Genomic DNA, 111164 nt, shown 5'->3' with positions numbered 1-111164 from the left:
CGCAGTGCCGACAGCAGGTAGAAGACGAGGTCCTGAACGAGGACCTGGATCGTTTCACCGGTCTGATCCTCGCCATCCAGCGCGATGAGGAACGACCCTGCTCCGTCGGTGTGCAGTTCGCTGTACACGGCGATGACGGGATCTCCGGAGACCGCGATGAGTCTGCCTGGGGCAACGCCCACCTTCTGGAAGGTCCAGCAGCCCGGTTGAGCACGAGCCTTCCGACGGTCTCCGGAACGATCGTCACCACCAGGATGGGTCGCGTCGGCTTTGTCCGGTAAAAGCCGTAATCCGGAATCCGCACCCCGAACCTGTCGGCTTCCTGCGGCGGGGTCTGGGAGGGCTGAGCCGTCCCGTTCTGCGTAGGCCGCGACGCATTCGGCTTCCACCTCCCTCAGTCGGTCATGCATCGACCGTCCGGCGGTGAAGCGAGCATGGTAACGGGTGGCCACCTCGGGTTCGAGCATCCAGCGAGTGGCGGCCCCGTTGCGGATGGGGAAACGCAGCCAGCCATCGCGGTGGTGGGTCTTGTCCCGAGTGTCCAGGAGCGCGTGTGGGGCCAAGCCGCTGCGTTCCACCAACACCAGCAGGACGCCGTGACCCGGGTCGTCGGGGTCCTCGACGGCGAGGATGTCGACCTGCAAGGGGTGCGGGGACACGTTCAACAGCACGTCGCGTAGCCGGCGCTGCTCACTGTCACCCACGTCGACCTTGGTCACTTCCTCAGGGACAGCGCGCTGCCCATCTTCCTTCACTCCGATGACCAGGATTCCGCCGCGGTCGTTGGCCATGGCGACGACGCCCTTGCAGAACTCGACCTTCTGCTCTTCGTTCCGGGCGTGAACCCGTTCCTTGTAGTCCAGGTCGGCCGCTTCGGCTGCCTCCTCACGCCCGATCAGCGCTAGCGAACCCGACCACGTAGGCGCGGACCTGAGACCGCACGAGGCAGCCAACCGGATCGAGCAGGACCAATCACTGACATGAGATCCGCCGAGCCACTGACCTTTTCACCGCGGACCGGCGTGCTCCATGCACTCGTCTCGAAACCTCGCGAGAGGCCGGTCTATGGCAGCTCGCGTGCCAGCTTCTCCGCCCCGCTCGGCCGGGTGACCTCCGTGAGGGTGGTGCTGGTCTCGGCACGGAACCAGACATGCTTCTCCTTGGCCTGCATGCGCAGGATGCGCGGATCGTCGACGGTGCACAGCTTGCGTGTCGACGTGCCGGGGGCGATGCGCTCGGCGGTGATCTGACACGTGCCGACCTTGTCCTTGATCTGCTCCGGCACGAACGACCCCGACCCGTACAGGGTGACGGTGATCTTCTCGCTGATGGTGAGGTGGTCGTGCTCGTTGCGCAGGCGCACACCCACGGCGACGGGGCCGCACACGCCCGGGGCGCACGGGGTCACCTTCGACCACTTCTCTTCGAGACGGACGTTGGCGTTGACGGCGACCGTGCGCGGGACGCTGCGCAGGCGTGCGGCCAGGTCGGCGTAGGCGTCCTTGGCCTCCTCGGCGGTTCCCGCGCGTACGGTCAGCCGAGCCGTGGCGTTCCTGGACGGATCGGAGGCGGTCAGCAGATCGATGCCGGAGTAGCCGATCAGCCGGTGCGGCGCGTCGGGGCTGAACCAGTACGCGCCATTGCGGACCGCGCCCGCCGCGGACGGGTGCATCCTGACCAGGTCCAGGCGCGGCGCGCCGGCGGGCACGCCCTCGGGCGGCGGGTAGGCGACCGGGGGGCGGGTCGGCTGGTCCTGGTCGGACGGCACCACCGGCATCGGGGGAGCGGCGGTGCCGGTGGTGGCCGGCGTGGCGATCCCGGCCAGGTCCTCCGCCACCCGCTGGGGAATCAGCCGGGGCAGGTCGAGCCCGTACAGGAGGTGGTCCTGCTCGGCCACCCACCTGCCGGCCACCAGGTGTTCGGGCGCCGGGACGGGCGGCAACGCGCGCCAGTAGTCGGCGCCCGCCTTGACGAACTGGGTCTTGCCGTCCAGGACCAGGACGTCCGCAGTGGCGCCGTCGATCGTGACGGTGCCGAAGACGTCGCCGTTGCCCAGAGCACGCAGGTCGGCGGTGAACCGCGTGTCCGCCGGGAACGGGTCGCCGGACGTCGGACCCTTGATCGGCGCCTCCCAGGAGCCCGTCCAGTGCAGCAGAGGCGTGGCGCGTACCGAGGCTGCCAGGTCGCTCGCCTTCAGCGCCGGCGGACCGGCGGCGGGGGATGCCTGGGGCTGCTGGGAGGAGGAACAGCCCGCTGCCAGCGCCACCCCTGCCAGCACCAGGCAGAGCACGCGCGCGCCGAGTCGTATGTGGTGCATCAGGGATCAGAGTAGCGGGAGCCGTCCATCTGCGGGGTGCCGTGCTGAGCGCAGCGCGGCAATGGACGAGACGGACGTCGTCATCAGTGGGCTCATCGCGATGAAGCCTCCCGCATCGGGGACCAGCTGCCACGCATCTGGCTATAGCGGCGCGTGCGTGGGCAAACCATCCCGAGCGTCCCCGTCCAAGATCGCCGGAGACGTAAAGGTCTGGTGTGGTGTACGACCCGGCAGCGTGAAGCGACAGCAGACCACGCGGACCCACGTCGGCCCACAGCCCGACGCCATCGACGAGCCGCTCCGGCGGCCCCCGATGACCGTGCGCCCGATCCGGGCCATGCTGGGCCTGCCACCGCTCGAAGGCGAGCACTCAGGTGGGGATCGGCCTGATCGAAGAGGTGATGGACCCCGCGCCGAACGCCTTGACCCACCGCGAGCACAAGGTGCTGGTCGCATCGCCCGTCCGGGGACCCGGACCGCCAGCGTCGGCAGCCGCCGCCAGGTGCAGCGTCTGCCACCCGTCCGCCTCGTCCACTGCCTGCCGGCAGGATGGCCACACTCGCTTCGCTCGTTTCTCGGCCAGCGCCACCCGCGCGCCGTCCAACTCTGCACGTTCCAGCCCTGTAGCTCCCGCGAACGTGGCGCAGCGGGTGAAGGTCGCCTGGTCGAATCCGACGTCGCCGGTGAACGTCGCCCCGCGGAATCTGGCGTCGCTGAGGCGGCGCCGGTGAGGTCGCAGTAGCGAGGGTTGGGGTCGGCGCGGCGGGGCTGCCACCAGCGGCGTGCGGACGGATCCTGACAGGGCAGGTGGTCGGTCAGGATGCGCTGAGCGGTCAGGCGGACCTGCCGTTCCTCGTGCGGGTTGCGGCCAGGAGCCGCGTCCGAGCGGGCGGCACGGGTGCGGGCGGCTCGCTGGGCGGCGCGGATCTTTCGTGTCGCTCCTGCTCGGCAGGCGGGGTGAACGGCATGCGCAGGGCACGCACTTGACGTCCACAACGTCATCACCCCCCCCGACCGCACGGTCACGCCGTTCCTCAGGCTGGCGGGCACCCCGGTATGGAGCTCACGGGGCTGGCGTGCTCGCCGGAGGGCGGGCGGCTCTCCTTCTCGGTCCGGCGCGGCCGCATCGAGGGCCACACCTTCGAGGTGGCGGGCCCCTTCCGGAGCCGGCCGCGAAGCATTCGCTCACTCCAGATAGCGGACAAGGGCGAGCTTCAGCTCCGCCACCAGTTCCGCCCCGCGCTCCGGCGGCGCGGTGGTGACCAGCGGCATCACCGCCTTCACCATGGCCACCGCCATCGTCCCCATGAGCTCGGCGCGCTCCTGCGGCAGGCCGGGGGAGCGGCGGCGGAGCAGGGCCGCGACCTGCCGAGCGATGTCGGCGTGCAGCCGCTGCGAGGCCGAGGCCAGCTGATCGCCCGTCGCCGACCCGTACAGGAGCGACCAGTACGCCGGTGACGCGGTCTTGAACGTGACGCTCTCGTCCACGACCTGCTCCACCAGCACCTCCAGCGGCACCTCCGGAGTGACGGCGGCCAGCCGGGCGGCCCAGAACTCCTGCCGGTCGCTGGTGTAGCGGGCCACCAGCCCGTCGAGGATCTCCTCCTTGTTGCGGAAGAACTGGTAGAGCGACCCGGGCGACATCCCCGCCCGCGTGGCGACGTGGTTGGTCGTCATGTCCGGGTATCCGACCTCGGCGATCACCGACTCGGCGGCGTCGAGGATCTCCGCCATGCGCTTCAGGCCGCGCGCCTGGCGGCGAACCGTGCGTTCAGGCATGGGTCTCCTCGTTGACAAATGCGAGCATTTACTTGTATTTCTGATCCGAAGAGCAAACACGAGCATTTTACCGAGTTCTGATTCGGGGGCACCTTGCATGACGCTGAACACCCGGCTGCGGCCGGTCCACGCGAAGTCGGCCGGGCCGCCGCTGCGCAGGCTGGGCTTCCTCCTCGTCCGGCGCCGCCGGTCCGTGCTCGCCATGGCCCTGGTCGTCCTCGCCGTCGCGGCGGCACTGGCGGCCGGGGCGGTGCCGCGGTTGTCGCTGGCCAGGTTCGAGGCTCCGGGGTCGGAGTCCGACCGGGCGCAGGCCGAGCTGGTACGGCGGTTCGGGACGGGCAGCCCCGACATGATCTTCCTGGTGACCGCGAAGGCCGGCACCGTGGACGACCCCGCGGTCGAGGCCGAGGGCAGGGCGCTGACCACGCGGATCGGCGGGTGGGAGGGGGTCGCCGAGTCGGCCTCGTACTGGACCCGCGGCAGGCCCGCCACCATGCGCAGCGAGGACGGCAGGCACGCGCTGATCGTGGTGCGTATCCCCGGCGACGCCGACCACGTGCGCGGGCAGGTGCTGCCCGGGCTCGTGCCCGAGATCACGAAGGGCGCCGGCCTGCTCCAGGTGCGGGCCGGGGGAGGGGAGGAGGTGTTCAGGGAGACCGTGCCGCTGTCCAGACAGGACTTCGTGCGCGCCGAACTGGTCATCTTCCCGCTGGCGTTCGCGTTGCTCTGGCTCTACCAGCGGCGCGCCATGGCGGCCCTGGTGCCGATCCTGGCCGGGGTGTTCGCGATGGTGATCGGGCTGGCGCTGCTGCGCGTGCCCCTGGCCTTCACCGGGATCTCCACGTTCGCCCTGAACCTCACCCTCGCGATGGGGCTCGGGCTCGGCATCGACTACTGCCTGATCGTCATCCAGCGCTTCCGCGAGGAGACGCGGCGCGGCGCGGACCGGGCGAGCGCGGTGGCCAGGGCCGTGGAGCACGCGGGGCGGACGGTGCTGTTCAGCGGGCTCACGGTGGCCTCGTCCCTGGCCGTGCTGTTCGCGCTGCCGTTCGACTTCCTGAGATCCTTCGCGTACGCGGGCATGGCCGTCGTCGCCGGCGGCCTCTTCGCGGCGGTGATCGTGCTGCCCGCCGTGCTGGCCTCCATCGGGGCCACGGTGCTCCCCAGGCGGGTCGAGCCGGAGCGGGACGCGGGGTTCTGGCACGCGCTGGCCACCCGGGTGATGCGGCGGCCGCTGATCTTCGGCGGGCTGGCCACGGCGGTGCTGTTGCTGCTCGCCTCGCCGTTCCTCGGGCTGCGGTTCGGCGTGGCCGACGACCGCATCCTCCCCCTGGAGGCGTCGTCCCGGCAGACGCAGGAGGTCATCCGCCAGTCCTTCCCAGCGGAGGAGACCGACACCATCCAGATAATCCCCCGAAATCCGGAGTCAGGCGATATTTCGCAGTATGCGGTGGCGCTGTCCCGGCTCCCCGGCGTCGCCCAGGTCGACTCCGCCGCCGGCTCCTTCACGGACGGCGACCGGGTGGGCGACGGCGCCCCCGAGCGGTTCCGCCGCGGGTCGGTCCGGGACACCTGGCTGGCCGTCGTCCCCTCCGCCGAGGCGCTGGCCGCGGACCCCGTGCGTCTGGTGGAGTCCGTACGCGCCGTCGAGCCGCCCTTCGAGGTCCTCGTCGGCGGCTACCCGGCCGAACTGGCCGACTACCGCGCCTCCGTCGTGGACCGGCTCCCCCTGGTGCTGGCCCTCATGCTCGGCGTCACGTTCCTGGTCCTGTTCGGGATGACCAGAAGCCTGGTCATCCCGCTCAAGGCGTCCCTGCTGAACCTCCTCAGCATGGGCGTCATGTTCGGCGCGATCGTCTGGGTCTTCCAGGACGGCAACCTCTCCGGCCTCCTCGGCTTCACCCCGACGGGCACCCTCGACCCCAGCATTCCGATCCTGATGCTCTGCGTCGCCTACGGCCTGTCGATGGACTACGAGGTGTTCCTGCTCTCCCGCATCAAGGAGGAGTACGACAGGACGGGCGACACCGCGGAGGCCGTGGCCACCGGCCTGCAACGGGGCGCGCCCCTGATCACGGCCGCAGGAGGGATTCTGGCGCTCACGTTCGCCGCCTACGCCACGGCGCAGGTGATGTTCGTGCAGATGCTGGGCGTCGGCATGGCGGTGGCCGTGCTGGTCGACGCGACCGTGATCAGGGCGGTGCTGGTGCCGAGCCTGATGCGCCTGGCGGGTCCGCTCAACTGGTGGCCCAGAGGTCGCGTGCCCACATCTGCTGGATGAGCTCGATCCCGTTCTCCGTGCCCTTCTCCTCCGACTCCGGCTCGAACCCGGCCCCCCTGGTAGCTCCGCCGCTGCGCTCACCAGGGGTCGCGGGCCCACACCGCTTGTGGTCCTCGGCCCCTGCGTGCCGCAGGCACCCTGCTCGAGCCCCCGATGGGCACGATCGAGATGCCGCGGGCACTGCGCCTGGTCGTGGCGGAGGTTCATCCGGCCGGCACGCCGACGTGCGCCTCTGCACATCGCCGCGCGAGGTGTCAAACTGGCTCGCGCCGGGCTCCTACTCTCCACCGGCCTGGCGGTCGAGGACGAACGTGCCCTTCTTCGGCAATGTCTTCAGGTGACCGTTCTCCCGGAGCTCGCGCACCGCGCGACGAACGGAGCCGATGCTGACTCCGAGCTCGTCGGCGCGCCGGCAGGCTCCTGGCCTGGCTCGCCGCGCGGGACGACGGCGTGATCCTGCTGACCGAGACCAGCGCCGGGCCCGGAACCGCCTGGCTGCTGGAGCAGCTCCGGCGGGCGGGCTACGCGGTGGTCAACACCCCCGATGAGGGGGACCGCGGTGCGGCCCTGATCAGCCGCGTTCCCGCCACCGCGCACGAGCCCGACGTGTTCGGCGAGGTGAGCATCCCCGCCCGGGTGGCCGCGCGCGAGCAGGCGTTGACTGACCACGCCGCGGTCGAGCTGCTGCTCGACGTGGAAGCGGCCCGCCTGCCCTGCGACGGTCTGGCGGGCGCGCAAGCGCTCAGCCTGTTCTAGACCGTGGCGAGGGCGGAGCGCACCAGCGAGTCGTAGGTGTCGCTGGTGCGCTCCAGTTCCACCCCGAGCGACCGTGCCCACGCGTCGAGTTCGGCCTGCACCGCGGCGCCCGGCTCCTGCGCGCTCACGGTCCGTTCGATCTCCATGAAGGCGCCGGCGTGCTCGACCTCGTCCACGCAGATGTGCAGCCCGTCGAGCACGGCGGTGCGCCGAGTTTTCATGATGCGCACGGTTGGCCGGGTTGCGTCCACGGGAGTGGTGTACGAGTTTGACCTGGTCACGGGCGTGGCGTCGTGAAATGAAGACGGCCATCGCGTGATCCTTCGAGTAGCAAGATCAAGATCGGAGGAGAACCAGGCGATGGCCGTAGACAACAGTGTGACGCCCGGGCAGTGGCTGGCGCGGCATATCGAGACCGACGACCCGGATCTGTTGCGATCCATGGTGAAGACCATGGCCGAGACGTTGATGTCGGCCGAGGCCGATAGCCTGTGCGGAGCTACCTACGGCCGGCGCAGCGACGAGCGGACGAACTCCCGTAACGGCTACCGGCCGCGCGAGTGGGACACCCGGGCCGGCCCCATCGAGCTGGCCATCCCGAAGCTGCGCTCCGGCTCCTACTACCCGGACTGGCTGCTGGAGCGGCGCCGCCGGGCCGAGCAGGCGCTGATCAGCGTGGTCGCCACCAGCTACCTGCTCGGCGTCTCCACCCGCAGAGTCGACAAGCTGGTCGAACAGCTCGGCATCAAGCACATCTCCAAAAGCCAGGTCTCGCAGATGGCCAAGGTGCTGGACGAGCAGGTTGAAGCCTTCCGCACCCGGGCGTTGGACGCTGGTCCCTACACCTTCGTCTGGCTGGACGCGCTGACGCAGAAGGTCCGCGAGGGCGGCCGCACCATCAACGTGCACGCCCTGGTCGCCACCGGCGTCAACGCCAACGGCCAGCGCGAGGTCCTCGGCCTGGAGGTCACCTCGGCCGAAGACGGCGCCGGCTGGCTGGCCTTTCTGCGCGGCCTGGTCGCCCGCGGCCTGTCCGGGGTTCAGCTGGTCGTCTCCGACGCCCACCGCGGGCTGGTCGAGGCGATCGGCGCCGCTCTGCCGGGCGCGTCGCCTCGCCGAATCGCTGGCCGCGGCGGGCCGGATCGGCGAGAGCCGACAGACCTACCTTCGAGTGGCGGAGGTGTTCGAGGCGGTCGGCGACCCGGAGGCGGCCGCCCGCCTCCGGGGCCTGGCCTCCGGCTGAGCCGGCCGGGATCGGAGAAGCGGCAGGGGCCGCGGAGCAGGCGGCGCAATGGCTAGTGAGCCGGTCTTGAAATTCTGTCGCGGCAACGGCAGATGCGGTTGAGGATCTGGTCGGCGGGAGAAGGCCAAGCGGCAGCTGGGCTGGCGGCCGGGGTATCCGAGTTGCCGGGACGGCCTACGGCACGTGCGCCCGGCGGGCAACGGCTGCCCGCCAGTCACATCTGTCACACGTACAACCGCAGCAGGTCCTCCTCGGTCTCCCTGCGGACGATCACCCGGTCCGTCCCCTCGAACACGGCGATCACGGGCGGCCTCGGCACGTGGTTGTAGTTGCTGGCCATCGAGCGCTGGTAGGCCCCCGACACGGGCACGGCGAGCAGGTCTCCCGGGCGCAGGTCGGCGGGCAGCGGGATGTCGCGTACGAGGTAGTCGCCGCTCTCGCAGTGCTTGCCGACCACGTCCACTCGTTCGAGCGGCGCGTCCGAGGCGCGGGAGGCGAGCGCGGCGGTGTACGGGGAGCCGTACATGGCGGGCCGCGGGTTGTCGCTCATGCCGCCGTCGACGCTGACGTAGGTCCCCTTGACGGTGCCGACCCGGTAAAGGGCGACTGTGGTGGGCCCGGCGATGGAGCGGCCGGGTTCGACGGCCAGGTCGAGCCCGCCGACCTCCTTGCGCAGGACCGCGACCACGTCGGACGGGGTGGGCGGCTCCGGGTCGCCCGGCCGGTAGGCGACGCCCAGCCCGCCGCCGAGGTCGAGGCGGGTGACGCCGACGCTGCCGGCGAAGTCGGCCATGCGGCGGGCCGCCAGGGCGAAGCCCTGGGTGTCGAAGAGCTGGGATCCGATGTGGGAGTGCAGGCCGTACAGCTCGAGTCCCGGCGTGTCCCTGACGGCGCGTACGGCGCGCAGCGCGTCGCCGTTGGACAGGGAGAAGCCGAACTTGGAGTCCTCACCGCCGGTGGCGATGGCCTTGTGGGTGGCGGCGTCCACGCCGGGGGTGACGCGGATCATGACCCGCTGGCGGGCGCCGAGCGAGGTGAGCCGTTCGAGCTCGGTGAAGGAGTCGACGACGATGCAGCCGACGCCCCGCTCCACGGCGCGGCGCAGCTCGTCGAGGGACTTGTTGTTCCCGTGGAAGACCACCCGCTCGGGCGGCATGCCGCCGGCCATGGCTACCGCGAGCTCGCCGCCGGTGCACACGTCCAGGGACAGCCCCAGGTCGGCGAGCCAGCGAACCACCTCGGGGCACAGGAACGCCTTGCCGCCGTAGTGGACGTCGCCATCGGGCAGCGCGTCGAGCCAGGCGCGGCAGCGGGCCTCGAAGTCGGCCCGGTCCAGCAGGTAGGCGGGGGTTCCGTGGCGTTGTGCGAGCTCCGTGGCGGACAGGCCGCCCAGGTGCAGCTCGCCGCTGGTCCAGGTGGCGGTGCGGGGCCAGATGGTCATGGCCGCACACCCTAGGGACTGAGTCATCCAGATCTTCATGAGCATCGAAGAATTTGAGGCTCAGGGCCAGAACCCTGCACGTTCGTTGGGCTCCCCCCGCACCGGCCGTCACCATGTCCGCCATGCGAAAACACCTGGTCATCGCGATGATCGCAGTCTGCGCCCTGTCCGCGGGCTGCGGCAGGTCCACCTCCGGTACGGCGGCGCGCACGGATCCCTCGGCCGCGGGCAAGAGCGCCAAGGAGCTCGTGCCCGACCAGGTCCGGAAGTCGGGCGAGCTGCGGATGGCGACCTCTGAGGGCTATCCGCCGATGGAGATGTACAAGCCGGGCACGCAGGAGCTGACCGGCGTGGACATCGACCTGGCGGCGGCGATCGCCGGACGGCTCGGCCTGAAGGTGACGACGACGAACGCCGCCTTCGACGGGCTCATCCCTGGCCTGCAGGCGGGCCGCTGGGACATCGCCATGTCCTCGCTGAGCGACACCGAGCAGCGCCGCAAGGCGGTCGACTTCGTCGACTACTTCAACGCCGGCGGCTCGATCATGGTCAAGAAGGGGAACCCCGAGGGCATCAAGACGCTCGAGGACCTGTGCGGCAAGAAGGTCGTGCTGGCCAAGGGCAGCTCGAACCTGGACATCGGCCTGCGGCAGAACGACAAGTGCGCGCAGAAGATGCAGATCATGCAGAGCGAGGACGCCCCCACCGGGCTGCTGACGATCGACTCCGGCCGCAGCGTGGCCACGATCGTCGACTCACCCGTCGGCCACATGTACGCCAAGGAGACCGGCAAGTACGACGTGCTGCCCGAGCAGTACGACGCCGGCCCGTGGGGCATCGCGATCGACAAGCGCAACCCCGCGCTGCGCGACGCGGTGGCCAAGGCGCTGCAGGAACTGGTCGACAGCGGCGAGTACAAGCAGATCCTGGACAAGTACGGCACGGCCGCCAACGCGCTGCCGAAGATCACTATCAACACCGGCGCGTCATGACCGAACTCCCCGTCAATGCCGTCGCGCCGCGGCGGCCCGGCCGGATGGTGGCCGGGGCCGCCGCGGGCCTGGTGCTGATCTGGCTCGCCTACACGATCACCGTGAACGAGAACCTGCACTGGGACGTGGTGGTCGAGTACCTGTTCGACGGCCGGGTGCTGGGCGGGCTCGGCGTGACGATCGCGCTGACGCTCCTGTCGATGGTCCTCGGCGTGGCGCTGGGCGTGCTCGCGGCGGTGATGCAGCTGTCGGACAGCCCGGTGCTGCGCGGCGCGGCGGGGCTGTACACGTGGTTCTTCCGCGGCACACCCCTGCTGGTGCAGCTGATCTTCTGGTTCAACATCGGGCTGGTGTTCCCGGTGATCGGGGTCGGGATCCCCTTCGGCGGGCCGATGTTCGTGGAATGGCAGGCCAACACGTTGGTGACGCCGTTCGTGGCGGCGGCGTTGGGTCTGACGATCAACGAGGGCGCCTACATGGCCGAGATCGTCCGGGCGGGCATCCGCTCGGTGGATCCCGGGCAGCGGGAGGCGGCCGAGGCGCTCGGTATGTCGCACAGGCAGATCCTGCGCCGGGTGGTGCTGCCGCAGGCGATGCGGGTGATCATCCCGCCGACGGGCAACCAGTTCGTCTCGATGCTGAAGACGACCTCGATGGTGTCGGTGATCGCGGGCGCGGAGCTGCTGACCGTGGCCCAGCGCATCTACCTGGGCAACTTCGAGGTGATCGCGCTGCTGATCGTGGCGTCGATGTGGTACCTGGTGCTGACCAGCGTGGCCAGCGTCGGCCAGCACTTCCTGGAGAAGCGGTTCGCGCGGGGTGAGCGGTCATGAGCATGGTGCGCATCCAGTCCGTCCGCAAGCGGTACGGCTCGCTGGAAGTACTCAAGGGCGTCAGCCTGGACGTGCCGGAGGGCGGCGTCGTCTGCGTCGTCGGCCCTTCGGGATCCGGCAAGTCCACCCTGCTGCGCTGCGTGAACCGGCTGGAGACGATCGACTCCGGCCGCATCTGGGTGGACGGCCGGCTGATCGGCTTCCGCGAGCACGGCGACCGGCTGCACCTTCTGCGGCCCGACGAGCTCTGCGAGCAGCGGCAGAAGATCGGCATGGTGTTCCAGCGCTTCCACCTCTTCCCGCACATGACGGCGCTGCAGAACGTCATGGAGGGCCCCCGCACGGTCCTGCGCGCCTCGCGCGCCGCCGCTGCCAGGCAGGCGGGCGAGCTGCTGGAGAGGGTGGGGCTGGCCGACCGCGCCCACCACTACCCCGCCCAGCTGTCCGGCGGGCAGCAGCAGCGGGTCGCGATCGCCAGGAGCCTGGCGATGAACCCGAAGGTGATGCTCTTCGACGAGCCGACCAGCGCGCTGGACCCCGAACTGGTGCAGGAGGTGCTGGCCGTGATGCGGGACCTGGCCGCCAGCGGCATGACAATGATCGTGGTGACCCACGAGATGGGGTTCGCCCGGGAGGCAGGTGATCACTTGGTGTTCATCGACGACGGCGTGATCGTGGAGGAAGGACCTCCGCGCGAGGTGCTGTCCCGCCCGCGCCACGAGCGCACCCGCGCGTTCCTGGGGCAGGTGCTTTGAACCTCGACCTGTTGATCCGCGGCGGCCAGGTCGCCGACGGCACCGGCACTCCCTTGCGCCCGGCCGACGTGGGCGTGCGCGAGGGCCGCGTCGTCCTGCTGCCCCCCACGGGGGAGGCCGCGGCGCGGGAGGTCCTCGACGCCGCCGGCCTGGTGGTCGCCCCCGGCTTCATCGACGTGCACACACACTCCGACGCCGCCACCCTGCTGGGTCCCGAGGCATGGGAACTGGCCGCCGCGCCGGTCCGGATGGGGGTGACGGTCGAGATCAGCGGCAACTGTGGGTCGGGGCTCTTCCCCGCGCTGCCCGAGCGGATCCCGGAGATGCGGGCCTCAAGCCGCGTCGGTTTCGGCGGCAACGTACCTATATTTGAGGACTTCGAGGGCTTCGCGGCGGCCCATGCGGACGCTCCCCGGTCGAACCACCTGGCCTCACTGGTGGGGCACGGCACCCTCCGGGCCGGGGTCGTGGGCTACGCGGACCGGGCGGCCACGCCGTACGAGCTTGACGTCATGTGCGACCTGCTGGACCGGGCGCTCGCCCAGGGCGCGGCCGGCCTGTCGACCGGCCTGATCTACACGCCGGGCACGTACGGCGGCACCGACGAGGTGGTGGCGCTGGCCAGGGTCGCGGCACGGTACGGCAGGCCGTACGTGACGCACCTGCGCGACGAGATGGCGCGCGTCGAGGAGGCGCTGGAGGAGGCGGTGAGGATCGCCCGCAGGAGCGGCGCGGCGCTGCACGTCTCCCACCACAAGACGGCGGGCAAGTACGCCTGGGGCCGCACCGAGCGCACGCTGGCCTACCTGTCCGAGCTGCGCGCCGGCGGGATGGACGTCACCTGCGACGTCTACCCCTACACCGAGGCGTCGACGTCGCTGTCGGCGATGCTGCCGCCGTGGGCCAACGACGGCGGAACCGGTGCCCTGCTGGAGCGACTGCGGAACCCCGCGCAGCGGGAGCGGATGCGGCGGGCGATCGCCGAGGGCGTGCCCGGCTGGGAGAACACGGTCGGCAACGGCGGCTGGGACCGCATCTCGGTGGCGTGCGCCGTGCGCAACCCGGAGGTCGAGGGGCGCACGATCGCCTCTCTCGGCGGCGATCCGGTGGACGCGGCGGCGGAGCTGCTGCTGGCCGAGGAGGGCGAGGTGACGATCATCAGCCACTCGATGCGGGAGGACGACGTGCGGCGGGTGCTCGCGTGCGACTTCTCGATGATCGGCTCGGACGGAGTGCCCAAGCCGGGACATCCGCACCCGCGGCTGGCGGGCACGTTCCCGCGGGTGCTCGGACGGTACGTCAGGGAGCAGGGGCTGCTGTCGCTGGAGACGGCCGTGGCGAAGATGACCGGCATGGCGGCGGCGCGTTTCGGGCTGCGGGACCGGGGCGCGGTCCGTGACGGAGCGCACGCCGATCTCGTGCTGTTCGACCCGGCCACGGTGGCCGACGGGGCGACCTACCAGGATCCGCTGCAGCCGCCGGACGGGTTGCGCGCCGTGGTGGTGGCCGGGCAGGTCGCGGTCCGCGACGGCGACCTGACGGCGGCCCGCCCCGGAGGGGTGGTCACGCCGTGAGCGCCCCCAAGACCCTGGAGGAGATCGCCGAGGCCTGCCCGGGGACGCTGGCGGTGGCCGTCCGCGGCTCCGGCGCGCCGGGGCCGGCCGTCAACGCCGACGTGGAGCTGCCGCTGGCCAGCGTGGGGAAGCTGCTGCTGCTGGCGGAGGTGGCGATGTCCCTCGAAGGCGGCATCCTCGACGCCGAGGAGCCGGTGGAGCTGGTCGACGACGACTACTGCGGCGGGTCCGGCCTGCTGCTCGGACTGTCGCAGCGGCGGTGGACGGTCGGCGACCTGGCGCTGCTGACCGCGGCGGTCAGCGACAACACCGCGACGAACGCGCTGCTGCGCCGCGTTGGCCTGGACCGGGTCAACGCGGCCGCCGCGGCGCTCGGGCTGACCAGGACGCGGCTGCTCGACCGCATCCGCGAGCCGCGCACCCCCGCCGACCCGCCGACGTTCGCGCTGGGGACGGCCGGGGAACTGGCTGGGCTGGCATCGCTGGTCGGGGGCGGCGCGGGGTGGCAGGTGCAGCTGCGCGAGTGGATGCTGGCCAACACCGACCACGGCCTGGTCCCCGCGCTGCTGCGGCACGACCTGGAGGCGGCGTGGCTGGCCAACAAGACCGGCACCGATGAGGGGATCCGCACGGACGTGGGGCTGATGGGCGGGGTCGCGTACGCGGTCCTCGCACACGGTCCCGCAGGCTCCGAACAGGCCCTGGTCCACGCGGTACGGCAGGCGGGCCTCTTCATCGCCCGTCTACGACCCTGACGCCCTGGCCAGGCGGCGCCCACCGGGCCCCTGAAGCTTAGGCGGGCGTCGCGGTCGGGCGGGGTGACGGGTCAGCGCAGGGTCGGTTCCAGGGAGTTGCGGAGCTGGGCGGCTGCCGTGCGGAGGTAGGCGAGAAAGGAACGCGCCGCCGGGTTGGGGTTGGTCGGTCGCCGCGCCACCCCGATCCGGCGGAACAACTGTGGCGTGGCCAGGCGGCACACCTGCACCCCCGTCACCCCCATCAACCCCAGGCTGGGCACCAGCGCCACCCCGAGCCCGGCCCGTACCAGCCCGATCGTCACCTCGTAATGATCGCTGCGGCAGCGGATCCGCGGCGTGAACCCCTCCAGCATGCTGGCACGCTCCAGGATCGACACCGGGTGCTCGGCGCCGAAAGTCGTGATCCACGGCTCCTCGGCCAGATCGGCCAGCCGTACCCGCGAACGCTGCCCCGCCTGGTGACCGGTTGGGACCACGAGCAGCTGCGGCTCGTCGAACAGGTGCAGCACCTCCACCCCTTCCGGGCGCTGCCACGGGTCGAGCGCGTGATCGAACACCACCAGCACGTCCAGCGCGCCGCGCTCAAGGTCCGGCAGCAGCTCGTACGGCTGGCCCTCCGCCAGGTCGAGCGCCACGTTCGGGTAGCGGGCGGCGAAGCGCGACAGCGCCAGCGGCAGCAGCCGGTACCCGGCCGACGCGAAGAAGCCGATCCGCAGTTCCCCCGCGTCCATCCGCTGCTGGGCGAGCAGGTCCTTCTCGGCGGCCTCCAGGATGTCGGCCACCTCCTGGGCGCGCAGCGCGAGCCGCCTGCCCGCCTCCGTCAGGCGCAGGCTCTGGGCGTTGCGTTCGACCAGGCCGACGCCCGACTCCTCCTCCAGCTTCGCCAGCTGGTGGGAGACGGCCGAGGGCGAGAGCTTCATGGTTCTGGCCGCGCCGGCGATGCTGCCGGTGCGGAAGATCTCCAGGAGGACGCGGAGCCTGTTACTGCTGAGCACCCGCCCAGCCTAGGAGTGGACCGGCGGTCCCGCCCACGAGGTGAACGAGCGCCCGCCCAGGACGGCGCACAGACGCGCGGCCCAGTCCTGCGGGGGAGTCGCCCAGCCCCGGGCCGAGACGACGAGAGGGCCGCCGCGACCGCGTGCAGACTGAGCGGCGCCTGCCCGACCGACCCCGCGGGCAGGCGCGCCGAGCCGATCGGGCGCAGGCCGGGCACCGACGTCAAGCTGACCAGGCCGGGGCCGCCGAGCGTCCAGATGCTCCAGCGGCCGGCGCGCCGATGATCCGCCCAGCCCGCAGATCGATCGGGACGTTCTCCACGGACAGCAGCCTGCCCTCGCAACCGCGGAAAGTGAGGGGGAGGTCGGCGATGCTCGCGCCGGTGCGCAGGTCCACGTCGCGCACCCGGATGGGCGCGTGTGCGGTGGCCGTGTCACCCGTGTTCGGCCTTTCTCACCACCTCAAGGGTCAGTGACAACTCGGGTTCCGGTACGAAGTGGCCGAAGGTGTCGTTGGCGAAGAAGGAGACGCCGGCCACCGCAGCGGCGTGCGCGGTGAGCACATCCCGCTGGTAGAGGTACGTGCGCCGGTCGTCGAGGTAGGTGCGGTACCAGTACCAGGGGTCGACGAAGTCCAGCCCGAGCAGCGGCCGCGGTCCCCCGAGCGCGGCCTTGCTGAGCAGGTTGGGCACGATCTCGGTACGTTCCACCAGCACGGCGAACGTGCTGACCAGAATCGCGTCGAGCGACTGGTAGCCGGCGTCGGTCATGCCCCAGGCAGACCGCTCCACCTCGGCCCGCCAGTAGGTGTCCATCCAGTAGACGAGGCTGTCTCCCATGGCCTCGCGCAGGCGCAGGAAGAACCGTTCGATCCCGGCGGACCGCTGCGGCGTGAGCGGCGGCGCGTTGTCCGGATGCCAGAAGCCGACGAGACCGAACTGGTTGCCGAGCATGACCCCGTCCAGGCCGAAGTCGGCGACGAAGGCGGCCGTCTGGGCGGCGACGAAGTCCCCGGCCGGCAACCCGCCCGGGATGCCGCCGGGGAAGGCTGCGTACGGCCGGGTGTCGGCCGAGAGCGCGGCCGTCACGTCGATCACGCCGGGGACCAGGTGCCCGCCGGCGTCGGCGGTGCCGGCGGCCACCTCCGGGTGCCGTGCCGTCTTCCACTCGCTGCGGCAGAACTCCGGCCCGGGCTCCAGATACTCCAGCAGATTCACCTGGAGCCCGCGGCGCGAGGCCTCCGCGCGTATGGCCGCGTAGATCCCGGCCAGCGTGCGGTAGTCCATCGGCTGCTCGGACAGGATGAACATCGGCCCGGCGGAGTACGGGTTGGCCGAACGCTCCCCGCCGTCGCGCACCCGGGCCAGCCAGTCCGAGTTGTGCGCCCGGGCACTGGCGGAAGGCCCGCCGGGGGCGATCGCAAAGCAGTTGTAGCGGGCCCAGTCGAAGCGGTCCTCCCACGACTGGAGGCCCGCGTAGTTCAGCACATGGTCGCCGTTGCCCGCGCAGACGACCACCGTGACCGGCCGGTCGGCCAGCCAGTCGGCGTGATGGTCGAAGAACGCCGCCACGCCGGGCGCGGGGTCACGCAGGTCGTCGAAGATCTTGGGTGTGATCCACAGGCATGCCTCCAATGCGGTCATCGCCGGGCTCCCGAACCTCGCGTGTCGGTCACTTGGCCTCGCCGAACGCCTTGTCCATGCGGCCGAGCAGCGTCGGCACGTCGACCGTTCCGTTGAACAGTTCCTGGATGGAGGTCAGGTGCTCCTGCTGGACCTTCGCGCTGGGCCAGGCCTGGTCCGGGTAGAGCGTGGACTTCCCGGCCTTGACCGCGTCGAGCACCGGCTGCTGCAGCGCGTCGGCCTTGAAGGAGGGGCTGGGGAGCGCGGGACTGCTGCCGGACTCCGTCGCGTACAGCGCCTGTCCTTCCGGCGAGGCGAGGAACTCCATGAACTTCTTGGCCAGAGCTGGGTTCTTGGCCTTGGCGTTGACCCCGTACGCGATGCCCACCGAAACCGGTATGTAGGTGTCGTCGGCGCTGTCGGTGGCGGGGAACGGGCTCATCGAGAACGTGGTGCCCTGGGGCGCGGACTTCAGCGCCGACTGCACGGCGGACAGCACGTGCACGGCGCCCAGCGCCTTGCCCTGGCCGAGCAGCTGCATCTGCTCTTCGTAGCCGACACCGTTGGGGCTGTCGTTGAAGCAGCCCGAGTCCCGCATCTGCAGGTATTTCTCCATGGCCTGCTTCCACCCCGAGGCCGCGAAGGTGGCCTTGCCATCCTTCTGCTGCTGGGTGAAGGCGGGGTCGGGGCCGTAGACGAGGGAGGCGGTCAGCGCGTACGGCACCAGCTGGGTCACCCACGCGGACTTGAGGCCGAGCGCGAACGGCACGACGTCCTTGGCCTTGGCGGCCTTGCAGAACGCCAGCACCTCCGGCCACGTGGTGGGCTTGGCGAGGCCGCTCTTGGCCAGCGCCTGGTCGTTCCAGATCGCGCCGACGGCGCCGATCGTCACGGGCACGGCCGTGACCTTGCCCGCCGGGTCGCTGGTGACGGCCTTGAGGTCGGCGCTCAGTCCGCCGGCCCAGCTCTCGCCGGAGAGGTCCATCAGCATGCCGTCGGCGCCGAGATCCCGTACGGCCATGGTGTTGCCGCCGCCCGGCCACATGCGGAACACGTCGGGCGCCGTTCCCGAGGACAGCTGGGTACGCAGTTGCTGCTGGTAGGAGGCATCGTCCTCGGTGAACGTCGTCTTCACCGTAATCCCGGGATTGGCCTTCTCGAACGCCTTCACCGCGGCCTCGGCCGGACCTTGGCCGGCGGCGGCCAGGGTGAGCACTTGCCCGGACGGCGCGGCGGCTTCACCGCCACCCGAGGTCGAGCAGGCGGCGGCCGCCATGGCAAGGCAGCAGACGGGTGCGAACGTTTTAATCGATTTCATGAGAGTCTCCGAAATTAATTCAGGGAGCGGGGGAGCGGAGGGCGGCTAGCCTTTGAGGCCGCCCGCGAAGCCCTTGATGATGTGCTTCTGCAGCGCGAGATAGACGACCAGGATGGGAATCACGCTGATCACCAGACCGGCGAAGATCAGCGGCCACTGGGACACGTACTGGCTGACGAAGCCGTAGATCGCCACCGGGGCGGTGGTGTTGTCGCTGCCGCCCAGGTACAGCAGCGGGGTGAAGAACTCGTTCCAGATGCCGACCGCGTTGAGGATCACCACCGTGCCGGTGACCGGGCGCAGCAGCGGGAACACCACGGTCACGAAGGACCGCAGCGGCCCGCATCCGTCGAGCAGCGCGGCCTCCTCGTAGTCGAGCGGCAGTTCGCGCAGGAACATCGTGTACAGGAACACGGAGAAGGGGATCTGCTGCCCGACGTTGATCAGGATCACCGACCAGAGGGAGCCGAGCAGGTCGAGGTCGCGCATGGTGGCGTACAACGGGAGCAGCGCGAGCTGACCGGGGACGAGCAGGCCGCCGATGACGAAGGAGAACGTGTACCGCGACCAGCCGCGGGTCACGCGGGCCAGCGGGTAGGCGGCCATCGCCGCGAAGGCGATGATCAAGGCGACGCTGACGATCGTGATGAGGAAGCTGTTGGCCAGCGCCGCGCCGAGGCTGGCCTGCTCCCAGGCCGCGGCATAGTTGTCGAAGGTGGGCGGGAACGCGAAGGCCAGCGTGCCGGTCTGGCTGTCCTGCGGCTTCAGCGACACGTTGAGCAGGCCGACGAGCGGCACGAGGAACACCAGCGCGAGCAGGATCAGGCTCACTTCGCGAAGCAGCGTCCGCCAGGTGTATCGCGCGTGCATCAGGAGACCTTCCTCTGCGTCAGGCGGAACTGGAGTGCTGCCAGGACCGCGATGACCACGGTCATGACGACGGCAAGCGCGATGGAGAACGGGAAGTCGCCGAGCGAGAAGGCGCTCTTGTAGATCGCCGTCGAGATCGTCTCGGTCGCGGTGCCGGGCCCGCCGCCGGTCATGGCCATGACCTGATCGAACTGTTTGAGCCCGCCGATCAGGCAGAGCATCACGTTGATCACGACGGCGCCGTTGAGCAGCGGTAGCACCACGCGGCGGAACTTGCTCCAGGCGCCTGCCCCGTCGATCGTCGCCGCCTCCAGCACCTCGGCGGGGATCGCCTGCAGCCCCGCCAGGTAGATCACCATGGAGTAGCCGGAGAACTGCCAGACGATCTCCAGGACGATCGCGTACAGCGCGGTGTCCGGATCGCCGAGCCAGTCGTGCGCCAGCCCGCCCAGTCCCACGGCACGCAGCGCCTCGTTGATCGCGCCGTTGGGCGAGAGCAGGAAGCTCCACACGTACCCGGCCACCAGCGGTGTCAGCACCACCGGCGCGAAGAAGATCACTCGGAGCGCGTAACGGCTCTTGACCATGCTGTTCACGCCCAGGGCCAGCAGCAGGCCGACGACGTTCTGCACCACCATGGCCAGCACGGCCAGGACCAGGGTGTTGACCAGCGCGTCCCGCGCCGTGCGGTCGGAGAAGACGGAGGCGTAGTTGTCCAGGCCGACCAAGGACCAGTCGGGGCGTAGGCCGTTCCAGTCGGTGAAGGAGAACATCGCGCCCCGGACGCTGGGCACGACGACGATGAAGAGGTAGATCGAGATCGCCGGTACGACGAACCACCACGGCGCGCGGACCCCGACCTTGCGCCGGGAACCGCCCGCGTCGCCACGAATCGGCCGGGTGGCGGGTTCACTCACGTCAGACGGTGTCGTCGTGGCATGAGGCACAGCCACGTGTGACTCCTCTCGCAGGCGCCGTGATCGCGTCCGTAAGCGCGCAAGCGTGTGCTGCCGGACGTGAGGGGGCGGGGGTGATCGCGGCCGTCATCGGGCCATTGCTTCAAGATCGTGAATCGATTCACGGAATTTCGGGCAGATTACGCGCCCCCTCGAAGGCGTGTCAATGGTGCCGCGTGTTCGGAGAGTGGTTTCGTGAATCCATTCACGCCTGCGCTAGGCTGACACGCGCCGACGTATCGCAGTGAGGAGCCCGATGACCTCTGGACCCGCGCCGAACAAGGCCGACGCCTCCGCTGTCACGGTCGGCGATGTCGCAGCGCGCGCCGGGGTCTCTCGTGCGACCGTGTCCTACACCTTCACCCAGCCGAACCGGGTCTCCCCGGGCCTGCGCCGGCGCGTCCTCGCCGCGGCCGACGAGCTCGGCTACGTCGGCAACGACGCGGCGCGGCGGCTGCGGGTCGGCCACAGCCTCGCGCTCGGATTACTGGTCTCCAACATGAGCAACCCCGTCTACGCGGAGCTCGCGGCGGGCGCGGAGGCGGAGGCCGCCGCGCACGGCCGCTTCATCCTCGTCGCCAACAGCGACGAGAGCCCCGCACGCGAGCGCGCCTATCTCAACTTCTTCGAGTCCCAGCAGGTGAGCGGCATCCTCGCCGCCCCTGTCGGCGACGTGCCCGCGGAGCTGCTCGGGCTGCGGGAGCGTGGCACGCCGTTCGTTCTCGTCGGCGTCGCGCCCGGCCCGCACAGCTATCCGGCGATCTCGGGCGACAACGAGCGGGGCGGCCATCTCGCCGCCTCGCACCTGCTCGCCCAGGGGCGGCGGCGACTGATCTTCATCGGCGGCACGCACCCTCACGTCGACCTGCGGCTGGCCGGGGTCAAGCGGGCTGTCGAGGAGTCTCCGGAGCCGCCGGCGCTGGAAATCATCCGCACTCAGGTGCAGACCGCGAAGGTCGGCGAGGCGGTCGCGCGTACGCTGCTCCGGCGCCCGGCGGCCGGCTTCCCCGACGGCATAGTCGCGGGCAACGACCTGCTCGCCCTTGGCCTCCTGCACGGGCTGATCGTGGGCGGGGTCCGGGTGCCCGAGGATCTCTCGCTGGTCGGCTATGACGACATAGAGTTCGCCGACTTCGCGATCGTGCCGCTCACGACCATCCGCCACCCGTCCGCGACCCTCGGGGCGAGCGCCGTCCGGATCTTGCTCGGTCTCGAGAGCGAGCAGGACGTGGAGGGGCGTTTCGAGCCGGAGCTCGTAGTCCGCGCGACATCTCTTCCCGTCGCGGGAGACCGCGCGTAACAGGCTGTTGACATGGCCGCAACGTCGTCACTACGCTCCGCCCATGTCGTGAATCGATTCACGATCATGGAAACCGTGGTGCTCCACACCGCGTCCTGGAGGCACGATCATGAGATCGAAACGTCCCCACACTCATGGCAGCCGCCGGATCGCCTCGGTGGCCGCCACCGTGGCCCTGGCGCTGACCCCGGCCACCCCCGCCGCCGCGATCGTCTCCGGGACGTTACCCGAAGTCGCCGCTCTCGACCCGGCTACGATCGACCTCGCCGACTTCACCGGCCTGGAACAGCAGATCGCCCCCTACCTCGCCAACCTGGCGCCGCTCGCCAACAGCGTCAACGACGACAGCACCACGAACCACGGGTACATCACCTGCAACTGCTGGCGTACGGGGCAGGGGCCCAGCGACGCGCGGGTCATGGAGAACGTCCTCACGCTCGCCTACTTCTACACCGCCGACCGCCCGTGGAACCCGTACCACCGGGACACGGCCCTGCGCCAGCGCCTCGAAGCGGCCCTGCGGTTCCTGCTCAGCACCCAGAACGCCGACGGATCGTTCCCGCAAGGCGGCGGCGACGTGCATTCGCGAGCCGCGACCGGGTTCGCGCTCGAACTGTACGCGGTCATGCTGGAGCTCCTCGACGCCGACGGCACGCTGGATCCGGCGCTGGTGTCCGGCCTGACCAACGCCATGCGGAAGGCGAGCACGTGGTTCCTGGAGGACGAGGAGGTCTGGGGGCCACGCGGCGCGCAGTTCGCCAACCAGGTCGCCGGCGGGCTGGTGGGCATCTCCCGCCTCCTCCGCCGCTTCGACGACGCGGCGCTGCGTGCGAGGTTCGAGCAACGCCTCACCGACCACGAGCGGATCTCGCAGGGCGCGGCCGGTTTCTTCCGCGACGGTACGGTCGCCCACCGCTACAGCCTCGAAGTCGAGGCGGAAGACCTCGCCGGCTGGGCCGATCCCGCGACCCGGGCGACGATCGACCGGATGCAGACGCGTTACATGGACTGGGCCCAGTACAACCTGCTCTACGACAAGCGGCTCGACGGCTATTTCATCAACACGGCCATCGACTCCCGGCACCGCGGCTGGAACTACGCGAGCGAACTGCCGATCGGCTCCAACAACCTCTGGGGTGCGGTGATCCCGCAGGCACGTGCCTACTCGGCCACCCGGGAGGAGATGGAGGAGCGCCGTGCCGCGTTCGCCGCAGCGGGGTGGCAGACTTCCGTCGCGCCGCTCATCGCCCCGACGTGGGCGTACCTCGATCCGTCGATCATCCGCGACATCGTGTTGCGGGAGGAGTACTACCCGGCCGCGGCCGAGCGCCGGGCGGCCATCGGCACGCTGCGCCCCTACGCCGGTGCCCCATACACCGAGCATCGCTCGGACGCAGCCACCGGCCAGCAGTTCGTCTTCGCGAAACGCCCCGGCTACGTCGTCGGCATGGGCTTCGGCAAGCACTTCAACACCCAGTACGGGTTCTGGGACAACCAGCGGTTCGGGCTCAACTACCTCTACGACCCGAAGCTGGGGGTCATCGTCCAGGGGCAGAACGCCCCGCAGATCGGCGCGCCGCGTACCCGCCCGGTGGACGCGGAGCTGTCGTGGGGCACCGGCTGGACCGCGGCGGACGGTGTACATTTCGACGCCTACGACCAGCCCGTTCCCACGTTCTTCCGTGACGGATCCCCCGTCGATCCCGCGACCGTGGGCGATCTCGATCCGCTGGAGATCCGCTACGCCGCGGCGGGCGGGCCCGTGTCCAAGTCCGTGACCCTCGGGGACCGGCTCCAGGTGCGGGTCGAGGCCGGTTCCGCGCAGTTCTTCGAACGTGTCCCGCTCGTCCTGGAGGAGGGCGACACGCTGCAGTGGATCAGCAGCGGCCCGGCCGTCGCGCTCAAGGTCGGTTCCCGGGCGACGGCCGAGAACGTCACCGGGCTCGTCGTGAACCGGGACGGCCGGAGTGTGGAGATCCACTGGACCGGCGCGGGCGCGGCGACGCTGTGGCCGTCGGCTTTCCCGGTCGCGGACGGGAACCGTAGGCTGCAGGTCCTCGACATCAAGGCCACGGGGCGGCTCGCCTACGACATCCGGATCCTGGACGACGCCTGCTCCGGGTCGGACGAGCGGGCGACGGTCTTCATCGGCAACCGGGACACCGGTGTCGCCAACCCTGACGACGGCACCGGCTGCACGGTCGCCGACCTTCTGCGGGCCGGCGAGCAATGGGAGAGCCACGCCGCGTTCGTCGTCCACGCCACGAAGACCGCCGACGCGGTCGCCCGCAAGCGTGTGCTGAGCCGGCGCGACGCCGCACGCCTGGTGGTCGCCGCGGCCCGCTCCGACGTGGGGCGCGACCTCGTCACCGCCGCACCGGGCCAGGCGAACGTCGTGGCCGGGCAAGAGCTTGCGGTAGGGATCTCAGGGCGGAGCATCGCCGAGGTGACGGTCTCGGGACCGTGCCTCACCGGCGACGGCACCACCTCCCGCCCCGGCGAGGTGAAGGTCGCCATCCGGGAGACGATGCTCCCCGGACCGTGCCGGCTCACGGCCGAGACGGTGCGTGACACGGGGACGACCGAGGTCGACACCTTCCAGGTGGAGATCGTGCCGGACGCCCAGGGCGTGGTTTTCCGCGACAGCTTCTCGTCGGCGGCGACGTACGAGGCGTGGAGCGCCGTCGACGGCGTCTGGACCGTGACGGACGGCGTGTATCGCCAGCAAGACACGACACGCACGGGCTGGAAGTCCGTCGTCGACGACCTGAAGATCGGCGACGGCTCCGTCGAGGCCGGCATTCACTTCCGGACACTCGCGACCTCGACCGCCTTCGGCGGCATCCAGGTGCGGACGGTGAAGCCCGGCGACGCCTACACGCAGTCCGGATACATGATCTATCTCCGCCCCAACGGCTCGGTGGACGTCTTCCGCGCCGGCACGGGCGTCATCGCGACGGGCACCGGGGCGGCGGTCATCGGACCGACAACGCTCCGGGTGGTGCTCCGTGGGGCCGAGATCCGCGCCTTCGTCGGCGTGGACCCGGAACCCCGCGTCACCGTCACCGACCCGGACCCGATCAACGGGCCGGGATATGTGCAGCTCGTCACGGGCCGCGCGGCCGTCGACTTCGACGACGTCCGCGTGGCCACCCCGCTGCCGAGCCGTTGACGCCCCCTTTCGCACGTCGCCGTGCAGGCTCGCTGCGACACGCCATTCCCGGTCGTCCCCGTACGCGTCACCAGGAATGAGTCTCACATGAACCTTGGACCCCACCGCCGTCCCTGGCCGTCTCTCGTCTCCCGCGTGCTCGCGGCCGCGTCCGTCCTCGTCGGCATGGTGGCTGTCGTCGTCACACCACAGACTGCCGTTGCCGCGGTCGCCGACACGTCCATCTACCCGGTGCAGTCGATCTACCCCTTGTCGACCGACTACCGGCTGACCGTCAACGGCCGCAACGTGCCGGTGCAGAAGCACGCCGGCTACAACGGTTACCAAGGCTACGACGTCGCACAGTTCGCCATGGGCGACGGCGACGCCACCCTGGCGGTCACGAAGATCAACAACACGAACATCGGCGCGTACAGCATCAGCCCGCAGAAGCTCGGTATCGTCGGCTCCGTCAGCGGTCCCACCCTCACCTTCACCGTGCACGACAACGCCTACTTGATCGTCAAGGTCGATGGCCGGCCCGACCTCGTCATAGCGATCGACCCGGGGGAGAATGATCGACCCCCATCCAGCGGAACGGGGATCTTCAACGTCCGCAACGCCCCGTACTCCGTGCAGCCGGGCAGCGGCTACGTCACCACCGCGTTCCAGCAGGCGCTGAACGACGCCGCCGCGTGGGGTTCGGCCAACGGCCGGCAGGGCATCGTCTACGTGCCGCCCGGCGTCTACACGGTCGGCAACCTGTACCTGCGCAGCGACCTTGCGCTCTACCTGGAGCAAGGCGCCGTGCTGCGCTACACCGGCGAGCGGGCCAACTACACCGCGCACTGGCACAAGGATTCCCAGAACCGCGACGTCACCTGGTTCATATCGACCCGCTACTCGTCAAACAACATCTCGATCTACGGGCGTGGAGTCATCGACGGCAACGGGGCGGCGTCGCTGCAGCCCGGCAATCTTGGCGTCAACCTGCTCACGCCCATCTACACCAACGGGTTCACCGTGGACGGGGTCACCTTCCGCGAGTCGAGCAGCTGGGCCATCATGCCGACTCGCTCGTCGAACATGACCTTCCGCAACCTGAAGATCTTCAACCGCTTCGGCATGGGCGAGAATGACGGTATCGACGTCATGGAGTCGTCGGACGTGATCGTCAGCAACGCGGTCGGCATCGGCCATGACGATCCGTTCAGCACCAAGACCTGGGACAACACCGTGGATCTGTTCCGCAATGTGCCCGGCGACCCCAGGCCGCTCTCCAGGGTGACCTTCGAAGACCTCCTGTCGTGGACGTTCTGCTACGGGCTCAAGGTCGGCCAGGGCGTCTTCCAGAACCAGGAGAGCGTGACGTTCCGCCGTGCGGTCGTCTACGACGCCGCCGTCGGCATGGGCGTCCACCACAAGTACGGCTCGGGCGCGGCCTCCCAGATACGTTTCGAGGACGTCGACGTGGAACGGCTGAGCTACAGCAACGACGGCAACCGCACCTGGCTCGCCCTGTGGACCGGCAACACCCACGGCGTCGGCCCAGTCAGCGGGGTCACCGTGACCAACGCGCGGATCCGGAACGCCGGCACGACACCGGGCCGGATCAACGGCCAGCCCGGTGCTCCCATCACCGGTGTCACGCTGGACCGGGTGTACATGCCCGGCAGTTCGACCTCGGCCACGTCACTCAGCCAGATGAACATCACCAACCTCTCCGACTACGGCCCCGTGACCATCACAGGCTGACGTGATCCCCGGCACCGGCGACCGCGACCACCACGCAGTAACCCTCGCGTTACGCGGGTGTCCACGGTTGTGAGCGAGGCAGCCGGCCGGGCACGTCGCGCCTCGGCTGTCGGTTCCTGAAGAACGTCACGCTGATTGTGCTGCTGACGTTGGCGTAGCCGTTCCGGTAGGCGGAGTTGTTGATGAAGGTCGCGTCGGGCCGGTGGACGAGCACCTGGCCCGCCGCGCTCTTCTCGACCGAGGGCGTCACCTTGCCGACGCGCCCTTCCTGTGGCTCACCGGCCGCTGCCGTACCATCACCTCTTGCCGGAACCCGGTCGGCGTCGCGATGACGGCGGTGTCCGGATAGGTCGTCAGGCCGCCCGCCCGTGGCGCCGTACCGGGAGCGAGGCCAGTCCTCGCAGGAACAGGTTCTCCCTGTACGGCGGTACGAGGTCGGCCAGCGCGAGGTCAGGGGCCGCCGCGGACAGGGTGGTCAGCGCGATCGCGGCCTCCATGCGGGCCAGCGGGGCGCCCAGGCAGTAGTGCACGCCGAGCCCGAAGCTGAGGTGGCGGCCTGGCTCGCGGGTCAGGTCGAGACGGTCCGGATCGTCGAACACCTCGGGGTCGCGGTTCGCCGAGCCGACCAGCGCGAGGACGGGCTCGCCCGCGCGCAGGACCTGGCCGTGCAGTTCCACGTCCTCGAGGGCGACCCGCGGGATCAGCTGGATCGGCGGGTCGTAGCGCAGGATCTCCTCCACTACGGCGGGAGCGCGCTCGGGATGCCGGGCGAGATAGCCGCTTTGCCCCGCGCGGGCCAGCGCTAGCACGCCGTTGCCGATCAGACTCACGGTGGTCTCATGTCCCGCCACGAGCAGGTCGCTCGAGGTGGTGAGGAGTTCGTCGGTGGTCAGCTCGTCCAACTGGACGAGGGTGCTCAGCATGTCCCCGGCCGGCCGCTCACGGCGCTCCGCCAGCAGTTCCGTGAAGTAGCCGCGGAACGCCTCGCGGGCGCGGTCTCGCTCGGCCAGCGCCTGCTCGGAACCCGTGAGCTCCGCGTCAAGGCCGCGGGCGAGGGCTTGGCTCCAGCCGCCGAAGCGCTCGCGGTCCTGTGGCGGCACGCCGAGAATCTCGCTGATCACCCGGACCGGGAGCGGGTAGGCCAATGCGGCGACCAGGTCGTCCTCGTCCTTCAGGTCGCTGATCAGCTCGTTGGTGATCTCGGCGATCCTGGGACGCATGTGCTCGATCATGTGCGGGGTGAAGGCGCGGCTGACCTTCGCCCGGAGCCTGGTGTGCTCCGGGGGGTTCATCATCGGGAAGGACCTGTTGCGGGGATCCGTCTCGGGGGGATGGCCGAAGCGATGTCCGCGCACGACCGCCATGCAGGTCTCGTGGTCGGTGGCTATCCACATGCCGACTTCGGTACGGAGGAGCGGACCCTGCTCGCGCAGCTTCGCGTAGTGGGGGTAGGGGTTGGGCAGGAATCCGGGATCCGACGGGTCGAAGCCGAACATGCCCCTGGGAGTGGTCATTATGGTTCGCGGTCCTTCCGATCGAGGCGCCGGGCCGACACCGATCATCCACGGCACCCGTTGTGGAGTGCTTGCGCCCCTTGAGCCCGTTGCTATTGGTTTGGATTCGTTGGGTGCCGGAGCAGGCGCCGGGTCGTCGAGCCCGAGCGCACCCGCAACACTCCGCCGCGGATGCTGATCGCGCGGCGGCCCGGCTATCTGCTGGCCGCCACGGACGTGGACGCGCTCGACTTCGCCGATTTGGTCAAGCGCTCGGAGTTCCGCCCGCCGGACGAGGCGCTCACGTCCCTGGACAGGGCGTTACGGCTCTGGAACGGCCTGCCGTACGGCGAGTTCGCCGACAGGACGTGGGCGATCGCGGAGGCGAACCGGCTCGGCGAGTTACGTCTCGTCGCCGTCGAACGGTGTGCGCAGGCGCTGCTGGACCTCGGCCGCCCGCAGCTCGTCGTCAGCGAGCTGGAGGCGGAGACGCTAGATCACCCACTGCGCGAGCGGCTGTGGTGCCTGCTCGACAAGGGTGGCGTGGCTGTCGCCGCGATGACAGGCGAGCCGGGTATCGGTAAGACTTTCCTGCTGGAGGAGTTCCGCGAGCACTTGTGCCGGCCTAACCGTCCGGCTCGATCGGGGCGGCGCTGCTCCGCCGGAACCAGGCCATCGCCGAATGGCTGGTCGTGGCCGCGAGGAGCCAGCCGCTGGTCGTCGTCCTGGACGACCTGCACTGGGCCGACCCGGCCTCGCTCGAACTGCTCACAGACGTGATCATCCTGACCGGCAGGCTGGCCGGGAACGCCCCTTTCAAGATCGTTACGGCGTTCCGGGTCACGACGCAGGCGTCCGCTCTCGACAATGCGCGCGGCCTCTCTGTGGACGAGTTGCTGGCCCATCTCGTAACGTTGCGTGCGGTGTAGAACACAGCTAGCGGGGTTTCACGACGCGATGCCGTGGCCGGCAGCTCATCGCCCCCGAAGGCGGCAAGCCGACCCGAGCGGCCACCACGATCACGGAGAACTGCGGGCACCCTCGCTCAAAGCCGATGCCGGTGCCCGCCCAGCAGCCGGCCACCGAGGAGGACCACACAGGACGCGGCGGTCAGCAGCCCACCGGCGAGGAAGGTCCCCCGTGCCCCGGCGAGCGGCAGGACCAGCGCCCCGAGCGCGGCGCCGCCCGCGATGCCGGCGTTGTAGGCGCCGGAGTTCGCCGCCAGGGCGATGTCCGTACGGCCGGGCGCGCAGTACAGCATCGCGTTCTGCGTGGTCATGAACACCGGCCCGAGCGCGCCGCCCATCAGCATCAGGCACACCACCGCCGCCGCCTGGTGAGCGCCGAACGCGTACAGGCCGAGCATGCCCGCCGCCTGCGTGGCCACGGCGACGGCCAGCGCGGACTGCGGGAAACGGTCCAGGAACACCCCGGTGACGCCCACCCCGGCCAGGCACGCGACCCCGAACCCCACGAACAGGACGCTGACGGTGCCGGGGGAGAACCCGCCCACCTCACCCAGGAACGTCACGATGTAGGTGTATCCCGTGAACGCCCCGGCCGCGGACAGGGCTCCGACCACCAGCACCGTCCAGAACCACCGTACGTCGGGGCCGGTCGCGTAGGCGGCGGGCTCCTCCTCCGGGCGCGACGTCGGCAGCAGCACGGCGATCGTCACCAGCGAGACGAACCCCAGAGCCGCCAGCAGGGCGACGGGCGCCTGCCAGTGGCTCTGCTGCCCCAGCCAGGTCCCCGCGGGGACACCCAGCACGAGGGCGAGCGAACCGGCGACGGACAGCGCCCCGACCACCCGTCCCCGGACCTCGGGCGCGAACAGCCCCACCGCGACCGGCCCCATCACGGCCCAGAACAGCGCCTGGGCGAGCGCGGTCAGCAGCCGCGCTCCGAGCAGCTGCCAGTAGGAGGTGGCCAGCGCCGCGACGAGGCTGGACACCACGAGCGCGGCCAGCAGCCCCGTGAGCACGTGGCGCCGGGGCACGGCCCGCACCGCGTGGGCGATCGGCACCGACGCGACGGCCACCGTCACGCCGTAACCGGTGACCAGCAGGCCGGCCGCCGACAGGGACACCCGCAGGTCCGTGGAGATGAGCTCCAGCAGGCCGACCGGCAGGTTCTCCGCGGTGTTGAAGGTGAAGGCGGCCAGCATCAGAGCCCCGAGCACCGCCGGGCCACGCCATCGAGCCGTCCCACCGTCCATGCGGACACCCCACCAATCCCGCCGGTCCCACCGCAACGGGTTATCGGCCGCGACGGGTCAACAAGCCCCCGGGGCCGTGAGCAGGTCGTGGGCCGCCTCGGCGAAGGCGCGCACCCGGGCGGTGGCGCTTTCCGCCCGCCACAGCAGACCCCATCGCAGCGGCGGGGCGTCGCTGATGGGGACGTAGGCGACGTCGGGGCGGGTGTAGTAGCGCCTGGCCTGCGCGCCGACGGGGAAGGCGCCGAGGCCGGCGCCGATGAGGGTGAGCATCTCGTTGAACGTCGAGGCCGACGGGCCGGGCTCGATCGGTCGCCCCTCCGGGGTGGCGGGCGGGGTGCGGTCCTCCCGCAGGGAGCCGGGCAGCGAGTCGGGCAGTTGAAGGAGCTTCACCCTGGCCAGATCCTCCATGGAGATCCTCTGACGGCGGGCGAACGGATGCCGCGCGGGCACGGCCAGCATCCGCGCTTCTGACACCAGGACCGGCCCGGTGACGATGTCGGGTTCGTCGACCGGGAAGGTGCCCAGCGCGAGGTCGACCTCGCCGGCGCGCAGCCAGGGCATGAGGTCGACCATCTGCGCTTCACGCACCTGTACGTCGCAGTCGGGCTGGCGGCGGCGGAACAGCTCGGCGGCCCCGACGAGCAGGTGCCCGCCCGCCGCGCCGACGAAGGCGACCCGCAGCGTGCCGGTGAGGCCGCGCCCGGTGTCGATCGACCGCTCGTACGCGGCGATGACCTGATGCCAGGCGGGCCGGATCTCCCCGTACAGCTGCCGGCCCACGGCGGTCAGCTCCACGCGGCGGCTGCTCCGGTTGAACAGCGGGACCCCGATGCGGCGCTCCAGCTTGGCGATCGTCTGGCTGATCCGGGCGGTGGACACGTGCAGGCGCTCGGCGGTGCGGCCGAAGTGCAGCTCCTCGGCGAGGGTGAGGAACGCCTCCAGCTCGTGCCGCTCCAGCATGGCCGTCCTCCTCGTCGTTAAGCCCAGCTTCACGATCCTTCCACAGGTACGGATTGATCAGCTCCTCGTCCCGCCCGAGAGTGGGACCCACTCGCAGGTCCTCCGACCTGCACGAACGAGGAAGAACGATGAGCAACGACTTGAACGACCTGCGCGCTCTCGTCCGGGGACGGGTCCTGCTGCCCGGTGACGACGGCTTCGACCAGGCCCGGCGTCCCTGGAACCTGGCCGTCGAGCAGCGCGTGCCCGCCGTCGTCGAGGTGGCGGACGCGGCCGACGTCGCGGCCGTGGTCGGGTTCGCCCGTGCGCGCGGCCTGGCCGTCTCGGCCCAGCCCAACGGGCATGGCGCCACCGGGGAGCCGGAGGGCGCGATCCTGCTGCGGACCCGGCGGCTGGACACCCTGGAGATCGACCCGGCCGGCCGGCGCGCCCGCGTCGGCGCCGGTGTGGCGTCGGGCAGCCTCCAGGCCGCCGCGGCCCCGTACGGGCTGACCGGGCTTCCCGGCAGTTCCCCCGTCGTCAGCGTCGCGGGCGTCGCTCTCGGGGGCGGGCTGAGCTGGTTCGGCCGCAAGCACGGCTGGGTCGCCGACAGCGTCACCGCGTTCGACGTGGTCGACGCCGACGGGCGGCAGCGGCACGTCAGCGCCGGCACCGATCCCGACCTGTTCTGGGCGATGCGGGGCGGCGGCGGCTCCTTCGCCGTCGTCACCGCCCTGGAGCTGTCCCTTCACCGCGCGCCCCACCTGTACGGCGGCCGGGTGCTGTGGGCGGCGCGGGACGCCCCGGACGTGATGGACGCCTTCCGGCAGATCACCGCCACGGCCCCCGACGAGCTGTCCCTCTGGCTTGAGCTGCTGCACTTCCCCGGCTCCGACCCCATGATCGCGGTGGACGCCACCTATCTCGGCGGCACCGCGGAAGCCCGGGACCTGCTGAGCCCGCTGGAGCGCCTCCCGCATCCCCTCGCCGACGGCAGACGCCCCATGACCGCCGCCGAACTCGGCATCATCACCGGCGAGCCCACCGACCCCGGCGCCGGCTCCTCGCGCGCCGAGCTGCTCACCGGCCTGGACGACAGCACGGCCAAGACCCTGCTGGCCGACCCCGTCGCCCCGCTGATGATGGCGCAGGTCCGCCACCTCGGCGGCGCGTTCGCCCGCCCGTCCGACAGCCCGCACGGACCGCTGCTCGAACCGTACGCGCTCTACCTGTTCGGCGTGCCGGCCGACCCGGCGACGGCCGAGGCCGTCACCGTCAGGCAGCGCGAGCTCGCCGAGGCCCTGCCGGTGAGCGGCCGCAAGCCCTTCACCTTCCTCAGGCCCGGAGAGAGCGTGGCCGACGCCTTCACCCCCGCGACGCTGAACCGGCTGCGCGACGTCAAACGCCGCCACGACCCCCGCGACACGATCCGCGGCAACTTCCCCATTCCCGGCTGAACGCGGGTCCTAGGTCCAAGGTCCCGGATCATGCCCGACCGACGTCCGATGCCGTGGGCCGTGGCGGACGCCATAGTCGTACCGCACACGACGACGTAGGGGGGAGGGGCGATGACCGGACCGGACGGGCCGAGCCCGGGCGCCGCCCATCCCAGCGCGCTGAAGGGGTGTGCCAACAAATGTCCGCCGGTCCCGGTGCAGCCATGACAGGTCACCGAATCCTCACGGACGAAAGGCACACCCATGTCCATCGATCGCTCCCCGGCCCGCAGCCGCCGGCCGGGGTGGAGCCTCGCGCTTCTCGCGCTCGGGCACCTGATCATCAGTCTTGACTTCACCATCATCTTCGTGGCCCTGCCGGACATCGCGGCCGAGGTCGGCTTCACGCCGCACACCCTGCAATGGGTGGTCACCATGTACGCCGTCCTGTACGGAGGCTTCCTGCTGGTCGGCGGCCGGCTCTCCGACCTGGTGGGACGCCGGCGCATGTTCGTGCTCGGCATGACGCTGTACGGCGTGGCGTCCCTGCTGGGCGGCCTGGCGACCGCGCCGGCGGTGCTGCTGGCCGCGCGCGCCCTGCAGGGCCTCGCCGGCGCGATCCTGTTCCCCGCGGTGCTGGCCCTGGTCAACACCGCCTTCGCCGAGGGCAGGGAGCGCAACCGGGCGCTGACGGTCTGGGCCATGGCGGGGGCCGGCGGGCTCACCGCGGGCGCGCTGGCCGGCGGGGTGCTCACCCAGGCGCTGGGCTGGCAGGCGGTGTTCTACGTGAACGTCCCGCTGGCCGTCGCCGGTGCCGCGGCCGCTTTCGCCCTGCTGCCCGCCGACGGCCGGGCCACCAAGGGGAGCGTGGACGTGCCCGGAGCGCTGACCGGCACCGCGGGCGTCACGTTGTTGATCTTCGCGGTCGCGCACGGCTCCGAGGCCGGCTGGGCGCGGACCGAGGTGATCGCAGCGGCCGTTCTGGCGGTGGTCCTGCTGGCGGCGTTCCTGCTCCTCCAGGCCCGTGGCCGGGCGCCGCTGATGCCGCTGCGGCTGTTCCGCAACCGCGCGCTCAGCGGAGCGATCATGGTCATTCTCATCTTCGGGCTGACGACGCAGTCCGTGCCGTACTTCCTGACCCTGTACTTCCAGGACGTCCTCGGCCTGAGCGCCCTGGAGACCGGGCTGGCGTTCCTCGGCCCGACCCTGTCGATCACCGCCGGCAACTTCCTCAGCGAGCGGCTGAACCATCGTTTCGGCACCCGCAGCACGCTGGTCGCCGGCATCGTGCTCAACGCGGTCGGCGCCGCGCTGCTGGCTCCCGGCATGCACGAGGACGGCTCCGTCCTCACCGTCCTGGCCGGGGTCGTCGTCATCGGTCTGGGCATGGGCATCACCTATGAGGCCATGTGGATCGCCGCCGGCACCGGCGTCCCGGCGGACGAGCAGGGTCTGGCCTCGGGGGTGGCCTCCACCGCGCTGCAGGTGGGAACCGCCGCCGGTCTGGCCGTTCTCGTGGCCGTCGCCAACCGCGACATCGCGGGGCTGTCCGGCGAGGTGCTGCGCGCCGCCTCCGCCGAAGGCATGCGGGTCGCCGTCTACGTGCTGGGCGCGGTCATGCTGACGGCCGTCCTGGCCGCGTTCAGGCTCCCCGGCCAGCGCGCCACGGCGTTGGCGGCGTCCGACCCGGACGCCGCCGACCTGCGCCCCGCCGGCTGACGGGTGTCCGGGTGCTCCGGGGGCGGAGCACCCGGATCTGGCGTTGTGATCGGGCTCGTCCGCCGACGGCACCCCGTAGTACGATGACGCTCGAAGTTCGACGGTCTTCGTACTTTTATTGAGGGGTTCACATGGCCAGGACGGTTCTGTTCCACGAGCTCGGCGGGCCCGAGGTGATGAGGCTGGAGGACCGGGACCCGGGCGAGCCCGGACCGGGTGAGGCGCGCGTCCGGGTGGAGGCGATCGGCGTCAACAGGGCCGAGGCCCTGTTCAGGAGCGGCCACTACATCGAGCCGGTCAAGCAGCTGCCCGCCAGGCTCGGCTCCGAGGCCGCCGGCACGATCGAGGCGGTCGGCTCTGGCGTGACCGGTTTCGAGCCAGGACAGCCGGTCAGCGTCGTGCCGAACTTCTCCCAGAACGACTACGGCGTCTACGCCGAGCGGGCGATCGTGCCGGCCACCGCGCTGCTGCACCGCCCCGAGCAGGTGGACGCCGTCTCCGGCGCGGCCGTGTGGATGCCGTACCTGACCGCCTACGGCGCGATGGTGGAGATCGGCCGCATGAGTGCGGGGGACGTGGCCGTGGTGAACGCGGCCTCCAGCAGCGTCGGCCTGGCCGCGATCCACACCGCCGACCGCCTGGGCGCCGTGCCGGTGGCGGTCACCCGTACCCGCGCCAAGGCCCGGCAGCTGCTCGACGAGGGCGCGGCGGAGGTCATCGTCTCGGACGAGGAGGACGTGACCGGACGCGTGCTGGAGCTGACCGGCGGCCAGGGCGCCCGGTACGTCTTCGACGCCGTCGCCGGTCCGGGCGTGGTCGACCTGGCCAGGGCGGTGGCCGCCGACGGGACGTTGTTCCTGTGGGGCGCGCTCAGCGGCGAGCCGACCCCGTATCCCGGGTTCGAGCTGGGCATGCCCGCCCTGAACATGCGCACGTACACGATGCTGGAGATCGCCAAGGACCCGGTGCGGCTGCGCCGGGCAGCCGCGTTCGTCGCCTCGGGGCTGCGGAGCGGGGCGTTCCGGCCGGTGGTGGACCGGGTGTTCCCGCTGGAGGAGATCGTGCAGGCGCATCGGCACATGGAGTCAGGCAACCAGTTCGGCAAGATCGTCGTCACCGTGGACCACTGACGCGGGAACGCCCGGTGCGGCCCGTTCGTCGTCATGGTGTGACCCTCCCATCCGAACTCGACGAACGGCTGCGCGAGGCGGCCGCGAGGATGCACCGCGCCGAGCACGTCCGGCGCCTGCGCGAGACCACCGCACAGCAGATCGCGGACGTCCGCGCCACCCTGGAGGACCTGGAGTCCAGGCTGGCCGAGGAGGAGCGTGACGTCGCCCGCCTTGAAGGCGGGCTGTCCGCCGTCCTGGCCCGGGTGCTGGGCAACCGCGAGGAGCGGCTGGAGCGCGAGCGCGCCGAGGCGGCCGTGGCCAGGGAGCGGGTCGACGGTCACCGGGCCCGGCTCGCGGATCTCGAAGCCGACGCGGCGGCGACCGACGCCGAGCTGGCCGTGCTCGCCTCCGCGCCCGGGGAGTACGCCCGGCTGTTGGCCGAGAAGGAGCGGCAGCTCATCGACAGCGGCGATCCGCGCGCCCGCGAGCTGGCCGACCTCGCCGCCGCGCTCGACCGGTCGAGCGCCGAGGTGCGCGAGTGCGACGAGGCCCACCAGGCGGGGCGGGGCGCGCTCGACGCGCTGAACGTCGTGCTGGGTTTCCTCGGCTCCGCCAGGAACGCCTCCACCTTCGACCTGCTCGGCGGCGGCCTGCTCGCCGACGCCTACGAGCACAGCAAGCTGACCAGCGCCGACCAGGCCGCCTGGCATGCCCAGCGGGCTCTGGACGTCTTCTCCCGCGAGCTGGCCGACACCGGGGTCGTCGCGGCCCGGCCGGTGATGCCCAAGGTGGACACGCGGTGGTTCGTGGACGCCTTCTTCGACAACATCATCACCGACGCGCTCAAGCATCAGCGCATCGAGAAGACCAGGGCCGGGGTGAACAAGCTGGCGCAGTGGGTGCGCGACACCGGGGCGTACCTGGAGACGCTCCGGGCCGAGTTGCTGGCCGAGCGGGCCCGGCTGCTGGCCAGGCGCGAGGAGCTTCTGCGCCCCGCCTGATCGAGCGCGGTCAGCCGGCGGCGGGAACGAGGGCGTCGTGCCAGCGTGCGGTGTCGGTGTACTGGTGCAGCCAGGAGAGCCGGCCGTCGGTGACCCGCCACAGGTGGACGAACTCGGCCCGGTGGGGGCGGCCGGTGGCGCGGGCGACGCCCCGGTAGTGACCCGTGACCACGATGATCCCGTCGGTGGTCTCGTGCCAGGTCTCCGCGAACGGGGCGGTGTCGAAATCGGCGTAGACCGCCCCCCAGACGCGGGTGAGCGCCTCCCGCGGCCCGAGGAAGGCGCCGCCGGCGCCGCAGGGCATGCCGGGCGCGGTGTGAGCGCGGAACTCCGGATGCAGCAGGGCCAGGATCGCGGCGCCGTCGCCCGCCTGGGCGGCGCGGTAGAAGTTCTCGACGACGTGGAGCGCTGTGGACATGCGCCGACTCCCGCTATTAGAGGCTTTTCTCTAGAATGATGTCATTATCACTCACGGGAGGCGCACGCCGCGCGGACGGGCGGCCGCGGCGGCCCGCGCCCGCGTGACGCGGCGGCGCCGGCTCGGCAGCCCGAGCGTCGGGTTGGCGACGCCCCAGGCGGCGCTCTTGCAGATCAGCTCCTTGTACACGGCGGCGAGCCGGCCGGTCAGGACCGCCGGCACGGCGCGGTCGTCGGCGGTGACGTACTGGATCAGGCCCTCCTTGCGGCCCAGTGAGACGCACTGGTTGAAGTAGCGGATCGTGGTGGCCGGGAGCCTGCCTCCGGTCAGGCGCGCCGCGATCGCGTCGGCGGCCTGCCACGCGGTCGGCGTCCCGGAGGCGCACGACATGCGCAGCGGCTTGTTCCCGGGGCCCATCACCAGGGCCGCGTCGCCGATCGCGTACACGTCCGGGTGCGAGACCGAGCGCATGGTCGCGTCGACCACGATCTGGCCGGTGCCGGTGACCTCCAGGGCGGTCGCCCTCGCGATCGGGTGGACCGCGAAGCCGGTGGTCCACACGGTGACCGCGGCCGTGATGTCCCGGCCGTCGGCGGTGCTGACGCGGTCGGCTGCGACGGCGGTGACGTCGGCGTGCTCGTGCACGGTGATCCCGAGCCGGCCGAACACCTTCCGCAGGTGCTCGCGGCCCTTGGGCGAGAGCCAGTCGCCGAGTCCGCCGCGGACGGCGAGGGCGACGTCGAGGTCGGGGCGGGCCTCGGCGAGCTCGGCCGCGGCCTCCACGCCGGTCAGGCCGCCGCCGACGACGAGCACGGCCTGCCCGGCGTCGAGGCGGGCCAGGCGCTCGCGCAGCCGCAGCGCTCCGGAACGGCCGGCGAGCTCGTAGGCGTGCTCGGCGGCCCCGGGAACCCCTTGGGCGTCCCAGCCGCTGCCGAGGGCGTAGACGAGCGTGTCGTAGGAGAGCTCTTCGACGCCGTCCGCGTCGGCGACGGTCACGGTCCTGCGGTCGGCGTCGACGCCGGCGACCTGCGCGAGCCGCAGCTCGACGCCGCTGCCCGCGAACATCGCCCGCAGCGGCCGGGGCTTGAGGTCCTGACCGGCCGCGAGCTGGTGCAGGCGGACACGTTCGACGAAGTCGGGCTCGGCGTTGACGAGGGTGATGGTGACGTCCTCGCGGCGGAGCCTCCTGGCGAGGCGTCCCGCGGCGGTGGCTCCGGTGTATCCGGCTCCGAGAACGATGATGCGGTGCTGCATGCCCTTGCTCCTGTCTGGCGAGGTTCGCCTCTTGAACCGGGCAGCGCGCCGCTTCCTGACAGGATCGGGGTGTGAAGCGCCTCACATCGCGGGTCACAAGCCGGCGATCACGGGCTCCCCGTGGTCGCCGGCCGCCCACCGCGCGGTCGCGCGTTCGAGCTTGGCGGGGTTGAACTGGCTGCGGAACGCGGCGATGCCCCCGGCGGTGATCTCCAGGCACATGACGCCGACGACCCGGCCGTCCACGACGGCCACGAGGGCGGGGTCTCCGTTGGCGGTCCGGACGTGAACCTCGGGCGAGCCGCCGATCAGCGCCCGCTTGGCAGCGGCGGGCTTGAACAGGCCCCGCAGGAACGTCGCGACCGCGACGGCGCCCTCGAACGCCTTGACGCGGGCCGGGATCTTCCCGCCGCCGTCGCCGACCGCGACGGCGTCCTCGGTGAGCAGGCGCAGGAGAGGCTCGATCCGGCCGCTGGCGGCGGCCGCCAGGAACTCCTCGACGATCCGCCTCGTCGCGGCCTCGTCGATCTCGGTGCGGGCCCTGCCGTCGGCGACGTGCTTCTTGGCGCGGTGGAAGATCTGCTGGCTGGCGGCCTCGGTGATGTCGAGGATCCCGGCGATCTCCCGGTGCGGGTAGTCGAACGCCTCCCGCAGCACGTACACCGCCCGCTCGCTGGGGGAGAGGCGTTCCATGAGGGTGAGGACCGCGTACGAGACCGATTCGCGCTGCTCGGCGGTGTCGGCGGGGCCGAGCATCGGGTCCCCGGCGAACAGCGGCTCGGGCAGCCACCGGCCCACGTAGGTCTCGCGGCGCGCCCGCGCGGAGGCGAGCTGGTTGAGGCACAGGTTGGCGAGGACCTTCGTCAGCCAGGCCTCGGGGACCTCGACGCGGCCGACGTCGGCGGCCTGCCAGCGCAGGAACGTCTCCTGCACGGCGTCCTCTGCCTCCACGGCGGAGCCGAGCAGGCGGTAGGCGATGGCCTCCAGGCGCGGCCTGGCGGCTTCGAACCGGTCGACGTCGGCCGCGCTCAGGGACATGCCCCGATCCTAGGTCGTGCGGGGCGAATCGGCCTCCGCCGCTAGGTACGGACCTGACCGGTCAGCGCGGCGCCCAGCAGGTGGATGGTCTCGGCCTCGCCGGGGTCGAGGGCGTCGCCGGAGGGCGCGTACTCGGTGATGGCGGCCCCGACGATGTCGTCCACCTGGGAGACGAGGTCGGCCAGCCGCCGCGGCCGTACGCCGCCCGGCTCCGGGTAGCAGGTCGCGGCGAAGGCGGCGGGCTCCAGGACGTCGAGGTCGAGGTGCACGTACACCGGGCCGCGCAGCCCGTCGAGCGCGCGCTCCAGGTCGTCCACGCCGTACCTGCGCAGCCCCGTCCTCGCGAGATAGTCGTGCTCGGACGGGTCACCGGCGCGCTCCCCGGCGATGATCACCTGCTGCGGGGTCAGGGGCTGCTCCAGCGCGAGGCCGGCCGGCCCGTCTCCGAGCAGCGCGCGCACCACCATGCCGTGGAAGGCTCCCGACGGGAGGGTCCGCGGGCTGTAGACGTCCGGGTGCGCGTCGATCCACAGCACCGTCAGCGCCTCCCCGTGGCGGGCGCGGGCGGCGGCGATCGGCGCGAGGTCGACGGCGCAGTCGCCGCCGACGGTGATCACCCGGTCGTCGATGCCGGCCAGCGCCTCCCGCGTCAAGCGCTGGTTCTCCACGAGCACGTCGTAGGCGCGGACGCCGGCGGCCTTGTCACCGCCGGCCTCCACCACCGGCACGGTCACCACCGCGTCGGCGGGAACGAGCCCGGCGGCGCGGCGGGCGCCGGCCATCAGCCGCGGCGCCCTGTCCGACGCCGATCCTTGCCATTGCGGTACGCAGAGCACGGTCGTCATGGGGCGAGACTACGCAGGAGCACGGGCAGGAGCACCGTCAGCGCTTGGGCGCCGGGGGGAGCTGGAGTGCGGACTTCTCGGGGTCGAGCTTGGTGGTCACCGTACGCGCGGCCGGGGCCTTGATCGAGACCTTGGCGCCCCATCCGGTGTAGCGCATCTCCATCGCGGTCCTGCTCAGGCCGACCTTCTTGCTCTCCAGCCGCGTGGTCAGCTTGACCGGCAGACCCGAGGCGCCGACGGCGAGCGTCCAGTTCACCTTCACGCCGGAGTCCAGCTTCCACCACAGGGTGGCGCGCGACCAGTCCGACGCCTTCAGCAGGTCCTTGACGCTCATGGACCCCTTGTACGTCGACCCGCTCCGCTTGGAGTGCGCCAGCAGCACCCGCAGCGTGCTCGGGTCGGCCGCGTTGACGAAGCCGCCGAAGAGCGCGGTCACGCCGCTCGTCCAGCCCGGCGACTGCTTGAACCACGTCTTGCCCTCCGGCAGGGCCGCGCTCATCGGGCCGCCGCTGACGTAGGACGTCCGGCCGATGCGGATCGTGCGCTCCGGCTTGCCCATGGCGGTGATCGCGGCGCTCGGCTCCTCGCCGCCGCCGAAGTCGTCGGCCGGCTTCTCGTCGCCGCCGAGGGCGAGCTTGCCGGTGATGTCGGAGGCCGTGATGCCCTTCTTGCCGAACCGCAGGCGGCCGGTCTGGGTGAGGGGCGCGGACTCGCCGTGCATGCGGAACGAGAACGACACGCCCGTACCGGCCGCGAGCTGCGCCCGCAGCGCCGCGAGCGGGTCCTTGGGTGCGGCCGTGGCGGGCGTGGCCGTCAGGAGGAGGGTGGCGCCGGCGGCGCCGCACATGATCGCTTTCTTCACGACGGGCGATCATCCTGGACGCAGATCACGGATCGGAAACGCCCGGGTGCCGGGGCCTCCGGCATGATTTTTGCAACGACGACGCCGGCCGGTGCGTCCCTGGAAGGTGGAGTTCGAGGAGTTCGTCCGCGCGAGGAGCCATGCGCTGCTGCGCTACGGCCTGGTGCTGACCGGCAGCCCCGACGACGCGGCCGACCTGGTCCAGGAGGCGCTGCTCAGGCTGAGCTCCTCGTGGTGGCGGGTACGCGGCAAGGACGACCCCGAGGGCTACGTACGGACGATAACCGCCCGGCAGCATGTGAGCTGGTGGCGCAGGCGGCGGCGGGAGCATCTCACGGCCGAGGTTCCCTCGCCGGTGCACGAGGACGAGCACGAGCTCGGCGAGATCTGGCAGCGCCTGCGGGCGTTGCCGGCCAGGCAGCGCGCGGTGCTGGTGCTGCGCTACTTCGAGGATCTGGCCGACGAGGAGATCGCGGCGAGGCGCGGACCGACCTGGTGCACCGGGACCCGCGGGAACCGCACCGTGGTGCAGCGCAGCGACGGCAGCCGGAGCGAGGTGCGTCGGGGGCTGCGCGGCTACCCGTACCGGGACCGGTTCTTCACCGGCTCCGGCGAGATCTACGACGCCCACACCCGGACGACGGTGACGTTCGAGGGCACGCCGCTGCCGTCGGGCGGCAGGCAGTGGTCGGCGGGTGACGGCGTCGTCTTCTGGACGCGGGACGGCGGCGTACGCGTGGTGAACCTGGCCGCCGTCCCTCAGCCGTAGGCCGCCTCGACCAGCCGCCTGGTCGCGGTGCCGGTCAGCGTGCCCTCCCGCGACGCCGCCTAGCGGCCGATCTTGTCCAGCTCGGCGAGGTCGTCGTCGGTGAGCGCGAGCGCGGCGCCGGTGACGTTCTCGCGCAGGTGGGCGACGGACGACGTGCCGGGGATGAGCAGGATGTTGGGCGAGCGGTGCAGCAGCCAGGCCAGGGCGACCGACATCGGCGTGGCGTCCAGCCGGGCGGCCACGGCGGTGAGGGCCGAGGACTGCAGGGGGCTGAAGCCGCCGAGCGGGAAGAAGGGCACGTAGGCGATGCCCTGACCGGCGAGCTCGTCGATCAGCTCGTCGTCCTGGCGGTGGGCGAGGTTGTACATGTTCTGCACGCACACGATCGGCGCGATCGAGCGTGCCTCGGCGACCTGGTCGGCGGTCGCGTTGCTGACGCCGAGGTGCCGGATCAGGCCCTGCCGCTGGAGCTCGACGAGCGTCTCGAACGGCTCGGCGATCGAGCCGGGCCGCGGGCCCTGGGCGTCGCCGAGCCGGAGGTTGACCACGTCCAGCGTCTCGAGGCCGAGGTTGTCCAGGTTGTGGCGGACGGCCAGGCGCAGGTCCTCGGGCCTGCGGGCGGGCGGCCAGCCGCCCTGCTCGTCCCGGGTCGCGCCGACCTTGGTCACGATGTGCAGGGTGCCGGGGTAGGGGTGCAGCGCCTCGCGGATCAGCTCGTTGGTGACGCGCGGCCCGTAGGCGTCGGCGGTGTCGATGTGGGTGATGCCGAGGTCGACGGCCTCGCGCAGGACGGCGAGTGCGCCGTCGCGGTCGGCGGGCGGGCCCATCACTCCGGGGCCGGCGAGCTGCATGGCTCCGTAGCCGAACCGGGTGACGGTCAGGTCGCCCAGCGTCCAGGTGCCGCCGGGAAGCGAAGGGGAGAACGTGCTCATGTCTCTGCTTTCTCAGGTCGTACGGGATGGTGCCTGACGGCTCCTTGCTTCATTATGGTGAGGTAACTTCCTGCCAGGAAGTACGCACTTCGGAGTGCGTAGGGCACCCACGGGTTGGAGGAACGGCCGATGGCGACGATGACGGCGGCCCAGCAGAGGGCGCAGGCCAAGATGCAGTACGACGCTTTCGTCGCGGCGTGTCCCAGCCGCAAGCTGCTCGACCGGATCTCCAACAAATGGGTCACCCTGATCCTGGCCGCGCTCGGCAGCGGCGCCTCGCCCGAGCCGGAGGCGGGCTGCGCGGGCGAGCCCCGGTCGATGCGTTACTCGGAGCTGTCCCGCCTGCTGGCCGGCGTCAGCCAGAAGATGCTCACCCAGACGCTGCGCTCCCTGGAACGCGACGGTCTCATCACCCGCAGCGTGAAGCCGACCGTGCCGGTCACGGTCACGTACGAGCTGACCGACCTGGGTCTCTCCCTGCACCAGATGATGCGCGGCCTCAAGTCCTGGGCCGAGACGCACATGGACGAGGTGCTCGCCCACCGCGAGACCTACGACGAACGGGACGCCGGCTGACGGTCCGGGCGCGGGCCGGCGGTCAGCGCCTCGCGTTGCGCGGGGCTCAGGCGGTCGGGTCTCGGGGCGACGACGTACGCGCCGCGCCCGGCCTCCTCCACCGCGAGCGGGTCGGCGAGGTCCGGGTGGCGGCCGAGCGTGTCCAGGGCGGCCGCCGCCCGCCGCGCGGGCCAGCCCAGCGCGCCGGCCAGGTCGTCCGCGGTGAGCGGCCGGGCGGCGTGCACCAGGGCGGCCACCACGGTGAGCGCGTCGGCGGCGGCGGCGTCGGCGAGCGCGCCGCCGTACATCTGCTCGCCGATCCAGGTGAAGAAGCGCGCCATCCGCTCCAGCCGGCCGGCGGCGGGCGTGCCAGGGCCGAAGATCTCGATGCCGCGCCGCGCGGCCGCCGCGACCTCGGCGTGCGCCCCGGTGTCGGTCACGAGGGCACGGAGCCAGACGTCGTCGTCGACGACGTACCGTTCGCGGCGGCCGGTGTCCTTGGCGCGTCTGACCAGCCCGGTCGTCTCCAGGTAGCCGACGGCTTTGGACACCGACGCCGGGCTGACCTGTAACCGGCGTACGAGCTCGGCGGAGGTCAGGCTCCCGGAGGCGGCGGTGAGCAGGCAGACGAACACGCGGGCGGGCATCCGGGGGAAACCGGTCCCGACCAGCAGCGTCGCGAACCGCTCGACGAAGCCGCGCACGGGCTCGGACGGCCACCCGCCGGTCGGCTCGGCGGCCTGGACCGGTCGGCGGCGGCGGGCGCGCTGCCCGGCGCTGTGCTGGGCGCGGTCGGCCAGGTAGCCGCCGGGCGCGCTGTTGCGGGCCACCTCGCGGCTGATCGTGGAGGTGGGCCGGCCCAGCCGCCTGGCGATCTCGGCGTAGCCGAGCCCTTCGGCCAGCCAGGCCGCGATCTGCCGGCGGTCCTCGTGGGTCAGCCTTCCTCCGGGCATCGGCCCGCCTTCCTGTCGGTGCGTTCACCAACAGTACATTGCAACGGCGGTCGCCTTGAATTGCATTCATCGACATTTCCATTGCAACGATCCACGCCATAACCCGTCATTTCGTTGACGCCTGCATAAACGCAACTTAGCCTTTTCCCGCCCGGAAAGAATTCGAGAGGACTGAGGCGACACTCATGACGGAAGCGTTGGACGTGGCCCGGATGCGGGCCCGCGTGTCCGAACTGCTGGCGGAGCACCGCATCCCGGGCGCCACGCTCGCAATCCTGCGCGACGGGCAGATCACCGACTTCGCGGCCGGGGTCAAGGACGTCTCCACGGGCGAGCCCGCGACGACCGGCACCGTCTACCAGTGCGGCTCGGTGTCCAAGACCTGGACCGCCCTCGCCTTCATGCGACTCGTCGACGAGGGGAAGGTCGCCCTGGACGAGCCGGTGCGGACCTACCTGCCCGGGTTCCGGGTCGCCGACCCCGGCGTCAGCGCCCGGGTCACCGCCCGCCACCTGCTCAACCACACCAGCGGCATCGAGGAGAGCTACGGCGATCCTGGCGAGGACGACGACGTGTACGAGCGCATGGTGGCGAACATCGCCGGCGCCCGCCAGGTCCACCCCCTGGGTCACACCCACGGCTACAGCGCGGCCCTGGGCTACGCGATCCTCGCCCGTGTCATGGAGGTGATCGACGGCCGGCGGTGGGACGACATCATGCGGGACCGCCTGTTCGGCCCGCTGGGGCTGACCTCGACGTGCACCCGCCGCGAGCACGTGGACGAGCGGCTGGCCGCGACCGGGCACCTGGTCCGGTCCCTCGAAGAAGGGCCGATCCTGTCGCCGCTGGGCCACCTGCCGCGCGCCTTCGGCCCCGGCGGCAACGTCAACACGACGGCCCGCGACCTGCTCACGCTGGCGTACGTCTTCCTCAACGAGGGGACGGCCCCGGACGGCGCCAGGATCGTCTCGCCCGGCATCATCCGCGAGATGACGCACTCGCGGGTCCCGGTGCCCGACCCGTACATGTTCGGGCCGGAATGGGCGCTCGGTCTCGTCGTGTGCGACTGGCACGGGCAGACCGTCTACGCGCACGACGGCAGCGCGATCAGCCAGAGCGCCCGGCTGCGGATCCTGCCGGAGCCGGGCATCGCCGTGGCGATGCTGACGAACGCCGGTCCGCGCGACGGCTTCTACCGCCGGGTGTTCAACGAGATCCTGGCCGGCCTCGGCGCGGTCACGATCCCCGACCTGCCGGAGCCCGACCCGGCCCTCGTCCTCGACCCCTCCAGGTACGAAGGCGTCTACGAACGCCCCGGCACCCGCTTCGAGGTGGCGGCCGAAGGCGGCAAGCTCCACCTCAGATCCACGCTCAACCCGATGGAGGCCCGGTTCCTCGGCAGGCCGGAGCAGCTCGATCACGAGCTGCTCCCGATCAGCGAGACCCATTTCCTGATGCCGCCGGCCCATCCGGCCGAGGAAATCCAGACCGTCGCCATCTACGATTTCGACGACGGCGCCGCGCGCTATCTCCACCTCAATTGCCGGGTCCATCCGCGGGTCGACGAGGAGGGCGCCACGGTGCACGTCATGGCCGTCTCCCGGATTTCCGACCACGACGGTTTCTGGGATTCGCTGAAGCAGGCGTACGGCCGGCTCCCCGGGGGCGCCCGGTGGACGATGGCGGTGGCGAGCGCCGACGGGACCAGGGCGGTGAACGTCATCGTCCACGATTCCCTCGACGGCGTCAGGAGCTTCTTCGAGGATCAGGTCGGCGCGTTCGCCACGACGGACTACTTCGAGGCCGACGCGGCCAACGCGGTCGGCTTCCCGGCTGCGTAGCCGCGCCGCAGCAGCAGCCACAGCCCGGCGGCGAGAAGCCAGAGCGTCAAAGGATTGGCCGCCACGCGTTCCATGCCGCCGGGGCCGAGCCCGAGGTGGACGCCGGTCAGCAGCAGGACCGTCGCCGCCAGCCCGGCCACGCCGCAGGCCACCGAGAACCGCGACAGCCAGCGCACCGAGCGCGCGGTCGCGACGCCGAGCACGACCATCGCCGCGTTCTGCGCCACGAAGCCGACCAGCGCGGGGATGCTGTGCAGGACGAGGTTCACGTTCTCCGGCACCAGGCCGACCGCGATCACGCCCGCCCCGCCCAGCGCCAGCAGGCCCAGTCCGGCGGTGGCCGGCCGTGTCGCGGGCCAGGCCCGGCGGGTGAGCACGGCTCCGGCGACGACCAGCAGCCCGTACACGACGAACGAGCCGTTCATCAGCCCGTGCAGCGGCGAGCACACGTGCAGGGTCGAGCCGCCGATCTGCGGGAACGGCCCGCAGGCGGTGTTGCCCAGATCGCTGATCATGTTGCGGGCGAAGCTGTAGGGGGTCGGCCAGGCGGCCGCCACCAGGAACTCGACGACGACGTTGTGCAGCGCCGCGATCCAGCAGGCCGCGCCGATCACAACCCCGCGGCCTGCGGTTAACTCGCCCACACTTTGCTCCGTGACATGCGACCGGTCAGTGCTCCGGCTGCCACTTCCCACGTCGTGCGGGTCCAACCGTGCCCCTCCACTGATCGCCGACTACACTGCGTGACGGTGATCACGTTCCCGGACACGCCCGCGACCGCCGCCGCGCTGGCCGTGGCGACGCGCTACTGCTCGCCCGCGCTGCTCAACCACTGCATCCGTTCGTACGTGTGGGGCGCGATGTACGCCGCCGCGCACGCGATCGCCTTCGACGACGAGCTGTACTGCGTCGCGGCGCTGCTGCACGACGCCGGCCTGACGGAGCCCTTCGACAGCCACCGGCTGCCGTTCGAGGAGGCCGGCGGGGAGCTGGCGTGGGTGTTCGGCGTGGCCGCAGGCTGGCCGCCGGAGCGGGCGGACCGGGCCCGCGAGATCATCGTGCTGCACATGCGCGACGACGTGCCGGCCGCCGCCGACCCCGAGGCGCATGTGCTGCAGGTCGCGACGAGCTGGGAGGTCGTGGGCCGGCACGCCGCGGAGTTCCCCGCGCCGGCCAGGGCGGAGGTCCTGGCCCGCTATCCGCGCCTGGGCTTCGGCGCGGAGTTCCTCGGCTGTTTCGAGGACCAGGCAGGCCGCAAGCCGGGCAGCGCGGCCGCCGCGTCGGTGCGCAGGGACGTCGCCGGCCGGATCGCCGCCAATCCGCTGGAGGCGCACCCGGCCTGAAAAGGCTCAGGCGGTGTCGCCGCCGTCGGCGAGCAGGGTGCTGCCGGTCATGAACGCCGACAGGTCCGAGGCGCAGAACAGGGCGACGCGCGCGATGTCGTCCGGGGTGCCGATCCGGCCGATGGGGCTGTTCAGCATGAGGTCGGTCGGCGGGATCTCGTCGAGGTTCACGCCCGCCTCGGCGGCCATCGCCAGGTTGCCCTCCGTGGGGACGAAACTCGGCGCCACCCCCAGCACGCGGATGCCGAGCGGGGCCAGTTCGAGTGCCAGCTCGCGGGTGAGGCCGCGGACGGCGTGCTTGGACCCGACGTACGCCGCCAGGCCGGGCGCGCTGCCCCGGAAGCCCGCGGTGGAGACGATGTTGACGATGACGCCGCCCCTGCCGGGGTGCCCCGCCGACATGCGCCGCGCGGCCTCGCGGGCGCCGACGAACACGCCGCGGGCGTTCACGGCGAACACCTGGTCCCACGTCTCCTCGGTCATCTCCAGCAGGGGCACGGCGGGGAAGATGCCGGCGTTGTTCACCCAGATCTCCAGCCCGCCGAGCTCGGCCACGGCGCGGTCGGCCGCGGCGGCCACGGCGGTGGCGTCGGTGACGTCCATGGCGGCGCCGATCGCGGGCACGCCGTGCCGCTCGGCCAGCTCCTTGGCGGCGGCGGTGGCCTGCTCCTCGTCGAGGTCGCCGATCAGCAGAGCGGCGCCGGCCTCGGCGAGGCGTGAGGCGATGGCCTTGCCCAGGCCGCGGGCGCCTCCGGTGACGACCGCGCGCCGTCCGCGCAGGGAGACGAGCTCGGCCAGGGACTTGCCGGACACATCGGCAGTGGACATGGGGGTTCTCCTCGGGTGGCGACAGTTCGGAAAAAGGGGGTGCTCAGCTTGCGCCGGCGCCGGCGCGGTAGTGGGCGTTGACCAGCGGCCAGATGGCGGCGGCCATCGTGGCCGGGGGCCGGGGGCAGCGGTGTTCCAGCCAGTCCACCGCGACCCCGATGAGCGCGCCGGCGGTGAAGGAGGCCGTCACGTCGTGCGGGACGTGTTCGGGCCAGCCGGTGGCGTCGGCGTGCGTCAGGCGGTCGTGGATGACCTCGGCGACGCGGCCGCGGATGTGGTCGGCCACGCGGGCGCTGCCCTGCGGCCCCAGCAGCGCGCGGTACAGCCCCGCGTGCGCGGCCAGGCGGTCGAAGAACGCCGTCAGCGACTCGGTCGCCTCCCTGGCCAGGTCCGCCGAGTCGAGCGCCGGGCCGGGCAGGGAGTCGATCAGGTCGTCGATCATCGCGGTGCAGGCGTCCTCGGCCAGCTCGTGCACGTCGCGGTAGTGGTCGTAGAGGGCCGAGCGGCTCACTCCCGCGCTCCCGGCCACGTCGGAGACGCTGATCCGGGCCAGGTCCCGCTGCTCGGCCAGCTCGATCAGCGCCCGGGCCAGGGCCGATCGCGTACGGCGCACGCGCGGGTCACCGGGAGCGGTGGGGGTGTCTCTGGTGGCCACGGCACGCCGTCCTCACGAAAAAAGCTACAGGTGCAAGTTTTCTTACACCTGTAGCTTAACCTGTCCCGCACCCGGTCAGATCCCGGCGGCGACCTTGAGGAGGATGACACCGCCGATGATGGCGGCGAACGAGCCCAGCTTGGCGGGCGTGATCTTCTCCTTGTAGATGAGGGCGCCGAGGACGACGGTGCCGATGGAGCCGATGCCGGTCCAGATGGTGTAGCCGACGCCGACGTCCAGGGTCCTGAGCGCCAGGCTGAGGGTGAAGATGCCGCCGGCGGCCGACAGCAGCGTGAAGACCGACGGCCACAGGCGGGTGAAGCCCTGGGTTGCGTTGGTGCCGAGGGCGAAGCCGATCTCGAAGACGATCGCGATGGAGAGGTAGATCCAGGCCATGATGAGGTTCCTTTCGGATCAGGCGGCGGGGGAGAGGCGGTCGGACAGCTTGAGCCCCAGGACGCCGCCGATGATCAGGACGAAGGCCAGCGCCTTCCAGATCGTGATCTCCTCACCGAAGATCACGGCGCCCAGCACGACCGTGCCGACCGAGCCGATGCCGGTCCAGACGGTGTAGCCGACGCCGACGTCGAGCGTCCTGAGCGCCAGGCTCAGGAAGAAGATCCCGCCGGCCGCGGCGGCGGCCGTGAGCAGGGACGGCCAGAGCCGGGTGAATCCTTCGGTGGCGTTGGTCGCCAGGGCGAAGACGACCTCGAAGACGGCGGCGATGAGCAGGTGGATCCAGGCCATCGGACGAGCTCCCATTTGTATGTACGTGCAAGTGAAGTGCCGGGAAGGATGTTGCATGTACATGTATGCTCGTGTCAAGTCGGTCTCGCGAACTGAGAGGTCCCATGGCCACCACCACGGTTTCGGACGCCGCCGCCGCCTGGCACCGCGTCGTCCTGCTGCACACCCGCGTGGAGAGCAGGCTCGCCGCCGCGTTGCAGCGCAGGCACGGCATCGGCCTGTCGGAGTTCCGCGCGCTCGGCCACCTCGCCGCCGCGCCCGCCGGCGAGCTGCGCATGCAGGAGCTGGCCGACAAGGTCGGGCTCAACCAGAGCTCGGTGACCCGCCTGGTGGCGCGGCTGAACGCGGCCGGCTTCGCCTACCGGGACCTGTGCCCGGACGACCGGCGCGGCGTCTACACGGTCATCACCGAGACGGGCCGGGCCCGGCACGCCGAGGCCGGCCGGACGTACGAGGAGACCCTGGAGGCCGCCCTGCGGGAGGCGGGCCAGGAGGACCCGCGGCTGGCCGCCGCCCTCACGGCGCTGGGCGCGCCGGCCTGACCTTCCGGGGCGCCGTCTCGTCGTACGGGAAAAGACACCCGACGGAATGGGGAAGACGATGACCGGGCAGGACGAGATCCGGCGGCGCATCGAGGCGCTGGTGGAGGGGATCGAGGCCAAGGACCTGCGGGCCCTGGAAGGGGCCTACGCGCCCGACGTGGTCTCCTTCGACGTCGAACCGCCGCTCCAGCACGTGGGCGTGGCCGCGAAGCTGCGCAACTGGGCGAAGGTGTTCGAGGCGTTCGAGAAGGTGACGTACGAGCTGCGCGACCTGACGCTCACTGTGGGCGACGGCGTCGCGTTCGGGCACGGCCTGGGCCGGCTCAGCGGCACGCTGGCGAACGGGGCGGCGGCGGGCGGCATGTGGGTCCGCGCGACCTTCTGCTTCAGCAGGATCGACGGCGAGTGGCTGATCGTGCACGACCAGGTCTCGGTGCCGTTCGATCTCGCCACCGGCAAGGGGGTGACGGACCTGCGGCCCTGACGTCCGCCGTGAACCGGCCGGGTCTCGCGCTCCGGCCGGTTCGGCGCCCGGCCCCGGGGGCAGGCGTCTGGAAAGGCCAGAGGGAGTGCTGCCATGAGCAAGGACGTCACCTGCCGCAGGATCTACGAGGAGTCCTCGCCCGAGGACGGCCGCCGGGTGCTGGTGGACCGCGTCTGGCCGCGCGGCGTGCGCAAGGAGGACGCGCACCTGGACGAGTGGCTGCGCGAGGTCGCCCCTTCCAGCGAGCTGCGCAAGTGGTACGGCCACGACCCCGCCCGTTTCCCCGAGTTCCGCCGCCGCTACCTCGACGAGCTGCGCGACGCCGGGCACCGGCCGGCCGCGGACCACCTGCGCGACCTGGCCGCCGAGGACCGGCTCACGCTGCTGACCGCCACCAAGGACGTGGACCACAGCCAGGCCGCCGTCCTCGCCGAGTGGCTGTCCGGCCACCGGTGACCGGCCCGCCTCAGACCTCGCAGCCGTCCCGGTACGCGAGCGCGGGCACGTGGGCCCGCCACTCGGCGGGGGTGAGTGGGCCGCCCGACCGCCGGCACAGCGCCTTGACGACAGCGGCCGGCGCGATGGCGTGGGTGCGGACGACGCCGTCCAGCCCGAGGGTCAGGACGGTGGCGCCGTCGGCGGTGAAGGCGATGGACTGCAGCTGCCCGGTGTCGGGGTCCTGTCCTCCGGCGGTGTCGCGCAGGATGCCGAGGCTCGTGCCCGTGGCCGGGTCGACCAGCCGTACCCTGCCGTCGCCGATGCCGAGGGCGACGAGGTCGTCGCGCGGGGAGTAGGCGGCGACGGACGGTTCGCCGGACTTCTCGCGGAAGACCGGGCCGAGGCGTTCGCCGGTGGTGCTCCACGGCGTCAGGCGGCCTCGGGAGTCCAGGACCACCACGCCCTTGCCGCTGTGCAGGAAGAAGATCCGGGTCGCGAGGGTGTCGCGTCCGGTGGCGGCGAACGGCGCGGTCACCGGCCGGCCGGTGGCGGCGTCGAGCAGGCGCTGGCCGGCGCCGGCGACCGCCAGCAGCGCGCCGTCGGGGGAGAAGGCCACGTCGGCGGTCTGCGGCGGCGTGGCGGTCCAGAGCCTGCGCCGGGCCTTCCAGTCCCACATCTGGACGGCGTGCTCGGTCACGGCGCGCCCGTCGTCGGGGCCGCGCAGGACGAGCGCCAGGCGGGCCCGGTCCGGGCTGAAGGCCGCGGTGACGAGTTCCATGCCGGACGGGCGGGGGGCGACGGTGCCGAGGACGGCCCGCGTGGCGGTGTCCACGACCCTCACCTGGTCGGAGCCGACGGCGGCCAGCAGCTTGCCGTCCTGGCTGAAGAACACCTCGTCCGAGGCGGGCAGCGCTCCCCCCGTGCCGCCGGCGGTGACGGGGCGCAGCCGGGGCACCTCGCCGGTCTGGACCGCCAGCAGGCGGCCGTCCGGGCTCAGCCTGCCGAAGCTGATCGGCGTGCGTGGCGGGGTGAGGGCGAGGTCGCTGACGTCGACGGAGAAGACCCGGTCCTCCACCAGGTAGCGGAAGGTACGGCCGTCGAAGGCGCCCTGGGGTTCCTCCCCGCTGGCGTCGGGGGTGCCGAGCAGCGGCACGGTGGTGAGGAGCTGGGCGTCGGCCAGGCGCCAGAACTGGATCTGCTCGCCGGTGACCGAGGCGGCCAGCGTGCCGTCGCCGCTGACTGTCACCCGGCCGCCGTTCCAGGCGCCCTGGCTGCCGGCGCCGTCCATGAGGCCGAGGTCGACGGGGTCGTTCCCGGCGCGGGTCAGGCGGACGGCTCGGGCCCGCCGGACCGCCTGCCAGGCGCCGTCCGCGCCGGCCACCTCGGCCTCGGGCAGCCAGGTGCGCCCGCCGGTCCGCACGTCCCAGCGCAGGACGCCGCCGGGGCGGCGGATCGTCACCGTCCGGTCGTCGGCGTGCGCGAGATCCGCCCAGTCCTCGAGCGGGCGGGCGAAGGTCCACGTCCTGATCGCCTTGCCGGTGGGGAGATCGTAGACGCGTACGCGGCGGTCGGTCAGGACGGCGAGCGTGCGGCGCGAGGCCGCCAGCGCCACGGCGACGACCTGGTCCCCCGTCAGTCCCAGCCGGGTGACGCCGCCGGCCCGGCTGCCGGTGCGCACGTCCCACACCTGGGCGGCGTCGCCGGTCACGCCGGCCAGGCTGCGCCCGTCGGCGCCGAGCGCGCGTACGGTGTCGGCGGCGCGGGCCGGGTCGGTGAACGCCGCCGACTCGCGCCCGGCCAGGGCCGTCATCAGCGCCTCCCTGGTCAGCGGGGTGTGGTCCAGGCTCCACGCCGCGACGCTGAGCCGGGTGGCGAGCCTGGGGTCGGTGAGGCTTGCCTGCTGGGCGAGCCCGGCCAGCCGGGCCGCCTCCGACCGGCTGAGGGAGGCCGCGATCTCCTGCGCGCGCCCGTCGGCGACGATGCCCTGCTGCACGGCCAGCCCGCCGGCGGCCAGCGAGATCACCAGGAGTCCGCCGAGGCTGAGCGAGACCAGCCGGGCCCGCTTGGCGCCGCGCCGGGCCAGGTCGGTGCTCGCCTGCAGGAAGGTGCGCTCCATCGGGGACAGGGTGATGTCGCGCCGCCGGTTGGCCGCCCATCGCAGGGCGTCGTCGAGGCCGCTGCCGCGCAGCAGGTCGCCGTCGCGCCGGCCGGCGGCCTGCCAGCGGCGGGCCGCGGTGAGCAGGTCGCGGTGCGCGGCCAGCCCGTCGCGGTTGGCGTCGATCCAGTGCCGGTACCTGGGCCAGGCCTGCGGCAGCGCGGGCCGGGCCAGCCAGATCTCCTCGCCCTTCCTGGCCAGCAGGTACGCGAACACCGTGAGGATCCGCTCGACGGCCTCGGCCTCGTGCTCGGCCCGGCCGCCGAGCAGTTCGGGCTCGGCGGCCCGCCGCACGGTCAGCTCGCCCTGCTCGTCCACGGTGACCAGCCGCAGGAACACCTCGGCCACCAGCTCGCGCTCCACCGGCCCGAGCATCCCGTACGCCTGCTCGGCCAGCGTGCCGAGCGCCGGGTCGTCGGCCCGCACCGCGATCCGGGTGGCGGCGCGCCCGCCCTCGGCCAGCAGCCGGGCCATGTCGAGCCGCCCGCCGCCGCTGACCAGGGCGAGCAGCAGCTCGCGGGAGGTGGGCCGGTCGAGCGGGTCCTTGGCCAGCGCGGCCGCCACCAGCGGCTGCAGCTGCGGGGGCAGCACGCCGAGGTCGGGGTTGGCCGACAGCACCCGGTGCATGACGCCGCCCAGGCTCTCGGCCTGGAAGGGGTCGGCGCCGGTGGCGGCGAACAGCACGATGCCGCCCCAGGCGAACACGTCCGCGGGCGCGCCGGCGCGGTGCCCGGTGAACACCTCGGGCGCCATGTACGTGGGCGTGCCGGTGATCAGGCCGGTCTCGGTGAGCGACATCTCCGCCGTCCGCGAGATGCCGAAGTCGATGACGCGCGGGCCGTCCGGGCCGAGCAGCACGTTGTCCGGTTTGAGGTCGCGGTGGACGACGCCCGCGTCGTGGACGGCGGTCAGGGCGGTGGCGATGGCGGTGGCCAGGCGGTGCAGGTCGCCGTCGGCGAAGCGGCGGCCGCCGGTCACGACCTGGCGCAGGCTGGGGCCTTCGACGTACTCGCTGACGATGTAGGGGCGGGGCCCGTCCAACTGGGCGTCGAGCACGCTCGCGGTGCAGAACGAGGCGACCCGCCGCGCGGCCGCCGCCTCCCTGCCGAGCTGGGCGGCCTGGTCGCTGTGCAGGACCTTGATGGCGACGCGGCGGGCGTCCTCGGTGTAGGCCTCGTAGACGACGCCCTGCCCGCCCGCGCCCAGCCGCCCCGCCAGCCAGTACGGGCCGAGCCGCTGCGGGTCCCCGTCGAGCAGTGCCGTCGCCATCGTTCTCCCCGGTTGATCAGTGACGTCGGGTGGTTCGATGCCGGCGAGCCCGGCAAGGTTCGCATCGGCCACGATCATCCCGGTCCGGCTATCCGTCGCGTGTATACCCCTGGTGTATAGTCGGCGGCCATGACAGTCCCCTTGGCCCTCCTCGGCCTCCTGGACCGCGAGCCCAGCTACGGCTACGACCTCAAGCGCGCCTACGACACCTACTTCGGCCGAGGCAAGCCGCTCCCCTTCGGGCAGGTCTACTCGACGCTCGCCCGCCTGGCCCGCGACGGCAAGGTCACCGCCGGCCAGAGCGAGCCGGGCGAGGGCCCCGACCGCAAACGCTACTCCGTCACCCCGCTCGGCAAGCAGGAGGTCGAGTCGTGGCTGAGCGAGCCGGTCGCGGCGGAGCCGTTCCTGCAGACGGTGCTGTTCACCAAGGTCGTGCTGGCGCTGATGCTGGGCCACGACGCCCAGCGCTACCTCGACCTGCAGCGCGCCACGCACATGCGGCGCATGCGCGAGCTGTCGGAGGTCAAACGCGGCGGCGTCCTGGTGGACGCCCTGCTGGCCGACCACGCCCTGTTCCACCTGGAGGCCGACCTGCGCTGGATCGACGTGACCACGGCCCGGCTGGGCGCGCTGGCGGAGACGGTGCGCGGGGCATGACCATCGACGCGCTTCCCGCGCCGGGCCCGCTGCTGCGGGCCCGCTCGATCAGCCGTTCCTACGGCCGTACGCCGGCGCTGCGCGAGGCCAGCCTGTCGGTGACGGCGGGCGAGATCCTGGCGATCATGGGCCCGTCCGGGTCCGGCAAGTCCACGCTGCTGCACTGCCTGGCCGGCATCTTCACGCCCGACGCGGGCGAGGTCTGGTTCGACGGCGACCGGCTGGACACCCTGAGCGACGCCGGCCGCTCGCGGCTGCGCCGCACCGCGTTCGGCTTCGTCTTCCAGTTCGGCCAGCTCGTGCCGGAGCTCACCGCGGCCGACAACGTCGCCCTGCCGCTGCTGCTCGGCAGGACCGCGCGCAGGCACGCCTACGAGCGGGCGCGCGGCTGGCTGGAGCGGCTGGAGCTGGACGGCCTGGGCGAGCGCCGCACCGGCGAGCTGTCGGGAGGGCAGGCGCAGCGGGTCGCGATCGCCCGCGCGCTGGTGACCCGGCCCAAGGTGATCTTCGCGGACGAGCCCACCGGCGCGCTCGACTCCCTCGCCGGCGAGAAGGTCATGGACCTGCTCGTCGGCCTGGCCCGCCAGGAGGGCGTCACCGTGATCGTGGTCACCCACGACTCCCGCGTGGCCGCCTGCGCCGACCGGGAGGTCATCGTCCGCGACGGCAAGGTCACCGACCCCTACGCCAGCGAGTACGCCGGCGAGGCCGTCAGATGACCTTCTGGCTGGGCCTGTGCCTGGCGCTGCGCGGCGGCAGGGAGGGGGCCGTCCGGCTGGCGCTCGTCGGCGCCGCCGTCGCGCTGGGGGTGACGGTGCTGCTGTCGACGCTGGCCCTGTTCAACGCCTTCCGCGTCACCGCCGAGCGTCCCTGCTGGGAGTGCACGACGGGCTCGGCGCCGGCGGGCTGGGCGCTGGGCGCCACCCCGGGCGCGGTGCTGTGGAACCACCGCCAGGACTCCTACGCGGGCCGCCCGATCAAACGGCTCGACGTCGCCGTCCTCGACCCGGGCACGCCCGCCCCGGCCATGCCGGGCCTGCCGGCGCTGCCCGCGGCCGGGCGCTTCCACGTCTCGCCCGCGCTCGCCGACCTGATGGCCGCCGTGCCGCGCGAGCAGCTCGCCGCCCGTTTCCCCGGCGCCCGCGCCGGCCTCGTCGGGCGGGCGGCGCTGTCCGGCCCCGACGACCTGGTCGCCGTCGTCGGCCGCACCCCCGGCGAGCTGGCCGGCATGGCCGGGACCGTCGCCGTCGACACCGTCGCGGACGCTCCGCCGGCGGACGACATGACGGCCCTGTACGAGCACGGCTTCGGCATCGCCGCGATCGGCCTGATCGTGCCGCTGCTCGTCCTCATCGGCACCGCCACGCGCCTGGCCGCGGCCCGCCGCGAGGCCCGCTTCGCCGCCGTCAGGCTGGCCGGCGCCACGGCGCGCCAGATCAACGCGATCGCCTCGGCGGACGCGGCGCTCGGCGCGCTGCTGGGCGCGCTCGCCGGCGTGGCACTGTTCCAGGCGGTACGGCCCGCCCTCGCCGGTGTCGCCGTCACCGGCTCGCGGTTCTTCCCCGACGTGGTCGCGCCGACCGCGCCGCAGTACGCGGCCGTGGTCGCGGGGGTGCCGCTCGCCGCGGCGGTCGCCGCCGTGTGGTCGCTGCGCCGGGTGCGGATCACCCCGCTCGGCGCGGCCCGCAGGACGCGGGCCCCGGCCCCGGGATGGTGGCGGGTGCTGCCGCTGCTGGCGGGGCTGGGGCTGTTCGCGGGCCCGGCGTTCGCGGGCGGCGGCAGGGAGCCTGACCCGGTGCTCGCCGACGCCGGCCTGGCGCTGGTCATGGTCGGCCTGGTGGTGGCCGGGCCGTGGCTGACGATGCTGGCCGCGCGGCTGGCCGCCCGCCTCACGCGGGGCGCGGCGACCCTGCTGGCCGCGCGCAGGCTGGCGGCCGAGCCGAAGGCGGCCTTCCGTTCGGTGAACGGGATCGTGCTGGCGGTCTTCATCGGCACGGCCGTCGCCGGGATCGTCCCCGCCGTCGTCTCGGGCCAGCGGGCGGCCGGCGGCGGCACGCTGAACGAGGTCATGCGGGTTCCGTTCGGCTACGCCGACGCCGCCCCCGGCCGCCCGCTCCACCCGGACGAGGCGGACGAGCTGCTCGCCGAGGTGGCCGCCCATCCGGGCGTCACCGTGCTGCCGATCTACCGCAGGACCCCGGCACAGGAGCCGCTCACCGGGCCGCTGCCGTGCGACCCGGGGCCGGGCTGCCGGCTCGACTTCATGCTCGGCCACGTGGTCGAGTGCGACGACCTGGCCCGCTTCCCGGCGCTGGGCGCGTGCCCGGCGGGCGCGCGGGCGGTCGCGGCCGACTTCAACCGGCTGCTGACCAGCGACAACCTGCTGTCGGTCGACCGCAACCTGCCGATCGTGGACCCCACCAGCCCGGCCGCGCCCGCCGTCGCGGGGAAGCCGGCCTCGGGCGGGCGCTCCCTGGCGGCGGTCCTCATCCGGGCCGGCGACCCGGCCGTCCGTGAGCGCATCCGCACCTCGCTCACCCCGTACGTGGCCGGCTCCGGCAGCGCCGAGACCCCGCTGACGTTCGCCGAGGTCGCCCGGTTCCGCGAGGTGCTGCTGGACCAGGTGGAGCGGGTCGCGCTGGCCATCGTCGCGCTGACCCTGCTGGTGGCGGGCTGCGGCCTGCTGGTGGCGGTCGCCGGGGGCGTGGTGGAGCGCAGGCAGCCGTTCACGCTGCTGCGCTTGAGCGGCACGCCGACGCGGACCCTGTCCACGGTGGTGGTGCTGGAGACGGCCGTCCCCGTGCTGCTGGCCGCCCTGGTGGCGGCGGTCGCCGGCTTCGGCGTGGCCGGGCCGGTGATCGACCAGCTCGCGATCAAGAGCGCTCCCGCGGCGCTGCCCGGCACGGGTTATCTCCTGACGGTCGGCGGCGGGCTGCTGGCCGCGCTGCTGATCGTGCTGGCCGGCCTGCCCCTGCTCAAGCGCGTGACCGCGCCCGACAACGCCCGTTTCGAATGAGGACCAGCCGATGATCAGAACAGCCTCCGCCGTGTTGACCACCGTGCTGGCCGCCTCCTTACTCGTCGCCGGACCGGCGGACGCGGGCCGCTACGCCGCCGACATCAGGCGCACCGAGTACGGCATCCCACACATCTCCGCGAAGGACCACGGCGGTCTCGGCTACGGCTACGGTTACGCCTTCGCCCAGGACAACCTGTGCGTCATGGCCTCGTGGGTGCTGACCCTGCGCGGCGAGCGCTCCCGCCACTTCGGCGCGGAGGCGGTGTCCGACGACGTCATGGAGCCGATCTCCAACCTGGCCGGCGACGCCTACTACACCTACGTCCGCTCGTCGGGCGTGCTGCGCCGGGTGCTCGCCCGCCCCGCGCCGTACGGCCCGAGCGCCGAGCTGCGCGCGCTCGTGGACGGCTACGTCGCCGGCTACAACCGCTACCTGAGCGACACCGGCGTGGCCCGGCTGCCGGACCCAGCCTGCCGGGGCAAGGAATGGGTCGGCCCCATCACCGCCGCCGACGTCTGGATGAACCTGCTCGACCTGGGCGGCAGCTCCTCCTTCAAGGAGGCCATCGCCGCCTCCGGCCAGGCGGCGAGGAAAACGCCGCGGGGCGGCAAGGCGGACCGGCCGGACGGCAGGACGCCCGCGCCCGGCAGCAACGCCTGGGCGCTCGGCCGCGAGGCCACCCGGGGCGGCCACGGCATGCTGCTGGCCGACCCGCACTTCCCGTGGAACGGCAGCCGCCGCTTCTACCAGGTCCATCTGACGATCCCGGGCGTGCTCGACGTGTCGGGCGGCAGCCTGTACGGCACGCCCATGGTGCAGATCGGCCACAACGCGAGCCTGGCCTGGACGCACACCGTCTCCCACGCCGGCCACTTCACCCTGTACCGGCTCACGCTCGTGCCGGGCGCGCGCACCACGTACCTGGTGGACGGCAGGGCCGAGCCGATGGGCCGGCAGGAGGTGAAGGTCGCCGTGCGCGAGCCAAGCGGCGCGATCGGCGAGGTCACCACGGCGTGCACACCTCCCGCTACGGCCCGGTCCTCGGCATGGACTGGACGGACAAGAGCGCGTTCGCCCTGGCCGACGCCAACGCCGCCAACCTGCGTTTCGCCGACGAGTGGCTGGCCATCGCCGCCGCCCGCGACGTGGCCGCGCTGCGCCGCGCGCAGGACGCCCACCAGGGCATGCCGTTCGTCCACACGCTGGCCGCGGACGCCGGCGGCCAGGCGTACTTCGCCGACACCTCGATCGTGCCGCACGTCACCGACGAGCAGGCCGGGCGCTGCCGCGCCGGCGACGACCCCCGCATGCTCGTCCTGGACGGCTCCCGGTCGGACTGCCTGTGGGGCAGGGACGCCGACGCGGTCGAGCCGGGGATCTTCGGCCCGGCCGCCCAGCCCCGGCTGGCCCGCGCCGACTACGTCGCCAACGCCAACGCCGGCCCCTGGCTGACCAACCCCGAGGCGCCGCTGACCGGCCACCCGCGCGTCTACGGCGAGAGCGGGACGCAGCGGGATCTGCGCACCCGGGTCGGCCTCGACATGATCGCCCAGCGGCTGTCGGGCCGCGACGGTCTCGGCGCGGCCGGCTTCACGCTGGAGGCCCTCCAGCGCAGCGCGACCGGCAAACGCAACCTGAGCGCCGAGCTGCTGCGCTCCGACCTGCGCGCGCTGTGCCGGGCCAAGCCCGTGATGACGGCGGGCGACGGCGCGAAGGTCGACGTCCGGCAGGCGTGCGCCACGCTGGCGGCCTGGGACGGGCGGGCCCGGCTCGACAGCCGCGGCGCGATCCTGTGGCGCGAGTTCTTCCTGGGCCTGAACCGCCCCCACCGGCGGGGCGACGGCACGCCCGCCCCTCCGGACGGCTGGTGGAAGGTGCCGTTCGACGCCGCGCACCCGCTCACCACGCCGCGCGGCCTCGACGTCACCGATCCGGTGGTGGAGATCGCGCTGGCCGACGCGGTGCGCGCGTTCACGGCCGCCGGTCTGCCGCTGACGCTCACGCCCGGCCAGGCCCAGCGTTACGGCTCGGTGCCGGTGCCGGGCTGCACCGAGGGGGAGGGCTGCTTCGACCGGATCCGCACCGGCGGCGAGCTCGATGGCCAGGGCCGCTATCCGGACGTCGACACCGGCTCCAGCTTCCTCATGGCGGTGGAGCTGACGCCGGCCGGGCCGCGGGCCCGTACGGTGCTGACGTACTCGCTGTCGGCGAACCCGGCCTCGCCGCACCACGCCGACCAGAGCGAGCTGTTCGCGCGCGGTCAGTGGGTGACCGGGCGGTTCACCGAGGCCGAGATCAGCGCGTACCCGAAGCTCGCGACGACGAGACTGCGATAGTTCACTATATTTAGAGAATGCTGAATCTACCGTCGGTGTTCCCCTTCCAGGGCTGCGGCCTGCGCTACGACGACAGCGGCGGCGACGGCGTCCCGCTGCTGTTCACCCACGGGGCCGGGGCCGACCACGCGATGTTCCACGCCCAGCGCGACCACCTGCGCGAGCGCGGGTACCGCGTCGTGCTGTGGGACCTGCGCGGCCACGGCCTGTCCCGCCCGACCGGAGTCCCGTTCACCGCCGGGCAGGCGGTCGCGGACCTGCGCGCGCTCGTCGAGCACCTGGCCCTGGACCGGCCGGTGCTGGTGGGGCAGTCCCTCGGCGGCAACCTCGGCCAGGCCGTCGTACGCCGGCATCCCGGCCTCGCGCGGGCCCTGGTCGTCATCGGCTCGGCCCCGAACACCGCGCCGCTGTCCTCCTGGGACCGGCTCCTGCTGCGGTCCGCCGCGCCGATCCTGGCGGCGATCCCCGCCAGGGCGCTGCCGCCGCTGATGGCCGCGGCCTCCGCCGTCACCCCCGAGGCGCGGGCCGACGCCCGGCGGGCCTTCGCCACTCTGCCGAAGAAGGACTTCCTGCAGGCCTGGCGGGCCACCGTCGCCCTGCTCGACCCCGACCCCGGCTACCGTACGCCGGTGCCGCTGTGCCTGATCCGCGGCGAGCGGGACCGCACCGGCGACATCGCCTCCGCCATGCCCCGCTGGGCCGCCGCCGAAGGCGTGAAGGAGATCGTCGTCCCGGGCGCCGGCCACATCGCCAACCAGGACAACCCCCGCGCGGTCAACGAGGCGATCGAGAACTTCCTGGCCACCATCGAGGCGCCCGGGCAGGCCGGGCAGGCCCGGCGATGAGCGCGGACGAGCGGCGGGCGTTCTGCACCTCCGTGGGCGACCTGCTGGCCTCCTGGAACCTGCCGCACGCGACCGGCCGCGTCTACGGGCTGCTGCTGCTCGGCGAGGAGCCGATCTCGCACGACACGATCGCCGCCGAGCTCGAACTGAGCAAGGGAGCGGTGAGCACCGCCGTCCGGCAGCTCGCCTCCTGGGGGCTGGCCAGGGTGATCCCGCAGCCCGGCAGCAGGCGGCTCCTGGTCGAGGCCACCGCGGGGATCGAGTCGCTGCTGGAGGCCAGCCAGGCGCGCGCCAGAACCCTGATCGCCGCCCTGCGCGAGGGCCAGGACCTGGTGGCTCCCGGCCCCGCGCGGGAACGGCTCGACGACGTGATCGGGCTGTTCGCCGGCTACGTGGACGTCGGCGGCGAACTGCTGGCGAGCCACCGCCGCCGGGCGCGGCCGCCTCAGTCGTAGAGCGCGTCCCGGGGCCCGCCGTAGACCGGGTTGCTGTTCAGCCGCTGCTCGGTCACCAGCAGCCGGATCGTCCCTTCGGCGTTCTCCTCGGCCTCCCACACCACCCAGCCGTCGCCGACGGGCTCCTTCTGGACGCGGTCGACGCCGTACCCGCCGGGGTTGCCCGGCGGCACGGAGATGATCGCGAAGAGGACCTTCCTGCCGCGCCTGCGCAGCTCGGGCAGGACCTCGCCGACGGTCTTCTCGTCCACGCGCAGGCCCTCCAGCGAACGCCCCTTGGTCGTCGCGACGCGGAACTCCGGCTCCTTGATCTGGAAGGTGGGCGTGGGCACGGGCTCGCAGGCCGCCACCGGGCCCTCCATCAGGTAGGTCGTGGTCACGCCGCCCTTGCCGCTGATGGTCCACACGAACGTCTGGCCGGGCCCGAACAGCTTGGTGTTGATCCGCATCTGCCAGCCCTCGGTCTCGCCGGGGATGTTCTCCGGCATGCTGTACAGGCCGCGCGGGATGTTCTGCACCAACGTGCCGCGCGGCTGCCTGCACATCATGCCCTCCGGCACGTGGTCGACGATCGCGGGCACCTTCAGCTCCTTCAGCCGCCGCTCCAGCCCGGCGGCGTCGTCGAAGTCGCGGATCTGGATGGTGACCGTGCCGTCGTCCAGGGTGACGGCGTAGGAGCTGGGCGTGCCGTCGCGCAGCGCGATCGGGACCGTCACGATGCCCGCGGCCAGCGCGGCCGCGGCCGCCAGCCCGAGCACCGGCCGCCGCAGCAGCCGCCGCCGGACCGGCCGCGCCACCGTCTCCTGCTCCGCCTCCTGTGCCGTCTCCTGTGGCGGCTCCTGCGCGGTGATCGCGGCCAGCAGCGCCCGCCCGGCCGCGCCGGACGCCTCGCCGCCCCGGCCGCCGGGCTCGACCCGCGCCAGCGCCCTGATCGCGGCGATGTCGCCGGTGCTGTCGTGCCTGATGTCCCTGTTGTTCATGGTGTCGTCCCTCACAGCGACCTCTCCGACGGGATCAGCGGATTGCCCGCGCCTGCCTGCCCGCCCGCCCGGGCGAGCGCGCGGGCCAGGCGCCTGCGGGCGCGGTGCAGCCTGATGCGTACGGCGTTGCGCGACAGCCCCAGTGCCGCGGCGATCTCCTCGCGGTCCAGTCCCTCCCAGGCGACCAGGGACAGCAGCTCCCGGTCCTCCCCGGGCAGGCTCCTGAACGCCCGGCCGATCGCGTCCAGCTCGACCTCGGTGTCGGGGGAGTGGCCGTACAGGTCGGCCATCTCGGCGTCGAGCTCGGCGGTGCGCGCCCGGCGGCGGTTGTCGCCCCGGAAGTGGTTGGCCAGCACCTTGCGCGCCACCCCGTACAGCCAGGGCGTGGCCGCCGCCCCGTCCGGCAGCTCCTCGACCCGCCGCCAGGCGACGGTGAACGTCTCCGCCACGACGTCGGCGGCGTCCTGCGGGGAGTCGCAGCGGCGCGCGGCGTAGGCCGTGATCAGGCCGTAGGCCTGGTTGTAGGCGGCCTCGAACTTGGCCCGCCGCTCGTCATCCACGGGCGGTTCCCATGGCAGATCTCCTCATCGGATCATTTACATTGACACCTCTGCCTATGTACGCCCGGCGGCGATCATTTCAGGATCAACCGCGCGCCTGACCCTCCACCAAGGAGCCCTTCGTGCAGCACATCGGGATCATCGGCGTCGGCGAGATCGGCCGGGCCGTCGTGGACGGTCTGAGCGACGGCGTCGAGAACCCGCCGCGCGTCCACCTGTCGCCGCGCGGCGCCCGCGCGGCCGCCGAGCTGGCCGGACGCTACGCCAATGTCGGGGTGTGCGCCTCCAACCAGGAGGTGGCGGACCGCTCCGACCTGGTGATCGTCGCCGTGCGCCGCCCCGACGCCCACGACGTGCTCGCCGGCCTGCGGGTGGACGAGCGCACGGTCGTGGTCAGCGTGGTGGCCGGCCTGTCCCTCGCCGACCTGCGCCGGGCCGTGGGTCCCGGCGCCCCGCTGGTGCGGGCCATCCCGCTGCCTTCCGTACGGGAACGCCGCTGCGTGACCGTGACGTACCCGTCGCACCCGGCCGTGGACGCGTTCTTCGCCCGGCTGGGGGAGGCGCTGCCGGTCGCGGACGAGGCGGCCTTCAACGTCATGTCCGCGCTGACCGGCACGCTGACCACGCACTACGCGTTCCTGGCGACGCTCGCGACGTGGGCGGCCGGTCACGGCCTGGCCCACGAGGAGGCCGAGCGTTACGTACGCGGCCTGTTCGGGGCGGCCGGGCGTTCCCTGGCCGACGAGAGCCGTTCCCTGCAGCGCCTGGCCGCCGACCACGAGACCCCGAACGGGCTCAACGAACGCGTCCGCACCACCTGGTTCGACCCGGCCAACGCCGAGACGCTCGCCAAGGTCCTGGACGCGGTCCTCGCCGACCTCGGCTGACCCGCGCCGGCGGGCTCAGGGGCGCATGGCCTTGACGAAGGCGTCGACGAGGGCGTCGGCGTACTGCGGGGTGAGCGGGCCGGAGCGCAGCAGCCAGCGCTGGTAGAGGGGGGCGTACAGCAGTTCGAGCGCCAGGTCGAGGTCGGCGCCGGCGGCGAGCTGCCCGGCTTTCTGGGCGCTGCGCAGCCGTTCCTTCTTGGCCTCGTCCACCGGCCCGGCCAGCTTCTCGCGGTACTGCGCGGCCAGCGCCGGATCGTTGATGATCTCCAGGTTGAGCGCGCGGACCGGCCCTTCGAAGGCCGGGTCGGCGAACTCGGCCACCGTGGCCCGCATCACCGTCTTGAGGTCGGCCTCCAGGTCGCCGGTGTCGGGCAGCGCGAGGTCGTGCTCCGGCCCGCCCTCGCTGAGCGCGAGGAAGGCGTCCAGCACCACCGCGCCCTTGGAGGGCCACCAGCGGTAGATGGTCTGCTTGCCGACGCCGGCGCGGGCCGCGATGGCCTCGATGCTCAGCTTGGCGAATCCGACCTCGGAGACCAGCTCGCGGGCCGCGGTGAGGATGGCCTGCCGGGAGCGCTGGCTGCGGCGGGCGGGGTCGGGCTGCTTGGCCATGCCCCGGATCGTACCACGCCGTAAGACGATCCGTACCGTCTCGCCGAGCTTAGGCCACCCGGTTCACCGTGTACGTCACGAGGATCTTGGCCCTGACATCCCCATGAATGGCGGTGTAGTCCACGGTGACCTCCCGGAACCCGTTGATCTCGTCGAAGAGCACCCTGTGGTTGAGATTGCCCTGGTAACTCACGTCGTCGGGCTCGGAGTCGACCACCATGCGTTCGGTCAGTTCGCGGCGGAATATCAGCATCTGGTTGAGCGCGCCCGTGCTCTCCGCATCGAAGTGGGAGATCTGCAGCCGTTTGGTGACGTTGTAGGTCAGGCTCTGGCCTGGCGGGATGAACAGCGCCCCGCTCGGATGCAGCGGATGATCGCGATTCGGGCGCAGGAACAGGTTCTGGCTGTCAAAGATCTGTTCGTCGTCCACGGCGCGAACCGACTGGGCGTTGATGACCCCCGCCGGCGACACCTTGAAATCGTTCGTGTTCCTGATGGACGCCAGCGAGACGTCGATCGTCTTGGTGGCCACGACATCCTCCCCCGATGGACCTGCGTCACTTATGCCCCTCGGCATGACGCCCGCATCGGGGCCGCGCCGCGCCTTGCCCACTTATTACCGTCCTCGCCGCGCCCTCGGGCCGGGTGTCGCGATGTCGGTGGTCTGCCCTAATCTCATCGGCGTGGGGAGGACAGACGCGGGTGCGCCAGGCCCCGGCACCGAATTGCACGCCGTACTCGAACGCATCACCTACGCCAACGAGGAGACCGGCTACACCATCGCCCGCGTCGCGACCGAGCGCACCGGCGCCGACCTGCTCACCGTCGTCGGCCCCCTCCTCGGCGCGCAGGTCGGCGAGTCGCTGCGGCTGAACGGCCGCTGGACCTCCCACCCCCGCTACGGCCGCCAGTTCGAGGTGTGGTCCTACTCCACTGTGCTGCCGGCCACCATCCAGGGCATCCGCCGCTACCTCGGCTCCGGCCTCATCAAGGGCATCGGCCCCAAGATGGCCGAGCGCATCGTCGACCATTTCGGCACCGACACCCTCGACGTCATCGAGCAGCAGCCCGAACGTCTCGTCGAGGTCCCCGGCCTCGGCCCCAAGCGCACGAAGATGATCGCCGCCGCCTGGGAGGAACAGAAGATCATCAAAGAGGTGATGATCTTCCTGCAGGGCGTGGGCGTGTCCACCTCCATCGCCGTGCGCATCTTCAAGCAGTACGGCGAGTCGTCCATCTCCGTCGTGCGCACCCAGCCCTACAAGCTCGCCGACGAGGTCTGGGGCATCGGCTTCAAGACCGCCGACACCATCGCCCAGGCCGTCGGCATCCCCCACGACAGCCCCGAACGCGTCAAGGCCGGCCTGCGCTACACCCTGTCCCAGGCCGCCGACGACGGCCACTGCTACCTGCCGGCCCCCAACCTCACCGCCGACGCCGTCAAGATCCTCGACGTGCCGCCCGACCTGGTCACCGCCTGCCTGCAGGAGCTGGCCGCCGCCGAGGGCGTCGTCGCCGAGGACGTCCCCGCCGGCGACAACACCGTCCCCGCCGTCTACCTGCCGCCCTTCCACCGCGCCGAGCTGTCCCTGGCCGGCACCCTGCTCACCCTGCTGCGCGGCGGCCGCAACGCCGGCCACGACCGGCTCAAGGCCTTCGCCGACGTCGACTGGGAACGCGCCGAGTCCTGGCTGCACCGCCAGACCGGCACCGAGCTCGCCCCCGAGCAGCGCCAGGCCGTCCGCCTGGCCCTCACCGAGAAGGTCGCCGTCCTGACCGGCGGCCCCGGCTGCGGCAAGAGCTTCACCGTGCGCTCCATCGTCACCCTCGCCCGCGCCAAACGCGCCAAGGTCATCCTGGCCGCCCCCACCGGCCGCGCCGCGAAACGCCTGGCCGAGCTGACCGGCCACGAGGCCACCACCGTCCACCGGCTGCTGCAGCTGCGTCCCGGCGGCGAGGCCACCTTCGACCGCGACAACCCTCTCGACGCCGACCTCGTCGTCGTCGACGAGGCCTCCATGCTCGACCTGCTGCTGGCCAACAAGCTCGTCAAGGCCGTCGCCCCGGGCGCCCACCTGCTGTTCGTCGGCGACGTCGACCAGCTGCCCTCCGTCGGCGCCGGCGAGGTGCTCAAGGACCTCCTGGCCGCGCCGGAGATCCCGCGCGTGCGCCTGACCCAGATCTTCCGTCAGGCGCAGGAGTCCGGCGTCGTCGTCAACGCCCACCGCGTCAACACCGGCCGCCACCCCGTCCTGGAGGGCATGAAGGACTTCTTCCTGTTCCCCTGCGAGGAGCCGGAGGAGATCGCCGCGCTCACCGTCGACGTCGTGGCCCGCCGCATCCCTGGCCGCTTCCGCCTCGACCCCCGCCGCGACGTACAGGTCCTGGCCCCCATGCACCGCGGCGCCGCCGGCGCGGGCGCGCTCAACATCGCCCTGCAGGAGGCCCTCACCCCCGCCCGCGAGGGCATGCCGGAACGCCGCTACGGCGGGCGCGTCTTCCGCGTCGGCGACAAGGTCACCCAGCTGCGCAACAACTACGACAAGGGCGCGGCCGGGGTGTTCAACGGCACCGTCGGCATCGTCACCGACATCCGCCCCGACGAGCACAGGCTGACCGTGCTGACCGACGAGGACGAGCACGTCGACTACGCCTTCGACGAGCTCGACGAGCTCGCCCACGCCTACGCCGTCTCCATCCACCGCTCCCAGGGCAGCGAGTACCCGGCCGTCGTCGTGCCGCTGGCCACCAGCGCCTGGATGATGCTGCAGCGCAACCTGCTCTACACCGCCATCACCCGCGCCAAGAGGCTCGTGGTGATCGTCGGCTCGCGCCGGGCGCTGGCGCAGGCCGTGCGCACCAAGGGCGCCGGCCGCCGGCACACCGGCCTGACCTATCGCCTGACCCCGCGTTGAGCTGGCCTGATCGCCCGACAGTGATGTAAATGTGACCGAACTCTCCCATATGATTCCTCGTCTTACATGCAGGAGCATTAAGGTTTTTGGGGTGCGATGACCATCCCGGGGGAGAGGACAGTTGTGAACGTAGCGACCGCTTGGCGGACACCGGCCGTCTCGCTCGCCCTGCTGGCCGCCGCCGCGCTGACCACGTCCTGCTCGTCGACCGGCGGCAACGCCGCCGGCGGCCGGCCCGACGCGCCCGAAGCCAGCGCCAGCGCCACCCCCGAGGCCCCCGTCGTCAAGATCAGCCCAGCCGAGGGCAGCGCCACCGTCAGCCCCGACAAGAAGATCGTCGTGGCCGCCGCCGGCGGCGCCCTCGAGAACGTCACCGTCGAAGCCGGCGGCGACGAGATCGAGGGCCGCTACAACGCCGACAAGACCCGCTGGATCTCCCGGACGCCGCTGAAGCCCTCCACCGACTACACCGTCACCGCCAAGGCCGGCGCCACCACCTCCACCAGCACCTTCACCACCGCCAAGCCCCAGCGCGCCCTGCAGGTCATCGACGTCACCCCCAACGCCAAGGGCGAGACCCTCGGCGTCGGCGCGCCCATCATCGTCACCTTCAACCAGCCCGTCGCCGACAAGGCCGCCATCGAGAGCGCCCTGAAGATCGACGCGGAGAAGCCCGTCGACGGCGCCTGGCGCTGGGTCAACGACACCAAGGTCATCTACCGCACCGCGAAGTACTGGCCCGCCCACCAGAAGGTCACCTTCAACGCCGGCATCACCGGCATCAAGGCCGGCAAGGGCCTGTACGGCACCAAGGACTACACCGCCACCCTCAAGATCGGCGCCAAGCAGATCAGCAAGGTCAACACCCGCACCCACATGATGTACGTCTACAAAGACGGCAAACGCGTGCAGACCATGCGCATCAGCGCCGGCATGGCCACCACCCGCGAATACACCACCACCTCCGGCGTCCACCTCACCATGGAGCGCGGCAACCCCGTCCGCATGATCTCCCCGGGCCGCAAGAAGGGCGACGAGGGCTACTACGACGTGATGATCAACCACGCCGTCCGCATCTCCAACTCCGGCGAGTACGTCCACGCCAAGGACAACGTCTGGGCCCAGGGCCGCCAGAACGTCAGCCACGGCTGCGTCAACGCCCGCCCCGACCAGGCCCGCTGGTTCTACGACACCATGCAGCGCGGCGACGTCGTCGAGATCACCGGCACCGACCGCGAGCTCGAATGGGACAACGGCTGGGGCTACTGGCAGATGCCCTTCTCCCAGTGGAAGAAGGGCAGCGCCCTGCACGACGACAACGCCTGACCCACCCCCCGCTCCCCGAGGAACACCACCCCACGTGCGCATCCGCCCCGGCACCCCCGACGACGTCCCCGCCGTCCTGGCCATGTTCGACAGCGCCGTCGCCTGGCTGGCCGCCCACGGCCGCACCGGCCAATGGGGCGACCAGCCCTTCACCGGCAACCCCCGCCGCACCGAGCAGGTCACCCGCTGGGCCCACGGCGGCGGCATGCGCATCGCCGAACGCGACGGCTCGCCCGCCGGCTGCATCGTCCTCGGCGACGCCCACGACTACGTCACCCCCGCCCCCGAACCCGAGCTCTACGTCCAGGCCCTCGTCATCGACCGCCGCCACGCCGGCCACGACGTCGGACGCACCCTCCTCGACCACGCCGCCCACCAGGCCCGCCAGCGCGGCCTGAACCTCCTGCGCGTCGACTGCTACGCCGGCGACGACGGCCGCCTGGTCGCCTACTACGAAAGCTGCGGCTTCACCCGCCAAGCCCCCTTCACCGTGGGGGAGTGGCCCGGCATGCTCCTGCACCGCCGCCCCTGACCCCGTCCTTCCGGCGGCCCCGCTCGCGCAGAAGCTCCGCCACGAACGCCGAGCGATCCTCCAGCAGCCCGGGCACCCCCGCTAGGACCCCTCGCCCCGCAGCAGCGGATGCGTCCGCATCGCCACCTCCAGCTCACCCGGCAACTCGTCCCGGTAGCGCCCCAGCGTCGACAGATCGCTGTGCCCCAGCACCCGCCGCACCGCGTCCATGTCCACCGCGTCGGCCAGCAGATGCGTCGCCGTCGTGTGCCGCAACCCGTGCGGCGTCACCGACCGCCGCCGGTCCGGGTCCACCCGCGCCAGCACCCGGTCGATCACCGCCTGCACGTCCCCCCGCGCCAGCCGCCGCCCCCGCCACGACAGCAGCAGCGCCTTCTCCTCCACCTCCGCGGGCCGCCGCCCCCGCTCCAGATACGCCTGCAGCACCCGCGCCACGTCATCCGGCAACGGCACGTCCCGCGTACGCCCGCCCTTGCCGAAGATCCGCCAGTAACGCACCCCGTCGTTGGTGAAGAAATCCTCCACGTTCGCCCGCGTCAGCTCCGACACCCGCGGGCCCACCGTCGCCAGCAGCAGCACGATCAGCCCGTCACGCAGCTCCGTACGCTGATCGCGCCGCTTGCCGGCCTCCACCGGCTCCTCCGGCAGCCGCCGCGCCGCCCCGATCAGCCCCTGCGCCTGCTCCCGCGTCAACGCCCGCCGATGCGGACGCAGCCCGCCCCGCTCCTTGGCCGTGACCGTCGCGTGCAGCATCGGATTGACCTGCACCCATCCCACCAGCGCCGCGTGCTTGAACAGCGCCGACACCGACCGGCGGAACCGCGCCTGCGACGACGGCGACTGCCCCCTGCCGCCCGACCCGGCGGGGGAGCGGCCGTCCGGCTTGCGGGCGAACGCCAGCAGCACCGCGTCCACGTCCTCGCCCGTCAGATCGTCCAGCACCCGATCCGCCCCGGCCAGCTCCACCAGCGTCGCCACGTCCCGCGCGTACACCTCCGCCGTCGACGCCGACAAACCCCCCGTCACCGTCCGCGCCCGCACCAGCTCCACATAACGGTCAGCCGCCTCCACCACCGTCAACCGCTCGAGCTCCGCAGGCCGCACCCGCCAACCCCCTTGCACGCCGCCAGGACCACACGATCACCCACGACCGTAACCGACCCCACCGACGAAAAACCCGCGGCCACCGCCACCAGCCCGAACCGGCCCGCCTCAGATGTCGCGGAACGTCTCGATCCGCGCCCCCAGCGCGTTCAGCCGCTCCGCCAGATCCTCGTACCCCCGGTTGATCACGTACACGTTCCGCAGCACCGACGTCCCCTCCGCGGCCATCATCGCCAGCAGCACCACCACCGCCGGCCGCAGCGCCGGAGGACACATCATCTCCGCGCTGCGCCACCGCGTCGGGCCCTCGACCAGCACCCGGTGCGGATCCAGCAGCTTCACCGACGCCCCCAGCCGCGTCAGCTCCGTCAGATAGATCGCCCGGTTGTCGTACACCCAGTCATGAATCAGCGTCGACCCCTGCGCCGAGGCCGCGATCGCCGCGAAGAACGGCACGTTGTCGATGTTCAGCCCCGGGAACGGCATCGGATGGATCTTGTCGATCGGGGAGACCAGCTTCGACGGCCGCACCGTCAGATCCACCAGCCGCGTACGCCCGTTCGCCGCCCGGTACTCCGGCCCCCGGTCGCAGTCGAGCCCCATCTCCTCCAGGACGGCCAGCTCGATCTCCAGGAACTCCACCGGCACCCGGCAGATCGTCAGCTCCGACGACGTCACCACCGCCGCCGCCAGCAGGCTCATCGCCTCGACCGGGTCCTCGCTGGGGGAGTAGTCCACGTCCCGATCGATCACCGGCACCCCGTGCACCGTCAGCGTCGTCGTCCCGACCCCCTCCACGCGCACACCCAGCTCCTCCAGGAAGAAGCACAGGTCCTGCACCATGTAGTTCGACGACGCGTTGCGGATCACCGTGACACCGTCATGACGCGCCGCCGCCAGCAGCGCGTTCTCCGTCACCGTGTCACCCCGCTCCGTCAGCACGATCGGCCGCGACGGCGCCGCCGACCCGTCCACCCGCGCGTGGTAGAAGCCGCCCGTCGCCGTGATGTCCAGCCCGAAGTGCCGCAACGCCGACATGTGCGGCTGCACCGTACGGGTTCCCAGGTCACAACCCCCCGCGTACGGGATCCGGAACTGCTCCGTCCGATGCATCAGCGGACCCAGGAACATGATCACGCTCCGAGTGCGCCGCGCCGCCTCGGTGTCCATCGCCTCCAGCTCCAGCCGAGCCGGCGGCACGATCTCCAGATCACTGCCCTCGTTGATCCACCGCGCCCGCACCCCGATCGAGGCCAGCACCTCCAGGATCCGGTAGACCTCCTCGATCCGCGCCACCTTGCGCAGGATCGTCCGCCCCGAATTCAGCAACGACGCGCACAACAGCGCCACGCACGCGTTCTTCGAGGTCTTGACATCGATGCTGCCCGACAACCGCCGGCCGCCCACCACCCGCAGATGCATCGGACCCGCGTACCCCAGCGACACGATCTCGCTGTCGAGCGCCTCACCGATCCGGGCGATCATCTCAAGGCTGATGTTCTGGTTGCCGCGCTCGATCCGGTTCACCGCGCTCTGACTCGTCGCCAGCGCGTCCGCCAGCTGCAACTGCGTCCATCCGCGATGCTGCCGAGCATCCCGAATCAACCGGCCGATCCGTACCAAGTAATCATCTGTCATAAGAGACGACCATATCTCACATATGAGATGCATCCTCGACCGGAGCCCCCGACGCGCCGAACACCACCTACCACAGGAGGGACGAGGTACACATCCACCCACGGCTCAGCCTGGTCAGTGAGGCCCGCATCGGCCACGGCCAGCGCCGTGACCGCCCGATGAGGTGGGATGGTGACCCTCGTTCTCGGCATCGCCACCACCCTCGAACCGCTGGAGGCCGGCAGCATGGCCGCACTGATCAGTGAATTGCTGGACGACGACCCGATCCGCGGCTTCGCCGGCGTGGCCGACACCGCGGCCGAGGAATCCCCTGACACCTACGCCATCGAGCCCGGAGGATGGGCCACGGCCCAGGACAACTGGATCGCCATCGACGAGCCGATCGAGCAGGGCTGCATCATCAAGTACGAGGTGTGGGACGGCGAGCCGCCGACACACCCGCCCGCGGCCTCGACCTGGCAAGGGACCGTCTACCTGGAATCCGGGACCATCCAGCCCGAGGACAACGCCGGCACTGACCTGACCGGCAGCAGGTTCGACCTCGGCCGGCCCGACCGGCGGTGGAACGTCCGCGTCCACCGCGACCGGCTCGGCCACGGAGCGTTCCCACCGGACGTCGTCCAGCGGACGTTGATCACCCTGCAGTTCTGGCCGTGAGAGGCCGGGCGCGGCGCCGAGCCCCAGGAGGAGCCGGGGCTATTTCCGCCGCAGCGCCTGCGTGCGCATGGCCGGCACAGGCGACCGCCTGGTGGCCCTCGCCCCCGCGCGTCGGGTGCTGTCGGTCCCGACGCGACCGGCGCGGACATCACCGCGCCGACCACCGCCGCCACGCTCCGGGAGGACCTGCCGGCCCCCTCACCGGCACTCCTCGAACGAGCCTCCCGCCCGGCCGCCCAGACCCCGATCTGGTGCCGGACCCCTTACGGCCCCACGAGTACTGTGACCGGCGTGAACCTTGATGTGATCATGTGGCCGGACTCCCCGTGGACCGACATGCGCCAGGAATGGCTCCAGGCCGAGGAGTACGGGCTGGGCCGCGGCTGGCTGTACGACCACCTGAACCTGAACGACCGGCCGGTATGGCACGAGTCCTACACCACCCTCGCGGCCGCGGCGGCGGCGACCTCCCGCATCGGAATGGGCACCATGGTCACCGCGCCCAACTTCCGCCACCCCGTGACCACCGCCAAGGCCGCCCTGTCCCTCGACGCCCTCTCCGAGGGCCGCTTCGTGCTGGGCCTCGGCGCCGGAGGCCCCGGCGCGGACTCCGACGCCATGGGCGGCGCCCCGCTCGACCGGGCCGAACGCACGGCCCGCTTCGCCGAGTGGACCGAGCTCATCGACCTGCTGCTGACCCGCGACACCGCCGACTTCTCCGGCCGCCACTTCACCGCCCACCAGGTCGCCATCGGCGGCGGCGAAGCACGCAGGCCGCCCCTGGCGGTCGCCGCCACCGCCAGACGCGGCATGGAACTGGCCGTACGCCACGCCGACCTGTGGATAACGCAGGACATCAGCCAGAACCCGGCCACCTACGCCGGCACCCCGCACGCCGAGGTACGCCGCCAGCTCGCCCTCCTCGACGAGATCTGCGCCGAACAGGGCCGCCCCCCGGAGACCCTGCCCCGCCTGGCGGTGCTGGGGTACGGGGGCGAGCGCCCGCTGGCCTCGATCGAGGCGTTCCGCGACTGCCTGGGCCGGTACGCGCAGCTCGGCATCTCGACCCTGGCCGTCCTGTGGCCCCGCGGCGAACAAGCCGGCGCGCAACTCGCGGTGCTGGAGCAGGCCGCCGCGGAATGCCGCCTGCCCTGACGGGGAGGGACGCGGCCGCCGCAGGGCAGAGCCCTGCCGGTAGCGCACGGGGTCAATGACCCCGCCGACGCGAAGCATGCGGGGGAGACGCGGGCGGCCGTCCGTGGACGGTGGTGAAGGAGGTGGTCCGCTGGCCGCGCAGGGAGGCGGGCAGGCCGGCCAGCTCGGGCGCCGGGAACGGCCGAGCCCGCCACAGCTCGGCCGTCAGATCCAGCAGGACCCGTGCGTGTCGTCCGCGCGGAGGCCGCGAATCAGGGCCGAGCCGGCCCTCGACGACCACGTTCCCAAGGCCGCCCGACGACATGAACAGCGTCAGGCCGCATAGCGCCGGATCGACCTCCTCCCACGGTACGGCGGACGCCCCCTCGCGCCCGGGTCAGGTTCGCACGATGGCGACGTGATCGACCCAGTTCCACGCGAGGTTGGCGTTGTCCAGCAGCAGCCGGTCCACATCGATGGAGTGCTCGCTGCCGTCAGCGGGGTCGGCGACCTTGAACGTCGAAGGATGCACGGACCCATCGCCGTGAACCACGCCGCCGTACCCGTGGATGGTCAGATAGTGCCGCAGGAGCGGCGTGGCGGAGTTCCACCAGGGCAGCTTGCCCGGGATCACCAGGATCATCACCGGCCTGCCCCGCGACAGGGACGTGACGATCCGGTCGATTCCCGCCTCGTAGGTCTGGCCGTTGGCGACGTAGATCTCCTCCCACTTGTACTGCCAGTCGGAGTCGGGGATGTAGGAGTTGATCGCGGCGGGGATCCTGCCCGGCATGGTCGCGCCGAAGAGAGTCTCCTCGGTCTGGAGCTTGTCGGCCAGCTCCGATTGGGGCGGAGCCGAGATGCCGATCGTGGACAGCGTGGTCTGTACGACGCCCGGCCCGCACCAGTTGGCCCGTTCCTGCTGCTTGGCCGACAGCCTCATGTCCAGGGCACGGACCGGAAGCTGCCACGTCCCGGCGATGCCGAACGTTGCCTGGGTGACGACGTAGGGACGCCTGAGGTCGGTGAAGGCGGTGTAGCACGCCCGGCTGGCGTTGGTGGTCATCGTGGGGCACGAGTCGGAGATGTCCGGTCCGCCCCCGCCGAACGTGAGCCGCAGGTTCACCTGGAAGTTGGTGTACGCGCCCGGGTTGATGAAGGCGACGCTGCGGACCTGCGTGCGGGCGGAGTTGAACTCCAGGCAGACCTGATAGGCGGTGCCGTTGTGAACGCGAGTTTCGCTGCAGGTTCTGTTCGCCGCCGGCGGGTACTCGTGCCAGATCCCGGCCTGTGCGGGTAGCGGGGGCACGGCGACGACGGCGAGCACCGTCCCCGTCAGGACCGCGAGTAACGCGGTGAAGATCCTTCGCATGGGTTCGCTTTCTTTGCAGGGGTTCGTCGCGGCCGCGGGACCGCGACCCGGTACAGCCGCTCATCGATCGCCACCGTCAGCAGCACGGTCGCCGCCTTGATCGTCCCGGGCTGCACGGTGTCGAGGGTGGGCAACGAGCCGCCCCGCAGGACCGTGAGAAACGCCGTCGCGGCCGTTCCGTGCAACAGGGCGTGTCTCACCCGCTGCCTTCCGCCCGAGCGAAGAAGCGCCGGGCCCGCTGCCGCTCCGCTCCCGATGAGGGACTGTCCACGAGGATCTGCACAGCACCACCTCCGTGATGGCGTTCATTTGTGCGCGATAACGGTCCTGACCGTAACCTCGCGAGCGTCGCCCGTCAACGGATCGAGCCAAGGAGAAGACACCGTCCGGGCGGGCGCTCGAGCCGCGAAAACGTGACCGATATCGACGGCGTGTGCGTCATCATCCCGTCGCCGGCTCCGCCCGCCGGGCCATCACGGACATTTCTGCCGCCAAACAAGGGGCCGGCCTGCGCCGACGCAGTCGCGCGTGTCTCAGGGCAGCAGTCCTACCGTCACCCGTTCGGCGCGACCGGCGGAGCAGCACTGTGTTCCATCCCACAGGCCCTCATGTTGCTTCGAATTCGAAGCGGGTCTAGAGTAACGAACAGATGCTTCGACTTCGAAGCAAACCCTCTCCGAAAGCGAGCTCCACCATGAAGGCAGTGCGTTTCCACCAGTACGGCAGCCCCGAAGTCCTGCGCCAGGAAGAAGTCGACCAGCCTGTCCCCGGCCCCGGACAGGTACGGATCCGGGTCGCCGCGACATCATTCAACGCGGTGGACGGCAACATCCGCGCAGGCTTCATGCAAGGCCCGATCCCGGTCACACTCCCGCACACCCCCGGCCTCGACGTCTCCGGCACGGTCGACGCCCTGGGGGAGGACGTGCAAGGCGTCGAGATCGGCGACGAGGTCATCGGCTTCCTGCCGATGACGGGAACCGGCGCCGCCGCAGAGTACATCCTCGCACCCGCCGACATCCTGGCACCGGCACCCAAAAGCATCCCGCTGCCCGACGCCGCCGCACTCCCAGTGGTAGGCCTCACAGCCTGGCAGGCCCTCTTCGACCACGCCCAGCTCACCAGCGGCCAGCGCATACTGATCAACGGCGCAGGCGGAGCAGTCGGCGGCTACGCCGTACAACTGGCCAAGCGAGCCGGCGCGCACGTGATCGCCACAGCCGGCCCGCGCAGCCGCCAGCAGGTCAAAACCTCCGGCGCCGACCAGATCATCGACCACACCACCACCGAGGTGAACACGGCGGTGAAAGAGCCGGTCGACGTCGTCCTCAACCTCGCCCCGATCGACCCGGAGCGGCTGGCAGCACTGCTCACCCTCATCCGGCCCGGGGGAGTGCTGGTCAACACCACCGTCTGGATGCCCGCGCCCTCCGACGACGAACACGGCGTACGGGGCATCGACCTGTTCGTCCGCAGCGACGCCGGCCAACTGGAGCAACTGGCGGCATTGATCGATTCCGGCGAACTACGTGTCGACGTCGCCCGCCACGTCCCGCTGGCCGAACTGCCGACGGTCCACGCCCAAGCCGCCGCAGGCGAACTGCACGGCAAGGTCGTCATCGTCGCACCCACCGCCTGACCACCGCCACAGAGGGGGGATGGCCACAGCGGGGGAGACGGGTCATCCAGCCCGGCTGCGGCCGCCGCGGCGTTTGGCAGAACGTGGCGGGGTGGCGCGCATGTGAGCACGGACGCGGTCCAGCACGCCACCGAGCGCGGCGAGGTCCTCATCGCTCATCGCCTCGAACAACAACCCCCGCACCTGAGCGACATGCCCCGGAAGCACCCGCGCGACCAGCTCCCGGCCGGCGTCCGTGACAGCCACCATCACGCTGCGCTCGTCCTCCGGCGACGGCGAGCGGGTGATCAAGCCACGTTTGTCCAACAGACCCGCCTGATAGGTCAGACCGCTGCGGCTGTACACGACACCGTCGGCCAGGTCCGTCATCCGCAGCCTGCCCCCCGGCGCGTCCACCAGCCGGGCCAGGATCTGAAACTGCACCCAGCTCAGATCACCGTCGGCCCGCAAGTGCTCCTCCACCGCGTACTGCAGAAGACTGCTGACCTCCATCAGGGCGAAGTAGGCGCCAAGCTGCTCACTGTTCAGGCCGGCCGTCGGATCGCTCACGCCCCTCACCCTACTGCTTCGAATTCGCACCGCCCGGGCCCGAAAGCACCGCGCGCCGCAGCCCGTCCCGTTGTCTCCGCCATCAACTCTCAGCCCTCCTGCTGCAGAGGTCCGGCGAAGACCACGATCTCGTCGATGTCGCCGGCGGCGGTGAAATGAACCATGTCGGTGCCCCTCAGCACCGCGGTGCCGTCGGCGGACTCGAAACGCCAGCCGAACCTGGCCCACTCATGAGGCGCGTCGACCACCGTCGTCCGCACCATGCGGCACCGGCCCGCCGGGTAGCTCTGCACCACCTCGGTGAGGAAGTCCTCCACGGCACCGCGTCCGACCCCCCGGCCGAGAGGGCCGTGAAACGACACATCGGGGGCGAGCGCCAGGCTGAGCAGCCGAGCCCGGCGATCCGGGTCGCCGGTGTTGGCCGCGGCGATGAAGGCGTCGATCGCGTCGGCGTGCACCCGACCCGCCGACGGGCGCGTCACCGTCCCCTCTCCGGTCAAACGCTGGTCTCCGGTCGTCATCATGCCTCCCCGCGTCGCGCGCCGATCCGCTGGAGAGCCTACTTGGGCTTGACGGACCGCGCTGGCCCGTGGCCAGCGGCGCGACCGTCTTGAGCCTCCCAGACCCTGCTGCACGACAAAGACCGCCGGCCGGCCAACGAGGGCGCGTCGCGCCTGCCAGTCCTGCTCATCCAGCTGGTGCTTCCGTCATGCGCAGAAGCCTCGGGTTCGGTTCGCGGGGGAGAGGCGCCGGATGAGTGCGTGCTCCTCGTCAAGTCCGTCGAGTCTTCAAGTCAGTCGAGGTCCGCTGCAGCGCAGGTCGTTGGCGAGCACCAGGAGCTGTCGCGAGCCGGACATCGCGCTGGGCGTCCAATCCTTGCAGGGGAGGCACAACAACGGTCTCGCCGAGTGCGGGCCTGGGCAAGGATGCGTTCGTCACTAACCGGACAGAACCCACATTCTGTCCGGTATCGCACTATTTCCGGCATTATGCAGTGTCGCCGGGGAGCGGCCCCGGCAAACCACATTCACAGCCGGTTGACGAATCGGGCGGCGGCTCGCTGGCTCATGCCGGTCTCGCCGCGTACCAGGAAGACGGCTTCCTGGATCTGGCCGAGGGCTTTGAGCTCGCGAGCCTGGTCGACAAGATCGATGCTCGGGTTCAGCCGGTTACGCGGCCGCTGGGTCAGGCGCACGGCGAGGATGGCGAGCCAGATGGCGGCTGCGGTGATGACGGCCGTGAGCGCGATGAGGCTCGGGGTCGTGATCTCCAGGGGGTACATGCGGTGCGTCTTCCCGGTGCGGGGTGCTTTAGTCGGCACATGTCTGTTTGCTCGATAATGAACATTATGTCAAGTAGACCGGAATCGGCCCCGGCAGGCCCGGTCCCCCTCCGCGAGGTTCTGACGGGAAGGTTGACCTTGTGTCGAATCACTGTCCTTGCACGGGATCGCCGATTTAGGGTGGAGCTCCTGCTATTCGCGCCGCGAGAGGAGCAGCACATGGGGATCGAGTCCGTCTTATGCCCGGTGTGTCAGGGGGTTCTGCCCGCTTCCGGTAAGGAGGCGTACACGAAGCTGCGGGGGCGGCTGATCGTGACGAACGGTTATTGCGGGGGCGGTTGCGCCGAGCGGGTGGCGCAGGAGCGGACGCGGGAAATGGCGCGTCCGAGGCCGGTGGAGCCGGCGCAGGAGCCTGTTCCGGTGGTTGAGGCGGCGCCGGCGATGCCGCCGATGGTGGCTGCGGGGCGGCCGCATGGGGCGTCGTTGCGGGTGGTTCGTTAACGGGTTCCGTCGGCGGGTGCCTGACGGGTTTTTGTTGTTGCGCGGGCCGGCGCCGGGGTCACTGGTGTGCCCGTGGTCACGGGTCGAGGCGTTCGGCCAGGGTGCGGACGTGCGGGGGTCCGTTGTGGGGTGCTTCTCCCCCGCTGTCGTCTCGCTGATCAGGTGGTGTAGGGCCGGACGTGGGTGACGGCGGTCACGGGTAGCGGGCCGTACAGGTGGGGGTAGCCGTTCTCGGTGCGGATGTCGAGCCCGGTGGGGTCGATGTCGAGGACGAGCAGGGGCTCGGTGACGTGGGTGTAGTAGCGGTCGTGGACCTGGCGGAGCTGGTCGAGGTCGTGGCTGCAGTGGATGAAGCCCTCTTTGTCGAGGGTGCGGCCGAGGGTGGAGATGCGGTACTCCCCCGTGTCGGTGGCGTGGTGCCAGTCGGTGGCCAGGGCGAGGTGGTGGATGGTCATGGGGTCCACTCGGTCTCGAGGATGGCGTAGATGGTCTCGCTGGTCCATTCGCCTTTGACGTGCTCGTTGTCGACGAGGGTGGCTTCGTGGCGCATGCCGAGTTTGGCGAGGACGCGGGCGGAGGCGGTGTTGCGGGCGTCGAGGCGGCCGGTGATGCGGTGCAGGCGCAGGCCGGTGAAGCCGAGGGTGAGCATGGCGCGGGCGGCTTCTGTGGCGTAGCCGTGGCCGTGGTGGTCGGGGTGGAGGATGTAGCCGATCTCGCCTTGGCGGTGGGTGTCGCTGGTCCAGACGAGCAGGGCGGAGCCGATGAGTTCGCCGGTGTGGGTGAGGGTGACGGCGAGGTCGAGGGCGTCGCCTTCGGCGTGGATGGCGGTGCGGGTGGCTTTCTTGGCGAGGGCTTCGCGGCTGGTGTCGCGGTCGCGGGGTTCCCAGTAGAGGTAGCGGGCGACGTCGGGGCGGGATTCGTAGGCGTGGACGGCGTCGAGGTCGTCGGTGGTGAAGGGGCGCAGGGTGAGGCGGGCGGTGGTGATGGGGTAGGTGGGTTGGAGCACGGGGGCAGTGTAGGGATTGGTCAGCGGGGTGGCAAAAGGGTTTCGAGTGCGTGGGTGAGCAGGGTGCGGGCGTGTTCGGCGGGGCGTTGTTCGACGACGAGTTCGAGCCAGAGGGTGGACAGGGTGGTGTAGAGGAGGCGGGCTCGGGGGTCGGTTTCCGGCAGGTGGAGGGCTTGGGCGATGAGGCGGGTGCAGCCGTCGGTCCAGCGGCGGGCGATGTGTTGCAGGACGGGGTCGCGGCCGGCGTGGACGTACAGCTCCCATAGGCCGAGCTGGCGGGTGCGGTCGGTGTCGGTGGTGAGGGCGTGGGGCAGGCCGGTGAGGCCGTGGTGGGTGATCAGGGTGGCGGTGGTGGTGAGTTCGGTCTCGACGAGCTGGGCGAAGGCTTCGGCGAGGAGTTGGTCGCGGGAGGTGAAGTAGTAGGTGGTGGCGGCGAGTGGGAGGTGGGCGCGTTGGGCGACGGCGCGGTGGGTGACGGCGGCGAAGCCGCCTTCGGCGAGGAGGTCGACGGCGGTGTTGAGCAGGGTGGCGCGGCGTCGGCGGGAGCGGGCCTGGGTGGCGGGGTTGGGGGTTGTCATGGGGTGCGTTTTCAGGGGGTGCGGGCGGCGAGGTTGAGGACGATGACGCCGGCGATGATGAGGAGGATGCCGCCGATCTTGTACGGGGTGAGGGTCTCCCCCATGAAGGCGGCGCCGATGAGGGCGATGGCGGCGGTGCCGGCGCCGGACCAGACGGCGTAGGCGGTGCCCATGTCGAGTTGGAGTTTGAGTGCTTGGGCGAGGAGGGTGAAGGAGGTGATGTAGCCGGCGGCGACGGCGATGGTCCAGCCGATGTGGGTGAGGCCGTTGCTGAGTTTGAGTGCGCTGGTGGCGAGGATTTCTGAGGCGATGGCGAGGGCGAGCAGGAGCCAGGCCATGGTGTTCCTTTTGGGGGTGAACTGGTACGGGTGTCCCAGTTTATCGTGGGGCTCCGCTCCCCCGGGTGTGGCGGAACTGCTTGAAAACGCAGTCGAATACGTGTTCCACTGGAAGGTGTGGGTTGGGACGCGCTTCCGTTGGTGGACGCCGCCGATGAGCGACCGCTGATCGAGCGGCGCGCGGTGCTGCGCGACGGCTTCTACGAGACGCAGGCCCGGACGGTGATCGAGCGGGTGCCGCCGGTGGCGGGCATCGCGCAGCAGTGGGCGGTCTCCCCCTATCGGGGTTGTGCGCACGCGTGCCGGGGTTGCGGGGCGCGGTCGGGTCATCGGCGGCTGGGGCTGGACGCGGGGCGTGATTTCGACACCCGGATCGTGGTGAAGCCGAACGCGGTGGCGCGGTTGCGCGCGGATCTGGCGCGCTGGGGCGGTGAGGAGCTGGCGGTGGGCGTCAGCGGTGACTGCTACCAGGAGGCGGAGGCGACCTACCGGCTGATGCCGGGGGTGATCGGGGCGCTGGCGGAGGCGGGGGTGCCGTTCACCGTCTACACGAAGGCGGCGCTGGTGTTGCGGGACGCGGCGTTGCTGGCGGAGGCGGGGGCGCGGGTGGCGGTGTCGATCGCGTTCGTCGACGAGCGGATCCGGCGGGCGGTGGAGCCGGGGGCGCCGACGGCGCAGGCGCGGCTGGAGCTGGTGTCGGCGCTGGCGGAGGCCGGGGTGGAGTGCCGGGTGCTGATGGCGCCGGTGTTGCCGTTGCTGAGTGACGCGGCCGATCAGCTGGGGGCGACGGTGCGGCGGATCGCGGGTGCGGGGGCGCGGGCGGTGGAGCCGGTGGTGTTGCGGCTGCCGGCGGGGACGCGGGCGTGGTATCTGGAGTGGCTGGGTGCGGCGCATCCGCATCTGGTGGCGCGTTACGAGGAGCTGTACGACCGGGCGGGGCTGCCGTCGCCGGACTACGAGCGGCGCATCATGGGGCAGATCGCGCAGTTGTGCCAGGTGTACGGGATGGCGTTCGGGCCGGGTGAGGCGCGGGTGCGGGAGCCGCGGGTGGCGCAGCTCTCGCTCGTCTGAGCGCGCCTGTCCCCCTTGCGGGGAAAATCGGGTCGATCGGGCCGGGTGGGCGCTGTTAGCGTTCCGGCGCATGAACGAGACCAGCATGGGCGGCGGCGCCGGAGTGGACGTCGAGGCGTTCGTGGCCGACGGGTTCGTCAAGGTGGAGTCGGTCGTGCCGGGTGAGGTGGCCGACGCGGCGCGGGCGCTGTTGTGGCAGCGGATCGGTTTGTCGCCGGACGATCCGTCGGGGTGGACGCAGCCGGTGGTGTGGACGGCGGACATGACGGGTGAGGGGCCGTTCGGGCAGATCGTGCGCAGCGCGCGGCTGGCGTCGGCGCTGGACGCGGTGGCGGGCGCTCGGCAGTGTGGGCAATATCCCGGTGCGGTTCCCGCGGGTGCCGCCGGCGGAGGATCGGGGCTGGCACATCGACGCGAACACGCCGCGCGCGGACGGCACGTACGGGGTGAGCGGCCGGCCGCACACGTTGCTGCTGCTGGTGCTGCTGTCGCGGGTGGGGCCGCAGGACGCGCCGACGCGGATCCGGGTGGGCTCGCAGAGGGACATGGCGGCGCTGCTGGACGAGCGGGTGCAGGACGTGATGGAGATCGGGGCGGCGTTCGAGGAGGTGGGCCGGGACCGGCCGGTGGCGCCGGCGACCGGTTCTCCGGGTGATGTGTTTCTGGTGCATCCGTTCACGGTGCACGCGGCGCAGGAGCATCTGGGGGCCGAGCCGCGGTTCATGGCGCAGGTGCCGGTGTTCCTGTCGCGTCCGCTGGAGCCGGGTGCGGGCTCGCCGCTGGCGCGGGCGGCCGGTTACTGACCTTCGCAGGCCGCGGCGATGGCTGCGGGGTCCCAGTAGAAGGGGCGGCATTCGAGCATGCGGCCGTCCCTGACGGTGATGAGTTGCACGATCAGGGTGTCGACGTCCCGTCCGGTGGCGCGGGCGCGGAAGCGCACCCGGTTGCGTACGACGACGGTGTGCTCGTCGCCCCAGTGCTCCTGTTCCAGGAACTCCATCGATTCCCAGGTCTCGCTGAAGCGGGCCAGGAACCGTTCCATGCCGTCGTGGCCGCGCCAGGTGCCGGTGAAGGGGAGCCCGGGTGCCTGGTGCAGGGTCACTTCCGGGTCGAGGTGGGCGGCGACCTGGTCGTAGCTCGCCTTGCCGGGTCCGCCTGCGGCGACGTACGCGGCTTCGGCGGCGTAGAACTTCTGCATCACCGTCCAGGCGTCGGCCGCCGGTGCGTCGAGGTGATCGGTGGTGGTGCTCATGGCGCCAGCATCGCCGCTCGGGGCGGTTGCGCGCTGGCGGGGATCAGACGTGCAACCCCTCAGCGGGTGGTGGTGGTGAGCAGGAAGGAGGCGGCGCCGAGCGCGGCCGCGGCGAGGATCACCGTGGCCAGGGCGGCCAGGATGAGCAGGCGCCGCGGCAGGCTGGGCCTGGGCGGCGGGCGGCGCTCCCCCGTGTCCATGTGACCGACGGTAACAAGGGGGTTGAGCTGGGCGGGCGCCGGGTCAGGTGGGGGCGGGCGTGGTGCGGGTGGCGAGGTGGTCGAGCGAGATGCCGAGGACGTCGGCCAGCGCGGCGATGGTGAAGAACGCGGGTGTGGCGATCCGGCCGGTCTCGATCTTGCGGAGGGTTTCGGCGGACATGCCGGCGGCGGCGGCGACCTCGACGATGCTGCGCTCGCCGCGGGCCTGGCGGAGCATCGTGCCGAGGTGCTCGCCGCGGAGCCGTTCTTCGGGAGTCAGCGGTGGTCGCACCATGAGGCTCACTCTATACCGTTACCGGTATTGTTATCGTTCGCTCACCTGGGTAATAACCGGTGATCGAGTGACGCGGCAAGCCGGTGGCCGTGCTCGCAGGGTCGCGGGCGGCGCTGTCCGGCGTGGCGGGACGGCTGCGACGGGTGTCGCGCCGGCCGGCGTGTCACCGCCGTGGTGACTGCCGTGGTGACCGCCGCGGTGACCGTGCGGTCCGTGTCCGGGCGGGGCCGCGCGCAGGTCAGGCGGGCCGCTCGTGGTAATAAGCGCGGCGCCGGGCGCGCGGGCGCTCTTGTCCGCAGGTCCTGGGCCTGCGGGAGCGTACGCGGGCCGCGTGGTCCTCGCGCGTCGGCGCGGGTTCCTCGCCCGGGCCGTCCCGGGGGGCGATGCCGGTCCCGGCGAGCGCCGGGACGCGTCGTTTCCCGTGTTCTCGTCTCCCGTGTTCGCCCCTCGGGGCGGATGCTGCTGGTCGTCACCGTTGTCATGGCGCCTCACAGTGGCGGAGCCGGCGTTCGCCTCGTGCGCCGCCGCCCGCCGTCGTCCCCAGGTTATGTCCGGCCCCTTATCCGGGGCAGTTCCTGCCGAAACCCAGAGCAAGTTTTTGCCTGCCGATGGGGCGGGCCTGGCGTGAGCGGGTGAGGGCGCGGCGCCGGGGCGCGCGTGAGCAGGGGAACCTCACGCGCACCCCGGCGCGGCCAGCTCGAACCAGACGACCTTGCCGCGCCGTGAGGGGGTGCTCCCCCACGCGTCGGCCAGCGCCTGCACCAGCTCCAGGCCGCGGGAGCCTTCGTCCTGCTCGCCGGCCCGGCGGGGGCGGGGCGGGCGGGGGTCGGTGTCGGCGACCTCGCAGCGCAGCCGGCCGTCGCGTGCCCACATGCTGAGCACGACGGGGCCGTGCGCGTGCCGGACCGCGTTCGTGACGAGTTCGCTGACCAGGAGTTCGGCGGCCTCTCCTGTCTCGCGGGGCGGGTCCCACTCGGCGAGCAGGCCGCGTGCCGCGCGGCGGGCGCGCGGCACCGAGGAGGGCGTGGCGGGCAGCGTCCACGACGCCGCGACCATGGACGTGGGCAGGCAGGCGGGCATGTACGCGGGCATGAGTTGCGGCAGGAGGGCGGGCAGGGCGGCCGGCATGGCCGTGCAGGCGGGACTCATGCCGATCGCCCGCCGGGTCGGGCCGCCGGGGTGCGGGCGGCGCCGGAGCGGGCCGCTCCGTTGCGTGGCAGGTCCCCTCCCCGCTCGGGCCGGCGGGTGGTGCCGGGCGGCGGGTTCGGAGGCTGGTGCTGGCACATGTCGGATCCCCCATCCTTGGTGCGTCCCGTCTCCGGGGTTCTCCTTCACCATGCCCTCACACCCCGCCCCACCAAGAGGTGAGAAATCCCTATATGAGTACCTACGTACGGCCGGGCCCGCGTCCGGCAAAGGAGTTGACCCTCACCCGTCGTGAGGGTCCATGGTGGGAGGCATGAGTCTGTCGGTCGGTCAGGTCGCCCGCCTCGCCGGCGTCACCGTACGCACCCTGCACCACTACGACGAGATCGGCCTGCTGGCCCCCACCGAGCGCACCCGCGCCGGCTACCGCCGCTACACCGACGCCGATCTCGCCCGCCTGCAGCAGATCCTCCTCTACCGGGAGCTCGGCTTCCCCCTGGAGGAGATCGCCGTCATCCTCGACGAGCCCCAGGCCGACGAGCTGACCCATCTGCGCCGCCAGCACGAGCTGCTCACCGCCCGCGCCCGCCATCTCGGCGACGTGATCGCCGCCGTCGAACGCGCCATCCACGCCCACACCAGCGGCATCACCCTGACCCCCGCCGAGCGCTTCGAGGTGTTCGGCGACTTCCGGCCCGAGGAGCACGAGGCGGAGGCCGCCGCCCGCTGGGGCGCGGACCCCCGCTACGCCGAGAGCCGCCGCCGGGTGGCCTCCTACAGCAGGGCCGACTGGCTGGAGCTGAAGGCCGAGGCGTCGGCGATCACCGGCGCGCTCGCCGAGGCGTGCAAGGCGGGGCTGCCGGCCGGCGGCGAGCACGCGATGGACCTGGCCGAACGTCACCGCGGCCATGTGCATCGCTGGTTCTACGACTGCGGCCACGACCTGCACCGCCGCCTCGGCGACCTGTACGTCACCGATGTCCGCTTCACCGCGTTCTTCGACGCGGTCCTGCCGGGCCTGGCCGGTTACGTGCGGGAGGCCATCCACGCCAACGCGGCCCGCCACCCCTGATACATGCCCTTGCGGGCATATAACCGCGCGGGTATATTGGCTGGCATGCCCTTCGACGTCCTCGCCGAGCCCGCCCGCCGGCGCATCCTCGACCTGCTCCTCGAACGCCCCCGCAACGTCACCGAGCTCACCGACAGCCTCGGCCTCACCCAGCCCGGCACCAGCAAGCACCTGCGCGCCCTGCGCCGCGCCGGCCTGGTCACCGTCCGCAAGGACGCCCAGCGCCGCTTCTACGAGCTCACCCCCGCTCCCCTGGCCGAGATCGACGCCTGGCTCACCCCCTACCGCCGGCTCTGGACCCGCAGCCTCGACCGGCTGGAGGCCCATCTGGACGCCATGCCGGACGAGCCCGGGGAGGACGTGCGATGAACGAGGACCTCACCCTCCACCCCGACGGCCGCACCTGTCTGCGCATGCGCCGCCGCCTGCCCCACCCGCCGCAGAAGGTCTGGCGCGCCCTCACCGAGCCGGACCACCTGGCCGCCTGGTTCCCCGCGGAGGTCACCATCGACGGCGAGCGGATCGGCTACGGCTTCGGACCCGACGGCCGCGTCACCCACCGCGAGCCGCCCCGCCTGTTCGCCCACACCTGGGGCGAGGACCATCTGCGCTGGGAGCTGGAGCCCGACGAGGACGGCGGCACCCTGCTCACGCTCACCCACACCTTCTCCGACCGGTACGGCGCCGCCAGCTTCGCCGCCGGCTGGCACACCTGCCTCATGGCCATGCTCGCCCACCTGGACGGCCGCTCCCCCGCCGCCGGCCCGCCCGAAATGGGGCGGCTGCACGAGGACTACGTCCACATCCTCGGCCTCGACGGCGCGACCTGCGACGGCGGCACCGTACGCGTGGAACGCCAGCTCGTCCGCCCGGCCGATCACGTCTGGCGGCGTCTGGGCGGCGACCGCGCCGCCGTCGGCGGGCCGCCGCCGGCCCCGTTCACCGTGCCCGCCGTCCCGGCCGGCCCCGTGACCCGCGCCGAGCCCGGCAAGCTCCTGGAGTACGGGACGCCGGGCGGCGGCGTCCGCTGGGAGCTGGGCGAGGGCACCGGCCACGGCGCCCGTCTCGTCCTCACCTGCGCCGGAGACCCGGCCGCGCTGCCCGCCTGGCGTTCCCGCGCGGCGGAACTCGCCGCGGAGCTCGCCGAAGAAGACTGAGAAGCCTCAGGCGGTCAGGCCCAGCGCCGCCGCCGTCAGCGCCCGCGCCCGCCCCGACTCCGTCAGCACCTGCGTGGAGTCCGACAGCTGGTCGACGCATCCGGCCGCCGGCAGCGCCCGGATCGCCGGGTCCGACACCGACGCCATCAGCGCCTCGGCGAACCGGTCGCCGCCGATGACCCGGAATGGCCGGTCGTGGAAGCCGCGCACGCCCTCGTCCAGCCGTTCGGCCAGCGCCAGCCGGTTCTGCAGGGCCGCCAGGCGGGTGTAGGCGCCCGACAGCAGTTCCTCCCGTTCCCGCCACGACCGCGCGGACACCGCCGCTCCCAGGCACTCCCCCAGTTCCGCCGATCCGGGCAGGCGGGCCAGGGCGCTGCCGAGCCATTTGGCGTAGGGCGGGTAGCGGCGGCGCAGCAGCAGCGCCAGCCGCATCACCTCCCGGGCCAGCCGCGCCCCCACGACCGCCGACCCGAGTTCGTCGCCGACCTCCCCGCAGCGGCCGGGGAACGGCTCCTCCTGGGCGATGCGCCGCCACTGGCAGGCCAGCACGTACCGCCACACGTCCTCGGGATACCAGCGCAGCGCGGCCCGCGCCGCCTCCAGCGCTCCGAGGCCGTCGTGGAAGACCTCGCCGCGGGTCACCTCCGCCAGCCGCTGCCACGGCACCGACAGCCAGTCGAGCAGCGACATGCCCGCCCGCGGGTCGAACCCCAGGTGTTCGCGCAGCCACGCGCCCGGCTCGCACACCCGTACGCCGGGCCGGGTCCGGCCGTGATAGGGGAACACGGTCGGCAGTCCGTGGAAACGTTCCGGCAGCCCCGCCAGCACCCGCGCCTCCACCTCGGCCACCTGCTCGCCCGGCACGAACAGCAGCACCCGCGGCCCCCAGTCGTGGTCGGCCGAGCGGGCGGTGTCGAACGCCAGCACCTCAGACCCCGGCCCCACCAGCGCGGCGCTGTGCGCGGTCCGCGGCACCAGCGGCGCCACCACCTCATGGTAGAAAGCCCGCGACAACTCAATACCCGGCATGAAATCGGACATCACGCCGTCAACTCTGCACCAGCACCGCCCGAACCTCACCCGATTTTCGCCCCGCCCGCCGGCCCGCCCGCCGGGGCGGCGGGTCAGGCGGTGACGGAGGAGGTCATCACCTGGCGGCGCCGGTAGCCGATGCGCTCGTAGACGCGGATCGCCGCCGGGTTGTCGTCGTCCACCATCAGCGCGGCCCGCCCGTAGGTGTCGATGAGCCGTCCCGACACCCACCGGCACACCCGTTCGGCCAGGCCGCGCCCGCGGTAGGGGGCGCGGGTCGCGACGCCGGCCAGCAGCCCGACGTCCGGGGCCGACCAGGCGTCGGCGGCGACCGCGGCGATCAGGTCGCCGTCGCGCAGCCCCGCCCACCGGCGCACCCCGGCGCCGCCGGGCACGGCGTAGGCGTCGGGGGCGTCGGCCGCGAGCAGCGCGGTGATCTCCGCCTCGGCGCCGTCCAGCCACCCCACCCCGTCCTCGCCGTCCTCCCCGATGTCGCCGGTGTCGCCGGTGTCGTCGTGAAGCTCGGTGAGGCTCATCCAGGAGAAGCACGGCCCCGCCCGCAGCCCGTCCACCGCGCCGGCGACCTGCCGGATCAGCTCGGCCTCGCCGAGCGGCCGGTACGACGGCCCCAGCTCGGCCAGGGCGTGCCGCACCAGCGGCGCGGCGTCGCGCGGCGGGCCCTGCACCACCAGCCGGTCCCAGCGTGAGATGCCGGGGCAGCCGGCGACGACCGCGCCGCCCGCCGCCCATGCCCGCGCGCCGGGCCGCAGGCCCTGGGCCGCCCACATGACCAGGTCGTCGTCCCCGCACGCCGACCGTACGTCAGCGGGGGTGCGCAGCTCCCGCGTCACCATTGCGGGCAGGTCACAGGATGGCGCCCGGCCGGTAGGCGGCCGCCTCCGGATGCGCGGCCACGATCTCGGCCACCCGCTGGGCGACGGCCTCCACCTGGTCGGCCGCCGCGCCGGTGAACGACACCCGGTCGGCCAGCAGCCCGTCCAGCCGCTCCCGGTCCAGCGGGAAACGCTCGTCGCCGGCCAGCAGGTCCAGCAGCTCGTTGGCCGCGCCGCGCGAGCGCATCGCCAGCGCCGCCGCGACCGCGTGCTCCTTGATCAGCTCGTGGGCCTGCTCGCGGCCCATCCCGGCCCGCACGGCCGCCATCAGCATCTTCGTGGTGGCCAGGAACGGCAGGTAGCGGTCCAGCTCGGCGGCGATCACGGCGGGGAACGCGCCGAACTCGTCCAGCACCGTCAGCATCGTCTCCATCAGCCCGTCGAAGGCGAAGAACGCGTCCGGCAGCGCCACCCGCCGCACCACCGAGCACGACACGTCGCCCTCGTTCCACTGGTCGCCCGCCAGCTCGGCGGTCATGGAGGCGTAGCCGCGCAGCACGACCGCCAGGCCGTTGACCCGTTCGCAGGAGCGGGTGTTCATCTTGTGCGGCATGGCCGAGGAGCCGACCTGGCCTTCGGCGAACCCCTCGGTGACGAGCTCGTGGCCGGCCATCAGCCGGATCGTCCTGGCCAGCGACGACGGCGCCGCCGCGGCCTGCACCAGCGCGGTCAGCACCTCGAAGTCCAGCGAGCGCGGGTAGACCTGCCCGACGCTGGTGAAGGCGCCGGCGAACCCCAGGTGCTCGGCCACCCGGCCCTCCAGGGCGGCGAGCTTGGCCCGGTCGCCGCCGAGCAGGTCCAGCATGTCCTGGGCGGTGCCGACGGGGCCCTTGATGCCGCGCAGCGGGTAGCGGGTGATGAGCTCCTCCAGCCGCCGGTAGGCGACCAGCAGCTCGTCGGCCGCCGTCGCGAACCGCTTGCCGAGCGTGGTGGCCTGCGCGGCCACGTTGTGCGAGCGGCCGGCCATCACCGTGGCCTCGTGCTCCTTCGCCAGCGTCGCCAGCCGCGCCAGCAGCGCCACCATGCGGTCGCGGGCCAGCAGCAGGCTGTCGCGGATCTGCAGCTGCTCGACGTTCTCGGTCAGGTCGCGCGAGGTCATGCCCTTGTGCACCTGCTCGTGCCCGGCCAGCGCGTTGAACTCCTCGATGCGCGCCTTGACGTCGTGGCGCGTCACCCGCTCACGCGCCGCGATGGACTCCAGGTCGACCTGCTCGACGACCTTCTCGTAGTCGGCGACCGCGCCGTCGGGGACCGCGACGCCCAGCTCCGCCTGCGCCCGCAGCACCGCCAGCCACAGCCGCCGCTCGGCGACGATCTTGTACTCGGGCGACCACAGGCGGGTCAGCTCCGGCGAGGCGTAGCGGGCGGCCAGGACGTTCGGGATGCGCGGCTTGGAAGTCACGTTCGACAAGTGTAGGCATCGTCCCCGGCCACGTCGCACGCCCGGGGGCGCGGAAAGGCCCGGCCGCCGTCGCCGGCGACCGGGCCCCGTACGCGCCGCGCGCCGTCAGGACGGCGTCGGCTCCAGCACCTTCTCCTCCTTCACCGGCGCCGCCGGGCCGCGCCGCAGCCGCTCCTTGGCCCGCTCGACCATCGTGTAGAGGGTCGGCACCAGCACCAGCGTGAGCAGCGTCGAGGAGATCAGCCCGCCGATGACCACGATCGCCAGCGGCTGCGAGATGAACCCGCCCGACCCCGTCACGCCCAGCGCCATCGGCGTCAGCGCGCAGATGGTCGCCACGGCCGTCATCAGGATCGGCCGCAGCCGCCGCCGGCCGCCCTCGATGACCGCCTCGACCACGCCCATGCCCTGCTCGCGGTACTGGTTGATGAGGTCGATGAGCACGATCGCGTTCGTCACGACGATGCCGATGAGCATCAGCATGCCGATCAGCGCGGGCACGCCCATGGGGGTGCCGGTCGCGACCAGCAGCCCGATGGCGCCGGTCGCCGCGAACGGGACCGACACCAGCAGGATCAGCGGCTGCACGAAGCTGCGGAACGTCGCCACCATGATGAGGAACACGATCGCGATGGCCGCCAGCATCGCCATGCCGAGGTCGGCGAAGGCGTCCTCCTGGTCCGCCGACGCGCCGCCCAGCGTGTAGGAGGCCGACGCCGGCAGCTGCAGCCCGTCCAGCTTGTCGCGCAGCTCCTGCGTCACCGCGCCCAGGTCGCCCGCGTCCACGGCCTTGGCCGTCACCGTCGCCGAACGCTCACCGTCGATGCGGGTCACCTGCGTGGGGCCGGCGACCTCCTTGACCTGCGCCACCGACGACAGCCGCACCAGGCCCGAGGCCGTCATCAGCGGCAGGTCCCGTACCTCCTTGACGTCCTGCGGCGCCTCGGCGCCGCGCAGCACCAGGTCGCTGTTGCGGCCGTCGAGCGTCACCTGGCCGAGCGGCGCGCCGCGGAACGCCTGCGCCACGCTCTGCCCGATCTGCGCCTCCGACAGCCCGCGCGCCGCCGCCTTCTGCCGGTCGACGACGACCTCGATGCGCGGCGCGGACGCCTCCATGTTCGACGAGACGTCCCGCAGCCCCTTGACCTCGCCCATCGCCTTGGCGACCTGCTCGGACGCGGCCTGCAGCGTGTCGAGGTCGGGGCCGCGGACGATGACGCTGATGCCGTCGGCGTTGAAACCGCCGCCGCCGCCGGCCGCGCCGACCGTCACCTCGCCGACGTCGGTCAGCTTGCCGATCTTCTCGCGCAGCCGCTGCTCCACCGCCGGGGTGTCGGCCCCGTCGACGAGCGTCACCGAGTACGACGCCCGGTCCGAGCCGCCGCCCCCGCCGAACGCGGCCGCCATCGCGTTGCCGCCACCCACGTTCGCCTGGTACGACTCGACCTGCTTGTCGTCGGCGAGCACCTGCTCGACCTTCTTGGCCGCCTTGTCGGTGGTCTCCAGGTCGGTGCCGACCGGCATCCGCTGCGACAGCGAGATCGTGTTCTGCCCGGAGGAGTCCAGGAAGTTCGTCTGCAGGGCGCCCGCGACGCCCATCGTCGCGACGAACACCGCCACGCCGATGAGCACCGTCGTCAGCTTGAACCGGGTCGCGAACCGCAGCACCGGCAGGTAGGCGCGCTGCAGCGGCGAGCGCAGCTCCTTGGCCTCGGCCTCCTCACGCAGCTTGCGCGCCTGCTCGGGCGTGAGCTGCGGCGCCTTCAGGAACCAGTACGCCAGCACCGGCACCACCGTCAGCGACACCACCAGCGACGCCAGCAGCGCCACCGTCACGGTGATCGCGAACGGGCTGAACAGCTCGCCCACCATGCCGCCGACGACCGCGATCGGCACGAACACCGCGACCGTGGTCAGCGTCGAGGCGGTCACCGCGCCCGACACCTCGCGCACGGCCGTCAGGATCGCCTGCAGCTTGGCTTCGCCGTAGCCGAGATGCCGCTTGATGTTCTCCAGGACCACGATCGAGTCGTCCACGACCCGGCCCACCGCGATCGTCAGCGCGCCGAGCGTCAGCATGTTGAGCGAGTAGCCGCCCGCCCACAGCACGATCAGCGCGATCACCACCGACAGCGGGATCGACACCGCCGTCACCAGCGTCGAGCGCACCGACAGCAGGAACACGAGGATGACCAGCACCGCGAACACCAGGCCCAGCAGGCCCTCGGTGGTCAGGCTCTCGATGGACTGCTCCACGTAGGGGGCCTGGTCGAACACCACCGACACCGCCGTGTCCGAGCCGTCGCCCAGCGCCTTGGTCAGGTCGGGCAGCAGGTCGCGGATCTCGTGGGAGATCGACACCGCGTTGCCGTCGGGCGTCATCGTCACCGACACGCCGAGGCTGGAGCGGCCGTCGGTGCGGGTGATCGTGGTCGCCGCCGCGAGGCCCTGCTTGATGGTGGCCACGTCGCCGAGCTTGACCGGCCGCGGCGACCGGGCCTGCGCCTGGGCTTGGGCCTGGGACGTGGGGGTGCGGGCCTGCTGCTGCTGGCCCTGCTGCTGGCCCTGCTGGGGCTGGGCCGGCGTCAGGTACAGGTTCTTCAGCTTCTCCAGGGAGTCGACCCGGGTGCCGACCTGGACCGTGAGCGCCCTGCCGTCCTCGATGAGGGTGCCCGCCGGGATCGGCGTGCCGTTGGCCCGCAGCGCCTCGGGGATCTGCGCGGGCGACACCCCGGCCAGCGCCATCTTCCCGGCGTCCGGCTCGATGGTCACCACCTCGTCGCGGACGCCGGTGACGGTCGCCTCGCGCACGCCCTCCACGCCCTGCAACGCCGGCACCACGATCCGGCTGAGCTTGTCGGCCATCGCCTGCTGGTCGCCGCCGTCGCCGACCGCCAGCACCAGCACCGGGATGTCGTCCGTGCTGCCGGCCGCGACCTGCGGCTCGACGCCGTCCGGCAGCGTCACCCGGTTCAGCGCCTGCTGCATCTTGTTCAGCGACGCCTCGACGTCGGTGCCGTACTCGAAAGCCACCTGGATCTGCGCCACGCCCTCCCGCGAGGTGGACGTCAGCTCCTCCATGCCGTCGAGCCCCTGGAAGGAGTCCTCGATCGGCTTGGTGACCTGCTCCTCCACGATGTCCGGCGACGCGCCCGGGTACGGGGCGATCACGAACGCGCCGGGGAACGACAACGACGGCAGCAACTGCTGCTTCAGCTGCGGGATCGTGAACGCGCCGAACGCGCTGAGCACGACCGCGATCAGGATCACAAGAGTGCGGTTGACCAGGCTCAACCTGGCGAAAGCGGTCATAAGCCCCCTCCAAGAGTTCGGCTTAGACTAACACTTCGCATCACGCGAATATTTAGACACATCAAACCTTCCTGATAACCTTCTCAGGAAGCGAGAGGTGAAAGTGAACGACGAACGCGAAGACCTGATCCGCAGGATCGCCGAGACGCAACGCAACCTGGGGCGCGTCTTCGCCCAGCATCAATCCCCCCTGTTCACCTCCAACCTCACGATGCGCCAGCTCAAGGTCGTCATGCTCCTGTCCGTGCGCGGCGGCTCGGCCAGCGGCCAGGAGATCGCCGCCGGCCTCGGCGTCGGCCCCGGCACCGTGACCGGCATCGTCGACCGCCTCCTCGCCCAGGGCCTGGTCAGCCGGCACGAGGACCCCCACGACCGGCGCGTACGCCGGGTCGAGCTCACCGCCGCCGGCGCCGCCTTCCTCGAGGAGGTCAACAGCGTCGGCAGCCGGCAGATGCGCCGCATCATGGACCATCTCGACACCGAGACCCTGCGCGCGCTCGACGAGGTCACCCGGGCGATCTGGGCCGCCGCGGAGAAACTCGGCGACTCCTGACCCCCGCTCCTGACCCCGGCCCCCGACCCCGGCGGCCCCTACACGGGGGAGCCGCCGGCCAGGCGGGACAGGACGGCCGGCAGCTCGCCCTCGTAGGCCACCGTCAGCCGCCGCGTCGCCCGCGTCACCGCCACGTACAGGTCCCGTCCGCCCATCGGCGACTGCTCCAGGATGCCCGCCGGGTCCACCACCACGACCGCGTCGAACTCCAGCCCCTTGGCCTGCGTCACCGTCAGCACCGTGACCGGCGCGTCCAGGTCGGCCGCCGGGAACTCCCGCCCCACCCGCTCACGCAGCGCGTCGGAGGTCACCACCCCGACCCGGCCCTCCCCGATCGCCGCCCGCTCCTCGGCCACCAGCTCCTTCAGCCCCTCGACCGGGACGCGCACCGCGCGCGGCGCCGACTCCCCCGACCGCACCGACTCCGGCGGCTCCTGCGCCGGGTCGAAGGCGCGCAGCACGTCCGCCGCCACGTCCATGATCTCCACCGGCGTCCGGTAGTTGACCCGCAGATGCTCCATCCGCCACCGGCCCCGCAGATAGGGGTCCAGCACCTCGCCCCACGAGCGCGCCCCGGCGGCCGAGCCGGTCTGCGCGATGTCGCCCACCACGGTCAGCGACTTGGCCGGCACCCGCCGCATCACCATCCGCCACGCCATCGGCGACAGCTCCTGCGCCTCGTCCACGATGACGTGCCCGTAGGCCCAGCCCCGGTCGGCCGCCGCCCGGTCGGCCGTGGTCAGCTCCGCGCCCGGGTCGGCGTGCCGCCCGGCCAGCACGTCCGCCCGCGCGAAAATGCCCTCCTCGGCCACGCCCGTGGTCTGCAGCACCTCACTGGCGTACAGCAGCTCCTCGTCCTGCTCGGCCCGGCTGCGGCGGGAGGCCGCGCGCGCCGCCGAGTCGTCCTCGCCCAGCAGCTCGGCCGCCTCGTCCAGCAGCGGCACGTCCTCCACCGTCCACGGCGCGTCCGCCGGCCGCACCAGCGGCGCCCAGTCCAGGCCGGGCGGCATGACCGCTTCGAGCGCCCGCGGGTCCGACAGCAGACCGGCGATCAGCCGCTGCGGCGTCAGCTCCGGCCACAGGCCCTCGACGGCGCGGCGCACCGCCGGCTCGCCCCACAGCCGCTCCGAGGCCAGGTCCAGGTCCAGCTCGTCCAGGTCGCCCTCCAGGTCCAGCGGCTGGGCCAGCTCCTCCATCTCCGGGTCGCCGTTGGCGAGATCCTCGAGGTGCAGCGACTCCTCCAGCGCCCGCGCCTCAGCCCGGGCCAGCTCCTTCAGCAGCTCGCTCACGTACAGCTTGCGGGCCATGTTGTGCGGCAGCCGCACCGCCCGCGCCCGCTCGTGCAGCCGCACGCACGTCTCGTGCGGCACCCGCAGCGCCAGCCCGTCCAGCTCCACCACCAAGTCGCCCTCCGGCGGCCGGCGGCGCAGCTCCAGCACCGCGGCCACCACCCCGGCCATCCGCAGGTCGCCCTTGACCACCGCGGCGGCCGGCGCGTCGGCCGCCGTCGCCCGCACGCCCGGGAACATCTCCCCGGCCGTCGTCATCACCACCTGCGTCTCCCCCAGCGACGGCAGCACCTGGCCGATGTAGCGCAGGAACATCGCGTTCGGGCCGACCACCAGCACGCCGCGCCGCTCCAGGACGTCGCGGTGGGTGTAGAGCAGGTACGCCGCCCGGTGCAGCGCCGCGACCGTCTTGCCGGTGCCGGGTCCGCCCTGCACCACCAGCGCGCCCTGCAGGCCGGCCCGGATCACCCGGTCCTGCTCGGTCTGGATGGTGGCCACCACGTCGCCCATCCGGCCCGTACGGCCCCGCCGCAGCGCGGCCAGCAGCGCCGCCTCTCCCACCAGCGTGCGCCGGTCGCTCTCGCTCATCCGCTCCAGGTCGAACACCTCGTCGTCGATGGCGATGACGCGGCGGTCCTTCAGATGCAGGTGGCGGCGGCGCAGCAGGCCGCCGGGGTCGGTGGCCGTGGCCACGTAGAACGGCCGCGCCGCCGGCGCCCGCCAGTCGATCAGGACCGCCTCGTGCCGCTCGTCGCGCAGCCCGATCCTGCCGATGTAGGTGCTGCCGCCGGAGCGCTCGTCGATCCGGCCGAAGCACAGGCCCCGCTCGACCGCGTTGAGCTGCGCCAGCCTGCGCGCCTGCTCCGAGGCCAGAGCCTCACGCTCGACCATCGCCTGACGGCTGCCGCCGCCGCGGCCGTACACCTGGCGCAGCGTCGCCTGCGCGCGTTCCCTGGCGAGGTCGAGCAGTTCGTACAGCCACGACACGGTGCGCTGCTCGGTGTCAAGGGCTTCGACGAGACCATCTTGACGGTTAGCCATCGAGTGGTATACTCCTATCGGGAAGGCTGTGAAAGCTGGCGCTTGAATGCGAGTGTTCGAGCTTACTCCGCGCCGCCACGCCCGCGCAATCTCCGCGCCTCCCCCGCGCACGCCCCGCACCCGCCCGGGTGCTAGCTTGTGCGACCGTGTCGCACTATCTGCAGGAGCTGTTCTCCCTCCACGGCCGCCGCGCCCTCGTCACCGGCGGCAGCTCCGGCATCGGCTACGCCATCGCCGAGGCCCTCGGCCGCGCCGGAGCCGAGGTCGTCCTCGTCGCCCGCCGGCCCGCCGAGCTCGACCAGGCCGCCGGCCGCCTGCGCCGCCACGGCGTCACCACCACCTGCGTCAGCGCCGACCTCGCCGACCGTCGCGACGTCCAGCGCGTCTGCGACACCATGGACGACGCCGCCGGCGAGATCGACATCCTGGTCAACAACGCGGGCAACAACATCCGCAAACCGATGGCCGAGCTGACCGCCGACGACTACGAGCTGACCGTCGCCGTCAACCTCACCGCCCCCTACCTGCTCGGCCAGCACTTCGGCCCGCGCATGGCCGCCCGAGGCTGGGGCCGGATCATCAACATCGGCTCCCAGCAGTCCATCAGCGCCTTCGGCGACAGCGGCGCCTACGGAGCCGCCAAGGCCGGCCTCGCCGGGCTCACCCGCTCCCAGGCCGAGGCCTGGTCCGCCGCCGGCGTCTGCGTCAACACGATCATCCCCGGCTTCGTCCTCACGCCGTTGACCGCGCCCGCCCAGGCCGTCCCGGGCCGCGTCGAGGCCCTCGCCGCCCGCCACATGACCGGCCGCAACGGCGTCCCGGCCGACTTCGCCGGCGCCGCCGTCTTCCTGGCCGGCGACGCCTCGGCGTTCGTCACCGGGCAGATGCTGTTCGTCGACGGCGGCTTCTCCGTCCACTAGGGTGCCAGTAGGATCGCAGCCAGCGTCGCGTGCCGGTGACGGGCCGCGTCAGGCATGGAGGCGCCGGATCAGGAAGGCGGTCACGATGACCCTTTCCCCGTTCCCCACCCGTGGGTGAGCACGACAAGCACAGGCTCCTGGCCTGGCACCTCCAACTGCAGGCGGCGCACCGGCGCCTGCACCGGGCACTGCGCCTCGCCCGCGAATCCCTGCAGGCCGGCGACACCGCCGCGGCGCGGGCGGACCTCCTGCTTCATTGCCAGGGCTTCTGCGCCGCCCTCGACGGCCATCACGTGCGCGAGGACGCCGGGCTCTTCCCCCAGCTGTCCGCGCGCCACCCGTCGCTGCGGCCCACGCTCGCCAAGCTGCGGCAGGACCACGAGCTGATCGCGCAGCTGCTCCGGCGCTTCGACCACGCGATCACCTCGGGCGCCGCGCCGGACGAGCTGGCCCTGCACCTGGACGGCCTCTCGGCGATCATGCACTCCCACTTCCGGTACGAGGAGCGCGAGCTCCTGGGCGTCCTGGCGGCCCTGGACCTCGACGCCGACCCGCACGACCTCCTCGGACCGTTCTGACAGAAACTCGCGCGACAAAGCGGTAAAAGACGTCCCTTACTACGATGTCCGGATGCTGTCCGCTCCCCCCACCGCCGCCACCGGCCCCGGCCGGCCGCACACCCGCCGCCTGGCCTGGCTGGACGCGCTGCGCGGCCTCGCCTCCATGGTGGTGGTCTTCGAACACGCGCTGGCGCCGCTCTGGCCGGAGGCACGCGAGCCGGTCAAGGCCGTCTTCGACCCCGGCTGGTACGGCGTCATGGTGTTCTTCCTCGTCAGCGGCTACATCGTGCCGGCGTCACTGGAACGCCGGGGCAGCCTGCGAGCCTTCTGGATCTCCCGCTTCTTCCGGCTGTGGCCGCTGCTCACCGTGTGCGTGGCCGGCATGCTGCTGCTCGCCGCAGCCGGCTGGGACGACCTGCACACCTGGTGGAGCAGCCGGCCCGCCGCACTGGCCCTGGCACACGCCACCATGCTGCAGAACCTCATGTACGCCCCCAACGTCGCCAACGTGCTGTGGACCCTGTCCTACGAGATGGCCTTCTACCTCCTGCTGACCGCCATGTTCACCCTCGGGGCACACCGGCGCAGCACCACGGCCGCGCTCGCGTTCGCCGCGGCCGCCGTGCTCGGCGCCGGACTGCTGCCGGTGACCCTCCTGTCGGCAGGCGGGGCGGGCCGCATGCTCACGGTCGTGCTCGCCGTCACCGCCGTGCTGGCCGCCGGACTGACCGCGGTGCTGCGCGGCGGCCGGCGCACCCGGCAGGCGGGCGCCGTGGCCGTCGCGGGCACGATCCTGCTGCTGCTGGCCGTCAACCAGAGCTACCCCGGGCCGTGGCAGGGACTGCTCATCCTGGCGACCATGTTCGCCGGCACCGCCCTGTACCGCGTCGAGACTGGCCAGTACGGCCGCCGGCACCTCGCCTGGACGGCGCTCGTACCGCTGGCGGGGCTGTGGCTCGCACGCGCCGAACCGGGAGTGCAGACGGCGATCGCGGCGGCCTGGCTGACGTTCGCCGCCGCCATGGCGCTGCGCCGGCGCGCGATGCCGTCGTGGCTGACGTGGCTCGGCCTGGTGTCCTACTCCATCTACCTGCTGCACCCGCTGCTGCTGGAGAGCGTGGAGTTCTTCCTGCCGGACCCTCGGGCCCTGCCGCTGGCCGCACGCCTGGCGCTGCTGGGGGCGGTGTACGCGGCGCTGCTCGGGCTGTCCGCGCTGACCTGGCGCTGGGTGGAGCTGCCGGCGCAGTGGCTCGGCAGACGCCTGGCCGGCAGGTGAACGGGGCTTCCCCCTCACCCGTTCATCGAATATCGTCGATGTACGATGAACGAGAACAACGGACCCCTGCCGCGCGAACAGGCCGAGGAGTACGCCGGCTGGTTCAAGGCCCTCGCCGACCCCACCCGGATCCAGATCGTGTCCCTGCTGGCCCGGCGGCGCGCGCCGATGAGCGTCGGCGACATCGTGACCGCCTCCGGAGTGGGCCAGTCCACCGTCTCCCACCACCTCAAGATCCTCGCCGAGGTGCGATTCGTCCTGGTGGAACGGCAGCGCACCTCCAGCCTCTACCGGATCAACGACACGTGCGTCAGCTGCTTCCCCACCGCCGCCGACGTCGTCATGGGCAACCCCGCGCCGCCCCCGCCCACCTGCCCGTGAAGGAGCCCCGAGCCATGGCCCACGACGAGATCATCGACCACTACTCCGCGCTCGCCCGCGCCGCCGCCGCCGGACGGACCCTCACCGGCACCGCCGGCTACGACAACCTCGAAGGGCTGCCCCAGGCAGCGGTACGAGCCGCCCTGGGCTGCGGCAACCCGGTGGCCGTCGCCGAGCTGCGCGCCGGCGAAACCGTCCTCGACCTCGGCTCGGGCGGCGGCCTCGACGTGCTCCTGTCAGCCCGCCGCGTCGGCCCCGACGGCAAGGCGTACGGGGTGGACGCCAGCGCGGACATGCTGGCGCTCGCCCGGCGCAACGCCCAGCAGGCCGGCGCGCACAACGCCGAGTTCCTGCCCGGCACCATCGAACGGCTGCCGCTGCAGGACCGCTCGGTGGACGTCGTCATCTCCAACTGCGTCATCAACCTGTCCAGCGACAAGGCCGCCGTGCTGGCCGAAGCGTTCCGGGTGCTACGGCCGGGCGGACGGTTCGGCGTCAGCGACGTGGTGACCACGCACACGACGACGACCGAGCAGCGCACCGGCTGCGCCGCCGGAGCGCTCCCCGTGGGCGAATACCGTGAACTGCTGGCCGCCGCGGGCTTCACCGGCGTACACATCACCCTGACCACCGGCCACGACGACGGCACGCACTCGGCGATCGTCCAGGCCGCCAAACCGGCCGCCCCGCCGCACGTGGAGCTCCGGCCGATGCGCGCCACCGACGCCGGACACGTGCTGGCCGTCTACCAGGCAGGCCTCGACAGCGGCCACGCCAGCTTCGAGACCACCGCCCCGAGCTGGGAGGACTTCACCGCGGCCCGGCTGCCCGGCTTGCGCTACGTGGCCTGCGACACCCGCACCGGCCAGGTGCTCGGCTGGGTGGCCGCCTCACCGGTGTCGTCACGCTGCGTGTACGCCGGCGTGGTCGAGCACAGCATCTACGTCCACCCCCGCCACCAGGCCCAGGGCATCGGCCGGGCGCTGCTGACGGCGTTCGTCGCCGCCAGCGAGGACGCCGGCATCTGGACCGTCCAGTCCGGCGTCTTCCCCGAGAACACCGCCAGCCTGGCCCTGCACCAAGCCCTCGGCTTCCGCGTCGTCGGCACCAGGGAACGCATCGGCTGCCACCACGGCCTCTGGCGCGACGTGCTGCTCATCGAACGCCGCAGCGCGTTCAGAAAGCCTCACCGTGAAGCACCTTGACGACCTGAGCACGGGCCTGCCGGAGACCGACTCCCAGGGCGGCAGCCGTCGTCTCGTCGTGCAGGAGGCCGAGCAGGAGGTGCTCGGTTCCGACGTACCGGTGCCCGAGCCCGGCCGCCTCACGGCGAGCCCGTTCCAGGACCTGGTCGAGGCCGACGTCCGTCCCTCGGGCGGCTGAGGCCGTGAGGTCGCGTCCGAGGCTCCTGAGCGTCATCACGGCCACCCCCTCACCCAGACGGGCCAGGCCCACCAGGAGGTGCCCGGCGGTGACGCGGTCATGGCCCAGCACCCCCGCCTCCTGCCCGGCCAGGTCCAGCGCCCGCTGAGCACGAGCCGTCAGCAGCCCCGCCAAGGGCCGGTCGAGGACCGTCCGCCTCCTCCACATGGCGTCTCCATCCGTCTCACAGGGCGGAACCGTCCTCAGCGAGGCGCCTCTCCACGCGGCTGCCCCGCGGCAGCGTCACCGCCAGGATGTTGCTGGGAATGTCGAGCTCGATCCGGTGCCAGCGCCCGCGCGGGACGATCGCGGCGGTGCCCGCCGTCAGCCTGATCTCCTCCTCCTGCTGCCCCGGCCCCTCCGGACGCAGGTAAAGGCGGATCTTGCCGACCAGACACGAGACGATCTCCTCGGCCTCCGGATGAACCTCCCAATGGCCGACATGCACGTCCCCGCCCACCTTGGCATGGAACGCCGTCAGCCGCCAGCCGTCCTGGTCGGGGTCGGCGGTCCTTCTCCCGGCGCGGATCCGGCCCTCCCGGTCGAGATGGATGGACGAGGCGAACAGATCGATCGGGGCAACGGTCATGGCGAAGCGCCCTCCCTCCGGCGTCGTACGGGCCTTGAGCCCCGGTGACCGGCATTCTCCGCAGGCCGCACCACGCAGGACGTCCCGCGAGCGAAGCGAACTCCCTCTACCCCACCGGGACCAACGACCGGCCCGGATACCACGCCGGAAGTACAGGCGCTTCACACGCCACGCTCCGGGCAGATGCCGGTCATGAACGCACAAAACACGACAAGCGACGACCTCCCCGCCGCAGTGGGCCGAGTCAACGGAGAAAGCGACATCGTCGCCGAACGCTCCGGAGGCGACGTCCACACCTCCTCCCCACGCCCCATCCCCGCCGAACCCGTCGAACCCCCGGTCGACCCCGAACGCAAGGCCGAAGAAGAACGCCGCGACGCCGCCGAGAACACCGGCGAACAACCGGCCCGCCCAGGAACCGAACCGACCGACTGAGAACCTACGGCGGAGCCCTTTCCGGAGGACGTCGTCGGATAAGAGCTCCTAACGCAATGAGGTGAGGCGTCGCCAGCAGATGAGTGCGCAGGCCAGCTTGAGGAATGCCTCGTGGATGTCGGCGCGGATCTCCCAGCGGATGCGTAGGCGTCTGAAGGCGTGCAGCAGGGCGAAGGTCTGCTCGACGACCCAGCGTTGTTTGCCCAGGCCGGAGCCGTGCTCGGTGCCGCGTCGGGCGATCAGCGGGCGAATCTGCAACTCACGGACCAGACGGCGGTACTTGTCGTGGTCGTAGCCGCGGTCGGCGAGCACGACGTCGGGACGCTGGCGGGGACGGCCGCGCTTGCCGCGCACCTTGGGGATGGCGTCCAGCAGCGGGCGAAGCTGGGTGACGTCGTTGCGGTTGGCGCCGGTCAAGATCACCGCGAGCGGGATGCCGGTGGCCTCGGTGATCAGGTGGTGCTTGCTGCCGGCCCGCCCTCGGTCGACCGGTGACGGACCGGTCTGCGCCCCCCTTTTAACGCTCTGATCTGGGAAGAGTCCACCGCTGCCCGGGAGAAGTCGAGGGCGTCGGCGGCCCGTAGCCGGTCGAGCAGGACCTCGTGCAGCCGCTGCCAGACGTCGGCCCTGTTCCACTCGGCCAGCCGCCGCCAGCACGTCATGCCCGAGCCGTAGCCGAGCTCCTGCGGCAGGTGCTCCCAGGCGATCCCGGTGTGCAGCACGAACAAGATGCCCTGCAACGCCAGCCGGTCATCCAGCCGCTTGCGTCCCGGATGCCGGAACCGCCGCTGACGCTGCGGCAGCAAGGGCTCGATCACCGCCCACAGCTCGTCGCTGACCTCCCACGGCTTCGGCTTGGCCACTCGCGCTCCTCTCGCTGGCTACAGCGAGAGATCAAAGCACAACGTAGATCATTCTGTTAGGCGCTCTAAGCCCTTGTTTCCGGCGCCCCGGACGGTCGAGCACCGAGAACAAGGGCGAGGCCGGCCCAGAGCTGGGCGTCCAGCCACTCCTGGAAAGTGGGACCGGCGAGCTTGGCATGCGGACCGGGCAGGAAAGAGCCGGCGGCGGCCAGCTCGGCGTCCGGCATCGCGGACCCGTCGACGCCGACGACCTTGACACCCCGCCGGGCACCGAGCAGCCGCGCCGCCTCCGCCAGGATCTCCCTGCGGGGCCCGGCGATCTCCGGGACCGGCGCCCCCGGAGAGTGAGCGGCGATCGCCAGGTCGACCAGCTCCTCGGCCACGGCGCGGCAGGCCACGAGCTGACTGGGCAACGCCGGCACGTAGGCGACGTCACCCTGCCGCCAGTCCAGGAGCTGGCCGACGAACTCGTGGAACTGCGCCGCCCGCAGAAGACGCACCGGAACCGGCCCGGACAGCAGGCATTCCTCATGCACCTTCTTCGCCACGAGAAAACCGGCCGTGGCCTTGTCGACGCCGATGATGGACGCCATGACGATCCGGGCGACCCCCGCCCTCCGGCCCGCCTCCTGCAGATTGCCGGCCGACGTACGAAAGAACTCCGCCGCCGCGCCCTGATCGGAGGCGTGCCACGAGGCCACGTCGATCACGACCTCAGCCCCAGCCAACGCCTCCGCCAGGCCCCGACCGGTGATGACGTCCACACCGGCGGCGCGCGACATCGGCACGACCCGATGCCCCCGCTCCGCCAGAACCTCCACGACCTGACGGCCGAGCCGCCCGGTCGCCCCCGCTACCGCGAACGTGGTCACGCTCATGCCGGGCTCCTCTCTCACGCGCTGTAGTTCCGGCCGGGAGGCATGCCCGGGATCGGCTTGGCGATCAGGGCCGCGGGGGTGAAGAAACCGATGTGGGCGATCGCCATGACGAGCAACCACATCGCCCTGTCGTCGTAGTGCGCCGACGCCCTGGCATACAGCTCGTCGGGGACGCGCTCCCCCGACGGATTCGGAGCGCGACGCAACTGCAACAGATGGATGGTGGCCTGCGCAACCGCCCCGTTCTGCAGGGCCTTGTGCAGACCCGCTCCGACCTCCGCCATCTCAGGAAGGAAGGGGAGAGGGTTGGGCATACGCGACCGCTGACCGGTCGTCGTGGGCGTGGACATGGGAAGGCTTCCCTTCATGGTGGCCGATGCCGTTCCTGACGACCACCAGACGACGACGCCCCCACCGCCGTAACAGCCCGACCATGTGACATGGACCACCCGCCACCGGTGTTACACCGCGACGGCGACCGGCGTCCGTCGCCTACGAACTCCTCGGCTCCGCCGCCGACGCCGAGGACGTCCTCCAGGAGACCTGGCTGCGCTGGGCCGACGTCGACCCCGGCACCGTACGGGAGAAACGCGCCTACCTCGTACGCATCGTCACCCGCCAGGCACTCGACCGGCTCCGCACGCTCGGCCGCCGCAAGGAGTCCTACGTCGGCCCCTGGCTCCCCGAACCCCTCCTCACCACGCCCGACGTCGCCGAGGACATCGAACTCGCCGAAAGCGTCTCCATGGCGATGCTCCTGGTCCTGGAAACCCTCCAACCCGCCGAACGCGCCGTGTTCGTCCTGCGCGAGGTGTTCGACCTCGACTACGACGAGATCGCCGAAGCCGTCGGCAAAAGCCCCAACGCGGTACGCCAGCTCGCCTACCGCGCCAGAACCCACGTCGCCGCCCGCCGCCCCCGCGGCACCGCCACCCCCGCCGAGACCCGCGCCGTCCTCCAAGCCTTCCAACGCGCCCTCGAGACCGGCGAACTGCAGAGCCTCCTCGACGTCCTCGCACCGGACGTCGTCGCCCTCAGCGACGGCGGCGGCCTCAGACACGCCCTGCTACGACCCGTCACAGGCATCCAGAACGTGGCCCGCCTCCTCGCCGCCGGCTGGTGGAGACGCGACGCGGAAAGATCCGTCCAACCGGTGCACATCAACGGCAGCCTCGGACTGCTCGTCCGCGTCAACGGGGAGATCGACGGCGTCATCGCCGTACGCGTGGAGAACGGCCACGTCACCGGCGTCTACCACGTACGCAACCCCCACAAGCTGTCGCACCTGGAACAGGAGACCACCGTCACCCGCACATCCTCCACCAGCAGATCAGACGCCTCCAGCGCGCCCTGCCGCCATTTTGTTGATTGAGTTTTTTGTTCGGTTCTTCGATGTGGCGAACCGACGGAACGCCTTTACAAAGTAGATCACTAGTTCCGGGGCGGGAGCGGCGGGGGAGGAAAGGGGCGACGATCGACGACCGGAAGGAAACGGATGGCGGCCCACGTCCCACCCCCAGCCGAAGCCCCGCTCAACGTCACCGTGTGGAGCGAGAACTACCACGAGCCGCGCGAGGAGGAGGTACGCCGCCGCTACCCCACCGGCATCCACGGCGCCATCGCCGACGGGCTGCGCGAGGAGCTGGGCTCCCGGGCACGGGTCCGCACCGCCCTACTGGAGGAGCCCGAGCACGGGCTCACCGACGCGGTCCTCGCCGCCACCGACGTGCTCACCTGGTGGGGACACATGGCGCACGAGGAGGTGGACGACAAGGTCGTCGAGCGCGTACGACGCCGCGTGCTCGGCGGCATGGGCCTGCTCGTGCTGCACTCCGGCCACTACTCCAAGATCTTCCGCTCGCTCATGGGCACCACGTGCACGCTCAACTGGCGCGACGCCGGCGAACGCGAGCTCGTCTGGACGGTCTCCCCCGGCCACCCCATCGCCCGCGGCGTCCCCCACCCGCTGGTCATCGAGGCGCAGGAGACCTACGGCGAGCCGTTCGGCATCCCCCAGCCCGACGAGCTGGTCTTCGTCAGCGGCTTCGCCGGCGGCGAGGTGTTCCGCAGCGGCTGCTGCTACCGCCGCGGACTCGGCCGCGTCTTCTACTTCAGCCCCGGCGACCAGAAATACCCCGTCTACCACCACCCCGACGTACGGCGGGTGCTGGCCAACGCGGTCCTGTGGGCCGCCCCGGACGCCGGGACCGGCGAGCCGCTCCAGAACGCCCACACCCCGATCACCTGGCAGGGGGCACGATGACGTCAGCGACGTTCGCGACCGTGGAAGCCGACCGGCCGCTGCGCGCGGTGATCGCCGGAGCCGGGTTCATCGGCGGGCAGTGGGCGCCCGAGCTGCTCGCCCACCCCGGCGTCGAGCTGGTCGGCTGGGTGGACGTGGCCCCCGAACGGGCCCACGCCGCCGCCCACGCCCTGGGCCTGGACGGCTTACCCACCGGCGCGTCCCTGACCTCGCTGCTGGACGGCGAGGAACCCGACTTCGTCGTCAACTGCGCCGTCCCGCAGGCCCACCACGAGGTGACGGTGACGGCGCTGCGGCGCGGGGTGTCGGTGCTGAGCGAGAAGCCGATGGCGGTCACCCTGGAGGAGGCCCGCGCCATGGTGCGCGCCGCGGACGAGTCCCGCCGGCTGTTCGCCGTCAGCCAGAACCGCCGCCACCAGCGCGGCCTCGTCGCCTACCGGCGCACCGTGGCCGAGCTGGGGCCGCTCGGGCTGATGACATCGGAGTTCTTCATCCCGTACCGGGGGGCGGCGTTCCTGTCCACGCTGGAGCACCCGCTGCTGCAGGACATGGCGATCCACCTGTTCGACGCGGCGCGGGCGGTGTCGGGAGCCGATCCGGTGTCGGTGTACTGCGAGTCGTTCCGGCCGGCGTGGACCTGGTACCCGGGCGCGTGCTCGGCCACGGCGATCTTCGAGATGACCGGCGGGCTGCGCTACACCTTCACCGGCAGCTGGTCGGCGCCCGGCCTGCCGACGTCGTGGACCGGCTCCTGGCGGGCGACCGGCCCGCGCGGCACCGCCTTGTGGGACGGCGACGGCGACCCGGTGGCCGAACCGGCCAAGGGCGAGGTCGTACGGGCCCGCAAACGGGAGGACGACCCCTACCCGGAGCGGCCCCGGCGCTTCGGCGGGCTGGCCGAAGGGCTGGAGGAGTTCGTGACCGGGCTGCGCACCGGGCGGGCGCCGCAGGGCGAGTGCCACGACAACATCCGCAGCCTCGCCATGGTGACGGCGGCCCTGGAGTCGGCCCGCACCGGGATGCGAACGCCTGTCACGACCTAGCGGGATGTGGTTCGCTGGACGGATGCCGATCTTCCGCGCCGCGCTCGTCGCCGGCCTCCTGGCGCCCGCGGCGGCCGCGCTGCTGACCCTGGCCGGCCGGCCGGAGCCCGCCGGGCCGCTCATCGGCGTGCTCGCGGGCCTGCTGTTACGGGGGTCGCCCGCCGCGGCGGCCCTGGCCACCCTGTGGGGAGGCGCGTGGGCGGTGCTCGCGACCGCACTCGCCGGGATCGAGACCGCCGACGCGATGGGGAGCTGGCTGGAGTGGCCCGGCTGGCCGGGGTGGGCGGTGGGGGCCGTGCTCGCGTACGCGCTGGCCGCCCGGCACACGCCGGTGAGCGCCCGGCACGAGACGGGGGAAGCGCGACAGGGGCCGGGGGAAGCGCCGCCCTCACGGCTCCCGGCGGTGGCGGTCGCTGCCGGGGCGGGCGCGGTGCTGGCGGCGGGGCAGCTCGCCGCCGCGCAGGCGGCCGGGCTGACGCTGTGGGAGGACTACCACCCGTACGACGGGCCCGGCTGGTACCGGGACCTCACCTCCGCCCTGTGGTACCCGGCCGCGTCGGTCGTGCTGGCGACGGTGCTGGCCGGGCGGCTGCGGGGCGGGCGCCGGTCGTCGGCCGCCGTGCCGGTCGCCGCCTGGCTGGGCGCGGCGCTGGCCGGCGGCCCGATGCAGTACGCGCAGGCCCTCGGCGTGACCGTCGAGCCCCCGGGTGTGGCGCTGCTGGCCTCGCTGGCGGGCGGCGGCATCGGGGCCGCCGCCGGAGTCCTCGCGCTGCGGCACCCGGGGGTCGCGGCGGGGCTGGTGTGCTTCGTCGCGTTCCGCACCCTGCAAGCCCTCGACCGCGCACCGGGAGAGTTGCCGGAACCCGTCGAGGTGATCGCGGACCCGCTGCTCCTGGTGACGCCGTTCGTGATCGTGGCGGTGGTCGCGGCCCGCACGGCACGACGGGCCGCGAGGTGGGGGCCCGGCCTCGTCGCGGGGCTGGCCGGCCCCCTCCTCGTCTGGTCCGTCTACGCGGCGGTCGGGGCCCGGGCCTACGACCACAGCACGCAGAGCAGCCCGTACGCGCAGGCACTGCTGACCGCGTTCCTCGCCCCGGCCGTGGCGCTGGCCGCCGCGCGGATCGCCGTGCTCACAGGCCGTAGCGGCTCTTCAGATGACGCCACCAGTCACGGAACATCCACGCGTCGAAGTCCGTGATCGACGTCGCGCTGCCCGCCTTCATGAGGAAGCAGCACACGCCGGTCGGCGTCCAGTCGTAGAAGTCGTCCAGCCCGAACGAGTGGCCTATCTCGTGCAGCAGGATGTGCATGTTGGCGGCGTTCAGGTTGGACATGTAGTACTCGCTGCCGACCCGCTGCCCCCAGTCACCTCCCGCGCCTCCGGAGAACCCGGCGGTCAGCCACAGCGACATGTCGTAGTGGTGGGATGCGCCGCCCGGGCAGTTCGGGTAGTTGCCGCTCTGGTTGAAGAAACGGCCGCACGGCTCGGAGCACTGGGGCGCGTTCTCGCGGATGTCGTTGACGTAGATGTCCACGCTCGTGTCGCTCCACTGCAGCTGGGCGCGGTCGCGCACGGCCCAGCCGACGACCTTCAGCGGCACGTCCGCGTACGGCCAGCCGTTGTGCCCGGCCATCACGTCCATCCACTTCTTGAACTGGCGGGCCAGCGCCGCGTGGATCTGGTCACGCTGGGCGGCGGTCACCGTGGCGCTGGAGTCCCAGCGGACGCAGTAGTTGACGGAGCCGCGGTTGGCCATGATCTGGTCCCAGCCGTAGTTGCGGAACCCGTACGGGTTGGAGTACGTCGACTCGACGTGCCGCCACACCTCGTCCAGCGGGGTGACGAGGGAGGAGGGCGGGTTCCAGCCGCTGGTGCCGCCGCCGGTGTCCGGCGTGAACGCCCGCACCTCCAGCAGCCCGACCGACCCCTGGCCGCTCTGCAGCACGACCCGCAGCCGTGTGGTGCTGACCTGGGAGAAGGACGCGGTGTTGTAGGTGTCGGCGGCCACCGGGTACGAGGCGGAGATGTCGGCGTAGGCGCTGCCGGTCCAGTACTGGAGCTTCCACGACGCCGGGACGCGCACGCCGCCGCCGTCGTCGAAGAAGTAGACGTCGGCCGAGCGCAGGTTCTGCGCCGACGCCCAGGTGAGCTCGGCCCACTGCGTGCCGGTCTGGGGCCAGGTGCCCCAGCGCCGGTTGGCGGTGTCGTTCGAGCGCGGCGGGTCGATGCCGTCGTTGATCGCCGCCACGCTCTCCCACGCCGAGGTGTAGGAGGCCGACGGGGTGGCCGAGCGCGCCACGTTGGTGTCCGCCACGGCCTCCCGCAGCGGGAAAAGTAACGTCATGAGCAGCAGAAGGGGCAGGATTGCCAGGCGTCTCATAGGATCGGGTCCCCTTTGGTAGCGCTAACATGCCCTGATACGTGACTCCGTCGTCCCGTGCGAGCTTTGATCGCACGTCACCGGCATGACGTCAACCGGCCTACGGACCCGGCGCCGGACGACCTGCCGCTTCCCCCTGAAACTTTCACCTCGTTCAGGGGCGGCCGGGCGGTCCCGCGCTCAGCCGGAGGTCAGGACGGCAGCGATCCCCGCGGGCAGGCCGAGCAGGCGCAGCGCGCCGGGGACCGCGGGGCCCATCACGGCCGCGGCCTCGGCGGCCTGGCGGTAGCGCGTCGCGGCAGTGAACTGGTCGCCACGCGCGGCGGCCACCCGGCCGAGGCCGACGAGGATGCGTACCTGGGTGCCGAGGCTCTTGACCCAGTGCGGGTCGTTGCGTTCCAGCGCGCGGGTGTAGAGCCGCTCCGCCTCGGCCAGGTCGCCGGCCAGCAGGGCGAGGTCACCGAAACCGCGCAGGGCCGCGGCCAGACCGGACGAACTGCCGGCCCGGCGAGCCAGCGCGGCGGCCGAGGCATAGCCGGCCCGCGCCGCCGAGAAGTCCTCTACGCCATCCCCCGCGGCGTCCCCGGAGATCAGGTAGTCGGCGCGGTTCACCAGGAAGTCGGCGTGGTCCTCCAGCGCGCCGAGCTGACCGCTCAGCGTCAGGGCCCGATCGGTCAGGGCGATCGCCTCCGCCTGGTCGCCGCGCCCGCTCGCCAGCCCCGCGAGAACGTCCAGCGCCAGCGCCAGCCCCCAGCGGTCGCCGGTCTCACGGAACCCCTCGGCGGCCGCGCGGAAGGCGTCCTCCCCCGCCGCGGCGCCGCCCGTCCCCAGGGCGTCGAAACCGCCGACATAGTGCGACAACGCCCGCGCCCACGGGTCGGGGCAGTCCCGCTGCGCCGAGACCAGCGTGAAGGCGTCCCCCGGATCCCGCTCGCCCGCGTTGCGCATCATCCACAACAGCAGCGCGGCCGGATGACGG

General features: G+C 72.0%; 109 protein-coding genes and 3 pseudogenes (2 of these 112 cut by a window edge). 54 read left to right on the top strand and 58 right to left on the bottom strand.

The window, feature by feature from the left end; all coding sequences use genetic code 11:
• The 4 genes from AC27IY_RS11615 to AC27IY_RS11600 form a co-directional block, all read right to left on the bottom strand.
• Positions 1-953, bottom strand: partial view of an AlbA family DNA-binding domain-containing protein gene (locus AC27IY_RS11615; RefSeq protein WP_487177933.1) — the 5' portion only. The gene continues 160 nt to the left of window position 1, outside the view; only the first 953 of its 1113 coding nucleotides appear in the window; its start codon is at positions 951-953; the stop codon falls past the left edge of the window.
• A 110-nt stretch (positions 954-1063) separates the two neighbouring features.
• Complete coding sequence (locus tag AC27IY_RS11610) at positions 1064-2317, bottom strand: hypothetical protein (protein WP_487177932.1); 1254 nt, start codon at positions 2315-2317, stop codon at positions 1064-1066.
• A 370-nt stretch (positions 2318-2687) separates the two neighbouring features.
• Positions 2688-3092 carry a pentapeptide repeat-containing protein gene (locus AC27IY_RS11605; RefSeq protein ID WP_487177931.1) on the bottom strand — a complete coding sequence of 135 codons (405 nt, stop codon included), beginning with the start codon at positions 3090-3092 and terminating at the stop codon, positions 2688-2690.
• 410 nt (positions 3093-3502) lie between these two features.
• On the bottom strand, positions 3503-4096 hold the full coding sequence (locus AC27IY_RS11600; RefSeq protein ID WP_423471184.1) for a TetR/AcrR family transcriptional regulator: 594 nt from the start codon (positions 4094-4096) through the stop codon (positions 3503-3505).
• A 97-nt stretch (positions 4097-4193) separates the two neighbouring features.
• Here AC27IY_RS11600 and AC27IY_RS11595 point away from each other — a divergent pair, with 97 nt between their 5' ends.
• Together AC27IY_RS11595 and AC27IY_RS11590 are read left to right on the top strand one after the other, a co-directional pair.
• Positions 4194-6377: an MMPL family transporter gene (locus AC27IY_RS11595; RefSeq protein WP_423446783.1), complete on the top strand. Its 2184-nt coding sequence runs from the start codon at positions 4194-4196 to the stop codon at positions 6375-6377.
• Positions 6378-6827: 450 nt separating this feature from the next.
• Positions 6828-7133 (top strand): hypothetical protein, encoded by a 306-nt coding sequence (locus AC27IY_RS11590; RefSeq protein WP_487177930.1) that lies wholly within the window; start codon positions 6828-6830, stop codon positions 7131-7133.
• Here the strand turns inward: AC27IY_RS11590 and AC27IY_RS11585 are convergent.
• Positions 7130-7354: a hypothetical protein gene (locus AC27IY_RS11585; protein WP_487177929.1), complete on the bottom strand. Its 225-nt coding sequence runs from the start codon at positions 7352-7354 to the stop codon at positions 7130-7132. The genes AC27IY_RS11590 and AC27IY_RS11585 overlap by 4 nt on opposite strands.
• Positions 7355-7493: 139 nt before the next feature.
• Between AC27IY_RS11585 and AC27IY_RS11580 the strand changes: the two are divergent.
• A pseudogene (locus AC27IY_RS11580) lies at positions 7494-8252 on the top strand (IS256 family transposase); the annotation flags it as partial.
• Between the two features lie 347 nt (positions 8253-8599).
• On the opposite strand, the gene lysA reads toward AC27IY_RS11580, so the two are convergent.
• On the bottom strand, positions 8600-9817 hold the full coding sequence (gene lysA, locus AC27IY_RS11575; protein WP_423446793.1) for a diaminopimelate decarboxylase: 1218 nt from the start codon (positions 9815-9817) through the stop codon (positions 8600-8602).
• A gap of 122 nt (positions 9818-9939) precedes the next feature.
• Between lysA and AC27IY_RS11570 the strand changes: the two genes are divergently transcribed.
• Genes AC27IY_RS11570 through AC27IY_RS11550 form a run of 5 tightly spaced genes read left to right on the top strand, consistent with a single transcriptional unit; the run spans position 9940 to position 14726 of the window.
• Entirely contained in the window at positions 9940-10809 is an 870-nt protein-coding gene (locus tag AC27IY_RS11570) for an ABC transporter substrate-binding protein (RefSeq protein ID WP_329594659.1), read from the top strand.
• Positions 10806-11642: an amino acid ABC transporter permease gene (locus AC27IY_RS11565; RefSeq protein ID WP_091077804.1), complete on the top strand. Its 837-nt coding sequence runs from the start codon at positions 10806-10808 to the stop codon at positions 11640-11642. Before AC27IY_RS11570 ends, AC27IY_RS11565 begins: the two co-directional genes overlap by 4 nt.
• Positions 11639-12397: an amino acid ABC transporter ATP-binding protein gene (locus AC27IY_RS11560; RefSeq protein WP_344217396.1), complete on the top strand. Its 759-nt coding sequence runs from the start codon at positions 11639-11641 to the stop codon at positions 12395-12397. The genes AC27IY_RS11565 and AC27IY_RS11560 overlap by 4 nt, the downstream gene beginning before the upstream one ends.
• On the top strand, positions 12394-13971 hold the full coding sequence (locus AC27IY_RS11555) for an N-acyl-D-amino-acid deacylase family protein (protein WP_329594664.1): 1578 nt from the start codon (positions 12394-12396) through the stop codon (positions 13969-13971). Before AC27IY_RS11560 ends, AC27IY_RS11555 begins: the two co-directional genes overlap by 4 nt.
• Positions 13968-14726 (top strand): serine hydrolase, encoded by a 759-nt coding sequence (locus AC27IY_RS11550; protein WP_423471201.1) that lies wholly within the window; start codon positions 13968-13970, stop codon positions 14724-14726. The genes AC27IY_RS11555 and AC27IY_RS11550 overlap by 4 nt, the downstream gene beginning before the upstream one ends.
• A 71-nt stretch (positions 14727-14797) precedes the next feature.
• On the opposite strand, the gene AC27IY_RS11545 is transcribed toward AC27IY_RS11550, so the two are convergent.
• The 5 genes from AC27IY_RS11545 to AC27IY_RS11525 form a co-directional block, all read right to left on the bottom strand.
• The gene (locus tag AC27IY_RS11545) at positions 14798-15721 is read right to left on the bottom strand and encodes a LysR family transcriptional regulator (protein WP_329594667.1); all 924 of its coding nucleotides are present in this window, start codon (positions 15719-15721) and stop codon (positions 14798-14800) included.
• A 434-nt stretch (positions 15722-16155) separates the two neighbouring features.
• Positions 16156-17364 (bottom strand): type 1 periplasmic-binding domain-containing protein, encoded by a 1209-nt coding sequence (locus AC27IY_RS11540; protein ID WP_487177928.1) that lies wholly within the window; start codon positions 17362-17364, stop codon positions 16156-16158.
• A 28-nt stretch (positions 17365-17392) separates the two neighbouring features.
• Positions 17393-18661, bottom strand: a complete 1269-nt coding sequence (locus tag AC27IY_RS11535; RefSeq protein ID WP_487177927.1) for an ABC transporter substrate-binding protein — start codon at positions 18659-18661, stop codon at positions 17393-17395.
• A gap of 45 nt (positions 18662-18706) precedes the next feature.
• The gene (locus AC27IY_RS11530) at positions 18707-19531 is read right to left on the bottom strand and encodes a carbohydrate ABC transporter permease (RefSeq protein WP_329594671.1); all 825 of its coding nucleotides are present in this window, start codon (positions 19529-19531) and stop codon (positions 18707-18709) included.
• Positions 19531-20448 (bottom strand): carbohydrate ABC transporter permease, encoded by a 918-nt coding sequence (locus AC27IY_RS11525; protein ID WP_329594673.1) that lies wholly within the window; start codon positions 20446-20448, stop codon positions 19531-19533. Before AC27IY_RS11525 ends, AC27IY_RS11530 begins: the two co-directional genes overlap by 1 nt.
• Positions 20449-20743: 295 nt before the next feature.
• On the opposite strand from AC27IY_RS11525, the gene AC27IY_RS11520 reads away from it, so the two are divergent.
• From AC27IY_RS11520 to AC27IY_RS11510, 3 genes are all read left to right on the top strand, one after another.
• Positions 20744-21787, top strand: a complete 1044-nt coding sequence (locus tag AC27IY_RS11520; RefSeq protein ID WP_423471211.1) for a LacI family DNA-binding transcriptional regulator — start codon at positions 20744-20746, stop codon at positions 21785-21787.
• A 109-nt stretch (positions 21788-21896) separates the two neighbouring features.
• Entirely contained in the window at positions 21897-24959 is a 3063-nt protein-coding gene (locus AC27IY_RS11515; protein WP_487177926.1) for a prenyltransferase/squalene oxidase repeat-containing protein, read from the top strand.
• A gap of 135 nt (positions 24960-25094) precedes the next feature.
• Positions 25095-26693: a glycosyl hydrolase family 28 protein gene (locus AC27IY_RS11510; protein WP_423471215.1), complete on the top strand. Its 1599-nt coding sequence runs from the start codon at positions 25095-25097 to the stop codon at positions 26691-26693.
• Between the two features lie 49 nt (positions 26694-26742).
• Here the strand turns inward: AC27IY_RS11510 and AC27IY_RS11505 are convergent, their stop codons facing one another.
• A complete protein-coding gene (locus tag AC27IY_RS11505) occupies positions 26743-26943 on the bottom strand; it encodes a hypothetical protein (protein ID WP_449956642.1) in 201 nt (66 codons plus the stop codon).
• Between the two features lie 103 nt (positions 26944-27046).
• Positions 27047-28207 (bottom strand): cytochrome P450, encoded by a 1161-nt coding sequence (locus AC27IY_RS11500; RefSeq protein WP_487177925.1) that lies wholly within the window; start codon positions 28205-28207, stop codon positions 27047-27049.
• A gap of 171 nt (positions 28208-28378) precedes the next feature.
• Between AC27IY_RS11500 and AC27IY_RS11495 the strand changes: the two genes are divergently transcribed.
• Entirely contained in the window at positions 28379-28966 is a 588-nt protein-coding gene (locus AC27IY_RS11495) for an AfsR/SARP family transcriptional regulator (RefSeq protein WP_487177924.1), read from the top strand.
• Positions 28879-29115 carry a hypothetical protein gene (locus AC27IY_RS11490; RefSeq protein WP_487177923.1) on the top strand — a complete coding sequence of 79 codons (237 nt, stop codon included), beginning with the start codon at positions 28879-28881 and terminating at the stop codon, positions 29113-29115. The genes AC27IY_RS11495 and AC27IY_RS11490 overlap by 88 nt, the downstream gene beginning before the upstream one ends.
• A gap of 116 nt (positions 29116-29231) precedes the next feature.
• Here the strand turns inward: AC27IY_RS11490 and AC27IY_RS11485 are convergent, their stop codons facing one another.
• Together AC27IY_RS11485 and AC27IY_RS11480 are read right to left on the bottom strand one after the other, a co-directional pair.
• Positions 29232-30404 carry an MFS transporter gene (locus tag AC27IY_RS11485; RefSeq protein WP_487177922.1) on the bottom strand — a complete coding sequence of 391 codons (1173 nt, stop codon included), beginning with the start codon at positions 30402-30404 and terminating at the stop codon, positions 29232-29234.
• Positions 30405-30461: 57 nt separating this feature from the next.
• Complete coding sequence (locus AC27IY_RS11480; RefSeq protein WP_487177921.1) at positions 30462-31364, bottom strand: LysR family transcriptional regulator; 903 nt, start codon at positions 31362-31364, stop codon at positions 30462-30464.
• Between the two features lie 128 nt (positions 31365-31492).
• On the opposite strand from AC27IY_RS11480, the gene AC27IY_RS11475 reads away from it, so the two are divergent.
• The 4 genes from AC27IY_RS11475 (at position 31493) to AC27IY_RS11460 (ending at position 36611) form a co-directional block, all read left to right on the top strand.
• Positions 31493-32800 carry an FAD-binding oxidoreductase gene (locus tag AC27IY_RS11475; protein WP_487177920.1) on the top strand — a complete coding sequence of 436 codons (1308 nt, stop codon included), beginning with the start codon at positions 31493-31495 and terminating at the stop codon, positions 32798-32800.
• A 243-nt stretch (positions 32801-33043) separates the two neighbouring features.
• Positions 33044-34498: an MFS transporter gene (locus tag AC27IY_RS11470; protein WP_487177919.1), complete on the top strand. Its 1455-nt coding sequence runs from the start codon at positions 33044-33046 to the stop codon at positions 34496-34498.
• 131 nt (positions 34499-34629) lie between these two features.
• Positions 34630-35628 (top strand): zinc-dependent alcohol dehydrogenase family protein, encoded by a 999-nt coding sequence (locus AC27IY_RS11465; RefSeq protein WP_487177918.1) that lies wholly within the window; start codon positions 34630-34632, stop codon positions 35626-35628.
• Positions 35629-35666: 38 nt separating this feature from the next.
• Entirely contained in the window at positions 35667-36611 is a 945-nt protein-coding gene (locus AC27IY_RS11460; RefSeq protein WP_487177917.1) for a hypothetical protein, read from the top strand.
• A gap of 10 nt (positions 36612-36621) precedes the next feature.
• On the opposite strand, the gene AC27IY_RS11455 is transcribed toward AC27IY_RS11460, so the two are convergent.
• The 5 genes from AC27IY_RS11455 to AC27IY_RS11435 all read right to left on the bottom strand — a co-directional run bounded on the left by AC27IY_RS11455 (position 36622) and on the right by AC27IY_RS11435 (position 41028).
• Positions 36622-37029, bottom strand: a complete 408-nt coding sequence (locus tag AC27IY_RS11455; RefSeq protein ID WP_423446818.1) for a nuclear transport factor 2 family protein — start codon at positions 37027-37029, stop codon at positions 36622-36624.
• 51 nt (positions 37030-37080) lie between these two features.
• Complete coding sequence (locus AC27IY_RS11450) at positions 37081-38283, bottom strand: NAD(P)/FAD-dependent oxidoreductase (RefSeq protein ID WP_487177916.1); 1203 nt, start codon at positions 38281-38283, stop codon at positions 37081-37083.
• Positions 38284-38376: 93 nt separating this feature from the next.
• Positions 38377-39321 (bottom strand): RNA polymerase sigma factor SigJ, encoded by a 945-nt coding sequence (gene sigJ, locus AC27IY_RS11445; protein ID WP_487177915.1) that lies wholly within the window; start codon positions 39319-39321, stop codon positions 38377-38379.
• Positions 39322-39362: 41 nt separating this feature from the next.
• Positions 39363-40166 (bottom strand): arginase family protein, encoded by an 804-nt coding sequence (locus AC27IY_RS11440; RefSeq protein WP_487177914.1) that lies wholly within the window; start codon positions 40164-40166, stop codon positions 39363-39365.
• Between the two features lie 37 nt (positions 40167-40203).
• Positions 40204-41028, bottom strand: coding sequence for a hypothetical protein (locus AC27IY_RS11435; RefSeq protein ID WP_487177913.1), 825 nt, complete (start codon positions 41026-41028; stop codon positions 40204-40206).
• A gap of 91 nt (positions 41029-41119) precedes the next feature.
• Here AC27IY_RS11435 and AC27IY_RS11430 point away from each other — a divergent pair, with 91 nt between their 5' ends.
• Complete coding sequence (locus AC27IY_RS11430; protein ID WP_487177912.1) at positions 41120-41797, top strand: SigE family RNA polymerase sigma factor; 678 nt, start codon at positions 41120-41122, stop codon at positions 41795-41797.
• Between the two features lie 59 nt (positions 41798-41856).
• Here the strand turns inward: AC27IY_RS11430 and AC27IY_RS11425 are convergent, their stop codons facing one another.
• Positions 41857-42729 carry an aldo/keto reductase family oxidoreductase gene (locus AC27IY_RS11425; RefSeq protein WP_423446830.1) on the bottom strand — a complete coding sequence of 291 codons (873 nt, stop codon included), beginning with the start codon at positions 42727-42729 and terminating at the stop codon, positions 41857-41859.
• Between the two features lie 129 nt (positions 42730-42858).
• Between AC27IY_RS11425 and AC27IY_RS11420 the strand changes: the two genes are divergently transcribed.
• Positions 42859-43305, top strand: a complete 447-nt coding sequence (locus AC27IY_RS11420; RefSeq protein ID WP_371250563.1) for a winged helix-turn-helix transcriptional regulator — start codon at positions 42859-42861, stop codon at positions 43303-43305.
• Here AC27IY_RS11420 and AC27IY_RS11415 read toward each other — a convergent pair.
• A complete protein-coding gene (locus AC27IY_RS11415) occupies positions 43281-44237 on the bottom strand; it encodes a helix-turn-helix domain-containing protein (protein ID WP_487177911.1) in 957 nt (318 codons plus the stop codon). The two genes, AC27IY_RS11420 and AC27IY_RS11415, sit on opposite strands and share 25 nt — an antisense overlap.
• Before the next feature lie 185 nt (positions 44238-44422).
• Here AC27IY_RS11415 and AC27IY_RS11410 point away from each other — a divergent pair, with 185 nt between their 5' ends.
• Positions 44423-46078 (top strand): serine hydrolase domain-containing protein, encoded by a 1656-nt coding sequence (locus tag AC27IY_RS11410; protein ID WP_487177910.1) that lies wholly within the window; start codon positions 44423-44425, stop codon positions 46076-46078.
• On the opposite strand, the gene AC27IY_RS11405 is transcribed toward AC27IY_RS11410, so the two are convergent.
• Positions 46030-46722 carry a DUF998 domain-containing protein gene (locus AC27IY_RS11405; protein WP_487177909.1) on the bottom strand — a complete coding sequence of 231 codons (693 nt, stop codon included), beginning with the start codon at positions 46720-46722 and terminating at the stop codon, positions 46030-46032. The two genes, AC27IY_RS11410 and AC27IY_RS11405, sit on opposite strands and share 49 nt — an antisense overlap.
• A gap of 105 nt (positions 46723-46827) precedes the next feature.
• Here AC27IY_RS11405 and AC27IY_RS11400 point away from each other — a divergent pair, with 105 nt between their 5' ends.
• A complete protein-coding gene (locus AC27IY_RS11400) occupies positions 46828-47421 on the top strand; it encodes an HD domain-containing protein (protein ID WP_423446837.1) in 594 nt (197 codons plus the stop codon).
• 6 nt (positions 47422-47427) lie between these two features.
• Here AC27IY_RS11400 and AC27IY_RS11395 read toward each other — a convergent pair whose 3' ends face one another.
• From AC27IY_RS11395 to AC27IY_RS11380, 4 genes are all read right to left on the bottom strand, one after another.
• Positions 47428-48249, bottom strand: a complete 822-nt coding sequence (locus AC27IY_RS11395; protein WP_487177908.1) for an SDR family NAD(P)-dependent oxidoreductase — start codon at positions 48247-48249, stop codon at positions 47428-47430.
• Between the two features lie 43 nt (positions 48250-48292).
• Entirely contained in the window at positions 48293-48904 is a 612-nt protein-coding gene (locus AC27IY_RS11390; protein WP_487177907.1) for a TetR/AcrR family transcriptional regulator, read from the bottom strand.
• 75 nt (positions 48905-48979) lie between these two features.
• Entirely contained in the window at positions 48980-49300 is a 321-nt protein-coding gene (locus tag AC27IY_RS11385) for a DMT family transporter (RefSeq protein WP_344217206.1), read from the bottom strand.
• 18 nt (positions 49301-49318) lie between these two features.
• Positions 49319-49651: a DMT family transporter gene (locus AC27IY_RS11380; RefSeq protein ID WP_344217204.1), complete on the bottom strand. Its 333-nt coding sequence runs from the start codon at positions 49649-49651 to the stop codon at positions 49319-49321.
• A gap of 104 nt (positions 49652-49755) precedes the next feature.
• On the opposite strand from AC27IY_RS11380, the gene AC27IY_RS11375 reads away from it, so the two are divergent.
• The 3 genes from AC27IY_RS11375 (at position 49756) to AC27IY_RS11365 (ending at position 51133) form a co-directional block, all read left to right on the top strand.
• Complete coding sequence (locus tag AC27IY_RS11375) at positions 49756-50193, top strand: MarR family winged helix-turn-helix transcriptional regulator (RefSeq protein ID WP_487177906.1); 438 nt, start codon at positions 49756-49758, stop codon at positions 50191-50193.
• A 46-nt stretch (positions 50194-50239) separates the two neighbouring features.
• Entirely contained in the window at positions 50240-50677 is a 438-nt protein-coding gene (locus AC27IY_RS11370; RefSeq protein ID WP_449956538.1) for a YybH family protein, read from the top strand.
• Between the two features lie 93 nt (positions 50678-50770).
• Positions 50771-51133 (top strand): DUF488 domain-containing protein, encoded by a 363-nt coding sequence (locus AC27IY_RS11365; RefSeq protein WP_423446847.1) that lies wholly within the window; start codon positions 50771-50773, stop codon positions 51131-51133.
• Positions 51134-51143: 10 nt separating this feature from the next.
• Here the strand turns inward: AC27IY_RS11365 and AC27IY_RS11360 are convergent, their stop codons facing one another.
• The gene (locus AC27IY_RS11360; protein WP_487177905.1) at positions 51144-54539 is read right to left on the bottom strand and encodes a WD40 repeat domain-containing serine/threonine protein kinase; all 3396 of its coding nucleotides are present in this window, start codon (positions 54537-54539) and stop codon (positions 51144-51146) included.
• Between the two features lie 129 nt (positions 54540-54668).
• Between AC27IY_RS11360 and AC27IY_RS11355 the strand changes: the two genes are divergently transcribed.
• The 7 genes and pseudogenes from AC27IY_RS11355 (at position 54669) to AC27IY_RS11325 (ending at position 61852) form a co-directional block, all read left to right on the top strand.
• The gene (locus tag AC27IY_RS11355; RefSeq protein WP_344217194.1) at positions 54669-55196 is read left to right on the top strand and encodes a PadR family transcriptional regulator; all 528 of its coding nucleotides are present in this window, start codon (positions 54669-54671) and stop codon (positions 55194-55196) included.
• Entirely contained in the window at positions 55193-55915 is a 723-nt protein-coding gene (locus AC27IY_RS11350; protein ID WP_487177904.1) for an ABC transporter ATP-binding protein, read from the top strand. The genes AC27IY_RS11355 and AC27IY_RS11350 overlap by 4 nt, the downstream gene beginning before the upstream one ends.
• Entirely contained in the window at positions 55912-58212 is a 2301-nt protein-coding gene (locus tag AC27IY_RS11345) for an FtsX-like permease family protein (protein WP_487177903.1), read from the top strand. Before AC27IY_RS11350 ends, AC27IY_RS11345 begins: the two co-directional genes overlap by 4 nt.
• Before the next feature lie 10 nt (positions 58213-58222).
• Positions 58223-59146 (top strand): annotated as a pseudogene (locus AC27IY_RS11340) (penicillin acylase family protein); the annotation flags it as partial.
• Positions 59147-59262: 116 nt separating this feature from the next.
• Complete coding sequence (locus AC27IY_RS11335) at positions 59263-60552, top strand: penicillin acylase family protein (protein WP_487177902.1); 1290 nt, start codon at positions 59263-59265, stop codon at positions 60550-60552.
• Between the two features lie 17 nt (positions 60553-60569).
• Positions 60570-61397: an alpha/beta fold hydrolase gene (locus AC27IY_RS11330; protein ID WP_487177901.1), complete on the top strand. Its 828-nt coding sequence runs from the start codon at positions 60570-60572 to the stop codon at positions 61395-61397.
• Positions 61394-61852 (top strand): GbsR/MarR family transcriptional regulator, encoded by a 459-nt coding sequence (locus AC27IY_RS11325; RefSeq protein ID WP_344217184.1) that lies wholly within the window; start codon positions 61394-61396, stop codon positions 61850-61852. The genes AC27IY_RS11330 and AC27IY_RS11325 overlap by 4 nt, the downstream gene beginning before the upstream one ends.
• On the opposite strand, the gene AC27IY_RS11320 is transcribed toward AC27IY_RS11325, so the two are convergent.
• Positions 61843-62832 carry a hypothetical protein gene (locus tag AC27IY_RS11320; protein WP_449956518.1) on the bottom strand — a complete coding sequence of 330 codons (990 nt, stop codon included), beginning with the start codon at positions 62830-62832 and terminating at the stop codon, positions 61843-61845. The two genes, AC27IY_RS11325 and AC27IY_RS11320, sit on opposite strands and share 10 nt — an antisense overlap.
• Before the next feature lie 11 nt (positions 62833-62843).
• The gene (locus tag AC27IY_RS11315; protein WP_423471263.1) at positions 62844-63392 is read right to left on the bottom strand and encodes an RNA polymerase sigma factor; all 549 of its coding nucleotides are present in this window, start codon (positions 63390-63392) and stop codon (positions 62844-62846) included.
• A gap of 122 nt (positions 63393-63514) precedes the next feature.
• Between AC27IY_RS11315 and AC27IY_RS11310 the strand changes: the two genes are divergently transcribed.
• On the top strand, positions 63515-64279 hold the full coding sequence (locus tag AC27IY_RS11310) for an NAD(P)-binding domain-containing protein (protein WP_487177900.1): 765 nt from the start codon (positions 63515-63517) through the stop codon (positions 64277-64279).
• 15 nt (positions 64280-64294) lie between these two features.
• Here AC27IY_RS11310 and AC27IY_RS11305 read toward each other — a convergent pair whose 3' ends face one another.
• Entirely contained in the window at positions 64295-64888 is a 594-nt protein-coding gene (locus tag AC27IY_RS11305; RefSeq protein ID WP_371250548.1) for a TetR/AcrR family transcriptional regulator, read from the bottom strand.
• 49 nt (positions 64889-64937) lie between these two features.
• Positions 64938-65420, bottom strand: a complete 483-nt coding sequence (locus AC27IY_RS11300) for a hypothetical protein (protein ID WP_487177899.1) — start codon at positions 65418-65420, stop codon at positions 64938-64940.
• 151 nt (positions 65421-65571) lie between these two features.
• Here AC27IY_RS11300 and recD2 point away from each other — a divergent pair, with 151 nt between their 5' ends.
• The 3 genes from recD2 (at position 65572) to AC27IY_RS11285 (ending at position 69661) form a co-directional block, all read left to right on the top strand.
• The gene (recD2, locus tag AC27IY_RS11295) at positions 65572-67803 is read left to right on the top strand and encodes an SF1B family DNA helicase RecD2 (protein ID WP_487177898.1); all 2232 of its coding nucleotides are present in this window, start codon (positions 65572-65574) and stop codon (positions 67801-67803) included.
• A 123-nt stretch (positions 67804-67926) separates the two neighbouring features.
• Complete coding sequence (locus tag AC27IY_RS11290) at positions 67927-69129, top strand: L,D-transpeptidase (protein WP_487177897.1); 1203 nt, start codon at positions 67927-67929, stop codon at positions 69127-69129.
• Between the two features lie 34 nt (positions 69130-69163).
• Positions 69164-69661 carry a GNAT family N-acetyltransferase gene (locus tag AC27IY_RS11285; protein WP_487177896.1) on the top strand — a complete coding sequence of 166 codons (498 nt, stop codon included), beginning with the start codon at positions 69164-69166 and terminating at the stop codon, positions 69659-69661.
• 81 nt (positions 69662-69742) lie between these two features.
• On the opposite strand, the gene AC27IY_RS11280 is transcribed toward AC27IY_RS11285, so the two are convergent.
• A complete protein-coding gene (locus tag AC27IY_RS11280) occupies positions 69743-70765 on the bottom strand; it encodes a tyrosine-type recombinase/integrase (RefSeq protein ID WP_423446873.1) in 1023 nt (340 codons plus the stop codon).
• Positions 70766-70873: 108 nt separating this feature from the next.
• On the bottom strand, positions 70874-72403 hold the full coding sequence (locus AC27IY_RS11275) for a helix-turn-helix domain-containing protein (RefSeq protein ID WP_344217164.1): 1530 nt from the start codon (positions 72401-72403) through the stop codon (positions 70874-70876).
• Positions 72404-72571: 168 nt separating this feature from the next.
• Between AC27IY_RS11275 and AC27IY_RS11270 the strand changes: the two genes are divergently transcribed.
• Together AC27IY_RS11270 and AC27IY_RS11265 are read left to right on the top strand one after the other, a co-directional pair.
• Entirely contained in the window at positions 72572-73060 is a 489-nt protein-coding gene (locus AC27IY_RS11270) for a hypothetical protein (RefSeq protein ID WP_487177895.1), read from the top strand.
• A gap of 291 nt (positions 73061-73351) precedes the next feature.
• On the top strand, positions 73352-74215 hold the full coding sequence (locus AC27IY_RS11265) for an LLM class flavin-dependent oxidoreductase (protein WP_487177894.1): 864 nt from the start codon (positions 73352-73354) through the stop codon (positions 74213-74215).
• Between the two features lie 376 nt (positions 74216-74591).
• Here AC27IY_RS11265 and AC27IY_RS11260 read toward each other — a convergent pair whose 3' ends face one another.
• Positions 74592-75566 (bottom strand): C39 family peptidase, encoded by a 975-nt coding sequence (locus AC27IY_RS11260; RefSeq protein WP_371250542.1) that lies wholly within the window; start codon positions 75564-75566, stop codon positions 74592-74594.
• A 694-nt stretch (positions 75567-76260) separates the two neighbouring features.
• Between AC27IY_RS11260 and AC27IY_RS11255 the strand changes: the two genes are divergently transcribed.
• Positions 76261-77205: an NADP-dependent oxidoreductase gene (locus AC27IY_RS11255; RefSeq protein WP_487177893.1), complete on the top strand. Its 945-nt coding sequence runs from the start codon at positions 76261-76263 to the stop codon at positions 77203-77205.
• A 42-nt stretch (positions 77206-77247) separates the two neighbouring features.
• Here the strand turns inward: AC27IY_RS11255 and AC27IY_RS11250 are convergent, their stop codons facing one another.
• The 7 genes from AC27IY_RS11250 to AC27IY_RS11220 form a co-directional block, all read right to left on the bottom strand.
• Positions 77248-77754 carry a MarR family winged helix-turn-helix transcriptional regulator gene (locus AC27IY_RS11250; protein ID WP_487177892.1) on the bottom strand — a complete coding sequence of 169 codons (507 nt, stop codon included), beginning with the start codon at positions 77752-77754 and terminating at the stop codon, positions 77248-77250.
• A gap of 89 nt (positions 77755-77843) precedes the next feature.
• A complete protein-coding gene (locus AC27IY_RS11245; RefSeq protein WP_487177891.1) occupies positions 77844-78278 on the bottom strand; it encodes a nuclear transport factor 2 family protein in 435 nt (144 codons plus the stop codon).
• A 503-nt stretch (positions 78279-78781) separates the two neighbouring features.
• On the bottom strand, positions 78782-79036 hold the full coding sequence (locus AC27IY_RS11240; protein WP_329577730.1) for a hypothetical protein: 255 nt from the start codon (positions 79034-79036) through the stop codon (positions 78782-78784).
• Between the two features lie 659 nt (positions 79037-79695).
• The gene (locus AC27IY_RS11235) at positions 79696-79992 is read right to left on the bottom strand and encodes a DUF952 domain-containing protein (protein ID WP_449956478.1); all 297 of its coding nucleotides are present in this window, start codon (positions 79990-79992) and stop codon (positions 79696-79698) included.
• A complete protein-coding gene (locus tag AC27IY_RS11230; protein WP_449956476.1) occupies positions 79989-80543 on the bottom strand; it encodes a GNAT family N-acetyltransferase in 555 nt (184 codons plus the stop codon). Before AC27IY_RS11230 ends, AC27IY_RS11235 begins: the two co-directional genes overlap by 4 nt.
• Positions 80544-80563: 20 nt before the next feature.
• Positions 80564-81121 (bottom strand): TetR/AcrR family transcriptional regulator, encoded by a 558-nt coding sequence (locus AC27IY_RS11225; RefSeq protein WP_423471282.1) that lies wholly within the window; start codon positions 81119-81121, stop codon positions 80564-80566.
• 11 nt (positions 81122-81132) lie between these two features.
• A complete protein-coding gene (locus AC27IY_RS11220; protein ID WP_344217140.1) occupies positions 81133-81459 on the bottom strand; it encodes a DMT family transporter in 327 nt (108 codons plus the stop codon).
• 141 nt (positions 81460-81600) lie between these two features.
• Between AC27IY_RS11220 and AC27IY_RS11215 the strand changes: the two genes are divergently transcribed.
• Together AC27IY_RS11215 and AC27IY_RS11210 are read left to right on the top strand one after the other, a co-directional pair.
• Complete coding sequence (locus AC27IY_RS11215) at positions 81601-82530, top strand: radical SAM protein (protein ID WP_487177890.1); 930 nt, start codon at positions 81601-81603, stop codon at positions 82528-82530.
• 362 nt (positions 82531-82892) lie between these two features.
• Positions 82893-83333, top strand: a complete 441-nt coding sequence (locus AC27IY_RS11210) for a phytanoyl-CoA dioxygenase family protein (RefSeq protein ID WP_487177889.1) — start codon at positions 82893-82895, stop codon at positions 83331-83333.
• Here the strand turns inward: AC27IY_RS11210 and AC27IY_RS11205 are convergent.
• The 4 genes from AC27IY_RS11205 to AC27IY_RS11190 form a co-directional block, all read right to left on the bottom strand.
• Positions 83327-83782: a nuclear transport factor 2 family protein gene (locus AC27IY_RS11205; RefSeq protein ID WP_487177888.1), complete on the bottom strand. Its 456-nt coding sequence runs from the start codon at positions 83780-83782 to the stop codon at positions 83327-83329. The genes AC27IY_RS11210 and AC27IY_RS11205 overlap by 7 nt on opposite strands.
• A 59-nt stretch (positions 83783-83841) precedes the next feature.
• A complete protein-coding gene (locus tag AC27IY_RS11200) occupies positions 83842-83982 on the bottom strand; it encodes a hypothetical protein (RefSeq protein ID WP_329577750.1) in 141 nt (46 codons plus the stop codon).
• Between the two features lie 43 nt (positions 83983-84025).
• A complete protein-coding gene (locus tag AC27IY_RS11195) occupies positions 84026-84277 on the bottom strand; it encodes a helix-turn-helix domain-containing protein (RefSeq protein ID WP_026215115.1) in 252 nt (83 codons plus the stop codon).
• 672 nt (positions 84278-84949) lie between these two features.
• Positions 84950-85426, bottom strand: a complete 477-nt coding sequence (locus AC27IY_RS11190; protein WP_487177887.1) for an ATP-binding protein — start codon at positions 85424-85426, stop codon at positions 84950-84952.
• 310 nt (positions 85427-85736) lie between these two features.
• Between AC27IY_RS11190 and AC27IY_RS11185 the strand changes: the two genes are divergently transcribed.
• Genes AC27IY_RS11185 through AC27IY_RS11175 form a run of 3 tightly spaced genes read left to right on the top strand, consistent with a single transcriptional unit; the run spans position 85737 to position 87652 of the window.
• On the top strand, positions 85737-86495 hold the full coding sequence (locus tag AC27IY_RS11185) for a MerR family transcriptional regulator (protein ID WP_449956459.1): 759 nt from the start codon (positions 85737-85739) through the stop codon (positions 86493-86495).
• Between the two features lie 45 nt (positions 86496-86540).
• Positions 86541-86864 (top strand): ArsR/SmtB family transcription factor, encoded by a 324-nt coding sequence (locus AC27IY_RS11180; protein WP_449956456.1) that lies wholly within the window; start codon positions 86541-86543, stop codon positions 86862-86864.
• Positions 86861-87652 carry an SRPBCC family protein gene (locus AC27IY_RS11175; protein WP_487177886.1) on the top strand — a complete coding sequence of 264 codons (792 nt, stop codon included), beginning with the start codon at positions 86861-86863 and terminating at the stop codon, positions 87650-87652. The genes AC27IY_RS11180 and AC27IY_RS11175 overlap by 4 nt, the downstream gene beginning before the upstream one ends.
• 6 nt (positions 87653-87658) lie before the next feature.
• On the opposite strand, the gene AC27IY_RS11170 is transcribed toward AC27IY_RS11175, so the two are convergent.
• From AC27IY_RS11170 to AC27IY_RS11155, 4 genes are all read right to left on the bottom strand, one after another.
• The gene (locus tag AC27IY_RS11170) at positions 87659-88639 is read right to left on the bottom strand and encodes a DUF4037 domain-containing protein (protein WP_487177885.1); all 981 of its coding nucleotides are present in this window, start codon (positions 88637-88639) and stop codon (positions 87659-87661) included.
• Between the two features lie 137 nt (positions 88640-88776).
• On the bottom strand, positions 88777-89538 hold the full coding sequence (locus tag AC27IY_RS11165; protein ID WP_487177884.1) for a GNAT family N-acetyltransferase: 762 nt from the start codon (positions 89536-89538) through the stop codon (positions 88777-88779).
• A 10-nt stretch (positions 89539-89548) separates the two neighbouring features.
• Entirely contained in the window at positions 89549-90979 is a 1431-nt protein-coding gene (purB, locus tag AC27IY_RS11160; protein ID WP_344217116.1) for an adenylosuccinate lyase, read from the bottom strand.
• Between the two features lie 105 nt (positions 90980-91084).
• Positions 91085-94291, bottom strand: coding sequence for an efflux RND transporter permease subunit (locus AC27IY_RS11155; RefSeq protein ID WP_487177883.1), 3207 nt, complete (start codon positions 94289-94291; stop codon positions 91085-91087).
• A 97-nt stretch (positions 94292-94388) separates the two neighbouring features.
• Between AC27IY_RS11155 and AC27IY_RS11150 the strand changes: the two genes are divergently transcribed.
• Positions 94389-94844 (top strand): MarR family winged helix-turn-helix transcriptional regulator, encoded by a 456-nt coding sequence (locus tag AC27IY_RS11150; RefSeq protein WP_487177882.1) that lies wholly within the window; start codon positions 94389-94391, stop codon positions 94842-94844.
• A 38-nt stretch (positions 94845-94882) separates the two neighbouring features.
• Here AC27IY_RS11150 and AC27IY_RS11145 read toward each other — a convergent pair whose 3' ends face one another.
• The gene (locus AC27IY_RS11145; protein WP_487177881.1) at positions 94883-97174 is read right to left on the bottom strand and encodes a HelD family protein; all 2292 of its coding nucleotides are present in this window, start codon (positions 97172-97174) and stop codon (positions 94883-94885) included.
• A gap of 146 nt (positions 97175-97320) precedes the next feature.
• Here AC27IY_RS11145 and AC27IY_RS11140 point away from each other — a divergent pair, with 146 nt between their 5' ends.
• From AC27IY_RS11140 to AC27IY_RS11120, 5 genes are all read left to right on the top strand, one after another.
• On the top strand, positions 97321-98094 hold the full coding sequence (locus AC27IY_RS11140; RefSeq protein WP_449956436.1) for an SDR family NAD(P)-dependent oxidoreductase: 774 nt from the start codon (positions 97321-97323) through the stop codon (positions 98092-98094).
• A 110-nt stretch (positions 98095-98204) separates the two neighbouring features.
• Entirely contained in the window at positions 98205-98672 is a 468-nt protein-coding gene (locus AC27IY_RS11135) for a hemerythrin domain-containing protein (protein WP_449956433.1), read from the top strand.
• A gap of 52 nt (positions 98673-98724) precedes the next feature.
• On the top strand, positions 98725-99930 hold the full coding sequence (locus AC27IY_RS11130; RefSeq protein WP_487177880.1) for an acyltransferase family protein: 1206 nt from the start codon (positions 98725-98727) through the stop codon (positions 99928-99930).
• 45 nt (positions 99931-99975) lie between these two features.
• Positions 99976-100311: an ArsR/SmtB family transcription factor gene (locus AC27IY_RS11125; protein ID WP_487177879.1), complete on the top strand. Its 336-nt coding sequence runs from the start codon at positions 99976-99978 to the stop codon at positions 100309-100311.
• A gap of 14 nt (positions 100312-100325) precedes the next feature.
• Complete coding sequence (locus tag AC27IY_RS11120) at positions 100326-101516, top strand: GNAT family N-acetyltransferase (protein WP_487177878.1); 1191 nt, start codon at positions 100326-100328, stop codon at positions 101514-101516.
• Here AC27IY_RS11120 and AC27IY_RS11115 read toward each other — a convergent pair.
• Positions 101488-101901 carry a Clp protease N-terminal domain-containing protein gene (locus AC27IY_RS11115; RefSeq protein WP_487177877.1) on the bottom strand — a complete coding sequence of 138 codons (414 nt, stop codon included), beginning with the start codon at positions 101899-101901 and terminating at the stop codon, positions 101488-101490. The two genes, AC27IY_RS11120 and AC27IY_RS11115, sit on opposite strands and share 29 nt — an antisense overlap.
• A 16-nt stretch (positions 101902-101917) precedes the next feature.
• A complete protein-coding gene (locus tag AC27IY_RS11110; protein ID WP_449956424.1) occupies positions 101918-102322 on the bottom strand; it encodes a cupin in 405 nt (134 codons plus the stop codon).
• Between the two features lie 183 nt (positions 102323-102505).
• On the opposite strand from AC27IY_RS11110, the gene AC27IY_RS11105 reads away from it, so the two are divergent.
• Entirely contained in the window at positions 102506-102757 is a 252-nt protein-coding gene (locus tag AC27IY_RS11105) for a hypothetical protein (RefSeq protein WP_487177876.1), read from the top strand.
• A gap of 48 nt (positions 102758-102805) precedes the next feature.
• Here the strand turns inward: AC27IY_RS11105 and AC27IY_RS11100 are convergent.
• The 3 genes from AC27IY_RS11100 to AC27IY_RS11090 all read right to left on the bottom strand — a co-directional run bounded on the left by AC27IY_RS11100 (position 102806) and on the right by AC27IY_RS11090 (position 104782).
• A protein-coding gene (locus AC27IY_RS11100; RefSeq protein WP_487177875.1) for an IS5 family transposase occupies positions 102806-103620 on the bottom strand; the annotation gives its coding sequence in 2 pieces (ribosomal slippage) (positions 102806-103275 and positions 103275-103620; 816 coding nt in all).
• Positions 103621-103685: 65 nt separating this feature from the next.
• Positions 103686-104498: an SDR family oxidoreductase gene (locus AC27IY_RS11095; protein ID WP_487177874.1), complete on the bottom strand. Its 813-nt coding sequence runs from the start codon at positions 104496-104498 to the stop codon at positions 103686-103688.
• 14 nt (positions 104499-104512) lie between these two features.
• On the bottom strand, positions 104513-104782 hold the full coding sequence (locus AC27IY_RS11090; RefSeq protein WP_487177873.1) for a hypothetical protein: 270 nt from the start codon (positions 104780-104782) through the stop codon (positions 104513-104515).
• A gap of 197 nt (positions 104783-104979) precedes the next feature.
• Between AC27IY_RS11090 and AC27IY_RS11085 the strand changes: the two are divergent.
• The 4 genes and pseudogenes from AC27IY_RS11085 to AC27IY_RS11070 all read left to right on the top strand — a co-directional run.
• Positions 104980-105870 (top strand): annotated as a pseudogene (locus AC27IY_RS11085) (RNA polymerase sigma-70 factor); the annotation flags it as partial.
• Positions 105871-105993: 123 nt separating this feature from the next.
• Positions 105994-106761: a ThuA domain-containing protein gene (locus AC27IY_RS11080; protein ID WP_487177872.1), complete on the top strand. Its 768-nt coding sequence runs from the start codon at positions 105994-105996 to the stop codon at positions 106759-106761.
• A complete protein-coding gene (locus AC27IY_RS11075) occupies positions 106758-107804 on the top strand; it encodes a Gfo/Idh/MocA family protein (protein WP_449956406.1) in 1047 nt (348 codons plus the stop codon). The genes AC27IY_RS11080 and AC27IY_RS11075 overlap by 4 nt, the downstream gene beginning before the upstream one ends.
• A gap of 22 nt (positions 107805-107826) precedes the next feature.
• Positions 107827-109002, top strand: a complete 1176-nt coding sequence (locus AC27IY_RS11070) for a hypothetical protein (protein WP_487177871.1) — start codon at positions 107827-107829, stop codon at positions 109000-109002.
• On the opposite strand, the gene AC27IY_RS11065 is transcribed toward AC27IY_RS11070, so the two are convergent.
• Positions 108935-110185, bottom strand: coding sequence for a hypothetical protein (locus AC27IY_RS11065; RefSeq protein WP_487177870.1), 1251 nt, complete (start codon positions 110183-110185; stop codon positions 108935-108937). The genes AC27IY_RS11070 and AC27IY_RS11065 overlap by 68 nt on opposite strands.
• A 180-nt stretch (positions 110186-110365) precedes the next feature.
• Positions 110366-111164: the final stretch of an ATP-binding protein gene (locus AC27IY_RS11060; RefSeq protein ID WP_487177869.1), read on the bottom strand. Its footprint extends 2111 nt past the window's final position; only the last 799 of its 2910 coding nucleotides appear in the window; its start codon lies off the right edge, out of view; the stop codon is at positions 110366-110368.

This window comes from Nonomuraea sp. B208 (genome assembly GCF_057536035.1).
Note: the sequence above shows the minus strand (reverse complement) of the source record. Positions and strands in the feature narration are given on the sequence as shown.

Excerpts from the sequence above, each read along its gene's own strand:
- AC27IY_RS11610 (WP_487177932.1), bottom strand. The coding sequence starts at position 2,317 with ATGCACCACATACGACTCGGCGCGCGCGTGCTCTGCCTGGTGCTGGCA.
- AC27IY_RS11600 (WP_423471184.1), bottom strand. The coding sequence starts at position 4,096 with ATGCCTGAACGCACGGTTCGCCGCCAGGCGCGCGGCCTGAAGCGCATG.
- AC27IY_RS11595 (WP_423446783.1), top strand. The coding sequence starts at position 4,194 with ATGACGCTGAACACCCGGCTGCGGCCGGTCCACGCGAAGTCGGCCGGG.
- AC27IY_RS11585 (WP_487177929.1), bottom strand. The coding sequence starts at position 7,354 with ATGAAAACTCGGCGCACCGCCGTGCTCGACGGGCTGCACATCTGCGTG.
- lysA (WP_423446793.1), bottom strand. The coding sequence starts at position 9,817 with ATGACCATCTGGCCCCGCACCGCCACCTGGACCAGCGGCGAGCTGCAC.
- AC27IY_RS11570 (WP_329594659.1), top strand. The coding sequence starts at position 9,940 with ATGCGAAAACACCTGGTCATCGCGATGATCGCAGTCTGCGCCCTGTCC.
- AC27IY_RS11565 (WP_091077804.1), top strand. The coding sequence starts at position 10,806 with ATGACCGAACTCCCCGTCAATGCCGTCGCGCCGCGGCGGCCCGGCCGG.
- AC27IY_RS11560 (WP_344217396.1), top strand. The coding sequence starts at position 11,639 with ATGAGCATGGTGCGCATCCAGTCCGTCCGCAAGCGGTACGGCTCGCTG.
- AC27IY_RS11540 (WP_487177928.1), bottom strand. The coding sequence starts at position 17,364 with ATGACCGCATTGGAGGCATGCCTGTGGATCACACCCAAGATCTTCGAC.
- AC27IY_RS11535 (WP_487177927.1), bottom strand. The coding sequence starts at position 18,661 with ATGAAATCGATTAAAACGTTCGCACCCGTCTGCTGCCTTGCCATGGCG.
- AC27IY_RS11530 (WP_329594671.1), bottom strand. The coding sequence starts at position 19,531 with ATGCACGCGCGATACACCTGGCGGACGCTGCTTCGCGAAGTGAGCCTG.
- AC27IY_RS11520 (WP_423471211.1), top strand. The coding sequence starts at position 20,744 with ATGACCTCTGGACCCGCGCCGAACAAGGCCGACGCCTCCGCTGTCACG.
- AC27IY_RS11515 (WP_487177926.1), top strand. The coding sequence starts at position 21,897 with ATGAGATCGAAACGTCCCCACACTCATGGCAGCCGCCGGATCGCCTCG.
- AC27IY_RS11500 (WP_487177925.1), bottom strand. The coding sequence starts at position 28,207 with ATGACCACTCCCAGGGGCATGTTCGGCTTCGACCCGTCGGATCCCGGA.
- AC27IY_RS11495 (WP_487177924.1), top strand. The coding sequence starts at position 28,379 with ATGCTGATCGCGCGGCGGCCCGGCTATCTGCTGGCCGCCACGGACGTG.
- AC27IY_RS11485 (WP_487177922.1), bottom strand. The coding sequence starts at position 30,404 with ATGGACGGTGGGACGGCTCGATGGCGTGGCCCGGCGGTGCTCGGGGCT.
- AC27IY_RS11480 (WP_487177921.1), bottom strand. The coding sequence starts at position 31,364 with ATGCTGGAGCGGCACGAGCTGGAGGCGTTCCTCACCCTCGCCGAGGAG.
- AC27IY_RS11475 (WP_487177920.1), top strand. The coding sequence starts at position 31,493 with ATGAGCAACGACTTGAACGACCTGCGCGCTCTCGTCCGGGGACGGGTC.
- AC27IY_RS11470 (WP_487177919.1), top strand. The coding sequence starts at position 33,044 with ATGTCCATCGATCGCTCCCCGGCCCGCAGCCGCCGGCCGGGGTGGAGC.
- AC27IY_RS11465 (WP_487177918.1), top strand. The coding sequence starts at position 34,630 with ATGGCCAGGACGGTTCTGTTCCACGAGCTCGGCGGGCCCGAGGTGATG.
- AC27IY_RS11455 (WP_423446818.1), bottom strand. The coding sequence starts at position 37,029 with ATGTCCACAGCGCTCCACGTCGTCGAGAACTTCTACCGCGCCGCCCAG.
- AC27IY_RS11450 (WP_487177916.1), bottom strand. The coding sequence starts at position 38,283 with ATGCAGCACCGCATCATCGTTCTCGGAGCCGGATACACCGGAGCCACC.
- sigJ (WP_487177915.1), bottom strand. The coding sequence starts at position 39,321 with ATGTCCCTGAGCGCGGCCGACGTCGACCGGTTCGAAGCCGCCAGGCCG.
- AC27IY_RS11440 (WP_487177914.1), bottom strand. The coding sequence starts at position 40,166 with ATGACGACCGTGCTCTGCGTACCGCAATGGCAAGGATCGGCGTCGGAC.
- AC27IY_RS11425 (WP_423446830.1), bottom strand. The coding sequence starts at position 42,729 with ATGAGCACGTTCTCCCCTTCGCTTCCCGGCGGCACCTGGACGCTGGGC.
- AC27IY_RS11420 (WP_371250563.1), top strand. The coding sequence starts at position 42,859 with ATGGCGACGATGACGGCGGCCCAGCAGAGGGCGCAGGCCAAGATGCAG.
- AC27IY_RS11415 (WP_487177911.1), bottom strand. The coding sequence starts at position 44,237 with ATGCCCGGAGGAAGGCTGACCCACGAGGACCGCCGGCAGATCGCGGCC.
- AC27IY_RS11410 (WP_487177910.1), top strand. The coding sequence starts at position 44,423 with ATGACGGAAGCGTTGGACGTGGCCCGGATGCGGGCCCGCGTGTCCGAA.
- AC27IY_RS11395 (WP_487177908.1), bottom strand. The coding sequence starts at position 48,249 with ATGTCCACTGCCGATGTGTCCGGCAAGTCCCTGGCCGAGCTCGTCTCC.
- AC27IY_RS11385 (WP_344217206.1), bottom strand. The coding sequence starts at position 49,300 with ATGGCCTGGATCTACCTCTCCATCGCGATCGTCTTCGAGATCGGCTTC.
- AC27IY_RS11380 (WP_344217204.1), bottom strand. The coding sequence starts at position 49,651 with ATGGCCTGGATCCACCTGCTCATCGCCGCCGTCTTCGAGGTCGTCTTC.
- AC27IY_RS11375 (WP_487177906.1), top strand. The coding sequence starts at position 49,756 with ATGGCCACCACCACGGTTTCGGACGCCGCCGCCGCCTGGCACCGCGTC.
- AC27IY_RS11370 (WP_449956538.1), top strand. The coding sequence starts at position 50,240 with ATGGGGAAGACGATGACCGGGCAGGACGAGATCCGGCGGCGCATCGAG.
- AC27IY_RS11365 (WP_423446847.1), top strand. The coding sequence starts at position 50,771 with ATGAGCAAGGACGTCACCTGCCGCAGGATCTACGAGGAGTCCTCGCCC.
- AC27IY_RS11360 (WP_487177905.1), bottom strand. The coding sequence starts at position 54,539 with ATGGCGACGGCACTGCTCGACGGGGACCCGCAGCGGCTCGGCCCGTAC.
- AC27IY_RS11355 (WP_344217194.1), top strand. The coding sequence starts at position 54,669 with ATGACAGTCCCCTTGGCCCTCCTCGGCCTCCTGGACCGCGAGCCCAGC.
- AC27IY_RS11350 (WP_487177904.1), top strand. The coding sequence starts at position 55,193 with ATGACCATCGACGCGCTTCCCGCGCCGGGCCCGCTGCTGCGGGCCCGC.
- AC27IY_RS11345 (WP_487177903.1), top strand. The coding sequence starts at position 55,912 with ATGACCTTCTGGCTGGGCCTGTGCCTGGCGCTGCGCGGCGGCAGGGAG.
- AC27IY_RS11335 (WP_487177902.1), top strand. The coding sequence starts at position 59,263 with ATGGACTGGACGGACAAGAGCGCGTTCGCCCTGGCCGACGCCAACGCC.
- AC27IY_RS11330 (WP_487177901.1), top strand. The coding sequence starts at position 60,570 with ATGCTGAATCTACCGTCGGTGTTCCCCTTCCAGGGCTGCGGCCTGCGC.
- AC27IY_RS11325 (WP_344217184.1), top strand. The coding sequence starts at position 61,394 with ATGAGCGCGGACGAGCGGCGGGCGTTCTGCACCTCCGTGGGCGACCTG.
- AC27IY_RS11320 (WP_449956518.1), bottom strand. The coding sequence starts at position 62,832 with ATGAACAACAGGGACATCAGGCACGACAGCACCGGCGACATCGCCGCG.
- AC27IY_RS11305 (WP_371250548.1), bottom strand. The coding sequence starts at position 64,888 with ATGGCCAAGCAGCCCGACCCCGCCCGCCGCAGCCAGCGCTCCCGGCAG.
- AC27IY_RS11275 (WP_344217164.1), bottom strand. The coding sequence starts at position 72,403 with ATGACAGATGATTACTTGGTACGGATCGGCCGGTTGATTCGGGATGCT.
- AC27IY_RS11270 (WP_487177895.1), top strand. The coding sequence starts at position 72,572 with ATGGTGACCCTCGTTCTCGGCATCGCCACCACCCTCGAACCGCTGGAG.
- AC27IY_RS11260 (WP_371250542.1), bottom strand. The coding sequence starts at position 75,566 with ATGCGAAGGATCTTCACCGCGTTACTCGCGGTCCTGACGGGGACGGTG.
- AC27IY_RS11255 (WP_487177893.1), top strand. The coding sequence starts at position 76,261 with ATGAAGGCAGTGCGTTTCCACCAGTACGGCAGCCCCGAAGTCCTGCGC.
- AC27IY_RS11245 (WP_487177891.1), bottom strand. The coding sequence starts at position 78,278 with ATGATGACGACCGGAGACCAGCGTTTGACCGGAGAGGGGACGGTGACG.
- AC27IY_RS11240 (WP_329577730.1), bottom strand. The coding sequence starts at position 79,036 with ATGTACCCCCTGGAGATCACGACCCCGAGCCTCATCGCGCTCACGGCC.
- AC27IY_RS11235 (WP_449956478.1), bottom strand. The coding sequence starts at position 79,992 with ATGACCATCCACCACCTCGCCCTGGCCACCGACTGGCACCACGCCACC.
- AC27IY_RS11225 (WP_423471282.1), bottom strand. The coding sequence starts at position 81,121 with ATGACAACCCCCAACCCCGCCACCCAGGCCCGCTCCCGCCGACGCCGC.
- AC27IY_RS11220 (WP_344217140.1), bottom strand. The coding sequence starts at position 81,459 with ATGGCCTGGCTCCTGCTCGCCCTCGCCATCGCCTCAGAAATCCTCGCC.
- AC27IY_RS11205 (WP_487177888.1), bottom strand. The coding sequence starts at position 83,782 with ATGAGCACCACCACCGATCACCTCGACGCACCGGCGGCCGACGCCTGG.
- AC27IY_RS11200 (WP_329577750.1), bottom strand. The coding sequence starts at position 83,982 with ATGGACACGGGGGAGCGCCGCCCGCCGCCCAGGCCCAGCCTGCCGCGG.
- AC27IY_RS11195 (WP_026215115.1), bottom strand. The coding sequence starts at position 84,277 with ATGGTGCGACCACCGCTGACTCCCGAAGAACGGCTCCGCGGCGAGCAC.
- AC27IY_RS11190 (WP_487177887.1), bottom strand. The coding sequence starts at position 85,426 with ATGAGTCCCGCCTGCACGGCCATGCCGGCCGCCCTGCCCGCCCTCCTG.
- AC27IY_RS11185 (WP_449956459.1), top strand. The coding sequence starts at position 85,737 with ATGAGTCTGTCGGTCGGTCAGGTCGCCCGCCTCGCCGGCGTCACCGTA.
- AC27IY_RS11180 (WP_449956456.1), top strand. The coding sequence starts at position 86,541 with ATGCCCTTCGACGTCCTCGCCGAGCCCGCCCGCCGGCGCATCCTCGAC.
- AC27IY_RS11175 (WP_487177886.1), top strand. The coding sequence starts at position 86,861 with ATGAACGAGGACCTCACCCTCCACCCCGACGGCCGCACCTGTCTGCGC.
- AC27IY_RS11165 (WP_487177884.1), bottom strand. The coding sequence starts at position 89,538 with ATGGTGACGCGGGAGCTGCGCACCCCCGCTGACGTACGGTCGGCGTGC.
- AC27IY_RS11155 (WP_487177883.1), bottom strand. The coding sequence starts at position 94,291 with ATGACCGCTTTCGCCAGGTTGAGCCTGGTCAACCGCACTCTTGTGATC.
- AC27IY_RS11145 (WP_487177881.1), bottom strand. The coding sequence starts at position 97,174 with ATGGCTAACCGTCAAGATGGTCTCGTCGAAGCCCTTGACACCGAGCAG.
- AC27IY_RS11130 (WP_487177880.1), top strand. The coding sequence starts at position 98,725 with ATGCTGTCCGCTCCCCCCACCGCCGCCACCGGCCCCGGCCGGCCGCAC.
- AC27IY_RS11125 (WP_487177879.1), top strand. The coding sequence starts at position 99,976 with ATGAACGAGAACAACGGACCCCTGCCGCGCGAACAGGCCGAGGAGTAC.
- AC27IY_RS11120 (WP_487177878.1), top strand. The coding sequence starts at position 100,326 with ATGGCCCACGACGAGATCATCGACCACTACTCCGCGCTCGCCCGCGCC.
- AC27IY_RS11115 (WP_487177877.1), bottom strand. The coding sequence starts at position 101,901 with ATGTGGAGGAGGCGGACGGTCCTCGACCGGCCCTTGGCGGGGCTGCTG.
- AC27IY_RS11110 (WP_449956424.1), bottom strand. The coding sequence starts at position 102,322 with ATGACCGTTGCCCCGATCGATCTGTTCGCCTCGTCCATCCATCTCGAC.
- AC27IY_RS11105 (WP_487177876.1), top strand. The coding sequence starts at position 102,506 with ATGCCGGTCATGAACGCACAAAACACGACAAGCGACGACCTCCCCGCC.
- AC27IY_RS11095 (WP_487177874.1), bottom strand. The coding sequence starts at position 104,498 with ATGAGCGTGACCACGTTCGCGGTAGCGGGGGCGACCGGGCGGCTCGGC.
- AC27IY_RS11090 (WP_487177873.1), bottom strand. The coding sequence starts at position 104,782 with ATGGCGGAGGTCGGAGCGGGTCTGCACAAGGCCCTGCAGAACGGGGCG.
- AC27IY_RS11080 (WP_487177872.1), top strand. The coding sequence starts at position 105,994 with ATGGCGGCCCACGTCCCACCCCCAGCCGAAGCCCCGCTCAACGTCACC.
- AC27IY_RS11075 (WP_449956406.1), top strand. The coding sequence starts at position 106,758 with ATGACGTCAGCGACGTTCGCGACCGTGGAAGCCGACCGGCCGCTGCGC.
- AC27IY_RS11070 (WP_487177871.1), top strand. The coding sequence starts at position 107,827 with ATGCCGATCTTCCGCGCCGCGCTCGTCGCCGGCCTCCTGGCGCCCGCG.
- AC27IY_RS11065 (WP_487177870.1), bottom strand. The coding sequence starts at position 110,185 with ATGAGACGCCTGGCAATCCTGCCCCTTCTGCTGCTCATGACGTTACTT.